Here is a 98,705-nt window from a genome sequence, read left to right as displayed (position 1 = left end):
ATTTCAAAGTAAAAATTCCATACAACATTCAAAAAATATAAAAAGAGGCAAAAACCCAGTAAAATCAATGGTTTGAGCCTCTTTGTTTTTTATCAAGTGTCGAAAATGGGATTATAACAGATGGCTGATAAGAAGTGTCCGGGAAAATAAAAGATATTTGGATGGTGACAAAGAATGCGTGAAAAGTGTGTGGAAGAAACATGTGAAAAAAAGATGATGAATGTTGACGTAATTGAAAAATATGGTGTATAATAATCGCATCAATTGATTGCCAAACCTGCTGAAAGGCAGGGACGGAAAGCTAAGCGTCTAAGCAAGAAATGATGTATGATAGGCTGGCTGCAACGAAATGGGTTGCAGCCGGCTTTTTGTTTTGAAAGAAGACAAGACTCCCACTACTACAGGTGGTGAGTTGCGTTTCAGGACAGGCTGAACAGGAGGATGCAATTGAATCGAGCATTTCGTGAAGAGAAGAAATTTCTTATTAATGTTGAAGAATTCATTAAAAAGAGCCACCAGTTGGAACAGGTGCTTATACAGGATGAACACAATGGAACAAATGGTTATATGATTCGTTCTCTATATTTTGACACAGTCTATGACGACGATTATTTTGAAAAGCAGGCGGGGTGGAATGTAGAAGGAAGATTCGGCTGCGGTGTTACGATCCGGACAGCAATTATGCAATGCTGGAAATGAAGCAGAAGCAGGGAAGCAGTCAGCTGAAACGGTCACTCAGAATGACAAGAGAAGATGCCATGAGAATGATACAGGGTTATTATTATTCCAGAGTATTTCCGAAAGAATTTACAATGGAATATTATCAGAAATACATGGCTGATCTGGAGTAATTTCCAGATCGCCCATTTTATTGGTGGTCATGCGGAAGAAAATGTATTATACTAGATAGAGATGGGGCGGAAATCAGAAAAATGTTTTTCGGAATCATTTTAGAATTGTGATAATGAAAGAGAGAAGTTCATGGAAAAGAAACAATTTACCGGACATATCATGGCAGCAATTTCAGTCGTTATCTGGGGAACGACTTTTATCTCAAGCAAGATACTGCTTGAAGATTTCTCACCGATCGAATTGCTGCTTTTAAGATTTGTGATCGGATATATCATTTTGTGGATCATGAGTCCACGGAAAATGGAAGTGACGGATAGAAAGCATGAGCTGTATTTTGCAGGTGCCGGACTTACGGGAATCTGTCTGTATTATCTGTTTGAAAATGTAGCGCTTCTCTATACGCAGGCGTCAAATGTGGGAGTCATCACTTCAATCTCACCATTTTTTATCGGCATCAGTGCGCACCTGTTTTTGAAAGATGAGAAATTGAAGAAAAGCTTTTTTGTCGGATTTATTTTCGCAATCGTAGGAATTGCGATGATTAGTTTCAGTGGACAGGATGCTGTCCGGCTTAATTTTGCAGGGGACATGCTGAGTGTGGTGGCTGCGATGATGTGGGGACTTTATGCGATTCTGGCCAGAAAGGCGGGAGACTTCGGGTATCCGGTGATCCCTGCCACCAGAAGGATGTTCTTTTACGGCATCCTGATGATGCTTCCGCTGGCATTTGTTTTCGGATTTGATGTCAAGGCGGTGCAATTTGGAACTCCCGGAAATCTGCTGAATTTATTATATCTGAGTGTAGGCGCATGTGCAGTCTGCTTTGTGACATGGAACCGGGCAGTGGAAATTCTGGGAGCGATTAAGACCAGTGTTTATATTTATCTGATTCCGGTCATCTCGATCATTACATCGATTGTTGTCCTGCATGAGAAGATCACATGGATGTCAGCAGCAGGAACGGTGCTCACAATGACTGGGGTGATCATATCGGAACGTATGGGAAATGCAGGTTAGCGAAGGAGGAGAAAATATGTTGAGTGAAGAGATGAGGGAGTTTATTCAGGATCATGAAGAAGAAGCACTTGAACTTCTGAAAGAACTGGCGCAGATTCCGGCACCTTCGAATCAGGAGGAGAAGCGTGCAAAGTTCTGCCGTGACTGGCTGGAAAGGCAGGGGGCACAAGGGGTGTATATGGATGAAGCGTTCAATGTGATATACCCGGTCGATATCCATCAAGCGGAAGAAATCGATGTGTATATGGCACACCTGGATGTGGTGTTTCCTGATACGGAAGCGCTTCCGTTAACAGAATGTGACGGGAAAATCTATTGTTCGGGAATCGGAGATGATACAGCCTGTGTGGTTTGTCTTTTGATGGCGGCAAAATATATTGCAGGTAAGATCAGAAACGGTGAATGGGAAAAGGAACAGAAAGGATTCGGAGAGCAACAGAAGAAGAACGGAGCGGCGGGCATGCTGCTGGTATGCAATTCTGGAGAAGAGGGACTTGGAAATCTGAAAGGAGTTAAAGCAATCTGCCGGGGTTACGGAGAACGAATCCGGAATTTCTGTACATTTGACAGTGAACTTGACAAAATTGTAAACCGCGCGGTCGGCTCAAAACGGTACCGAATCCGGATAGCCACAGAAGGCGGACATTCTTTCGGAGATTTCGGAAAAGATAACGCAATCGAGAAAATGGCCGGAATCATCGAGAAGCTCTATCGCGTTCAAGTGCCGGAAGGCGGGAAGACAACCTATAATGTGGGATTGATCTCCGGGGGAACCGGGGTGAATGTGATTGCCCAGAATGCGGAGATACTGTATGAATTCCGTTCCGACACCAGTGAACATTTGCAGATGATGGAACAGTATTTTGAGAAGACGATACGGGAAGAGAAAGATAAAGGGCTGGATATAGAATATGAGGTGATCGGACTTCGCCCGTGTGGCAAAGGTGTGGATGCGGCCAGGCAGGAAAGGCTGACGGAAAAAGCAATGAAGGCAGTAAAAAACGTGATCGGAAAGAATCCGGAGCAGAACTGCGGTTCTACCGACTGTAATATTCCGCTTTCAATGGGAATCCCTTCGGTCTGTGTGGGATGTTACTATGGACATGGTGCACATACAAGAGAGGAATATATAGAGAAGGATTCGCTTATTTTGGGAATACAGGTGGCATTCGAAATGATCTTTGGAGAATAAAATAATCAATTATAAAAGCGGGGCATACCGGTCAGATATGCTCCGCTTTGTGTTCCCTTATTAAAGAGTATCTTCACGTTTGATATATCCCGGATGATCAGCCGGAGCAATGATTTCTTTTGCATGAATCACTTGTGCTCTCCGGTCAACAACCAAATTCTCAAGATGTACGTTTTCTGCGATTACAACACCTGGGAATACCACACAATTCTTTACAACAGCACCAGGTTTCACGACGCATCCACGTCCGAGAATTGAATTCTCGATCGTACCTTCGATCAGGCAGCCGTTGGAAACAACAGAGGATTTCACGCTTGCTGTTTCAAGATACTTCGTCGGGCAGGAGTCATTGGTACGTGTGTAGATCGGCCAGTCCTCATCAAAAAGGCTCATTGCTGATTTGTAGTCGATCAACGACATGTTAGCATCATAGTAGCTCTTGAAATCTGTGATGGAAGCAAAATAACCGCGATGAGAAATTCCGCGCACATCCAGTTCTTCACATTCTGCACTGACGATGTCAGCCAGTGTGTACATAGAAGAAAGTTTGTGAGCTTTCTGTACGAGCTCGATAAACAAATCTTTCTTCATAATATATGTATCCATGAAAATATTTCTGTTCTTAGCATTACCGTGATTCTTCTCGATAGAAAGAACACCTTTCTGACGGTTCAGGTTCAAAGTATTGCAGTTCAGGAATGCTTCTTTTGCATTATCAACTGAATGGTACAGAACTGTGATATCCGCACCGGAATCTATATGATTCTGAAGCAGAGTATCATAGTTTGCAGTGTATACCATGTAGTTCGGTGCGATGACTACATATGGATGATGCATTCTCTGAATGCATTCCAGGTTCTCCATAAACATGGCGATGTCCGTGTTATAGATACTGTGCTCAGCACCATCCTCGGAAAACAGGATCTGCAGATTGCCGCGTTTTGAGTTGATATTGTATTGGCGTCCACTTCCGAGATGTTCGACAAGAGAACGAGGTTTTCTTCTGATATATACCTGGATGCGGTCAATGTCACTGTTACTCATATTAGAAATTGCAAAGTCTATTACTCGATATCTTCCGAGGAAAGAGAACGAACCGATTGGACGATAGTCCTGAAGTCCCTCTACCCAGATATCTCTGCCGGAAGAAGTGACGATTCCAAATGCGTTATACATATTATTCTACCCCCTTTACACGTTTTGCTACCAGTTCGATATGTTCGCTGTCAGCAGAACCGACAACAGCCTGTTTGCCGATCTTAATGCCGTCGGCAACCAGAGCGCGGGTAACAACGGCTCCGTCTTCCACTTCAACACCCGGCATCAGTACACTGTCGATAATCTTGGCGCCTTCCCCAACTTTAACTCCGGTGAAAAGAACGGAGTTCGTGATTTCGCCGTTGATGGTACAGCCCTGTGTGATGAAAGCCTTGTTGATCTTAGCTTCAGCGCCTATGTAATGAGGAAGAGTTGTAACGTCTTCGGTATAAATCTTCCAGGTCGGATCGCTTAAATCAAGCTCGTTTCCATTTAAAAGATCCATATTTGCTTCCCAAAGGGAATCGATGGTTCCTACATCTTTCCAGTATCCCTGGAATTTATAAGCAACCAGTTTTCTTCCGTCATTCAGCATGGTCGGAATGATATCCTTACCAAAGTCGTGATTAGACTCCGTATTCTTCATATCTGCCAACAGCATTTTGCGAAGCAGCTTCCAGTTGAAAATGTAGATACCCATGGAAGCAAGATTGCTCTTCGGCTGTGGCGGTTTCTCTTCGAATTCTACGATCGTGCCTTCTTCGTCTGTATTCATGATGCCGAAACGGCTTGCTTCTTTCATCGGTACTTCGATAACGGCAATCGTAGCATCAGCATTACATGCTCTGTGATGGGCAAGCATCTTGGCGTAATTCATTTTATAAATATGGTCTCCGGAAAGTACAAGAAGATATTCTGGAGAATAAGAATCGATGAAATCAATGTTCTGGGAAATGGCATCAGCAGTTCCACGGTAAACATCCAGATTGGAATCCGCTTTCTCACGTGGTGGAAGTACAAAAACACCGCTATCTTTTGCGTCAAGTCCCCATCTGCCGCCTGCAGCTACGTAGCTGTTCAGCAGAACGGATTCGTACTGTGTCAGAACACCGACAACATCGATTCCGCTGTTTGCACAGTTACTGAGGGGAAAATCAACGATACGGTACTTCCCACCATATGAGACGGCCGGTTTTGCCACTTTATTGGTCAGGTCATGAAGACGGGAACCACGTCCACCAGCCAAAATCATTGCTAACATATTATTTTGCTTCATAAGTGAACCCTCTCTTTCGCTTGATGCAATATATTATACAATTTTTTTACTCATATTTCCATATTTTTGTGCAAAAAAATCATATTTCTTTGGAAAAAGCTGGCAAATTATAAATAATTACCAGAAATCATCGCTAATCACGCTTTGTTTAGTTTTGCGGCTTTGCAGAAAAGAACATATCCGATGATAAACATCACGGAAATGATTGCAACACCGGCATTTGCTACATTGGTAATCTGGGCAACCAGTCCGACCAGTGTGGTTCCCATGAAAGAGGCTCCTTTTCCGCAGATATCGTATATACCAAAGTATTCTCCGGATTTCTCCGCAGGGATGATCTTGGCGAAGTAAGAGCGGGAGAGTGCCTGAATCGCGCCTTGGAACATGCCGACAAGAACAGCGAGCAGCCAGAACTCCCATTGCTTATCAAGCTGGATGGCGAAGAGTGCAATTCCGGTGTAAGCTGCGATGCAGATTTTGATCAGAAAATCGGTATCAAACTTCTTGGAGAGCACGGAAAAAATCAGGGCACATGGAAAAGCAACAAGCTGAGTGACCAAAAGGGCAAGTAACAATCCCTGTGAATCTAGGCCCAGTGCACTTCCGTAAGCGGTAGCCATTTCGATGATCGTATACACACCATCTATGAAAAAGAAAAATGAAAGCAGATACAAAAAAATGTTTTTTTGTTTCTTTATATCCCTCAGAGTGACTGCAAGGCGTTTAAAACTGTTTTTGATCGGATGATCGGGCAGTTCCACATAATTTGTCTGATGATAATTTTTCAGCAATGGAATCGTGACAACAAGCCACCAGAGTGCATTAAGAAAAAAGGCAAGCATCATGGCAGTGGTCATGGAAATCCCGATTTTATCGTACATCAGAACAAAAACCAGAGATATAACAAATGGAATGCAGCTTCCGATGTATCCCCATGCATAGCCGTGTGATGAAACGGAGTCCATTTTCTCTTCTGTTGTGATATCGACCAGCATGGAATCATAGAAAATCAGGCTGGCATTGTATCCCACTTTTGCAATTACGAAGACAGCCAGAAACAGGACCCATGATTTAGGAAAAGAGAGTGCTGCGCAGCCAAGTACCCCGACCATCATGGAGATTGTAAACAAGGGCTTTTTGAAATTGCGGGTGTCTGCCAATGTGCCGAGAATTGGACCAATGATGGCTACCATGACTGTTGCGACAGAAGCAGCATATCCCCAATAGGCAAGATAATCCACTTCGGATATTCCTGCATTACCGGCCAGGAAGTTGAAATAGATCGGAATGATCGTGGATACCAGCATAATAAATGCAGAATTTCCTACATCGTACAGAATCCAGCATTTTTCCAGTTTTGTAAGTTTTGTATTATTCATTCAGATGCCTCCTGCTATTCAAATGTGCGTTCAAAACGCGAATTGAGTTCTGTGCCGGTACAAAGACTTTCGTCAAAGCTGTAAAGCATGGTTACAGCGATGTCAACAGCACCTTTGAACCGCAGGTAAAGACCCTCGTTGCTGACTGTGCATTTGGGGTTGTCTTTCCGCTGATGCATCAGCCCCTTCCAATAATCATATTTTCCGGTTAAATGCATTGCTCCGTTCAGAATGGCCTGTTTGACGATACATGGAGCCGTAAAGATTCTTTTTACCAGTTTTAGGTCTTTCAATGCCTCCCGGATAATGACCGGATTCATATTACGGTAGAAAGGATAAATTGTTTTTGCGGTTACGCTGTCTGTCGGGACAAGATCAGCAAGTGGATAGGAAAGAGCATTCTTTCCGTCTTTGCGAAGAAGCATTTTTTCAAATTCTTCTTCAATTTCCAAATGTTCGACATCAAGAGCTTCCATCATTTCAGATACATAAGGATGACATTCACTGTCAAGAATGTAGTGGCAGATGAAACCCAGGAGATAGGCGTATTCCCGGCTGTCACGTCCTTTTTCTTTTACGACAGTCAGCGCATGTGTGAAGAAGGATGCTGCTGATACTTCGTGAAGGTGGTAACCATATTTGGATACACGATTACTTTTCCATGGCCGGTAAAAAAAGAAAATATCCGGTCCCTGGAGACCAATCTGAAATTGTACATAGTATTTAGAAATGATTTCGTTTAATTCTCCGTCTGTTTTTTGGGCTACTTTTTCCCCAAAACGGTTGTGTGCATAAAATGCAGGCATGTGTGTTTCCTCCCATCTGACTAAATCCTATTTTAACTATATAAGGTTAGCATAAAAATGTAAACGAAAAATTTGTTTGAAGTTAAAAGAAAATGAAGCTTCGCCGCTAATACTTGACATCTGTATGGAAAACCCGCAAAATGAATATTAGAAAACTGGAAGGAGATAATATGGATATCAATAAAGCAGCAAAGAAAATATTAAAAGCATTGTCTTTTGAAGAAATAGATGTGGAGAAGTCCAGACAGCTGGCAGATTTGAAACGGCTGGATCCTATGAAGATCTTCTATCGGACGGTAGATACACGTATTTACAATGGGGATCATCTGGTGCCGGTCCGGTTGTTTTTCCCGGATGAGAAGACATTTCAGGAAGAGCAGGTGGCAAATGGAATGCGGGTGATGCTGTTCCTGCATGGCGGCGGGTGGTCCACCGAACATGTAGATAATTATGAGAGGATATGTGCCCGCCTTGCGAATGCCACAGGGCATATCGTGGCGGCGATTGAATACCGGCTTGCTCCGGAGCACAAGTTCCCGACCGGGCTTGAGGACTGCTATGCGGTGGCGAAGGCAATGTATGAAAAAGAGTTTCTTTTGAATGTGAATTCAGAGGATATCACACTGATAGGAGACAGCGCAGGAGGAAATCTGGCTGCAGCACTTTCACTAATGGCAAGAGACAGAGGAGAATTTCTCCCCAGAAGGCAGATTCTAATCTACCCAGCAACGAATAATGATTATTCGGAAAATTCATCATTTGATTCTGTTAGGGAAAATGGGACAGATTATCTTCTGACAGCAGGAAAACTAAGAGATTACCTTGATTTTTACGCGGGGAAAGAAGAGGATCGGATGAATCCCTATTTTGCACCGATTCTGGAAGAGAATCTGCAAAATCAGCCGGATACGCTGGTCATAACCGCGGAATATGATCCATTAAGAGATGAGGGAGAGGCATATGGAAGAAAACTGGAAGCGGCAGGAAACAGGGTAGAAATCTACCGGATCAAGAACGCACTTCACGGTTTTTTTGCCCTGGGAATCAAAAGCAATCACGTACAGGAAAGTTTTGATATTATAAATAATTTTTTGAGGAGGGAATAGCCGTCATGCAGTCGAGGGGTGCGTATTGGCGGAAACTGGACAACGCGGCAAAACTTTTTTCGGCAGCAAGTACGAAAAGGGATACCCGTGTATTCCGCTTTTATTGTGAATTAAGAGAGGAAATTGAGGAAGCAAAGCTTCAGCAGGCGCTGGACAGGACGCTGGTTAAATATCCGATGTTCTTGTCGGTTATGAGAAAAGGCTTGTTCTGGCATTATCTTGAACAGAGTAATCTGCGCCCGGTCGTTCGGAAAGAAACCCGGGAACCTTGCAGAAATCTGTACATCCGGGACAAGAAAGAGCTTTTGTTTGAAGTGACATATTATAAGAAGAGGATTAATTTTGAGGTCTTTCATGCACTGACAGATGGGACGGGAGCCAGTGAATTTATTCGGGAGCTGGTGAAGAATTATTTGTTCCTAGTACATGAAGGGGACGGGCTGGCGGATCTTGAATTAAACGAGAAGACGGTTACTGTTTCGGACCAGGAAGACGACGGATTTGCGAAGTACTATTCTCGTGATAATAAGGGCAGAAAAAAGAACCGGAGAAAAGCATATCAGATTAGAAGAAACAGTGATCTCGGAAGCCTTCAGGTGACGGAAGCAGAAGTGAAAGTGGCGGATCTTGCGAAAAAGGCGAAGGAATATGGTGTGTCGATGACGGTGTACTTAACAGCGGTTCTGATGTGCGCGATTCACGGGAAAATGTCCAGGCGTCAGGAGGAAAAACCGGTGGCGCTTATGGTGCCTGTCAATCTGCGGAAATTTTTCCCGACAGATTCCATGCTGAATTTTTTTAGCTGGCTGGAGGTGGAACACCGTTTCGGTCAGAGAAAAGATAGTCTGAACGAAGTGATCCGTGAGGTGAAGCAATATTTTGACGAGGGCCTCACAAAAGAGAAAATGGGGGAACGGATGAGTGAATATTTTGCACTTGAAGTGCATCCGATCCTGCGGCTCGCACCGCTTGGATTAAAGAATTTCTGCATCGGTTTTGGATCACGCAGTTCGGCAAAGGAGATAACGGCGATTTTTTCCAATATGGGAATCATTCGTATGCCGGAAGACTATGCGAAGTATATTGAGCGTTTCGGTGTATTTACCAGCACACCGAAAGTGGAACTATGTATGTGTTCATTTGAAGAGAATGTTTATTTGGGATTTACGTCAAGATTTGACAGTTCGGTGATCAAGAAGAACTTTTTTTGCATTCTTGAACAAGAGGGAATCAAGGTGACACTGCTTGAGACTGAATATCCGGAAGAGGCGACTGCTGATTCAATTGGAATGAAAGTATTTCGGATATTTACCTTCTTATGTATTGCGGCAGCGGTCATCGCACTGGGGAGTGATTATTGTGTGGATGGACATTTCGGATTATCACTGAAAATATGCGGGGGTGCATTCAGTATGTGGCTTGCACTTGCGGTTGCATTCTTTAAACGATACAATCTTTTGAAAAATGCTATGTGGCAGCTGGCTGTGGTGACGACCGTCTGTACAGTGTGGGATCTGCTGACAGGATGGCACGGATGGTCGGTGGATTTTGTTTTTCCGGTTGTCAGTATTGTGATTATCATTTCCATGATGATCATTTCCAAAATATACTACCGCCATCCAAAACAGTATATGATCTACTTTGTGATGGCGGCAGGGTATGGACTGTTTTTCCCGCTGGTTTTTATCCTGACAGGGCTGGTTAACGTGACGGCACCGTCGGTCATCAGTATTGCATTTTCATTCCTGACACTCACCGCGCTGATCCTTTTTAAAGGGCGCGAGTTCCGCGAGGAAATGGAAAAGACATTTCATGTATAGAATGATTGAAAACGAAATAGCTATGGTCTGGCGAGCAGGTAATCGATTGCACGAAGAAGGTCTTTTTTCTGGTCGGGAAGCATTCCGTAAATGGTATACTGGTCCAGAACGGTCGTGTCTTCGAACAGACAGTCCTTCACGTGCAGATTTTCAAGCATCAGGCGCTCTTCCAAAAGGATTTCTTCCGGAGTCATCATCTGGAAAAATCCTTTTTGTGCTTCTTTGAAGAGCTTTGTGTCTTCCCAGAGCTTCAGCTTCAGACACCATATGTTTTTTGGATGGAGCTGATTCAGAAGTCGGGCTGTTTCTAGTGCATGGAGATGGGAATACTCACGTCCGCCAAGTCCGGGGATAATGGTGACAAAGTAATCGATGCCTGTTTGCTCCAGACGATGCAGAGCATCCAGAATCTGTGCGGATGTCACGCCCTTGCACCGTTCTGCCAGAATCGGGTCGCTTCCGCTCTCCACTCCGATATGAAGAGCGGCAACGCCTCTGGATTTCAGCAGTCGCAATTCTTCATCTGTTTTCCGGAGTATGTCATCAGCACGGGAATACATGGCGATTCTATGTACATTGGGCATATATTTTGCGACAAGATCAATGATCTGACATAAGAATTCAGTGGAGAGGCAGAATGCGTTTTCACCGAGCAGAAACAGCCTTGTATTTTCTGGTTGAAGCATTCCGAGGATCTGCAGATTGTGTTCAATGCGGGAAAGCGGATGAATGCAGAATTCATCCCGGGCAAAATCACAGAAAGTACATTTGTGCCAGCTGCATCCAAGGGCAACTTCCAGAGCGGCACTTCCTTCCTCTTGGGGTGGAATATAAATGGTTTCATGTGTATAAATGGATTGATAAAGTTCTTCTCGCGTCATGTCTGTTTTCCTTTCATAAAAAATGTTTCTATTGCGGATACAATATGGTTTCGTATATTCTGTCTATAGTGTACCACAAAACAGAAAGAAGAAGAATCTTCATTTTTAGGCAGATATTCTTGTGTGAAAGTGAAGAGGTGTGCTATACTTGTGCAGAGTAAGAAAAACAGGGGAAACCTGCTGGGAGTGTATGGAATGGCAAAAAATAAAAAGAAAAAAAGCAATAAGCCGACAACGATACGATATTTTGATTATAGCCTTCTTGCTGTGATGGTATTCCTGATCTGCTTCGGACTTGTGATGCTCTATAGTACCAGTGCGTATGAGGCACAGAGCAAGTTTAATGATGGAATGTATTATTTAAAAAGACAGGGAATCATCAGTATGGGAGGCCTTGTAATTATGCTGTTTGTTACCCGGATCGATTACCATCGATATGCGAAATACTCGGCAGCACTTTATGGATTTGCGATGCTTCTGATGGCGCTGGTAAAGTATTCGCCACTGGGATATGAGGTGTATGGAGCAAGAAGATGGCTGCAGATCCCGGGAACGGGACAGACCATGCAGCCTGCCGAGGTGACGAAGATTGCAGTCATTTTGTTTATACCTTATTTAATATGTAAGATGGGAAGCAAGGTTCATAAGCTGAAAGGAAGCCTTATGGTACTGGCGTGGGGAGCAGTAGCCGCTTTTGGTGTGTTCTATCTGACGGATAACCTGAGTTCGGCAATCATTGTAATGGGAATTGCCTGCTTCATATTATTTGTTGTACATAAGAAAATGAGACCGTTCGTTATCATTGGCGGATGTGGAGTCGGAGCATTTGTGGCAATCGCGGCTGTCCTTGGTAAAGTGCTGGAGAACAGTGATAATTTTCGGCTGCGCCGCATTATCGCATGGCTGAATCCGGAAAAATATGCATCGTCACTTTCGTTCCAGACTCTGCAGGGAATGTACGCGATTGGTTCCGGAGGCTTTTTTGGAAAAGGATTAGGCAATAGTGCACAGAAAATGATTATACCTGAAGTGCAAAATGACTTCATCCTTACGGTTATTTGTGAGGAACTAGGGGTATTCGGTGCTATTATGGTATTTGTATTGTTTGGACTGCTTTTGTATAGACTTCTGTTTATTGCACAAAATGCCCCGGATCTTTATGGAGCTCTGATCGTAACCGGAATTTTTTCTCATATTGCAATTCAGGTTATTCTGAATGTGGCAGTTGTGGTGAATCTGATTCCTAATACGGGAATTACACTGCCGTTTATCAGTTATGGTGGTACGTCTGTACTATTTCTTATGATTGAAATGGGAATTGCATTGGGAGTATCACGTAAGATAAAAATTGAGGAGTAAAAAAGTCTTTTTTTTCATTAGAGAGTGTGTTATCATATACAAAGTGGTAATGAAAACTACATATTGCGGAAGCTGAAGACGGATTCGGGAGGAATGATATATGAGTTATAAAATAATCGTAGACAGCTGTGGAGAGTTAACAGAAGAGATGAGAGCGTCAGGAATATTTGAGACGGCATCACTTGCGATGGATGTGGACGATTATCATATTATAGATGATGAGACATTTGATCAGGCGGATTTCTTGAAAAAAGTAGCGGAGAGTCCGAACTGTCCAAAGTCATGCTGCCCTTCACCGGAACGGTATATGGAGGGATACCGGTGTGATGCGGATCGGGTATATGTTGTGACTTTGTCTGCGGAGTTAAGTGGCTCTTATAACAGTGCTGTGCTAGGGGCAAATCTCTATCATGAGGAATATGGGGATAAGGATATTTATGTATTTAACTCCCGTTCTGCATCAATCGGTGAGACATTGATCGCATGTAAGATCATAGAATGTGAAGAAAATGAACTGATGTTTCCGGAAGTGATCGAAAAAGTGGAAGAGTATATTGAAGGACAGAATACATTTTTCGTTCTTGAGTCACTGGAAACGCTTCGGAAAAATGGGAGACTTACGGGACTTAAGGCGATCGCGGCAAACGTGCTGAATATCAAGCCAGTGATGGGATCTACTCCGAAAGGAGAGATATGCCAGCTGGGACAGGCCCGTGGAATGAAGAAAGCACTTCAGAAACTGGTGGATTGTGTGGAGGAAGGCTCTGTAAATGTTGAAAATAAAGTTCTGGCAATCTCGCACTGTAATTGCCCGGAACGTGCAGAAGTTTTGAGACAAATGCTGGATGAAAGACTTCATCCGCAGCAGATTCTTGTTCTGGATACGAGAGGAATCAGCAGTATGTATGCGAATGACGGAGGAGTGATCGTCGCGGTATAGTTGTATAGAATAGAGGGAATGACTTTGACATTAGCTGAGAAATTAAAAAGTGCAAGAGAAAATGCGGGATATTCTCAGAGCCAAGTCGCTGAAAGACTCAATATATCACGGCAAGCGGTCTCCAGATGGGAAAATGGAAGAGCGTATCCGGATATTGATAATTTGGTAGTGCTCAGTGAGATATATAAGGTTTCTATCGATGAATTGTTAAAGGATAAGAGTGCTGATGAGCAAGATGAAGTAAACACTGAGATAGAAGTTGAGCCGGAAGAAAGGAATAACAGACTTGCAGTATTGATGGTTGCAATTTCCGGCACTTTGTTTCCGGGTGGAGGATTAGTGATCATGTTGGCAGTTTTACTTTATTGTGGAATCAAAAGGATAGAACTGCCAAAGGTTTATAAAGTTATTATAGCAGTATGTTTCGTAATAAATCTTATAAATGTTGGAGTGTTGATAAAGTCTTTTGGATCTGTTTTTGCAGAGTGGCTATAACAAATAGGTACTAAATTGTTGGAAAAGGTGAACTCTAGTGGTGCATTTAGTAGTGTAAACGAATAATTTCTCCCTGGAAATTACTCATTACTTTGCTGTGATTTTATTTGTGCTATTATAAGTGTATAATATTTGCGCAAATAAACAGCCAGAATAGTGAGAAATTTGGAGACAGTGGGCCATAAATTTATACCTTAGGAGGATTTATGAAAGCGAATAGCATTAGTAATAATAAAAAGTTAACATTGCTAGAATTTTTGTGCTTGATCATATTAACTTTATACGTCCTGGAACAATATGTCTTACCGGATCTATTACAGATTAATCCGGATTTTTATGTGATTTTTAATTGGTGGTTGTGGTTAGTGGATAAGACTGTAGGGAATGTTTGCAGATACTTAGCTGTTATTTTTTCTTTCCAGCTATTAAGAACAATCATTCCGGAAAAGCATATGACAAAAGATGAAAATCCAAAAGTCTAATGCTTGAATCTGTTAAAGAAATATGCTAATATTGTAGCATCTAATTTTAAAAGGAGCTACAGTAAGATGAGTCAGGAAAAAGTAGATTGTTATAAAAAAGAAAAAGCAAATAGAAAACAGATTATGAGGAAACAGAAGATTATGCACATCGTGCGCAGTGCCATCGTGGGAGTGATCGCAGTGGCGCTGGTTGGATGGCTTGGTTATTCTGCGTACGGCTTGTATGAGCAGAATCAGCCGAGAGATATGGCAGAAGTGGATTACACTGCTGTAGATGGGTATCTTCAGTCCCTCAATTTATCCGAATAATGAAAATAAAAAGTGTATAGTAAAGAGTCTGCCGGAGAGCAGGCTCTTTTTTAGTTCCGGGGATATGCCGGAAGTGTCAGCGCTCATTTTATTTGCTCCATTTCAATGAGTGAATTAATATAAAAACAGAAAAAAGTGGGAAAATTTCCCACAATGATATGAAAACGAAAAAATCCCCCACGATTCCCCACCACTTGATGCTAAATGGAGGGTGAAGAGGAATCGGAAGGGGATTTTTCTGCTTTTTGTGCAATTTGGGGAGAAAAAAGGAAAAATTACAGAAAAGTCTGGGAGAGCATAAAAAAATGAAAAAGGGGGTTGAAAAGGGAGATAAAGTGGTTTACAATGGTTTCAAGTGGTAGAAAGTGGTGAATAGTGGAGCGAAGTGGTGTAAAAGTGGCAGACCACTTTGAAAGAAGGTGATCCTTGATGTTGACTGGAGAGTTTAATCACAGTATTGACGCGAAAGGCAGGCTCATCATTCCGTCAAAATTGCGAGAAAGTCTGGGAGAACATTTCGTAATTACCAAGGGGATGGATGGCTGCTTATTTCTCTATCCGGAAAACGAATGGGAAGCCTTTGAAGACAAGCTAAGAACCTTACCACTCACGAACAAAAAGGCCAGAGACTTTAAACGTTTCTTTCTCGGAAGCGCCGTGGAAGGAGAACTTGATAAACAAGGGAGAGTTTTGATTTCTTCTTCGCTTCGTGCATATGCCAGTCTGGACAAAGAAGTTGTGCTTGCCGGTGTGCTGGACAAGGTGGAGATCTGGAGCAAGGATGCGTGGGAAGCTCGTACTGCTGATGTTGAGGAAAATATCGAAGATATTGCAAGTGACATGGAAGATTTGGGACTGAGCATTTAACCGGATCACAAAAGCGAAACGGATTGCAATGATTCGTTTCAATAGGAGGACACTATGGCATTTGAACACAAATCAGTATTACTGGAGGAGACAATCGAGGGCCTTGCCATCAAGCCGGACGGTATTTACGTCGATGGGACGCTTGGTGGAGGCGGACATGCTTATGAAGTATGTCGGCGTTTAAGTAACAAGGGGAGTTTTATAGGAATAGACCAGGACGCTGCTGCAATCGAGGCGGCAAGCGAACGATTACTCAGTTTCGGGGAGAGAGTTACAATAATCCGGAGCAATTATTGTGATATGAAACTGAGGCTCCATGAAATCGGCATTGACAAAGTAGATGGGATCGTACTTGATCTGGGCGTGTCATCTTATCAGCTGGATACGGCAGACCGAGGATTCTCCTATCGGGCAGATGCACCTTTGGATATGAGAATGGACACCAGACAGAGTGTAACGGCAAAGGACATCGTCAATGGCTACAGTGAGATGGACCTTTTTCGCATTATACGTGACTACGGAGAAGATAAGTTCGCGAAAAATATCGCGAAACATATCGTGGCCGAACGTGAGAAAGGTCCAATCGAAACGACTGGACAGCTTGCCGAGATCATCAAACAGTCTATACCGATGAAGGTTCAGAAGACATCAGGACATCCGGCAAAGAGAACATTCCAGGCAATTCGGATTGAATGCAACAGGGAACTGGAGGTGCTTCGGGATTCGCTGGATGATATGATTGATATATTGAATCCGGGCGGAAGGATCTGTATCATTACGTTCCATTCGCTGGAAGACAGAATTGTAAAAGGTATTTTTAAGAAAAATGAAAATCCCTGTACTTGTCCAAGTACATTTCCGGTGTGCGTGTGTGGTAAAGTATCCAAGGGACGTGTTGTTACGAAGAAGCCGGTTCTTCCGAGTGAAGAAGAGATGGAAGAAAACAGCCGCTCAAAAAGCGCAAAGCTTCGTATTTTTGAAAGAAGATAGAATACAAGGGATATATTTAATTTGAAAGGGTGGTGCCTTATGGCAGCAAGGCGGAATAATTATGTAGAGACAGCAAGACGCCCACAGGCACATAGTGGAATGTACATATATGGAAATACGGTTCGGCAAAATGAGGTGATGCCGCGAAGACGGGAACGAGTGGTTGAAGAGCCACGCCGTAAGAAGAGAGTCAGCCGTCAGGTGAGACAGAACCGGAAGAAAGCACTGCATATGAGTCCGGCATACGTAGCATTTCTTGCTTTTGCAGCAGTAATCGCACTGGTGGCATGCGTATGGTATCTTCAGATGCGTACAGAGCTTACGAATCGATCTGAACATATTTCAGAACTGCAGCAGGAGCTTGCCGATATACGGGAGGAAAATACGACAAGATACAATTCCATCACAGATTCTGTGAATTTGGAAGAAGTTAGAGAGAAAGCAATCAATGAACTGGGAATGGTCTATGCAAATTCTGATCAGGTTGTTACCTATCAGAATCCGGTAAGTGATTATATGAAGCAGTATCAGGATATCCCGAAAAGCGGAGTGCTGGCTCAGTCTGAACAGATGAAAAAATAGAACAGAAATGCAAGGTGAATCAAATGTCAAAAAGAAAGAAAAGAAAAGTTCCTGCTTTGAGGCAAAAATTCACGAAAGGGATGCAGAAAAAGCTGGTAATACTCTTTATGTTGATATTACTGGCTTTTGTTATTCTCATCGGAAGAATTACTTACATCAATGCCTCGGAAGGAGAAAATTATACGAAGATCGTACTGGATCAACAGCAGTACACAAGCAGAACGATCCCGTTTAAACGTGGTGATATCGTGGACAGCAACGGCACAAAGCTTGCGACCAGTGAACGTGTGTATAATGTGATTCTGGATGCCAAAGTACTTTTGAGTAATGAAAAAAAAGCAGAGACATATAAGCAGGCGACGACGGAAGCTCTTCAGACGTATTTCGGAATTGAAGCGGAAACGGTTCTCAATATTCTGGAGGAAGACCCGACCAGTCGCTATACTATTCTGAAAAAGGGAATAGACTATGATACTGCAAAAGCTTATGAAAAAGCTGTGGAAGGGAATACGGATATTCAGGGTATCTGGCTGGAGGAAGACTACGTCAGAAAATATCCTTATGATACGCTTGCATGCGATGTAATCGGATTCAGTGTAGATGGAAATGTGGGAGCTGCCGGCCTTGAGGCATATTATAACAGTACGCTGAATGGAACGGATGGACGAAAATACGGGTATCAAAACACGGAGGCGTCCACAACGCAGACGGTGAAAGAACCGGTCAATGGCAGTACGATCGTAACAACGCTGGATGCAAATCTTCAGTCAATCGTAGAGAAACATCTGTCTGCATTTTATGAAGAGCATAGAAATGAAGCAACACAGGGAGGCGGATTTAAAAACGGGGCGGTAATTATGATGAACCCGAATACAGGTGAGATTCTTGCCATGTCTTCGCTGCCGATTTTTGATCTGAACAATCCAAGAGATTTGTCAAATTATTATTCAGAAGAGCAGATTGCGGCAATGTCCAGTGAAGAGAAGCTGGATATTCTGAATGGACTCTGGAGAAATTTCTGTGTGTCCGATACTTATGAACCGGGGTCTACGATCAAACCATTTACCGTGGCAACAGGTCTGGAAATCGGAAAGCTGACCGGGGATGAGACCTATTACTGCGGAGGCTACCTTCATGTGGGTGATCATGATATCAAATGTATTTCTTATGATGAAGGAGGACATGGGTATCAGAATCTGACACAGGTTATGGAGAATTCCTGCAATGTGGCTTTGATGGAAATCGGCCTTGATATCGGAACAGAAGAGTTCAGCAAATATCAACACATATTTGGATTTGGTGAGTATAGTGGGATTGATCTCCCGGGAGATGCGGCGACTTCGGCACTTTTGTATCAGCCCGACAATATGGGAAGCACAGATCTTGCAACGAACTCCTTCGGGCAGAACTTCAATGTGACTATGGTGCAGTTGATCTCAGGTTTCTGTTCCCTGATAAATGGGGGGAATTATTATGAACCGCATGTGGTTAAGGCGATTCGTGATGAAAATGGGAATGTCACAGAAACGATTGAACCGGTTCTGGAGAAAAGAACGATATCGAAGAAGACGTCTGAGATGTTGAAAAGCTATATGCACAGTGTTGTTGAAAACGGCAGTGGAAAATATGCGAAAGTGGAAGGCTATGATGTGGGAGGGAAAACAGGTACCGCAGAGAAACTCCCTCGTGGTGAGAATAAGAACGTAGTTTCCTTTATCGGTTATGCACCACAGGATAACCCGGAAATCGTCGTTTATGTTGTGATCGATGAACCGAATGTGCCGAATCAGGCAAGATGCAGTAATCAGATTTCACAGCTTGCCGCGGATATTATGAAGGAAGCGTTTCCGTATCTGAATATTACAAAGGCTTCAGCTGAATAAATGAAGGGTATAACCCCGGGCAAAGAATAATATGTTATAGAAATGGAAGATAACATATTTGAAGGTCCGGGGTTTTTATGCGCAACAAAACATATAATAAAAAGAAAATGCTTGTCGTATTTCTGGCAGCGGCGGTGATGATACTGGGGCTGCTGGGAAGGCTTGTCTATCTGATGATCTTCGATGCAGAGTATTATCAGGAAAAGGCAAAAGCGCTGCATGAGCGTGAACGGGAAATCAAGGCTGCAAGAGGAGAAATTGTGGATAGAAACGGAGTTGTACTCGCTACGAACAGAACGGTGTGCACGATTTCGGTTATTCACAGCCAGATCAAGGAACCAGAGAGAGTCATTGAAGTACTTTCAAAAGAACTGGGGATTTCGTCCGGTGAAATACGTAAAAAAGCAGAGAAGATTTCCTCAAGAGAAAAGATAAAGACGAATGTTGATAAAGAGACAGGGGACAGAATCCGGGAATATGATCTTGACGGAGTGAAAATAGATGAAGATTTTAAACGGTATTATCCATATGACAGTCTCGCATCGAAAGTGATTGGGTTCACCGGAGGGGATAATCAGGGAATCATAGGACTGGAAGTGAAATATGAAAAATGGCTGAAAGGGACGAACGGGACGATTCTTACAACGACGGATGCAAGGGGAATCGAACTGGAAGGAATTGCGGAGGACCGGATAGAACCGGTAGCCGGAGAGACACTTCAAATCAGTCTGGATTATAATATTCAGATGTATGCACAGCAGGCTGCGTTGAAAGTCATGGAGGAGAAAGAGGCCGATGCAGTAGTTATCCTTGTGATGAATCCCCAAAATGGTGAAATCTATGCCTGCGTTAATATTCCGGAATTTAATCTGAATGATCCATTTACTTTGAATATGGAAAAGGATACTTCGGAACTGGATGATGAAGTCAAACAGGAACGCTTGAATCAGATGTGGAGAAATCGATGCATCAATGATACATATGAACCGGGATCCGTATTTAAAGTGTTCACGGCTTCTGCGGCATTGGAGGAGGGAGTGGTAAGCCTTACGGATCAGTTCTATTGTCCGGGATATAAAATTGTGGAAGACAGAAAGATCCGCTGTGCAAGAACGACCGGCCATGGTGCGGAAACGTTTGTGCAGGGAGTGCAGAACTCCTGTAATCCGGTTTTTATTGAAGTTGGATTGCGGCTGGGAGTAGATAATTTTTACAAGTATTTTGAAAAATTCGGTCTGTTGGAAAAAACAGGAGTGGATCTTCCGGGGGAGGCTGATACGATTATGCACAAGAAAGAAAATGTCGGTCAGGTGGAACTGGCTACGATGTCCTTTGGACAGTCTTTTCAGGTAACACCGATCCAGATGGCTGCGACGATCAGTTCCCTTATCAATGGTGGGGAAAGGATCACCCCGCATTTTGGAATGGCAACTTATCGGGCGGATGGGGAGAAGACGGAGACATTTGATTATGGGGAAGGCAAAAGAATTCTGTCGCAGGAGGTTTCTGAGACAATGCAGGCTGTACTGGAAACGGTTGTGTCAGAAGGTGGAGGAAAGAATGCCTATATTGAAGGGTATCGAATCGGCGGGAAAACGGCAACCAGTCAGACGCTGCCAAGGAGCGCGAGAAAATATATTGCTTCTTTTGTTGGCTTCGCACCGGCAGATGATCCGGAAGTGCTGGCGATGGCAGTAATCTACAATCCACAGGGTGTCTATTATGGAGGGACGATCGCTGCCCCGGTTGTGAGGGACATTTTCGATAATGTACTTCCATATCTGGGAATAGAAAAACAGTCATAGGAAAATGAGAAGGACGAAAGGTAAAAGGTCGGAAGTGTCCACTTTACAAATGGAAACAGATACATTATACTAAATGCGTAGAAAAAAACGAAAGAAATAAGAGGTGCGTTATGGATTATAAGATGGTAATTCCAGTGCTGATAGCATTTGGACTGAGTGTATTGACCGGACCTATTGTGATACCGATTCTCAGAAGGCTGAAGATGGGGCAGACAGAGCGTGAGGAAGGAGTGAAGTCTCATCTTAAGAAAGCAGGAACTCCGACAATGGGAGGCGTGATCATCCTGTTCGCGATTACGATGACATCCCTGATCTATGTCAGGGAATATCCAAAAGTGATCCCGGTCCTTTTTGTGACGCTGGGGTTTGGAATGATTGGATTCCTGGATGATTATCTGAAGGTTGTACTAAAGCGTTCCGATGGCCTCATGCCGATGCAGAAAATGGCACTCCAGATTGTGGTGACTGCGATTTTTGCATTTTACATTGTTAAGGTTGCAAAGGTCCCGCTTACGATGCTGGTTCCTTTTACCGGCGGGAAATACTACTGGGATATCGGATGGCTTGCAATTCCGGTTCTGTTTTTTGCTGTTATCGGTACGGTGAACGGAGTGAATTTTACGGATGGTCTGGATGGCCTTGCATCTAGTGTGACGGTGCTTGTGGCTACATTTTTCACAGTCGTTGCGATGGGAAATAAGAGTGGAATCGAGCCGATTACCTGTGCGGTTGTCGGAGCGCTTCTTGGATTTCTACTGTTCAATGTATATCCGGCAAGTGTTTTCATGGGAGACACCGGTTCGCTGGCGCTGGGAGGTTTTGTGGCTTCGGCAGCCTATATGCTTCAGATGCCGCTGTTTATCATAATTGTCGGACTTATTTATCTGATCGAGGTGCTTTCTGTTATGATACAGGTTGCATATTTTAAGAAAACGGGTGGGAAGAGATTTTTTAAGATGGCTCCGATCCATCATCATTTTGAACTTTGCGGATGGAGTGAAACGAGAGTTGTCGCAGTATTTTCAATTGTTACGGCTATTTTATGCCTGATTGCCCTTCTGGCGCTTTAAGCGAAGAAGAAGAAAGGTAGGAGGAAGAAAGATGGATTTACAAGGGAAGAAAGTGCTTGTTTTTGGTGCAGGCATCAGTGGTACCGGCTCTTGCAGGCTGCTGGCAGATAAAGGGGCAGAAGTGATTCTTTATGATGGAAATGAGAAACTGGATGCGGCTGCTGTTGCAAATCAGACCGGTGCAAGGGTAATTCTCGGAACATTTCCCGAGGAGGAACTTGCGAGGCTTGATCTGGTGGTAATGAGTCCGGGAGTTCCGACGGATCTTCCAATCGTACTTCGGATGAAAGAAGAAGGAATTCCTGTCTGGGGAGAGATCGAACTCGCGTATGTGTGTGGAAAAGGTGAGATTCTCGGAATTACGGGAACCAATGGAAAGACGACGACGACCTCCCTCCTTGGCGAGATTATGAAGAATGCGTTTGAAAGTGTGTTTGTTGTCGGGAATATTGGCAATCCTTATACGACGGTTGCGAACGAAACGAGGGAGGATTCAGTGATCGTCGCGGAGCTGTCCAGTTTCCAGCTGGAGAGTATCCTTACATTCAGGCCGAAAGTCAGTGCGGTTCTGAACATCACGCCGGATCATCTGAACAGACACCACACGATGGAAGCTTATATTCAGGCGAAACAGGATATAGCGAAGAATCAGACCTCCGAGGATACCTGTATACTGAATTATGAAGATGAAGTTACACGTGGTATGGCGGATAAGATCGATGCTTCGGTTCTATTTTTCAGTAGTGCGCATAAATTGGAACAGGGGATTTATCTGGATGATGGTGCGATCATTTACAAACCGGATAAAGATAAGGAAGGTATTTTGATCTGCCGTACGGAGGAACTGCAGATTCTGGGCGTACACAATTATGAGAATGTAATGGCAGCTGTTGCAATGGCGGCTGTCTATGGAGTGGATCTGGATGTGATCCGCGATACAGTAAAGTCATTTAAAGGAGTAGAACACCGGATCGAGTTTGTGGCTGAGAAAGGCGGAGTTGTCTATTATAATGATTCAAAAGGAACCAATCCGGATGCGGCAATCAAGGGAATTCAGGCAATGAACCGGCCTACGGTCCTGATTGGAGGAGGTTACGATAAACAGTCTGACTTTCATGAATGGATCCGCAGCTTTGACGGAAAAGTACGTTATCTGGTTTTGATCGGCGCAACGAAGGAGCAGATACAGAGGGAAGCGGCAGAATGCGGATTTCATGACTGCATTCTGAGAGATACTTTTGAGGAGGCAATGGACACTTGTGTGGAACTTGCTAATCCCGGAGATGCAGTTCTGCTTTCTCCGGCATGTGCGAGCTGGGGAATGTTTCCGAATTATGAAGTACGCGGAGATGAATTTAAGAAATATGTGCTTGCATTATAAAAAGTGAGGAAGTGAGCCGGATTGGCGGAGAAAGAGAAAAAGAAGCGAATGGATTATACGCTTCTTGTCATAGTGTTTCTGCTGGTCGCAGTAGGCCTGGTGATTCTATACAGTACCAGCGCATACAATGGTGACGTGAAATTTCACGATTCTTTCTACTATCTGAAGAAGCAGGTGTTTGCAACGATCCTGGGGCTTGTTATGATGTTCTGGGTTGCCGGGATTGATTATCATGTATGGCAGCAGTTTGCAGCAGTCTGCTATCTGGCAGCGGTTGGGCTGTCAATTGCGGTTATGCTATTCGGAAAAGAGTATAACGGATCCAAAAGATGGTTATCTTTGGGTCCGTTTTCTTTTCAGCCTTCTGAATTTGCGAAAGTTGCGCTTATTATTTTCTTGTCATGGATCGTGACGAAACATGCAAAGACGATTGCGAAAACAGGGACTATGTTCAGAATTGTTCTCTGGATGCTCCCAATCGTGGGACTGGTCGGTACCAGTAATCTGAGTACGGCAATCATCATTCTGGGGATCGGCGTCGTACTGGTATTTGTTGCCAGCCCTCGATATGCACAGTTTGTCGGCATGGGGGTGTTGGGGTGCGCGTTTATGGGAATCTTTCTGGCTCTCGAAAGCTACCGGCTGGAACGTCTTGCAATCTGGAGAAATCCTGAAAATTATGAGAAGGGATATCAGACCCTGCAGGGGCTTTATGCCATTGGATCGGGCGGACTTTTCGGAACCGGTCTTGGAAATAGTGTCCAGAAGCTCGGGTTTGTGCCCGAAGCGCAAAATGACATGATTTTTTCTATTATATGTGAAGAACTCGGACTGGTGGGGGCGGCTTTTATCGTCTTTTTGTTCCTGATTCTGATCTGGAGATTTTTTTTGATCGCAACGCACAGCCGAGATCTTTTTGGCGCACTGATCGCATCGGGAGCGATGGCGCATATGATGATACAAGTGATTCTGAATATTGCGGTCGTTACAAATACAATACCGAATACAGGGATTACTCTTCCGTTCATCAGTTACGGAGGGACGTCCGTTGTTTTCCTTTTGATTGAAATGGGGCTTGTGCTTAGTGTGTCAAGTCTGGTAGAATGAACCTTAGGGAGGAAAATGCTGCCTGAAAAGGACAGTTGATAAATAATAAGGAGGCATTTGGATGAGTGAAGAACAGAATTACAAAAAACGACGAATCAAGAAGCGGACGATTTATGCAATCATTCTGCTGGTTATGCTGATCTGCTTTGTTATGATTGGATTTCTCCTTTTATTTCAGGTTCGAAAAATAGAAGTGGAGGGGAATCAAATTCTATCTAAGCAGGAAATTGCAGACTGGCTGCAGCAGGATGAATTTTCAACGAATTCCGTATATTTGCTCTGCAAATATCATTTTACAGATTATGAGATGCTGCCTGCGTTGGAAGAGGCCAAGGTGGGGCTTGCCAATCCATGGACGATTCGAGTTCAAGTGACGGAAAAGAAAATTGTAGGTTATATTATAGTCGGAGATGATTTCGTATATTTTGATAAGGATGGCGTGGTGCTGGCGCGAACAAAAGAATGGTGGGATGATGTGCCGTGTATCGAAGGTCTTACCGTGAGTGAAGCAGAGCTTTTCGAGGAACTTCCGGTCGGGAAGGACAACAAGAAGGTTTTTGAGCATTTGCTGGATATGAGTAACACGTTGAAGAAATATGACCTGAAGCCGGATCGGATTTTGTGCAGAGGCTCGGATTTGTATTTGTATTTTGGAAATAAATGTGCGATCATCGGTGATGAGAATCTGGCAGACAGGATTGCACAGATTCCGCCGATCCTGGAGAAACTCGGGGATCAGAAAGGGACGCTTCATCTGGAGAGATATGACGAGGATCACACGACAATCAGCTTTGAAAAAGATGTCCTACCGGAAGAAAGTGAGTAAAAAATTAGAAAAATATACAAAATTCTATTGATATTTTGGAAAAAAAACTATATTATAGTTGATATATAGCTAATCGTATATTGGACATATTGGGTGTATAATATAATAAGGAGACAAAGGAGGAGAAACTCTTGTTAGAAATTAAGACAAACGAATCAGAAGCAGCAGCAAAAATAATCGTAATTGGTGTTGGCGGCGGTGGAAATAATGCTGTGAACCGTATGATCGACGAACAGATTGCAGGTGTTGAATTTATTGCAATCAATACAGATAAGCAGGCACTTCAGCTCTGTAAGGCACCGACTCTGATGCAGATTGGAGACAAGCTTACCAAAGGACTTGGCGCGGGAGCAAAACCGGAGATCGGTGAGAAGGCAGCAGAAGAAAGTGCGGAAGAGATTTCAGCAGCACTGAAGGGTGCAGATATGGTATTTGTAACCTGTGGTATGGGAGGCGGAACCGGAACCGGTGCAACGCCTGTTGTAGCACGTATTGCGAAAGAGCAGGGAGCGCTTACTGTAGGTGTTGTTACGAAACCATTCCGTTTCGAATCAAAAACAAGAATGAACAATGCGCTTGCAGGAATTGAAAAATTAAAAGAGAATGTTGATACATTGATTGTTATCCCGAATGATAAACTTCTTGAGATCGTTGATAGACGAACAACAATGCCGGAAGCACTGAAGAAAGCAGATGAAGTCCTTCAGCAGGGTATTCAGGGTATTACCGACTTGATCAACGTACCGTCACTTATCAACCTTGACTTTGCGGATGTTCAGACTGTCATGACAGACAAAGGAATTGCACATATCGGTATCGGTCAGGGCAAAGGCGATGACAAGGCATTGGAAGCTGTTAAACAGGCTGTTGCCAGCCCGTTGCTTGAGACGACAATTGCAGGAGCTTCTCATGTAATTATCAATATTTCCGGAGACATCACTCTTATGGATGCAAGTGATGCGGCTGAATATGTACAGGATCTCGCAGGAGAAGAAGCGAATATTATCTTTGGTGCTATGTACGATGATTCTAAGTCAGATGAAGCAACGATTACCGTAATTGCGACCGGACTTCACAGTGTGGGAGGAACTGCATCCAAATTGCAGTCCAGACTGGAACATAAATCCAGTATGCTTTCAGGCGCAGGTTCTATGGGAGGAACAACGCAGGCGATGCCGAAGAACGACTATGGTATGGAGAGACCGCTTTACAATACAAGAAATTACCAGCAAGGTACCGGTAACGGAACGATGCCTCAGCTTCAGACACCGAGAAAGCCGGCAAGCAATGTAAAAGAGCAGTCTATTAAGATTCCGGATTTCTTTAAGAAATAATTTTATATTTTTGTCGAAAGACGCAACATATTTTATGTTGCGTCTTTTTTTATGCTCATTTATACGACAGCCTTTTTTGTGAAAATTTGACAAAAGTCATTCCGAGTTCCTGTGTTTAGTGGTGTCGAGTGAAAATAAGAACGCTCCTCACTGTTTGACAAAATCTGAGGGGACGATTGTCTATAATAAGGTTTGCTTGAGTACCAAATCGATTTGATTCAAAAGAAAGAGGGAAAAACGTGCAGTATGAAATATATTTAGATGTATTTTTTCTGGTCAATTTTTCGATGGATTATCTGATTCTCCTGGCGGTAAAAAGAGCATTGAAATGTACTGCCACACATGGATATGTGCTGTTGGGAGCATTTGCGGGAGCGTTTTCAGTCAGTGTTTTAATGTGTATTCCGATGTATCCGGCGGTCAAGATTCTGATTATGCATTTATTAGTGAATTCCTGTATGTTGATCGTTTCGCTGAGACCTGCATGCGTTTCGGAGTTTATCAGGGAATGGATCCTGCTTTACATTGTCAGTTTTCTGATGGGAGGAATTATGACATGGGTCAGGCCGTACATGGGTGAATTCTTTCGGGAGGGAGTACTTTGCTTTTCGATTACAGTGTGCAGCTATTATCTGCTGTGCAGAGTGATGGATTTTCTTGAGATGATGTGGAAATTCCAGGGAAGCAGATGCAAAGTGACATTATATTTCCGGGAAAGGGTTTGTACATTCCGGGCAGTAATCGATAGTGGAAATAGTCTTTGTGATACGCTGAGCTGTAAGCCAGTACATATAATTGATAAAAAAGCAATGAAAGAATTGACGGAACAGGAAAAAATACAATATATCAGATACATTCCTTATTGCACGATCCAGGAAAATGAAAGTGTATTGCCAGTATTTACCATCGATAAAATGTGCATTCATGGAAAGCGCGAGAAAATCATAGAATATCCGCTGTTCGGAATTTCGGCACAGGAACGGTTTAATGATGGAAATTATGATGTGATATTGCATCCCGAGGATTGTTAGGAGGAGTAAAATTGATGATAAAAGTTGCAGTTCCAAACCAGTTTAAATTAAAAATGGTACCCACGTTCCGGACATTTTTGTTTCCGGAGACAAAAGATGTACACTATATCGGCGGCTCGGATATTCTTCCGGCTCCGTTGGAAGCAGAGGAAGAAGCGAAGGCGATTGAAGCGCTGGGAACAGAGACGGAAGAAAAGGCAAGGAAGCTGCTGATCGAGCATAATCTGCGTCTGGTCGTCTACATTGCCAAGAAATTCGACAATACAGGAGTCGGTGTCGAGGATCTGATCTCGATCGGAACGATCGGACTTATTAAGGCAATCAACACGTTTAATCCGGATAAAAAGATCAAGCTGGCAACTTATGCCTCACGTTGCATAGAAAATGAGATTCTCATGTACCTGCGCAGAAATAATAAGACCAGGATGGAGGTTTCCATCGATGAGCCGCTGAATGTGGATTGGGATGGAAATGAGTTGCTGCTTTCCGATATTCTCGGAACAGAAGAAGATACGATCTACCGTGATATGGAAAATGAAGCGGAGAAAAAAGTGTTGTTTCGGGCCGTCAGCCGCCTTTCCAGCAGAGAGAGAACCATCGTGCAGATGAGGTTTGGCCTGGGAATGCCGGGAGGTGAGGAAAAAACGCAGAAGGAAGTGGCTGATATGCTTGGAATTTCTCAATCTTATATTTCGCGTCTGGAAAAGAAAATTATGCAGAGGCTGCGCAGAGAAATGGTGCGCTATGAATAAAAAAACAGAGATGATTAAACATCATCTCTGTCCCATTTATCTGCCAGATTTTGAATCTGGGTTTCAAATTTTGCAAGGTCTTTATTGGCGAGACCTTCGTTCTTAAGCACAACATCCATGAGACGTTTCGCTGCGGCAACCACTCGCCCGAATGCAGCAGATGCACGCTGCCTTGCAGGTTTTTCGACTGCCTTTTTGGGGATCTTGATTCCGGGGCTTAAGATGGTATCGGTTGCAAGATCTACAGCGCCTCCGGAATAAGGTGCAAATGCAGGTATGTGGAACCGGTCGGTAATAGTATGAGCAAAAGAATCCGTTACTGCATCTTCACCATGAACCACAAAAACGTGTGAGGGTTTTTTGGAGAATCCATCTAACCAGTTAAGTAGTCCGTTCATATCAGCATGACCGCTGATTCCCTGGAGAATTTCGATATGAGCATTTACTTCGATGTTCTCGCCGAACAGCTTCACGCAGTCGGCTCCTTCTACAAGCTTTCGCCCCAGAGTGCCTTCTGCCTGATATCCTACAAAAAGGACAGTGCATTCTCTTCGCCATAGATTATGCTTCAGATGGTGGCGAATACGACCTGCTTCACACATACCGGAAGCAGAGAGAATCACCTTTGGCTTATCATCAAAGTTGATTAATTTGGATTCCTCACTTGTAATGGTCGTTTTCAGCCCGGGGAAAAGGAGCGGGTTTATACCCTGATTGATGAGGGCCATAGCTTCCTCGTCGAAGCAGGAACGAGTATTCTTCTGGAATACAGTCGTGGCATCGATCGCAAGTGGGCTGTCTACATAGACCTCAAAGTTGCTGTATTCTGGAAGAAGACTTTTCTCCTTGATCTCCCGGAAGAAATACAGGAGCTCCTGAGTTCTTCCTACGGCAAATGAAGGAATCACGACATTGCCGCCACGTTCGAATGTTTCACGGAGAATCCGTGTGAGTTCGCCAATGTAATCCGGCTTCTCGGCAGCGTGGATCCGATCACCATATGTAGACTCAATGACCAGATAATCTGCATCGCTGACGTTCTGGGGATCACGGATGAGAGGCTGGTCGATATTGCCGACATCGCCCGAAAAAACGATTTTCTTTTCTACGCCATTTTCATGGATCCATATCTCTATGCAGGCGGAACCCAGTAGATGACCTATGTCTGTAAAGCGGACATCGATTCCCTCACACAGCTGAATTTTCTGATTGTAATCTACAGGAGCAAGTAGCATGATCGTATTCTGGGCATCCTGCATATCGTAGAGTGGTTCGTACATAGGGCCGCCTGAACGGCGTGCTTTTCTGTTTCTCCACTCAGCTTCGGCAACCTGGATGTGTGCACTGTCACGGAGCATAATGCTGCACAGATCTGCGGAAGCAAATGTAGAGACAATGTCGCCCTTAAATCCATTTTTTACAAGGAGAGGAAGCTTTCCTGAATGATCGATATGCGCATGAGTCAGCAACACATAATCAATCGTGGAAGGTGAAACAGGAATGTCCTGGTTCTCATAAAGGTCAGGTCCCTGTTCCAGACCACAGTCGATCAGAATATGCTTACCACAGGCTTCAAGATAATGACAGCTTCCAGTGACTTCGTGGGCGGCACCGATAAATGTTAGCTTCATAAGCTCAACCTCATTTCGTTAGAATTATTATCTTAATTATACTATAAATTCAGAAAAAATAATAGTTATTATGTCAAGGACTAATATTTTTAATATTTTATTTATAATTGTATAAATAAAATGTGTTTTGAGAAAAATTCTACTAGCTGGAAAGAGTTAGGAGGATACTTGAAATGGCATTGAATAAGGTTGAAATCTGTGGAGTAAATACAGCAAAGCTTCCGCTTCTGAATGATGAGGAAAAAGATGCCTTGTTTGCAAGAATTAAGGAAGGTGACGAGACAGCAAAAGAAGAGTATATCAAGGGAAATCTCCGCCTCGTTCTCAGTGTGATCAAACGTTTCGGAAGCACGAACGAGAATCCGGACGATCTGTTCCAGATCGGTTGTATCGGGCTAATAAAGGCAATCAATAATTTTAATCCGGAATTGGAGGTGAAATTCTCAACATATGCAGTCCCAATGATCATTGGCGAGATCCGACGCTATATGAGGGATAATAATTCAATACGGGTCAGCAGATCCTTGCGTGATACCGCTTATAAAGCGATCTATGCGAAAGAAAATTACATGAAAAGAAATATGAAAGAACCTACAGTTCAGGAAATAGCGGATGAAATTGGAATATCAAAGGAAGAAATCGTCTATGCACTGGACGCGATCCAGGCGCCGGTAAGTTTGAATGAGCCGGTCTATAATGACAGTGGAGACGCGCTCTATGTAATGGATCAGATCAGTGACAAAAAGAACAGGGAGGAAAAATGGGTGGAGGATCTTTCCCTGCAGGCGGCAATGGAACATTTGGACGAGAGAGAAAGGTATATCATTCAGCTTCGTTTTTTTGAGGGAAAAACCCAGATGGAAGTGGCACGGGAAATCCGAATCTCTCAAGCGCAGGTCAGCCGTCTGGAAAAGAATGCACTGCGTCTGATGCGTCAATATTTGAAAACAGAATAGAAAATCGAATTTTATATTGAAATTTGACAGGGTTCATACTATTATAGTCATAGAAAAGGAGAGCAGCAATGTATAAGGCATGTATTTTTGATTTAGATGGAACCCTGACAGATACTTTGGATTCCCTGTGGTATTCGGTAAATGAGACTTTGAAGCAATTGGGAGTGAAGATGATTTCACGTGAGCAGTGTCGCGGCTTTGTGGGAGACGGTGCCAGATGTCTGGTGGAACGTGCCCTTCGGGCAACCGGAGATGTGGAACTTGAAAGGATCGAAGATGCAATGCAGATATTCGGCAGAGTGTTCAGTGAAAAGTGTACGTATCATGTTGCCCCGTATGAAGGGATTCTTTCTCTTCTTGAGGAACTGAAGAGCCGTGGGCTTGCGATTGCAGTATTTACGAACAAACCGCATCAGCAGGCTGTGGACGTAGTTGAAAGTATATTCGGCAGAGGGATGTTTGACGAGATACGCGGACAGCGTGACGGATTTCCGAAGAAGCCGGATCCGGCGGGACTTTTTGAAATTACAAAAGACCTTGGAATCAAGAAAGATGAAGTAATCTATGTGGGGGATTCAGAAGTGGACGTTCAGACCGGGAAGAACGCGCAGGTTCTTACGGTCGGTGTGAACTGGGGATTCCGATCAAAAGAGATATTGGAGAGGTCAGGGGTTGATGTGACCATAGACCACGCTGATGAGCTGCTTAGATTCCTGTAATACAAAGCGCAGAATATAAGCGCGATCGAGATAAAGGGAGGGTTATCGAAATGTATGAGTATGATGAGGAGTGCCTGAGAACGTTTTTGAAGATGCAGTCACAATTATTCGATGAACCGGTGGCTGATACACTGGAAGAAGCAGAGGCATTTCTGGAGGACTGTATGGCAGTGATTGTTGACTCTGTCAGAGAAGTAAGAGAATATTTTGAGGAAAGCGGAGCCGATGTGGAAGGCATGAGCGATGAAGAGCTGGAAGATGCTTCTGAGGTATTTGAACTTCCGAACGGACAGTATCTGATTGTAGAAGGATAGTCAGAAAATAGATGTTCTTGTTATTTTCAGGTGAAAAGCCGATAAAGCCGTAGTCATGAAACTACGGCTTTTTTGAGCGCTTCGTCGATGGCATTCAGGAGGAGCTGTGAGGTGTAAGGAGTGTCGGACGGCAGTTCAATGTTTTCAAGTGATTGTGTGTCACAGATCTGTTGGGCAATCTCTTCGATTGCCGGTTGAAGAAGAGGATACATGGCAGCAACAGATTCATCCAGATTGCTGATTCGTATGGACTGGATCCGGGTCTCATCCACAGCAACTTCTACATTCAAATCGGTATTGTTCAGATGAACAGAAGAGGTATAGACACCGGGATTATATGTTTTACGGACATCGCTATGCTTGCCATTCCCAGAAGAAAACATAAAGAAAAGCAGGCATAGGATCAAAATGCCGAAAACAGCAAATACTGCTGTATAAATAATTTCTTTCATGTGCAAGACGATGATTTTGGTTTTGGAACTCATGAAAACCCCCCAAATACATTTCTTTTTGAATATCCAGTTGCATGCTGTTTAACACAATATATGAATGAATGCAGGAAAATATGCATTCTATGGCGTGACAAAAAAGAAAGTGTCTGGTATCATAAAGCAAGAAAAATGCAGAGGTGATTAAAATGTTGGTTATAGTTGGACTTGGAAACCCGGATGATAAATATCAGGGAACACGACACAATGTTGGATTTGATGTGATAGATCTGCTTGCGGAAAAATATAATATAGCTGTAGATACAAAAAAACACAGAGCGTACATTGGAAAGGGAATCATTGGCGGGCAGAAAGTGATCCTGGCAAAACCACAGACCTATATGAATCTGAGTGGGGAAAGCGTAAGAAGCCTGGTCGAGTATTACAAAGTGGATCCGGAAACGGAACTGCTGATTATTTTTGATGATATCAGCCTGGATGTGGGACAGCTCCGAATCCGTAAGAAAGGAAGTGCGGGTGGGCATAATGGAATAAAGAACATTATAGCAAATCTGGGGACTTCTGTTTTCCAGCGGATTAAAGTCGGAGTCGGAGAAAAACCGAAAGGATACGATCTGGCAGATTATGTGCTCGGCCGTTTTTCAAAAGAAGAGCGGGAATTGATAAAAGAAGGCTTTGAGTGTGCTGCGGAAGCGGTGGCTATGATCACAGCTGGAGAAATCGATCAGGCTATGAACAAGTATAACAGGAAACGTAAGGATAATGAATAAAATGATCCTTGCTTAGAAAGAATAAGGAGCAATTGGAAATGAAAGCATTTACAGCCCCTCTGAGAGAATTGGCAGAGTTTGAGGAAATATACAAAGAGAAACGGAAAAAACCGGGAATGCTGCTGCTATCAGGATGTGTGACTTCACAAAAAACTCATATGATTTATGCGCTTAGCGATGGCTGCCCTTGCACACTCATCGTTCTTTCTAATGAAGAAAAGGCAAAACAGATGTACGAGGAATACCGTTTCCTTGATGAGAATGTCTGTTATTATCCGGCAAAAGACCTGTTATTTTATCAGGCGGACATCCACGGGAAACTTCTGATCAAACAGCGTATGGAAGTCGTTCAGAGACTGATCGAATCGAATGAAGCGGGCAGTGAAGAAAAATCAGCCAGTATCATAACGACTTTTGATGCCTTGATGGATTTTCTGATGCCGATTGAAGAGATTGAAGCGTGTATTCTCACTGTAGAAAATGGAAGAGAATATAGGTTTGAAGAGCTTACCAGAAAAATTGCACAGCTGGGCTATGAGAGGGAAGTTCAGGTAGAAGGACCCGGACAGTTTGCAGTACGGGGAGGAATTCTGGATATCTATCCGTTGACGGAAGAACTGCCGATACGTATTGAATTCTGGGGAGATGAAGTGGATTCAATCCGGACTTTTGATGTGGACAGCCAGCGTTCAGTAGAGAATCTGGAACGGATTGTGATCTACCCATCTGAAGAATTGAAAAGTGACAATAATTCCGTTTCTTTCATAGATTATTTTAATGTTAAAAATACGAATTTGTTTCTTGATGAACCGGTTCGCCTAATCGAGGCGGGAACGAGAATTGAAGAAGAAGTTGTGAATGCACGAAAGATGCGCGCTCTGCCGGACAATGAGGACAGGGAAGGTACGCCGGAACCATTGTTTTATACGACAGAAGAAGTGGTTAAGAAATTAAATCATTTTTGCTCTGTCGGAATGTGTGCACTGGAGAATAAATGTAAGCCGTTTTTAGTAAAAGAACAATTCCATTTACAGACCCAGAGTGTGAATCCTTATAATAACAGTTTCGAGATGCTGACCCATGATTTAAAGCGGCTGAAGAGGAATGGATATCGAGTCATTCTGCTTTCCGGTTCGAGAACAAGGGCAAAACGTCTGGCGGAAGATCTGAGAGATTATGACCTCAGCAGTTATTATAATGAGGATCCCATGAGAGAAGTGCTTCCGGGAGAAATCATGGTATGCTATGGGCATGCCGCGGTCGGTTACGAATATTCGATGATTAAATTTGTGGTAATTTCTGAAACGGATATTTTTGGGAAAACAAAAAAGAAAAAGAAACGAAAAAGTTATGATGGACAGAAAATACAGAATTTTTCTGACCTAAAACCGGGGGATTATGTGGTTCATGAAAACCATGGACTTGGAATTTACCGGGGGATTGAGAAAATTGAAGTAGATAAAGTTACGAAAGATTATATGAAGATTTCTTATGCTGATGGAGGAAATCTTTATATTCTTGCTACACAGCTTGACCTGATTCAGAAATATGCAAGTGCAGACGCAAAGAAGCCGAAGCTGAATCGTCTTGGCGGACAGGAATGGAAGAAGACAAAGACAAGAGTAAAAGGGGCTGTACAGCAGATTGCAAAGGACCTTGTGGAACTGTATGCTGCACGTCAGGAGAAGGAAGGATTTGTCTACGAGAAGGACACGGTGTGGCAGAAAGAATTTGAGGAAATGTTCCCGTTTGAGGAGACAGAAGACCAGCTTATGGCTATTGAGGCCACGAAACGCGACATGGAAAGCCCGAAGATCATGGATCGCCTGATTTGCGGAGATGTCGGATTCGGGAAAACGGAGATCGCGATCCGGGCAGCTTTTAAGGCTGTGCAGGACGGAAAGCAGGTTGTTTACCTTGTCCCGACAACGATTCTGGCACAGCAGCATTATAATACTTTTGTGCAGAGAATGAAGGAATTCCCTGTTCGCGTAGATCTTCTCTGTCGTTTCCGTACACCGGCGGAACAGAAAAAAACTCTGACGGATCTGACGAAAGGCCAGGTCGATATCCTGATCGGAACACATCGTGTGCTGAGTAAGGATGTTCAGTTTAAGGATCTGGGGCTTCTGATTATTGATGAAGAACAGCGTTTTGGAGTACAGCACAAAGAAAAAATCAAAAAATTGAAAGAAAATGTGGATGTTCTGACACTGACTGCTACCCCGATTCCGCGAACACTTCATATGAGCCTGATCGGGATTCGTGATATGAGTGTTCTGGAAGAGGCCCCTATGGACCGGATGCCGATCCAGACCTATGTGATGGAATACAATGACGAGATGGTGCGGGAAGCCATCCAGAGAGAATTATCCAGACAGGGACAGGTGTATTATGTATATAATCGGGTCAAAGACATCGCCGATATGACAGCCAGAATCCAGGCATTGGTGCCGGAAGCAAATGTTGCGTTTGCACATGGACAGATGCGGGAACATCAGCTGGAACACATTATGTACGATTTCATTAATGGAGAGATTGACGTATTGATTTCTACAACCATCATTGAAACGGGACTGGATATTTCGAATGTAAATACCATCATTATCCACGATGCCGACCGGATGGGATTGTCCCAGCTTTATCAGCTTCGAGGGCGTGTTGGACGCTCGAATCGGATGGCATATGCTTTCCTTTTGTATAAACGGGATAAGCTTCTGAAAGAAGTGGCAGAAAAAAGGCTTGCAGCCATCCGGGAATTCACAGACCTGGGTTCCGGAGTGAAGATTGCCATGAGGGATCTGGAAATCCGAGGTGCCGGAAATCTCCTGGGTGAGGAGCAGCACGGGCACATGGAGGCAGTTGGATACGATCTCTACTGTAAAATGCTGAATGAGGCGGTTCGCCAGCAAAAAGGAGAAATTCCGGAAGATACGTATACAACGACGATCGATCTGAACATCGATGCATTTATTCCGCCGACTTATATCCCGAATGAATATCAGAAGCTGGATATTTATAAGCGAATCGCAGCCATCGAGACGGAGGAAGAACGAGAAGATATGCTGGAAGAACTGATTGACCGGTTCGGGGAACCGCCGAAAAAAGTACAGCAGCTTTTGACTATCGCACAGATCAAAGCTTTTGCGCACAGCTCTTATATTATTGCAATCGAGCAAAAAGGGGAAGATTATCAATTTACCATGTACGAGAAGGCAAAAGTATCGGCCCAGAAGATTCCGGTGCTTTTGGATAAGTATAAAGGTGCTCTCACTTTCAAAGTCGATGTAAATCCGTATTTCATATATAGGAAACTTCGGAAGACAAAGAAGGAGAAAGATGAACAGGTTCTCGAAAATGTAAAACAGATTATTGCAGATATTCATGAATTGATTGAAGAATAAAGCGTTTTCATATAGCCGGATGTCAAATAACGGATGTCAAATTTTTGTGAAAAGGATTGCCAGCTAAGGAAAAACACGGTATACTATATAAATATGCACGACGATTCTGCCCGGGAGAACGGCAGGATACGGTTAAGGAGGAAATAGTTCAGATGAAGAAGAGAGTATTGACGCTTGTACTTGCATCTGCCCTGGTGGCAGCTACAGTAGCAGGCTGCGGTAAATTAGATGGAAGTGAAGTAGTTGCAGAGGTTGGAGATGCGAAGATCACGGCAGATGTGGCGAATTTCTATGCGAGATATCAGCAGGCACAATATGAGACGTATTATGCAAGCTTTTTAGGAGAGGATATGTGGTCTGGTGAGGCAGAAGAGGGTAAGACCTATGAAGAAAGTGTGAAGGAAGGCGTTCTGGAGTCACTTGAAACTATGTATATACTGGATGCACATAAGGATGACTATGGTGTTTCCTTGACGGATGAGGAGAATGAGGCTATAGAGAAAGCGGCGAAGAGCTTTACTGAATCGAACAATCTTGAAGATAAGGATATGGTTTCCGGAGATGAAGAAACTGTGAAGAAATTCCTGGAGCTTGTTACCATTCAGGAAAAAATGCATGAAGCAATGACTGCCGATGTGGATACCGAAGTGTCCGATGAAGAGGCTGCACAGAAGAGTATGCAGTATGTATATTTCTCATTTACCAAGACAGATGACGATGGAAATTCGACCCAGCTTTCAGAAGATGAAAAGGCAGAACTGAAAGAAACGGTTGAGGCATTCCGGGAGGGAGCGGTGAACGCGGAGGATTTTGCAGCTTATGCAGAGGAGGCCGGATATACAGCATCGACTCTGACTTTTGATACATCAACTACATCACCGTCTCAACTGCTTGTGGTTGCGGCAGATTCACTGAAGGAAGGCGAGGTTACTCCTGTGGTCGAAGATACCAGCGGATATTTTGTTGCAAAGCTGACCAGTCTCCTCGACCGGGACGCAACGGATGCAAAAAAAGAATCCATCGTTTCCGAACGGAAAGAAGAGCAGTTTGATAAGCTCTGCGAAGAATGGAAAGAAGCAGACGGTGTGAAGGTTCACAAAAATGTATGGGACAAGATCAGTTTTGTAAAACGGGGCGTGACAATTAAAGATACAGATGAATAGAATGTGGAATTATAGCAGTTCAGCCGTAAGGCTGAACTGTTGTGTTTTGGTCTGGCATTTTTTGTTTTGAATGGTGGCAAGCTTTCTGAATTTACGGGGGATTGTGTAAATTCCTTTTTACAATTTTGCAATTACCTTTTCAAAATCCATAATAAGCTACTGTTCTTACGGATTATTCATCAATTCCACTCTAAGAGTTTGGAAAAATTTATGATATAATATATAATTTTGTAAAAATATAAATACATATTAAAAATGTATTGACAAATTGGGTGCAACGAGTTATTTTATAGACATAAAAGATAGATGAGGTAATAAAAACAGATAAAAAGGTTTCGGACGCTATCTTTTTAAATTAAAGAATGGAGGTACAGACCACCGAAAACATAATTTCAAAAACGGGAATCTAAGAAAGGAAGGTACAGACCACCAGAAAGGTAAATAATAATGACAGATGAAGTGAATTAAAGAGGAGTATCAAAAAACGAAGGTTGATACTCCTCTTTAATATGTTTAAATTGTAATGAGGGTTAATATTGAGTTTGTGTTAAAACAGTGAAATAGTTGCGATTATGTCTGCTTGTGTGATATAATAATCCGGTGGGAGAACGTAAATAATGATATAGGAGGACTTGTTTTATGTTTAATGAACCAATGATAAATGAGATCATTACCCAGATGAATGCAGTCGTACAGAATGGGATAGAGATACCCTTTCCAGCTCTGGTTATTTCGGCAGTTATCGGATTGATTGTATGTCTGTTCGGACTGAAGCTGGTCAGATTTGTGAACGCGATTTGCGGACTGGCTGTTGGAGCTGTACTTGGAATTCTGGTGGCATATCTGATCCAGACCGATCTGAAGATCGGTCTCGCCATTGTTGCGGCGGCAGCACTGATTCTGACGATCATGTCAGCAGTGTTCAAGAAGTTTGGAGCATTTCTGCTTTGCCTGAGCGTGGCTCTGGAGGTTGTAGGTATGTTCCAGATGCAGAATTTTACAATGCTGGCTGTCACAGGAGTTGCCGGAATTATTATTGCAGTCCTGACAATGATCTGGTTTGAACCACTTGTTATCATTGTGACATCACTGAGCGGGGGAATGGGGCTTGGAAATGCAGTTGCGCAGATGGTCGGAATTAAGAATCCTTACATTACACTGGGAATCTGTGCGGCCGGTATCGCCATCGGACTTATCGTACAATTTATGATGAAGTCCCGGGAAATCGGAAGAAGAGAAGCGCGGCATTCCAGACAGGTGAAAGAAGAGATTTCGATTGAATCGGAGATTGATCGTGCACGTTCCATTCTGGATCTCGATGATGAGGAGGAAGACGAAGACGAGTACGAGGAATAAAATTTTAAAGAAAGTCTGGTGATGTGCTCATGAAGATCGATATGCATTGTCATGTACGGGAAGGGTCGATTGACAGTAAAGTCAGTTTGGAGAAGTATATTTTAAAGCTGAAGGAAAAGGGAATTGATGGTATGCTGGTGACCGATCATGATACGTATAATGGTTACCGGTACTGGAAGAACACTTTCAAAGGGAAAAAGTATAATGATTTCGTTGTGTTAAAAGGAATTGAATATGATACGCTGGAAGCGGGGCATATTCTGATCATCATGCCTCAAGGCGTTAAGATGCGGCTTCTGGAAATGCGCGGACTTCCGCTTTCCCTACTCATTGATTTTGTGCATCATCACGGTGGAATCTGCGGTCCGGCACATCCTTGTGGAGAAAAGTATTTAAGCTTTACCAATACAAAGAAATGGCAGACGTCGCCGGAACTTCTGGAGAAATTTGACTTTGTTGAAACATTTAACGCGTGTGAACCGCCCGAATCCAATGCCGGCGCGAAACTGCTGGCGGAAAAATACAACAAACCCGGAACGGGGGGAAGCGATGCGCACAAGCTGGATTGTGTGGGAATGGCATATACGGAGTTTCCACATCCAATCAAGACGGAGCTGGATCTGATTATGCAGATCCGGAACCGGGAACCGATCAAGGCGGTTGGTGACTTTTACACAAAGACCACGAAGGACAAGATCGGTAAAGCGAATAAGCTTTTGGTGTATTCATTCTGGTTCTACAACCGTGGAGGAGCACTTCTAAAGATGCACAAACGCAAGAATAAGATTCAGGATGAGCAGCCGATCGATCCGATTGATCCGATTGAGATCCCATATCTGAAACGAATTAAAAGAGACCATTAATTGAATAATAAAAGTCCGTATCACCGGCATCGTTTCTGATAGAAAATCAATGCTGATGATACGGACTTTTATGTATAAATGAAAATCTGATTCGGAACTGCAGGTCATCTAGCGTTTGCGCAGAGAATTCAGTTTCTCGCGCAGATCGTCTAAGGATTCACTGTATTTTTTGTTTTCCATTTTCGGGAACGCTTTCAGAAGACGTTTCTGAATACCGGTAAAGTCCTCACCAAGTTCACTGTAATGCTTACGCAAGGATGCAATACGTTCTTTCAATTCGTCTGAAACCGTATCCAATGTTTCGGAAATCTCTTCGCGGCGCTCTGTGAGATTGCCCAGAATCTCTTCCTGCTTTAAAGCAAAAGAATCTTTGAATTCCATCTGTTTTGCTGCAAGGGAATCTTTGAATTCCTCCTGTTTTGCAGTAAAAGAATCTTTGAGTTCTTCCTGCTTCTCCGTAACAGAATCCTTGATCGCATCCTGGGTTTCCATCGCTGCGATCGTATTTTTGTAAATATTTTCTCCAATTTTGTCTGATATTTCATGAAGCTCATCAGCAATCTCCTGCATAGCCGCAAGACGTTTGTTCATCTTCAAGATGCCGGAAGCAGTCACATAAAGGTCTGCAAACATGCCGATCCCCAGTATGATCAGAATGATCACTCCGACGATAACAGGAATATAGAGCAACAGTTTGTGAATAACCGGATGGATGAAATCCACGATCAAAACACAGGCAACGCCCCATATAAGAGAAAACAAGAGGCATACATAGCCATTGAGATTAAGCGGCATATTCGAATAATCCCACCATTTGTTATGAAAGACCCTCTCCAGAATGAACCCGGTCAGCCATTCGAGTGCGGTTACGAGAATCGTACTGGTTATATAGAGAATGATGAGATTGGATCTGTAAGGACTAAGAAAATGGACGACCAGTGTGACTCCGATACCGTAGACCGGACAAATTGGGCCATTCAGAAATCCGCGGTTTACAAATCGATGCTCTTTCCAGGCGGCAAAAGCGACTTCCGTACACCAGCCAAGAAAGCCATAGACGAAAAAGTACAAAGCGATAAAATATAATTCCGTCATTTCAGTTTGCTCCTAACTATTTAATTTGTATGAATTACTATTATAACGCAATTATGGGGGAGATGTAAAGGAGGATTCTGTAAAGAAAAGGCTAAAATGTATTAATAGGATGATGTGAGGTGATAGGAAGATTCGGACTTTAAGAAAAAAATAAGAAGTCTAATAATTGACTTTTGGGTACCCGTATCTTATGATATGGGTACTCGTCTTATGTATCTCTTTTTCGTGCCGGATGGGCAGGAAGGAGAATACAAATATGTTTATCAAATCAAGAAGATGGCAGTATGCCATCACAGCGGTACTTACCGCTCTTTGTCTGACCGGAAGCAGTCAGAAGATCTGCGAAGTCAAAGCGACAGGAAATTCAACAGATACAATTGTAAAGCTGGATGAAAAGCTCGGAGTGGCTCCGGGAGCAGTTCTTACGGAGCTCCAGGCACACGAGAACGACGGTTATTACCTTGGCACACCCTATACCGGTTCCCCGTTAACACCGGGAAACTGTATGCGGCCGAACGGAGCAAATGGTGGAAATGGCGGTATGAACTGTACCGGTTTTGTGGCGTATGTTCTGGAAAAATGCGGAGCGGATCTTTCGGGGATCGCGAACCGTGGATACCGGGGCGGCAAGGTGAATGCAAGCAACTGGTATCACTGGATCACGGAAAATGCCGTGGAGTATTATCATTATGATACCGTTGAAGGGCTGCTGGCGGGCGGAAAGGCCCAGAAAGGGGATGTGATCTATTTTGAACCGCGCTCCTGGGAATCGGAGGATGCGGACTGTCATATCGGATTTTTCTGGGGAAATAACGGGAAAGATAATAAGTTCTGGCATTCTTCGACGCATCCCCAGCGAGGTAATCAGATTTCGGTGCTGGAGCCCAAATGCGAATCTACCGTATATTTATTTAAGATTTCACATATAGGCGGTCTGGAAGTGAAGAAATCCTCTTCGGATGCCGGATTGGTGGAAGGGAATTCCTGCTATTCACTTGCCGGGGCAGAATTTACGCTATTTTATCAAGGAACAGAAAATGTGGCGGCGGTGATCACGACTGATGAAAGGGGCTACGGGAAGGCCGATGCTCTGCAGGAAGGGAGCTATGATATCAGAGAAACGAAAGCTCCGCAGGGGTATACCTGTAACCCGGAGTCGCAAACGATCACCGTAAAAGCAGGTGAGACAGTCTATTATACCTGTGAAGATGCTCCTTTTTACAATCCGATCGAATGGCTGCTGGAAAAGAAGGACAAAGAGAGCGGAAGCGGAAAACCACAAGGAAGCGGAAGCCTGGAAGACGCAGAATTTACAGTGCAGTATTATGATATGATATCGCAGGAAGATCCTGCAAAAGAGGGACATTCGCCGCTTCGGACATGGGTATTCAGGACGGACGCACAGGGTAAAGTGAAGATGACCGGAGCATATCAGGTCGGAGGTGATGCGCTTTATCTGGTAAATGGAGCAGGCGTTCTGCCTGTCGGTACAGTTACGATCCGAGAGACGAAGGCTCCGGAGGGTTACCGGAAGACAGATGTGGTTTTTGCTCAGGCGATTCAGCCGGAAGAAGAAAGTGCATCGGAGGCTGCATTGCATGTCTATCAGGAAACCATTGTTCCGGAGGAGATCGTGCGGGGAGATCTGGAGTTGATCAAGGTGGCTGACAGCACAATGGAACGCCTCTCTGGAATTCCTTTCCGGATCACATCTAAGACCACGCAAGAAGCACATGTCATCATTACCGACAAAAACGGTTATGCGTCTACGGCGTCAAAATGGAACCGCCATACGGTAAATACGAACCGGGGAGAGTCTGCAGAGGATGGAATCTGGTTTGGCGAAGGAAAATCCGATGATAAGAAAGGCGCGCTCCCATATGACACGTATTGCATCGAAGAACTGGAGTGTGAGAATAACAGTGACAGGATTTTACTGCCGCCTTTTGAGGTGGAGATCACGAGAGATGCTCATACCGTGAATCTGGGAACGCTTACGAATGATAAAAGACCGGTTCCGGAGATCGCGACAACGGCACTTGACGAAGAAACCCGCACTCATGAGGCTAAACCGAGGGAGGAAATGGTGCTGATTGATACGGTGTCATGGAAGAACCTTACTCCCGGGAAGGAATATACACTGAAAGGTATTCTGATGGACGCCGAAAGTGGGGAAGAACTGAAAATCGGAGAAGAGCTGGTTACGGCTGAAGCGACATTTGCGCCGGAGAAAGAAGAAGGAAGCGAAGAAATGCGCTTTGTATTTAATGCGTCCGGATTGGGAGGGAAAACGACGGTCGTGTTTGAGTATTTATATTGCGAGGGAAAATTGGTTGCTGACCATACCAATCTGGGAGATGAAGGACAGTCTGTTCATTTTGAGGAAGAGCCGGAAATTCCGGAGGAACCGGAAAAACCCGAAATACCGCAAAAACCAGAAGATATGCAGCTGGGAAAGCCGCAGCTCCCAGTGAAAACAACATCGGTTGCGACCGGTGATTCGGCAAACTTGATAGTTCTTATCCTTTGTGCGCTTCTTTCTTGCGCTGTAGTGTTGAAATGTGTTAGAATATCACGGAGAAAGTAAGTAATTTCATCTTGAAATAAAGATGAGACTCCCACCTCCATAGGTGGCGAGTTGCGGTAAGCTAGTCTTGGTGGGAGTCAAATCTTCTTCCAAGATTAAGCCTCCGGCGGATTGCAGAGGTGCGCAGATGTATTGTGTCATGCAAAGCATGACGCGCACCTCGCAGCAAGTACGCCGAGGCGTACTTGAAGATTCAACTTAATAAATGATCCAAGGAGGAATTTAATCATGGGAATGACGATGACGCAGAAGATTCTTGCGGACCATGCAGGACTGGACTTGGTTGTGGCGGGACAGCTCATTGAAGCAAAGCTGGATGTCGTGATGGCGAATGATATCACAGGTCCTATGGCGCTGCCGATTTTCAGACAGATGGCAGATAAAGTATTTGACAAAGACAAGGTGGTTCTGGTACCGGATCACTTTACACCGAATAAGGATATCAAGTCAGCAGAGAACTCCAAAGCGATTCAGGATTTCGCAAAGGAGCAGGGATTGAAATGGTATCTGGTACAGGGCAAATGTGGTGTGGAGCATGCGATCCTTCCAGAATATGGTATCGTTGCTGCCGGTGAGTGTATTATCGGGGCAGATTCACACACCTGTACATACGGAGCACTCGGAGCATTTTCAACGGGTGTGGGAACCACAGATATTTCAACAGGTATGGCGACCGGAGAACTCTGGTTCAAAGTTCCGTCAGCAATCAAGTTTGAGCTGACCGGCAAACCGGGACCGTATGTGACCGGTAAAGATGTGATCCTTCATATCATCGGCAGAATCGGGGTGGACGGAGCACTGTATAAATCCATGGAATTCATGGGTGACGGCCTGAAGTACCTGACAATGGATGACCGTTTCACGATGGCGAATATGGCAATTGAGGCCGGAGCAAAGAACGGAATCTTTATGGTTGATGAACAGACGGAAGCGTATCTGAAAGAACATACAGATAAAGAATATAAGATTTACGCACCGGATGAGGATGCCGAGTATGATGAAGTTGTTGTTGTGGATCTTTCTGAAGTCCGCCCGACGGTTGCGTTCCCGCATCTTCCGGGCAATGCGAAGACCATCGATGAGATCGAAGCGATGGAACCGATCGTGATCAACCAGGTGGTGATCGGATCCTGCACCAACGGAAGAATTTCCGATATGAGAAAAGCTGCTGCGATCCTGAAAGGACATACTGTTCATCCGGATGTGCGCGTGATGGTAGTTCCGGCTACACAGGCGGTTTATAAGCAGTGTATCAAGGAAGGACTGATCGACATTTTTATTGATGCTGGTTGCGCTGTGAACACACCGAGCTGCGGTCCTTGTATGGGAGGCCATATGGGAGTTATGGCTGCAGGGGAAAAATGTGTTTCAACTACGAACAGAAACTTTGTCGGACGTATGGGACATGTGGATTCTCTGATTTATCTGGCGTCACCGGAAGTGGCAGCAGCAAGTGCAATTGCAGGGTATATTGCAAATCCGGAGAAAGTAGGTGACAAATAATGAACGCAAAAGGACATGTATTTAAATATGGTGATAATGTAGATACGGATGTAATCATTCCGGCGAGATATCTGAATTCCTATGACGCGAAAGAGCTTGCGACGCATGCGATGGTAGATATTGATCCGACTTTTGTGGAGAGAGTACAGCCGGGCGATCTGATCGTGGCAAATAAGAATTTTGGATGTGGCTCTTCGAGAGAGCATGCACCGCTTTGCCTGAAGACGGCAGGGGTAAGCTGTGTGATCGCAGAGACCTTTGCGAGGATTTTCTACCGCAATGCGATCAATATCGGGCTTCCGATCATTGAGTGCCCGGAAGCGGCAAGAAACATTGAGGCAGGCGATGAAGTGGAAGTGGATTTTGACTCCGGCAAGATCTATAACCGTACGAAAGGAACCGAGTTCCAGGGACAGCCGTTCCCGGAATTTATGCAGAAGCTGATCGCGGCAGGCGGACTTGTGAATTATACAAATGCAAAAAAGAATCAGTAATTGAAAAAGGTCCCGATGGACCTTTTTCTTACTTTATATGACGTAATCATTGCCATAGAGGGTCGTCTGTTGATCCAGAATATCCTGCAGCGTTACGCTGTCCAGATATTCGTTGACCGTTTTGTAAAGTCCCTGCCACATCGGAAGGGTGAGACATTCGCCGCAGCGCGGGCACATATTCGGTTCCTGTTCGAGACAGGAGATCGGTGCCAGGCTGCCTTCGGTGACGCGAAGAATGTCTCCCACAGTGATGGAAGAAGGTTCTTTCGCCAGCTCATATCCCCCCTGATAACCGCGGCCGGTGAGCAGAAATCCGGCACGGTTCAGCATGGGAACGATCTGTTCCAGATATTTTTTGGAGATATCCTGACGTTTGGCAATATCTTTTAATGCAACAAATCCGCAGTTCCGGTGCTGTGCCAGATCAAGGAGAAGCCGGAGTGCATAGCGTCCTTTGGTTGAGATTTTCATAGTGTTCACCTCGTCTTTATTTCTGATGTCGTGCTCCAGATAACCCGTTCTATACGGGAAAAACCATGGGAATCATGGCATCCTATATATTAACATAATACCACGTATTTACTAGGTATTCAAATAAAAAAAGCATATTGCAACTGTATTTACAAGAATAAGGAGAACGTATATAATAGTTATATGTGTTTAATTGAGTTCGGCAGGACAGAGCGTCAGATGGCGAAGTCTGTCAGAATACGGTGGAAGGTGGATCAGAATGAAAAAAGGGAGAAACGGAAATGTAGTGGATTTCGGCGCAACACTTCAGGAGTGGCCGAAAAGAATATGGGAATGGGACGAGGTGCGGGAGTGCTATCTGCCGCACCTTTCCAAGTGGAAAGAACAAGGAATGCCACTGGAGGCGATGGTATGGGTACCGGCCAAGGGATATGAGCGGGGAGCCTTTGAATATCTGGCGGCAAGATTTGACGGACAGATTATGCTTCTTTTTCCGAAGAAAGACGGAGAGGTAAAGGAGATATGTATTCCATGCAGGGATATCCTGGCTGTGCGGGAACTGCGGTATGTGTTGGACTGCAGATATCTGATCTATTATGAAATGGACGGTAAGATTGAATGCGTGGCGATGCCGTACAATGAGGCGACCCAGTATTTATTTACCCCGTTCTTAAACTGTGCATTGCAGTTGGATGAGAATTTTAATGCGGCAAGCCGGATCCGTTTGAATCCGCGGCCGGAGCATTTGCTCCATGAGGCGCATGAGCTTTACAGTTTCAGTGAGGCTGCATACAGGCTGGGAGACAAGATCGTTCATTATGAATGGGGCAGGAATTTCCAGATTACAAAGAATTTCATATTTAAAACGAAGAAAGAGTGTTCATGGATCCTCTGTGAGATGGAGGAGGGCTGGTGCATGATCGAATGCGGTGCCAACTATCATGAGACCACCTATTTATATAAGAAATATGGCAAAGTCCTGCTGGAAGAAGAAAAAAAGCTCTGGAAGATGGAGGTTGAGGAAAATGGACAGCCTTATCTGGTGCGTGATCTGAAGTATGAGACACGGAATGTGGGCAAAGAAAAATAAGGTGCAATTGTAACCTGAAAGAGAGAGACAGACGACATGAGAATTGCATTCAGAAGAAAAGAAGACGGAGCGGAGCTGGTTCGTGTGTGGAGCGAATCGGAGGTTGTCAAAGTTCCGGAAAATGTTGGAAAATATAGAATAAATTCCATTGCATCCTATGCATTTTCCAATCACAAACAGGTGGAAGATGAAGATGTGGAGTTCTTTGAAGAGGACAGCAGAGCGGAAGAATTCCAGATGCAGGATCTGCCGCTCAGATGCGGAGCCAATCTTCTGGAGATCCATCTTCCACCTACGGTGAAGGTGATCGGTAATTATGCATTTTACGGCTGCATGAATATGAAAGTCTTTCACGGAACAGACGAGATCGTGAGGATGGGAAGCGGTGTGTTCACCGGATGCCGTCTGTCGAATGTTCAAATTGATTTTTATGAGGGAGAGCGGTCCTGTCTGAAGGAAATTCTGACAGAGATCCGCTATGAGATCGTGGCGACTCTGGTTTATGGAAAAGGAAAAGAAGAACGGTTCACGAAGATCATTTTTCCGGAACATTACATGGACGCTGTGGAGAATACGCCTGCAAGGATCGTGGAGACTCATTATTACGGCTCGGGTGGAGAATACAGGGAATGTTTCTACCGCCGGGAGCTGGATTACCTGAAATACGACAGAATGTTCGCACTTTCCGGTGTGCGGGATGATGAGGCGGTTACGGTCCAGGTCGCACTTGCAAGACTGATGTATCCGGTGAAACTTGAGGATGCCGCACGCAGGCGGTATGAAACTTATATCCGGGAACATCTGACGAATCTGATAAAGGATTGTCTGAAAAAACTTGACGATCATGAGAATTATGCGCTCGGTTCACCGGTGGAGATCGTGGAATTTATCTGTCGGATGGAGTATTTTGAAAGGGATGTGCTGGAGCGGGCGATTGATCTGGCATCCCGGACCGGACAGACGGAAGTCTTAAGTATCCTGATGGATGAGAGACACCGGAGATTTCCGGTAAGAAAGAAGAAATTCGTTCTATAGAATGCAGAAGGAAAGAAGCGGAAGAATATGGAACTCAATTTGGAAGAGAATACGAAGCAGGAAGACCAGCTGGAGCAGATCGGCCGCCGGATCCTGGCGCTTTCAAGAAATGAACTGTATCTGCAGATGCGATTCCTGGATGTGGCATTGTCTTCCCTGGCGTATGTACAGGATTTTTCGGTATCGCTTGTTGCCACAGACGGGTGGAATCTGTATTTTCATCCGGGAGAGCTCGGAGGACTCTACCGGAAAAACAGGCTGGATGTAAACCGGGCTTATCTGCATGCCGTGATGCACTGCATTTTCCGTCATATGATTACGCGGAAGGGCAGGGAGAAGCTGTGGTGGAATCTGGCTTGTGACATCGTGACGGAATCCATCATTGACGGGTGGAACACACGGAATATCCGGCGTGCCAAGTCATGGCTCAGGCAGGAAACCTACCGGAAGATGCAAGGTGAGATGAAGGTGCTGACGGCGGAGAAGGTTTACGGAAGTCTGATGCGATGGGAGCTTTCAGAGAGAGAGATACTTCGTCTTCAGGCGGAATTTACCGTTGATGATCATAAATACTGGGCTGAGGATGAGGAGAAGAACAGAAATAGTGAGCTGAATCAGAGATGGAAAGATATCAGTGAACAGATGCAGACGGAGATGGAAACATTTTCGCAGGAGACTGCCGGTGGAACGGGCCATTTTCTGGAACAGATCCGGGTGGAGAACAAGGAGCGGTATGATTACCGGAAATTTCTCAGAAAATTTGCCGTGCTGAAGGAAGAGATGACCATTGATGAGGATTCCTTTGATTATGGATTTTACAGCTATGGGCTGCGATTGTACGGAAATATGCCGCTGATTGAGCCGCAGGAGTGGAAAGAAGTCAGTAAGATCGAGGATTTTGTGATCGTGATCGATACGTCCATGTCCTGTTCCGGAGAACTGGTGAAAAAATTTCTGGAGGAGACGTATGGAATCTTAAGTGAGAACGACAGCTTCTTCCGGAAAGTCAATATCCATATTCTCCAGTGTGATGAGCAGGTGCAGACGGATCAGAAGATCACGAATAAAGAGGAACTGCGGGAGTACATGGAGCATCTGGACCTGGTCGGAGAAGGCGGTACGGATTTCAGGCCGGCATTTGAGTATATCAACCGTATGATAGAAAATCATCAGTTTGCTAGGCTGAAGGGTGTGATCTATTTTACAGACGGGCAGGGTATCTTTCCGAAACAGATGCCGCCCTATGAGACTGCATTTGTGTTTATGGAGAGGGAAGGCCTTGAGGTGGAGGTTCCGCCGTGGGCGATGAAGCTTACGATTGAGGAGGACGAATTGGAAAACTATGGACATTAAGCGAGCAAAACAGGAAATCAAGGACGCGATCGAAGCGTATTTAGTAAAGGATGAATGTGGAAAATACATGATCCCCGCTATTCATCAGCGGCCGATCCTTCTGATGGGGCCTCCGGGAATCGGAAAGACACAGATCATGGAGCAGGTGGCAAGAGAGTGCGGGATCGGCCTGGTGGCGTATACGATCACCCATCATACCCGCCAGAGCGCAGTGGGGCTGCCGTTTATTCAGAAAAAACAGTACGGAGGGAAAGAATATTCGGTGACGGAGTATACGATGAGCGAGATCATCGCGTCGGTGTATGACAAAATGGAAGTTACCGGACACAAAGAGGGAATTCTTTTCATTGATGAGATCAACTGTGTCTCTGAGACCCTAGCGCCAACGATGCTGCAGTTCCTGCAGTGCAAGACATTCGGAAATCAGAAAGTCCCGGAGGGATGGATCATCGTTGCGGCGGGCAACCCGCCTGAGTATAATAAATCGGTACGTGAATTTGATGTGGTGACCCTGGACCGTATCAAGAAAATCGATGTGGAAGAGAATTTTGACGTCTGGAAAGAATACGCCTATCAGGTGGGCGTTCATCCGGCGGTCATCGCCTATCTGGATGCAAGGCGGGAGAATTTCTACCGGATGGAGACGACGGTGGACGGAAGAATGTTCGCGACCGCCAGAGGGTGGGAGGATCTCTCCCGGCTGATCCAGGTGTATGAAAGACTGGGAAAAAGGGTGGACCGGGAAGTTGTGCATCAATATATCCAGCACTGGAAGATTGCAAAAGATTTCGCAAATTATCTGGAACTCTACGCGAAATACCGGAAGGATTACGGAATTGAAAAGATTCTGGAAGGCACCTATGGAGAGGATACGCTGGAGAAGCTGAAAGTTGCCGCGTTTGATGAGAAGCTGAGTGTGGTGAACCTTCTTTCCGGAAGATTGGCGGGCGCTTTTAAAGACACCTATGAAATGGATCGCTATGTATCTGCCCTGTATGAATGGCTGAAGAAATATCGTGCTTTGATCCGTGAAGTGGAGAAAGAAGGAATGTCAGAAGAACTCTATGCAAGCGGAGGAATCATCAAGACGATCTATTTTCGGGCGAAAAAGGAATTCGAAGATCAGAAAAAGGCTGAGAAGCTTGACCGGGACGGGGAGCGGTGCATGGCAAAAGTGGTAGATACACTGGAAGGCTACTGGAATTATGCCAAAGAAGAGCATCTGGCCGGCAATGAAGCGTTTGAACAGATCCGGGAGCTTTTTGCAGATGAGACCGAAAAGCGGGAGGAAATGGTCGACCATACGATGGAAATGCTGGAGCATGCGTTTGAATTCCTGGAAAAAGCATTCGGAGAGAGTCAGGAGATGGTCGTATTCGTGACGGAGCTGAATACTAATTACTACAGCATCTGGTTCCTGAAAGAGAATGACTGCGGATTGTATTATAAATACAATAAGGGACTGCTGTTCGATGAACGGCACCAGGAGATTCTGAAGCAGATGGACGAGGCGGAAGAGAGTATGGAACGAGGGATCCGGTAAGCGGAAAATCCGAGAGGATGGAATTGCCGGATCCTGTAAATGAGAAGACTGGAAGAATGGAACGTGATGCGGATTCCGGCATATAATGAAAAGGAAGGCAGATACAAGGGGCAGTTCCAAATTGCTGTGCAGAAATGAAACGAAAATCCTGAAACAGGAGAGATGGCTGCCGGACATAAGAACCGGTCGTTGGACGTTGAAATATGAGGAACGCTTTCGAAAAGGACCGGGACTTAATTATCCGGGAGAAGTGACGGCAGAAGCCGGAACAGAAGCCATGATCCTTGAGGTGCGCTGCCTGAGCGTTTCGGTCTGGGGAAGGGCACAGGATGGCTGGCTGTGCCTGTATATGAGCGGCACCTGGTATGTGGAATAAAATTGTGGGAATAGAATCATGGACATAGAAAAAAGGCGGTTCAGAAGAGGATTTGCGAAAACTCTTTCTGAACCGCCTTTTGGGATATTCTTAATAACTGCTATTTCTGGTTGTTCTTAGCTTCAGCCAGTTTCATCGCACGAACTTTCAGCGGAAGGCCGAATAAGGTAATGAAGCCGTCTGCATCGTGGTGGTCATAAAGATCACCGGTTGTAAAGCTTGCCAGAGATTCGCTGTAAAGTGAATACGGAGAAGTTGTACCTGCTTTGATGATGTTGCCTTTGTAAAGCTTGAATTTCACTTCACCTGTCACATATTCCTGGGTAGAGGTTACGAATGCCTGAATCGCTTCACGAAGCGGAGTGAACCATTTCCCTTCATATACAACTTGAGCAAGCTTGTTACCCATATCTTTCTTCACTTCCATGGTCGCACGATCAAGCACCAGTTCTTCCAGCTGTGCGTGTGCTTCCATCAGAATGGTTCCACCCGGAGTCTCATATACGCCACGGGACTTCATACCTACAACACGGTTTTCAACGATATCAACGATACCGATACCATGTTTGCCGCCAAGTGCGTTGAGCTTGCGGATGATGTCGGCTACCTTCATTTCTTCGCCGTTGATGCTTACCGGAACACCTTTTTCGAATTTCATAGTGACATACTCACCTTCGTCCGGGGCCTTTTCCGGTGTAACGCCGAGAACCAGAAGATGATCGTAGTTCGGTTCATTGGCTGGATTCTCCAGTTCCAGACCTTCGTGGCTTAAGTGCCATAAGTTACGGTCACGGCTGTAGCTGTGGCTTGCGTCAAACGGAAGATCAATGCCGTGTGCTCTGCAGTACGCGATCTCATCTTCACGGGACTGCATGGTCCATACATCGGTCATACGCCATGGAGCGATGATCTTCAGATCCGGAGCGAGTGCCTTGATTCCAAGCTCGAAACGGATCTGGTCGTTTCCTTTACCGGTAGCACCGTGGCAGATTGCGGAAGCGTTCTCTTTTCTCGCAATCTCAACCAGTTTTGCGGCAATTCCCGGACGAGCCATAGCGGTTCCGAGTAAATATTTATTTTCATAAACGGCACCTGCCTGTACACATGGCATGATGTAGTTTTCGCAGAAATCATCGGTGATATCTTCAATATATAATTTGGAAGCTCCGGCAAGTTTTGCCCTTTCATCCAGTCCGTCCAGTTCTTCGCCCTGTCCGCAGTTGATGCAGCAGCAGATTACTTCGTAATCAAAGGTCTCTTTTAACCATGGGATAAGTGTGGTTGTATCAAGACCACCTGAATATGCTAAAACAACTTTCTCTTTCATTCTATATTCCTCCTGATAATAAGTTCGTCGATCAAGTACAAAACACACTATACACTATGTTTTATATTTATGCAAGAAAAAAATGCAAAATCTTGAAAAAATGCAAATTAACGACGTTGTTTATAAAAACGCTTGCATAATATGCAATAAATATGTATACTTATGCATATGTCCCATTGAGACATCCGGGTAGTATTATTTTTATAAGTACAATGTATTTTTTACAGGAGAATACTTTACTTTGAAAAACAAATGGTTTATAGTGATTATGACTTATGCCCGGAAAGGCCGGGGATTTCAAGGTGCCGCAAGGGCATGATGAAAGGAAGGATAACATGATTAGAGCAGGAATTATCGGTTCGACCGGCTATGCCGGAGGAGAACTGGTCAGAATTTTGACGGGACATAAAGATGTGGAGATCAAGTGGTTTGGCTCCAGAAGCTATATTGATAAAAAGTATGCATCCATTTACCAGAACATGTTCCAGATCGTCGATGCGGTCTGCATGGATGATAATATGGAAGAACTGGCAGAGCAGGTGGATGTAATCTTTACCGCAACACCGCAGGGACTTTGCGCATCTCTGGTAAATGAAGATATCTTATCCAAGGTAAAGATTATTGACCTGAGCGCGGACTTCCGTATTAAAGATGTGAAGGTATACGAAAAATGGTACGGAATCGAGCATAAGAGTCCTCAGTTTATTGAAGAAGCGGTATATGGATTGTGTGAGATCAATCGTGAGGATATTAAGAAAGCGAGACTGGTGGCAAATCCGGGATGTTATACGACCTGTTCGATCCTGACGGCGTATCCGCTTGCCAAAGAAGGGCTGATCGATATGGATACACTGATCATCGACGCGAAATCCGGAACTTCCGGAGCGGGAAGAGGGGCAAAGGTTCCGAATCTCTTCTGTGAAGTCAATGAGAACATGAAGGCCTATGGCGTTGCGTCCCATCGGCATACGCCTGAGATCGAAGAGCAGCTTGGATATGCATGTAATAAGGAAGTTGTTCTGAATTTTACGCCGCATCTCGTACCGATGAACCGCGGAATTCTGGCGACGGAATACGCAAAGCTTACAAGAGAAGTTTCCTATGAAGAAGTGAAGGCCATCTATGATAAATATTACGGCAGTGAGAAATTTATCCGTGTCCTTGATAAGGATGTGTGCCCGGAGACCAAATGGGTGGAGGGAAGCAACTACGTGGACATCGGATTTAAGATCGATCCGAGAACGAACCGGATCATCATGATGGGAGCCATTGATAATCTGGTGAAAGGAGCAGCGGGACAGGCAGTACAGAATATGAATCTTGTGTTCGGACTTCCGGAAGATGAGGGATTGAATCTGGTACCGATGTTCCCGTAAAGGAGTTACATATGACAATTCGAGAGATGACGATAGAAGATTATGACCAGGTCTACGCATTATGGATGAAGATCAAAGGATTCGGGATCCGGAGCATTGACGATTCCAGAGAAGGAATCGAGCGTTTCCTGCGAAGAAATCCTACGACCAGTGTGGTTGCCGAGAAGGACGGGAAAATCGTAGGCGGGATCCTGTGTGGTCACGATGGACGGCGCGGATGTTTCTATCATGTCTGCGTGGATCCGGAGTACCGAAGACATGGCATCGGCAAAAGCATGGTCGTATTTGCCATGGAAGCGCTGAAAAAAGAACAGATCAATAAAGTCTCCTTGATCGCATTTACGAAGAACGATATCGGAAATGCATTCTGGAATACGATCGGGTGGACGAAGAGAGAAGATCTGAATTATTATGATTTTACTTTGAATGAAAAGAATATTACGGCATTTATCGAAGATAAGTAGTATGGAGGGATGAATGATGAAGATTATTACCGGCGGAGTTACCGCAGCAAAAGGATTTGAGGCAGCAGCAACCGCAGCAAAGATTAAATATCAGGATCGTACCGATATGGCGATGATCTACAGTCAGGTTCCATGTGTATGCGCAGGAACATTTACCACGAATGTGGTGAAAGCAGCTTGCGTGAAATGGGATCAGCAGATTGTGGCAGGTGGGCAGAAGGCACAGGCCGTGATCGTAAATTCTGGAATCGCCAATGCATGTACCGGCGCAGAAGGGTTCGGATATTGCAAGGAAACCGCAGATGCGGCTGCAGAAGCACTGGGAATCAGCGCAGATGGCGTCTTGATCGGTTCGACCGGTGTGATCGGAAAACAGCTTCCGATCGACCGCATCAAAGCAGGCGTGAAAGCGCTGGCACAAAAGAAAAATACGTCTCTGGAAAATGGCACAGAGGCTGCCAAAGCGATCATGACCACCGACACCTGCGAGAAACAGATTGCAGTGGAAATTGAAGTGGGCGGCAAGACGGTCACGATCGGCGGTATGGCAAAGGGCTCCGGCATGATCCATCCGAATATGTGCACCATGCTCAGCTTTATCACGACCGATGCCGTGATCACGAAGGAAGCACTGCAGAAAGCGCTCAGTGACGATGTAAATGATACTTATAATATGATTTCCGTTGACGGGGATACTTCCACCAATGATACGGTGGTTCTTCTGGCAAACGGATTGGCTGAAAATGAAGAAATCACGGTGGATTCTCCGGACTATCCGGTATTTTACGAGGCGCTTCACACGATCAATGAATACCTTGCAAAGAAAATGGCCGGAGACGGAGAAGGCGCAACCGCATTGTTTGAAGTTCAGGTAGTAGGCGCTGACACGAAGGAAACTGCAAAAATACTTGCAAAATCCATTGTCTGCTCCAATCTGACGAAGACCGCAATCGCCGGACACGACGCGAACTGGGGACGTATTCTGTGTGCAATGGGATATTCGGGAGCACAGTTCGATCCGGAAAAAGTGGATCTGTTCTTTGAAAGCCAGGCGGGAAGAATTCAGATCATTGAAGACGGAACCGCAGTGGATTACAGTGAGGAGAAAGCAACCGAGATCCTCTCCCAGCCGGAAGTGAAGGCAATTGCCGATATTAAGATGGGAAATGAAAGTGCGACTGCCTGGGGATGCGATCTGACTTATGATTACATCAAAATCAACGCAGATTACAGAAGCTAAAGACGGAACAGTTCAAACGGAGGAATGAGTCATGAACCAGAATATGCAGAAATATCTGGACAAGGCAGAGGTGCTGATCGAGGCGCTGCCATATATCCAGCGTTTTAACCGTAAAATTATTGTTGTAAAATATGGTGGCAGTGCCATGATTGATGAAGAATTGCAGCAGAACGTGATCAAAGACGTTACTCTGCTGAAACTGACCGGATTCAAACCGATCATTGTTCACGGCGGAGGAAAAGAGATCAGCCGCTGGGTCGGAAAGGTCGGCATGGAACCGAAATTTATCAACGGACTCCGCGTGACGGATGAAGATACCATGGAAGTTGCGGAGATGGTCCTGAATAAAGTGAATAAAAATCTGGTGCGAATGGTAGAGGAACTGGGCGTTCGTGCAATCGGAATCAGCGGAAAAGACGGGGCGCTTCTGAAGGTGGAGAAGAAATATTCCAACGGTGAAGATATCGGGTTTGTAGGTGATATCAAATCCGTCAATGCAGACATTCTCTTTGATCTTCTGGAGAAGGATTTTCTTCCGATCGTCTGCCCGATCGGACTGGATGATGACTATAATACATACAACATCAATGCAGATGATGCGGCCTATGCGATCGCGAAGGCGGTTCATGCGGAAAAGCTGGCATTCCTCTCTGATATCGACGGAGTTTACCGGGATTTCGAGGATAAGACATCGCTCGTTTCGCATCTGACTGTAGACGAGGCGCGGGAACTGATCGAGAGCGGCGGCATCACGGGCGGTATGATCCCAAAGCTTCAGAACTGCATCGGTGCTATTGAAAATGGAGTTTCCAGGGTGCATATTCTGGACGGAAGGATTCCGCACTGTCTGCTTCTTGAGATTTTTACCAAGAAAGGTATCGGAACGGCAATCTTAAAAGACAACGATCCGGATTAATTCAACGATCCGGTGGGAAGGAAAGAAGGAGAATATATGGAGAATCAATATATACAGGATACAGAACAGGGACTTTTGAAGACCTATAATCGTTTCCCGGTCGTTCTGGATCATGGAGAAGGTATGTACCTCTATGACACAGACGGAAAGAAATATCTGGATTTTGCTGCAGGAATCGCAGTCTGTGGTCTGGGATACGGAAATCAGGAATTCGGGAACGCAATCAAATCACAGGTTGATAAACTGCTCCACACTTCCAATCTTTACTATAATACCACCTGCGGAGAGGCAGCAAAAGAACTGAAGAGAATTTCCCAGATGGATCGTGTTTTCTTCACCAACAGCGGAACGGAAGCGGTGGAAGGGGCACTGAAAGCAGCCCGGAAATATGCTTATGAGAAGAAGAGCGGACGTTACGAATTTATCGCCATGGAAGATGCGTTCCACGGAAGAAGCATCGGAGCGGTTTCAGTGACCGGACATAAAGAGTACCGGGAGCCCTTTGAACCGATGCTTCCCGGTGTATCGTTTGCGACGTTCAATGATCTGGACAGTGTGAAAGCGCTGGTAAATGAAAAGACCTGTGCGATCATCATGGAGACGATCCAGGGAGAGGGCGGTATCAATCCGGCCACACCGGAATTCCTGAACGGGGTTCGTAAAATCTGTGATGAAAATGATATTCTGCTGATCCTGGATGAAATCCAGTGCGGAATGGGACGGAGTGGTTCGTATTTCGCATGGCAGCAGATGGGTGTGAAGCCGGATATCATGACGATGGCGAAAGCAATCGGAAATGGAATTCCGGTGGGAGCATTTGCCATGACGGAAAAAGTGGCACAGCATTCGCTGAAGCCTGGGGATCACGGGACGACATACGGCGGCAATCCGCTGGCATGTATGGCGGTCAAGACGGTCATTGATATCTTTGAAAAGGAAGATCTGATCGGGCACGTCAATGAGATCGCGCCGTATCTGACTGAGAAGCTGGAAGAAGTTGTATCGGAATTCGACTGTGCGGTCAAAGTAAAAGGAAAAGGTCTGATTCAGGGACTTCAGATTACGAAACCAACCGGGGAAGTGACGAAAAAAGCGCTGGAGGAAGGGCTCCTCATCATCTCAGCCGGACAGAATGTACTTCGTGTGATTCCGCCTCTGATCGTGGAGAAGGAACACATTGATGAGATGATCGAAAAACTGAAAAAAGCATTGGCTTAAGACGCATAATAACCCGGTCATCGGGCATACTCTTAGAAGAAAAAACTGGGAGGAAGAACGATGACCGGGTTTCTGATTGCCCTGATTTCCGGGGCGCTTATGAGTGTACAGGGAGTATTTAACACACAGGTGACAAAGACTACGGGGATGTGGGTCAGCAATGCATGGGTGCAGCTGAGCGCCTTTGCACTGTGTTTTGTGATGTGGCTGATCATGGGAAGGGACAGCGTTGCTTCGATTGCGAAGGTGGAGCCGAAATATGTACTGCTGGGAGGTGTGATCGGTGCCGGGATCACCTGGACGGTCATTAAGAGTATGGAACAGCTCGGGCCTGCAAAGGCGGCACTTTTGATCGTAGTTTCACAGCTTATTGTGGCGTATCTGATCGAGCTTCTGGGGCTGTTCGGAGTGGAAAAATCACCTTTGGACTGGAAAAAGGTGGGCGGAATGGCGCTGGCACTGATCGGGGTTGCGATTTTTCAACTGGCAGGAAAATGATAAAATGGAAATAGCGGTTGAGTTTTTCATGGAAATTCGTTACAATAATCTTGTCTTAGCTGCAGATACATTCTTCCCTCAGACCTGGAGGAAAGAAATGTATGGCGAGGGGTCGCGGCTCTGCATGGAAATGGAGAGAGAATGAGGCAGAAAAGACAAAGAGTGTATCGAAGATTTGCAATTATGATTCTATGCTTCTGCTGTATATTTGCGGGATGCAGCAGGGAAGAAGCGTTTGCCGAAGTCGAGATTACAAAACAGGAAGCAGACGAGAAAGTCCCGGAAGAAAGCGAAGAGACGAAAGAGACGGAACAAGAACCGATCTGGGTCTATGTCTGTGGACAGGTAGTGTGTCCCGGAGTCTATGAACTGAAGAATGGTGACCGCGTGTATCAGGCCATAGATGCGGCGGGCGGTTTTACAGAAGCGGCGAGCCGGGAGTTCTGGAATCAGGCCGAGATTCTGTCGGACGGGCAGAAGATCTATGTACCGACGAAGGAAGAAACGGAACAATCCGGTTCTGCCACAGAAAAAGGGACAATGGATGTCGGGAAAAGCGAAGATGGAAGAGTGAATCTCAACACGGCATCGAAGCAGGAACTCACATCTCTGAGCGGGATTGGTGAATCGCGGGCAGAGGCCATCATCCGTTATCGCGAAGAAAACGGTGGATTTCAAAGCATAGAAGAGATCAAAAAAATAGAGGGAATAAAAGAAGGCATTTTTGAGAAGATCAAAAATGATATTACAGTAAATTAAGGGAGCAGCAGTATGGGCAGAAAAGTGTTGGTAGTGGATGACGAAAAATTAATCGTGAAAGGAATTCGTTACAGTCTGGAGCAGGATGATATGGAAGTGGATGCCGCCTACGACGGTGAAGAGGCGCTGGAGATGGCAAGAAGGAAAGCGTATGATATCATTTTGCTGGATGTCATGCTTCCCAAGTGTGACGGATTTGAAGTGTGCAGGCAGATCCGGGAGTTCTCGGATGTTCCGATCGTGATGCTCACTGCAAAAGGAGAGGATATGGACAAGATCCTCGGGCTGGAATACGGAGCTGACGATTACATAACGAAACCATTCAATATACTTGAGGTCAAGGCAAGGATCAAGGCAATCATGCGCCGTACGGGGAAAAGAGAAGGAAGCACGGTGGCATCGAAGATGATCGTGAAAGGGGATCTCAGGATCGATTGCGAGAGCCGGAGAGTATTTTCCGGAGAGAAGGAACTGAACCTGACTGCAAAAGAATTCGATCTTCTGGAACTTCTTGCGATGAATCCGAATAAGGTGTACAGCAGAGAGAATCTTTTGAATATTGTCTGGGGATATGAATACCCGGGAGATGCACGTACGGTGGATGTCCATATCCGGAGACTGCGCGAGAAGATTGAAGTGAATCCGAGTGACCCGAAATATGTCTATACGAAGTGGGGAGTTGGTTATTATTTCAGGGGTTAAATTAAAATTTGTACCAAAGTTTTTAAAAAGTCTGCGAGTGCGCATTGTACTGCTTTTGGGGATTTGCACAATTCTGACGTGCCTGTTCTTAAAAGGGGCGATTTTGGAAAGCTATGAACAGAGACTGGTATCTGTGCGCACTTCAGAGATTCAGAATCAGTGTACGATTCTGGGCAATCAGTTAATCAATTCTAATTATCTGGAACATACAGATTCCGAGGTTATCAATGCTGAGCTTGCGCAGCTGTCCAATATTGTCAGCGGACGGGTCATGGTCATCAATGATGAATTCCGTATCGTAAAAGATACATATAATCTGGATGAAGGGAAGACGATCATATCTACGGATGTGGTGCGCTGTCTTCGCGGAGAGCAGAGCAACAATTATGATGAAAAGAACCGCTATATCGAGGTGGCGACGCCGATCGTGAGTTCCGGGGACAGGCGTGTTCCCGGCATGATGCTGGTCAGTGTGTCCACCGATTCGATCCGGGATGAACTGGCGGCTTTGGAGAGCAAGGCGTATCTTGCATCTCTGACGATCTTCCTGATCGTCCTTCTTGCCGCAGGATTATCGGCTTCTTTTCTGGTGCGTCCGCTTACAAGGATGTCAAAGACGATCGAGGAAATGGCATCCGGATACGGAGATAATTACCTTCATGAAGATGCATACAATGAGACGGAGAAGATCTCACTGGCATTTAACAGGCTGTGGGACCGCTATAAGCTGCTGGATGCTTCCAGGGAAGAATTTGTGGCCAATGTCTCTCACGAACTGAAGACACCGCTGACATCCATGAAGGTTCTGTCAGATTCACTTCTTGCACAGCCGGATGTGCCGGTGGAGCTGTATCAGGAGTTTATGGGAGACCTCTCAGAAGAGATTGAGCGGGAAAATAAAATCATCAATGATCTTTTGGAACTGGTTAAGATGGACAAAAAAGGCGCCGGCCTGAACGTGCAGAGCCAGAATATCAACGAGCTGGTGGAGCGGATTCTGAAAAGGCTGCGTCCTCTGGCGGCACGCCAGAATGTGGAACTGGTGTATGAGAGCTTTCGCTCTGTTACGGCAGAGGTGGATGAAGTGAAATTTTCGCTTGCGCTTTCCAATCTGGTTGAAAATGCAATCAAGTATAACAGGGAGAACGGCTGGGTTCATGTTGAGCTGAATGCGGATCACAAGTATTTCTATCTGAAAGTTGCGGATTCCGGAATCGGAATTCCGAAAGAGGATACCGAGCATATATTCGAACGGTTTTACCGGGTGGACAAGTCGCATTCCAGAGAAATCGGAGGGACCGGACTGGGCCTTTCTATAGCCCGCAACGCGGTGATCATGCACAGAGGAGCGATTAAGGTGCACAGCGAGCCGGGAGAGGGGACGACATTTACGGTCAGGATCCCGCTCACCTACATTGCCCAGTAGAGAGGCAGTGGGAAACAGAAAGAAGTGGATGGAAATGAGAAGAAGGAAGAAAATCATTTTGTATGTCGCCCTTGTCCTGGGTATTCTGGCATCGGCCGGGTGCAAAAGGAAGGATGAGGCGGATTCTCCGTATAAGCTGTACCGGATCAACCAGGATGGCACCGGTCTTGTGGAGACGGCGTACCAGGGAGAGACGGAAGATAGTGATAAAGCGGTGAACGAGATGATCGAAGATCTGAAGGCGGCAGATGACTCGATTGAAGAGCAGCCGGCGATCCCGAATGATGTTGATCTGGAGCGCTATGTCCTTGAAGACGAGAAGCTGCTGCTTTATTTTAACGAAGCGTATGCGGACATGGATCCGGTTCAGGAAGTGCTCTGTCGGGCGGCACTGGTACGTTCCCTTACGCAGATTGACGAGGTGGATCAGGTTGCGTTCTATGTGGATGAGAAACCGCTTGCGAACCGCTCGGGAGAAGAATACGGATTCCTCCAGGCCGAAGATTTTGTCCAGAATACAGGATCGGCGATCAATTCTTTTCAGGACACGGTATTGACCCTGTATTTTGCAAACAGTGACGGCTCTGCGCTGGTGAAAGAAGAGATGGATGTCCGTTACAATTCGAATCAGGCGAAGGAAAGAGTCATTGTGGAGAAGCTGATCAAAGGTCCCACAGGCAATGATCTGCAGGCCACGATCCCGAAAGGGACAAAGCTCCTTGGCACTTCGATCAAAGACGGGATCTGTTATCTGAATTTTAATGAAGGTCTGAAGAATACGACGCCGGGCGTGCAGCCGGAGACGGTGATCTACTCGATTGTAAATTCCGTGACGGAGTGTAGTTCGGTAAGTCGTGTTCAGATTGCGATTAACGGTGACAGCAATGTCATGTTCCAGGAAAGTATCAAACTGAGTGAGCCTCTTAGCAGAAATCTGGATATTGTGGAGGAAAAATAACAGTTTGAGACATAGAAAAATATGCTGTGCGGCATGTGTGGCAGCAGGAGTGATCGCTCTTATGTTTTATCTGGGCGGGAGCCGGATTTTTCCGGTTCTGGGAGAATCGGAGTTTGAAAGGCTGTATTCAGACGGAGATAAGGTAAGGCTTTGCGGTCAGATTTATCGGAAAACAAAAAAAGAAGACATCTGGATTCTGTACCTTAAAGGGATCAGAATGCAGGAACAAGGCGAATCAGAAATTGAGGCAGAAGATAATCTGCTGGTCTATTTATCAAATGGGCAGGAGGAACGGGTTCCGGAATACGGGCAGTATATCCGGGTGTCTGGAACCATTTCTTTCTTTCAGAATGCCCCGAATCCGGGGAATTTTAACCAAAGATTTTATTATCGAAAACAGGGAATAACAGGAGCGCTGAAACAGGCAAGGCTTGAAGAAATCCGGGCATTTACGGGAAAAGTGGGATGGAAATACCGTCTTCTTGAATGGATGAGTGATATTCGGGAGAAAACGGCAGAGCAGATTCTTGCGTATCTCGGCGAAGAAAAGGGCGGAGTCTTGTGCTCCATGATGCTCGGAGACCGTGCGTATATGGATGAGGAGGTAAGGGAAAACTATCAGAAAAGCGGAATCGGGCATCTGCTGGCGATCTCGGGTCTTCATGTGTCTTTTGTCGGGATGGGAATATACGAAATCCTGAGACATGCCTCTTTTACAAGGACTTTTGCGGCGGGAGGAAGCTGTGCGGTTCTGATCCTGTACGCGGTGCTGACAGGAGGGAGTATATCGGCAGTCCGAGCTGCCGTGATGTTTCTGATCCGTATGGGGGCAGAGGTGACGGGAAGGGAATACGACGGACTGACGGCGGCGGGAACGGCCATGCTGCTGATGTTGTCGTTCAATCCTCTGCAGCTCTTTGACGCGGGATTCTTGTTGTCCTTCGGTGCCGTGCTCGGTGTCTACCTGATTCTGCCTTTCTGGCAGACAGAAGGGGAGGCGAAATGGAAACGCACCATAAAAATGTCGCTGTCGGTTCAGCTGGCAGTGCTTCCAATCATGCTGTATTATTATTATGAAATCAGTCCTTATTCCATATTCTGGAATTTGCTTGCGGTTCCGCTTGCGGGAATCGTGCTCGCATGCGGCTTCGCAGGGATCCTGACTGGAACGGTAGTTTCTGGGGGACTGTGGCCGGCACGCATCTCCTATGGAATAAGCGGTCTGATTCTTGGAATTTATGAAGAAGGAAGCAGGATCATGCTGGAGATCCCGGGTGCGAGATGGGTCGCAGGAAGACCGGGGACAGTGCAGATTCTGGCATACTATATGGTACTGGCCGTCATGTTGGCATGTTTTAGATTCGGGAAGAAGAAAGCCGCTTATACAGGAATTTTGGCAGCGGTTTTGCTCATGGGGTTCCCTCACGGCAGGGCGGGAGAGCTGGAAATCTATATGATGAATGTTGGACAGGGGGATGCATTTTTCCTCAGAGGACCGAAAGGTGGTACATACCTCATCGACGGAGGGAGCAGCACAGTGAGTGATGTGGGGAAATACCGGATCGAACCGTTTCTGAAATCCGAAGGTGTCGGGAAGCTGGATTATGTGTGGGTCTCCCACGGGGATATCGATCATCTTGGAGGAATTGAGGAAATGCTGAAACGACAGAAATACGGGATCCGAATCGAACGGATCGTACTTCCCGGGGAACGCTTCTGGGATGAAAAACTGTATGAATTTGCACAGACTGCCACAGAATACGGGGCAAAGGTCTACACGGTCGAAGCGGGGCAGATTCTTCGGGAAGGAGAAATGGAGCTTTTCTGTATCTGGCCGGGAGACGAGAAGGAGAAAGAAGAGATGCCGGAGCCGGGCAATGAAGCCTCCATGGTCCTTGCCCTTCGCTATCGCAGATTTGATATGCTATTTACCGGTGATCTGGAAAATGACGCAGAAGATACGGTGTCGGCAAGGATTGGGGAACTTCAGGAGCAAAAAAAGCTTTCGGACAGATTCGAAGTGCTGAAAGTCGGGCATCACGGATCGAGAAATGCGACATCGGAAAGACTTCTTGAAATAACAAGGCCGGATGCTGCCTGGGTGTCGGCCGGAGAGAAGAACCGCTATGGGCATCCTCACGAAGAAGTGCTGGAAAGACTTGCAAATTGGGGCGTCAGCTTATATAATACGAAAGACGGACATGCAGTGAAATTATGTACAGACGGGGAGAAATATAGTATACTGAGACCATGAAGAGTTTGAATGAAGATTTAAAAACCGGACAATTTAAACAGATCTATCTCCTATACGGGGAGGAGGCTTATCTGAAAAAACAGTACAGGGATCGTTTTGTAAAAGCGATGGTCTCCGAAGGAGATACCATGAATTATGCGTATTATGAAGGGAAAAACACGAATCCCCGGGAGGTGATCGACCTTGCCGAAACGATGCCGTTTTTTGCCGAGCGAAGGCTGATCGTGATGGAAAATACCGGGTTCTTCAAGAGCTCGGTGCCGGAACTGGCAGAGTATCTGAAAGAGATTCCTCAGACTTCGTTTCTGATCTTTGTCGAGGAGGAGATCGATAAGAGAAGCAAGCTGTACAAGGCAGTAAAGGACAGAGGAAGGATCGTAGAATTGAAACGCCAGGATGAGAAGACTCTGGTGCGCTGGATTCTCGGTATGGTAAAAAAAGAGAATCAGAATATGACGGAATCTGCCGCCAGATATTTTCTGGGCAAGGTGGGCAATGACATGGAGAACATCCAGAAAGAGTTGGAAAAGCTGTTCTGCTATTGTTTGAATCATACGGAGATCACGGTGGCGGACATAGATGCGATCTGTACGACCCAGATCACGAACCATATCTTCGACATGGTGGATGCGGTGGCGAACAAGGAACAGAAGAAAGCGCTGGATTATTACTATGATCTGCTGACGCTGAAAGAACCGCCGATGCGGATCCTGTATCTGCTGACCAGACAGTTCCGCATTCTGATGGAAATCAAGGAAATGGAAAATCAGGGAGTTCCATCCAAAGAGATGGCATCCAAAGCCGGGATCATGCCGTTCCTGGTGGGAAAATACCGGGCACAGGCACAGGCGTTTTCCGCAAAAGAGCTTCGGCAGATCGTCGAGGCGGGCGTGCAGACCGAGGAGAATGTCAAGACAGGAAGAATGGGAGATGTCCTGTCGGTCGAGCTCTTTCTGGTACAGTACAGCCGGAAAAAACCAAAGGTATCATAATATACAGACAGGATATGAGAAAGATAGGATAAGGAGACGAAAAAAGGGCTATGCATATGGATCAAAAGAAAATTCGGAATTTTTGTATAATTGCGCATATCGACCACGGGAAATCTACATTGGCAGACCGGATCATCGAGATGACCGGCCTTCTTACCAGCCGGGAAATGCAGGCACAGGTACTGGACAACATGGACCTGGAGCGGGAGAGAGGGATTACGATCAAGTCCCAGGCAGTCCGCACCGTCTACAAGGCAAAAGACGGGGAGGAATACATTTTCAATCTGATCGATACTCCGGGACATGTGGATTTTAATTATGAAGTTTCCCGTAGTCTCGCCGCGTGTGACGGTGCGATATTGGTTGTGGATGCCGCTCAGGGGGTTGAGGCACAGACGCTTGCAAATGTATATCTCGCACTGGATCATGATCTGGATGTCATGCCTGTTATCAATAAGGTGGACCTTCCGAGTGCAGAACCGGAACGTGTGATTGAAGAGATTGAGGACGTGATCGGGATTGAAGCACAGGATGCACCGAGAATCTCTGCAAAGACCGGTCTGAATGTGGAAGAAGTGCTGGAACAGATCGTGGAGAAGATCCCGGCACCGGAGGGAGATCCGGACGCCCCGCTTCAGGCACTTATCTTTGATTCCCTTTATGACCCGTATAAAGGAGTCATCGTATTTTGCAGGATTAAAGAAGGATGCATCACGAAGGGGACACCGATCAGAATGATGGCAACCGGAGCAACTGCAGATGTAGTGGAAGTTGGTTATTTCGGAGCAGGCCAGTTTATTCCTTGTGAAGAATTATCCGCCGGAATGGTAGGATACTTTACTGCCAGTCTGAAGAATGTGAAAGACACGCGTGTCGGTGATACGGTAACGAATGCGCAAAGACCTTGTGACAAGCCGCTTCCGGGTTACAAGAAAGTCAATCCGATGGTGTATTGCGGTGTGTACCCGGCGGATAGCTCCAAATATCCGGATCTGAGGGATGCACTGGAGAAACTGCAGCTCAATGATGCGGCGCTTCAGTTTGAGCCTGAGACTTCACTGGCACTAGGGTTTGGGTTCCGATGTGGTTTCCTCGGGCTTCTGCATCTGGAAATCATCCAGGAACGTCTGGAACGGGAATATAACCTGGATCTGGTGACGACAGCACCCGGAGTTATCTACAAAGTGTATAAGACAAACGGAGAGGTGATTGAACTTACCAATCCGTCCAATCTGCCGGATCCTGCGGAGATTGAATATATGGAGGAACCTGTCGTAAAAGCGGAGATCATGGTAACTTCGGAATTCATCGGAGCGATCATGGATCTGTGTCAGGAAAGACGAGGCGTGTACCAGGGAATGGAATATATCGAAGAGACAAGAGCAGTGCTTCACTACCATCTGCCTCTGAATGAAATTATCTATGATTTCTTTGATGCACTGAAATCACGTTCGCGCGGATACGCTTCTTTTGATTATGAGCTTCTTGGATATGAGCGGTCTGAACTGGTCAAGCTGGATATTCTCATTAATAAAGAAGAAGTCGATGCACTTTCCTTCATTGTATTTGCAGGAAGCGCTTATGACCGGGGAAGAAAGATGTGTGAAAAGCTGAAGGAAGAGATCCCGAGACAGCTCTTCGAGATCCCGATCCAGGCAGCGATCGGAAGCAAGATCATTGCGCGTGAGACGGTCAAAGCTCTGCGTAAAGATGTTCTTGCGAAGTGTTACGGCGGTGATATCACACGTAAGAAGAAACTTCTGGAGAAGCAGAAAGAAGGAAAGAAACGTATGCGTCAGGTGGGAAATGTAGAAATTCCGCAGAAAGCATTTATGAGTGTTCTGAAATTGGATGATAAGAAATAATATGGAAAGAAAACAAATATCAGGTGGGGCGGGCAAGCCTTTGGAACTGTACATTCATATTCCGTTCTGCCTGAAGAAATGTGCCTACTGTGATTTCCTATCAGCGCCCGCAGGCGAGAAAGAGCGGGAAGAATATGTACAGATTCTGTGTGAGGAAATCAGGACAAATGCAGGAAAAGTGGAAGAGTATCAGGTCTCTTCCATTTTCTTTGGAGGAGGGACTCCCTCTCTTCTTACCGGAGACCAGTTCCGGATGATTCTTGATACGGTTCGGGATCAATATCACATTTCTGCGGATGCGGAGATTTCTATGGAGATGAATCCCGGTACGGTTACGGATGAAAAACTGAAAGCGTATAAAGATGCCGGTGTGAACCGGCTGAGCATCGGACTACAGTCTGTCCATGATGAAGAACTGCGGATGCTTGGAAGGATACACACTTATGAAGAATTCCTTGAGGCCTATAGGAGTGCGAGGATGTGCGGATTTGACAATATCAATATTGATCTGATTTCGGCGATCCCGGGTCAGACGGCGGAGAGCTGGACCGAAACACTGAGAACAGTCGCGGCTCTGGAGCCGGAGCACATTTCTGCATACAGTCTGATCATCGAACCCGGAACTTTATTCTATGACAGGTACGGGGAAGATGCAGGACGGGAAGAAAGGGCGGAGTCGGGATGTGAGAAAAGAAAGGGTGCAAATCTGCCGTGGCCTGCGCTTCCTACGGAGGAGGAAGAACGGGAGATGTATCATCAGACAGAGCAGATCCTCGTCGGTGCGGGATATCAGCGGTATGAGATTTCCAATTATGCAAAGCCCGGATACCGATGCAGGCACAACTGCGGGTATTGGAGAAGAGTGCCGTATCTGGGGTTCGGCGTGGGTGCCGCCACATTTTTTGAAGGGGCAAGATACAGTAATCCGGAAAAGATGACGGAATACAGGGATAATTTTGAAGAAAAATTTTCCGGAGAAAAACTCAGCCTGGAAGATGAGATGGAGGAATTCATGTTTCTCGGACTGCGCATGACGGAAGGCATATCGAAAACAGAATTTGAGGAAGCCTTTGGAACCGGGATCGAAGCGGTCTACGGAAAACCGATCCGGAAACTGAAAGGTATGCATCTTATAGAAGAACATGAGGACCGTATCGCGCTTACAGAACAGGGAATCGATGTGAGCAATACGGTATTTGTGGAGTTTATGTTTTGAGAAAAGGACTGTCATATGGCAGTCCTTTTGCGATAAAAAAGTGTAACTATGAAATATTTATAAAGTGGGTTGACAAAGCGTGTTGGGAGTGATACATTAATAAGCGAAGATGATGTTAGCACTCGAATATGCCGAGTGCTAATAAAACAAAGGAGGGTGCAGATGGAGTCTATACAGGAACTTAGTGAGCGGAAAACGAAAATCCTTCATGCCATCATTAAGAATTATTTAGACACCGGAGAGCCGGTGGGATCGAGAACGATTTCCAAGTATACGGATCTGAACTTAAGCTCTGCAACGATCCGGAATGAAATGGCGGATCTGGAAGAACTGGGTTATATCATGCAGCCTCACACATCGGCGGGAAGGATTCCATCTGATAAAGGATATCGATGGTATGTAGATATGCTGATGAGCCAGAAAGAGCAGGAGGTCACAGAACTGAGGGAACAGATGCTGGAGAAGTCAGATAAGATGGATCAGCTCCTAAGGCAGGTCGCGAAAGTACTGGCAACGAACACCAATTACGCGACGATGATTTCCTCTCCGGTATATAACAGGAATAAGCTGAAGTTCATCCAGCTTTCACAGGTAGATGAGAACCAGTTGGTCGTCGTCATTGTGATGGATGGAAATATCGTAAAGAACCAGATTATTACACTGGAAGAGCCATTGGATAACGAAGCATTGCTGAAACTGAATATGCTGTTAAATACGGCACTGATCGGACTGTCGGTGGAAGAGATCAATCTCGGAATGATCGCCAGACTGAAGGAACAGGCAGGGATTCACAGTGAAGTGGTCAGTAATGTGCTGGATGCAGTGGCGAATGTGATACAGCTTGATGATGACATGGAGATTTACACCAGCGGCGCAACGAATATTTTTAAATATCCGGAGCTTAGCGATAAGCAGAGCGCTCAGGAGATTATCAGTGCTTTCGAAGAAAAGCAGCAGCTGGCAGCGCTGGTATCAAAGACGATGGCCAGCAGCGAGAATAAAGACATTCAGGTCTATATCGGAAATGAATCCAATGTGGAGAAGATGAAGGACTGCAGTGTTGTCACAGCGACCTATGAGCTTGGTGAGGGTATGCAGGGGACCATTGGAATCATTGGACCGAAGCGGATGGATTACGAACATGTAATGAAGACGTTAAAGACTCTGATGGCGGAACTGGATGAGATTTTCCACAGGGATGGTTAGAACATCCGGACTATGAAAGGAGAAAGGTGGCAGAACCGTTGGATAATCAGATGAGTAATGAAGAAATGGTAAAAGAAGCAGTGGAAGAGGCAAAGAAAGCCGCCATGGAAGCGGAAGCAGAAGAAGCTGCTGAAAAAGAAAATGATAAGGAAGAGGATTCCGAAGAAAGTCGGGAAGGTGAGAACAAAGAGGCCGGCGAAGCAGATGCGAAGGAAGAAGAAAAAACAGAAGAAACTGCGGAGCCGAAAAAATCAAAGCTTTTTGAAAAAAAGAATAAAAAAGACAAGAAGGATGAGCAGATTGCAGATCTGACAGATAAGCTTACCAGACAGATGGCAGAATTCGATAATTACAGAAAGCGGACTGAGAAAGAAAAATCAGCCATGTATGAGATCGGTGCAAAAGATATCGTGGAAAAGATTCTTCCGGTCGTTGATAATTTTGAACGCGGCCTGCAGTCTGTAGCTGAGGAAAACAAAGAAGATCCGTTTGTGCAGGGAATGGATAAGATCTACAAGCAGCTTATGACAACACTGGAAGGCATCGGTGTGAAACCGATTGAGGCGGTCGGACAGGAATTTAACCCGGATTTTCATAATGCAGTGATGCATATTGAAGATGAAGAGGCCGGAGAGAATGTCGTGGTCGAGGAATTCCAGAAAGGATATATGTATCGTGAAAGTGTTGTGAGACACAGCATGGTAAAGGTTGCTAATTAAAATAGCAGAATGAATGAAATAGTTTGTATATTTACACATGAAGATGCAGATATACTCTATATAAACAAAGTAAGTAAACAAATTTTTTAAAATATTAGGAGGTCTTCATAATGGGCAAAATCATTGGTATTGATTTAGGTACAACAAACAGTTGTGTAGCGGTTATGGAAGGTGGTCAGCCGGTTGTAATCGCAAATACAGAAGGTGCAAGAACAACACCGTCTATCGTAGCATTTACAAAAACAGGAGAACGTCTGGTAGGTGAACCTGCAAAACGTCAGGCAGTTACAAACGCAGAAAAGACAATTTCTTCTATCAAGAGAGAAATGGGAACAGACCATAAAGTTGACATTGATGGAAAGAAATATTCTCCGCAGGAAATTTCAGCTATGATTCTTCAGAAACTGAAAGCAGATGCAGAAGCATACCTTGGAGAAAAGGTTACAGAAGCAGTTATCACTGTTCCGGCATATTTCAACGATGCACAGCGTCAGGCTACCAAGGATGCCGGTAAGATCGCCGGTCTTGATGTAAAACGTATCATCAACGAGCCTACAGCGGCAGCACTTGCTTATGGTCTGGACAATGAAAAAGAACAGAAGATCATGGTTTATGACCTTGGCGGTGGTACATTCGATGTATCCGTTATTGAGATCGGTGACGGCGTTATCGAAGTATTATCTACAGCAGGTAACAACAGACTTGGCGGAGATGACTTCGATCAGAAGATCACAGACTATATGCTTGCAGATTTCAAGGCAAAAGAAGGTGTAGATCTTTCTACAGATAAGATGGCTCTTCAGAGATTGAAAGAAGCAGCTGAAAAAGCAAAGAAAGAGCTCTCGTCTGCAACAACAACTAATATTAACCTTCCGTTCATCACTGCAACAGCAGAAGGACCGAAGCATTTCGATATGAACCTGACAAGAGCTAAATTCGATGAATTAACTCATGAACTGGTTGAAAAGACAGCAGAACCGGTAAGACGTGCACTGTCTGATGCAGGTATCACAGCGTCTGACCTTGGCCAGGTACTTCTGGTAGGTGGATCTACCCGTATCCCGGCTGTACAGGAAGAAGTAAAACGTCTCACAGGCAAAGAACCGAGCAAATCTCTGAATCCGGATGAGTGTGTAGCCCTTGGTGCATCCGTTCAGGGCGGTAAACTGGCTGGAGATGCCGGCGCAGGCGACATCCTTCTTCTGGATGTAACTCCGCTGTCACTGTCCATCGAGACAATGGGTGGTGTTGCTACAAGATTGATCGAGAGAAATACAACAATCCCGACCAAGAAGAGCCAGATTTTCTCTACTGCTGCAGATAACCAGACAGCAGTTGATATCAACGTTGTTCAGGGTGAAAGACAGTTCGCAAGAGACAACAAGTCCCTCGGACAGTTCAGACTGGACGGAATTCCGCCGGCACCGCGTGGAATCCCGCAGATCGAAGTTACATTTGATATCGATGCAAACGGTATTGTAAATGTATCAGCAAAAGATCTGGGAACAGGAAAAGAACAGCATATTACGATCACAGCAGGTTCTAATATGTCCGATGCAGATATCGATCGTGCAGTAAAAGAAGCTGCTGAGTTCGAAGCACAGGATAAGAAGCGTAAAGAAGCAATTGACACCAAGAATGACGCAGACGCAATGGTATTCCAGACCGAGAAAGCAATGAAAGAAGTTGGTGACAAGATCGATGCTGCTGACAGAAGCGCAGTAGAAGCTGATGTTCAGACTCTGAAAGATTTGCTTGCAAAAGCAGGCGATGAAATGACAGATGCTCAGGTCGCTGAGATCAAGGCTGCAAAAGAAAAACTGATGGAAAGTGCACAGAAGCTGTTCACAAAGGTTTATGAGCAGGCTGGTGCTGCAGCCGGCGCAGCAGGAGCACAGGGTGGACCGGCTCCGGAAGCAGGACCGGCACCGGAAGGATACAACGGAGATGACGTTGTAGACGGAGATTATAGAGAAGTTTAAGTTCTTGTTTAACAAAATTATTTTCTGCAAGGCGGGTAAATCCGTCTTGCAGATTTGTTGCTATGCATACGAAAAAGTAGAAGTGATGAGGTAGGGTTATGGCAGAATCAAAAAGAGATTACTATGAAGTCCTTGGTGTCTCCAAAGATGCGGATGAGGCGACATTGAAGAAAGCATATCGGGCTTTGGCCAAGAAATACCATCCGGATATGAATCCGGGGGATGCCGAGGCCGAAAAAAAGTTTAAAGAAGCCTCTGAAGCATATGCAGTACTGAGTGATCCCGAAAAACGTCGTCAATATGACCAGTTTGGACATGCCGCCTTTGAAGGAGGTGCCGGCGGAGCCGGGGGATTCGGAGGATTCGATTTTAACAGCGCAGATTTCGGCGATATTTTCGGCGATATATTTGGTGATTTATTTGGCGGAGGCAGAAGAGGAGGCCGTGCCAATACCGGTCCTATGAAAGGGGCAAATATTCGAAAAGGTGTTAGAATTACATTTGAAGAGGCTGTGTTTGGCTGTGAGAAGGAACTGGAGGTTGTGTTGAAAGATCCGTGCAGTAAATGTAACGGTACCGGGGCAAAACCGGGAACAAGTCCGGAAACCTGCAGCCGATGCGGTGGAAAAGGACAGGTAGTCTATACATCCCAGTCGTTCTTCGGAACAGTACAGAATGTACAGACTTGTCCGGAGTGTCAGGGAACAGGTAAGGTTATTCGCGAAAAATGTCCGGATTGTGGCGGAACAGGATATACGTCCAGTCGAAAGAAGATTAAGGTTTCTATTCCGGCAGGTATTGATAATGGACAGAGCGTACGGATTCGCGAAAAGGGAGAACCTGGGGTGAATGGAGGTCCGAGAGGAGATCTTTTGGTCGAGGTTACTGTTTCACGGCATCCGATTTTCCAGAGACAGGATGTACATCTGTTTTCAACAGCACCGATTACATTTGCACAGGCAGCGCTCGGTGGTGACGTAAGAATTAAGACGATTGATGGGGATGTGCTTTATAATATAAAACCGGGAACAAAGACCGATACGAAAGTGCGTCTGAAAGGAAAAGGTGTTCCTTCGCTCAGAAATCCGCAGGTACGTGGAGATCATTATGTCACGCTTGTGATTCAGACACCGGAAAAATTAAGTGCAGAGGCCAAAGAGGCACTTCGCAAATTTGATGAATTGACAGGGAATTCTTTGAATCAGGAAGAAGAACCCGAAGGAAAAACAAAGAATAAGAAAAAAGGCTTCATGGATAAGGTGAAGGAAAAGTTAGAAGAATTGGAAGAATAAAAAATATGCGTTTCGTGTGAACATCCCACATGAAACGCATATTTTTATTCTTCTTCTTCCAATTCGCTGCCGGCGATGCCACCAATTACTGAAGTAACACAGGCGGTAACGATAGCTGCGATGATTGCAACTGCGATAATGCCAACCAATAATACCATAATGTTACCTTCCTTTCTTTGCAATATAAACATTATAGCACAATTTGCATAATTAATACAGTAAAATTGAGAAAAATTTCTACATTAAAAAAGGCTGAAAGTCAAATATATCTTGGGAATCAATGTGACTTTTTGAAATTTCTGTGGTATAATATCGCGGTAAGCAAATTCCGAGGAAAATTTTTCCGGTTTTTGTACTTTGTTATGTGGCAACATGCAGTAACTTAGAATCGAGGAGGATATTTAAATATGGCAAGAGTAAGCAAACGTTCTAAAGCAGTAATTGATAAGAATGTAAAAGCAGCAGAAGCAAAAGCCCCGGTTAATGCAGCAGAAGTAAAAGAAGCTGTAGAAGTTAAGACAGAAGAAGTAAAAGAAGCTGCAGCAGCTATGGCAGAAGAAGCGGTAAAAATGGCAGAAGAGAAGGTAGAAGACGTGAAAGAAGCTGTAGAGAAGACTGTGAAAGATGTAAAGAAAGCAGCAGCTAAGACAAGAAAAGAGGCAACTAAGAAAGAAATCAAGACAGAAATTGTTTTGCAGTATGGTGAAAAAGAAGTAAATACGAAAGATATGGTTGCGGCAGTTAAGAAAGAATGGACAAAGGCAAAACACAAAGTATCAGACATCAAGTCCATGGAACTCTATATCAAACCGGAAGATTACGCTGTATATTATGTAATCAACGGTGAAACAACCGGTAAGATCTGGCTGTAGAATTATATAGTAGTTAGTGAATGTATATTGCCATTGTTCGTTTTCCGGAAAGAAGAGAAGCAATTCTTTTCTCCGGAAAAATCGAACAGAATCATTTCTTTTTTCTAATAGAAGTATGAACTGGAATCGGTCCTGATTTTCCCATGATTGTATAAAACAACAGAATATAGGTAAGATCTGCGACGATCTTAGAACGGAGGAGAATAATGCAGAATTTTACACAATATACACCTACTGAAATTGTGTTTGGAAGCAAGACGCATCTTCAGGCGGGAATAGAAGTGAAAAAATGGAACGGACACAGAGTGCTGATCGTTTATGGAGGAGGAAGTGTCGTGAAAAGCGGTCTTCTGGAAACGATTGAAAATGCTCTGCGAGAAGAGAAAATTACATATGAAGAATTTGGCGGAGTGAAACCGAATCCGAGACTCGCATATGCGGAACGGGGAGTTCAGAAGGCGTTGGAGTTCGGGGCGGATTTTATCCTGGCCGTTGGTGGAGGCAGTTCGATCGACACGGCGAAAGCAATTGCACATGGGGCAGCGAATCCGGGAACAAAGCTATGGGATATCTGGACGCAGAAAGTGCCACTTACCCGGTCTCTTCCGATGGGATGTGTACTTACGATTGCGGCAGCCGGCAGTGAGATGAGCTCATCTTCTGTTCTGACAAATGAAGAGACCGGGGAAAAAAGTGGAATTACCACGGTATTTAACCGCCCCAAATTTGCGATTATGAATCCGGAACTGACATTTACTCTGCCACCATATCAGATTGCATGTGGAGTTGTGGATATTATGATGCATACGTTGGAACGATACTTCATTCCTAATCAGAAAAACCAGATGACAGATGAAATCGCAGAAGGGCTTCTCAGGGTCATGATCGAAAATGGAATAAAAGGATTTAAGAATCCAGAGGATTATGATGCGATGAGTGAGATTATGTGGTGCGGAAGTCTGTCGCATAATGATCTGACGGGGCTTGGCAGAGAAAAAGATTTCTGTGTGCATAAATTCGGACATGCTCTCGGAGCGAAATATGATCTGGCACATGGGGCGACTTTGTCTGCAATGTGGGGATCCTGGGCAGAGTATGTATATCGATATGATGTGGATCGTTTCTGCCATTACGGTCAGAAAGTGTGGGGAATTCAGGGAAAAGATGCTGTGGAGACAGCGCGGGAGGCAATCCGGAAAACGGTGGATTACTTCCGCAGCCTGGAAATGCCGGTGAATTTGAAAGAGCTTGAAATCGGGACACTCAGTGATGATACTTTGATGGAACTGGCAATGAACGCAACCAAAGGCGGAACGGTAAAATTATCGAAAATAAAGGAGTTAGATGTAAACGATGTTTATCAAATCTTTCAGTCGGCAAACGGAAGATAAGATGGATATTAACTGGAAAAATTTCTATAAACAGGTATGTCTGCTTATCATTCCGATGGCGCTGCAGAACCTGATCAATGTCGGGGTTCAGGCAGCCGATGTATTTATGCTGGGACGGGTTGGGGAGAAGGTCCTTTCCGGAGCATCGCTTGCCGGACAGATTCAGTTCATCATGACGCTGATCCTGTTCGGAACTACGTCAGGAGCTACGGTGCTGACTGCGCAGTATTGGGGGAAAAAGGATACCCGGACGATTGAAAAAATCCTGGGGATGGGCATGCTGATCGGTATTGGCGGAGCATTGGCTTTCGCTTTGGCAGCCGAACTGATCCCTGAGACACTACTCCGGATCTATACAAATGACCCGGAAGTCATTGCGGAAGGCGCGAAATATCTGAGGATTGTTGCGCTTTCTTATGTAATCATGGCGGCAACTCAGGTCTATCTGTATATTATGCGCAGCATTGAGAGGGTCGTAATCGCGACGGTCGTATACGGTGCTTCACTTATAGTGAATATTATAGTCAACGCAGTGTTGATCTTCGGGCTTATGGGATTCCCAAAGATGGGAATTGAAGGAGCGGCGATCGGAACTTTGATTTCAAGAATCCTTGGACTTATGATTGTAATATGGTATGCAAAATTCAGAAATAAAGTGGTCCGTTTTCATTTGAGCGACATGTGGAACATTGATAAAGTGCTGTTGAAAGACTTTTTGTTCTACGCGACTCCGGTTATTTTGAACGAGCTGGTATGGGGAATGGGGAGCTCTGCCAATACGGCGGTGATCGGACATCTCGGCAGTGCAGCAGTCGCGGCAAATTCTGTTGTACAGGTGGTAAGAGAACTTTCCACAGTGGTTGTTTTCGGTGTCTCGAATGCGACGGCAATCTATCTGGGGAAAACGATCGGAGAGCGACAGTATGAGCTCGCGAAAGCATATGGCAGAAGATTTGCGGTTCTGAGTGTCATCACTGGATTCATTGCCGCGGGGATCATATTGGTTTCAGCTCCGGCAGTGAGCAGATTTATGACACTTTCTCCGGAAGCAAAGAGTTACCTGATGTTTATGTTTTTTGTTATGTCTTATTTCGCGCTGTGTCAGGCAATTAATACAACACTTGTGGTGGGGGTGTTCCGCTCGGGGGGAGACACCAGATTCGGACTTCGTCTGGATGCAACTACGATGTGGTGCTGTTCCATCCTGCTCGGAGCGATCGCAGCGTTCGTTTTTCGGGCCAGTGTTCCGGTGGTTTATGTATTACTGATGAGTGACGAAGTGATCAAGGTGCCGATCACTGTCAAGCGTTTCCTGGGGTATAAATGGATCAAAAATGTAACGAGGGAGCAGGAAGAACTGGCAATGGATTAGTTACAGATTATTTGGAAAAAGGATTGGATTTTCCCGAAAGCTATGGTATTCTAGTACTATGGTTCCGGGGGCTTGATGAGAGCTCAAAAACTAGAGTATAAAACGGCATTTTCATAGAAAATACCAGGAAAAGGAGAGACGAGATTATGAAACCAGTAGCAACTGAGAAAGCACCAAAAGCATTAGGACCTTATTCACAGGGATATGTACACAATGGTATCCTTTATTCTGCAGGTCAGATCGCTATCAATCCGGAGACAAATACGGTCGAGGCTGTTACCATTGAAGAGCAGACAGAACAGGTTTGTAAGAATCTTGGAGAAGTATTAAGAGCAGCAGGAAGTTCATTTGACAAAGTTTTAAAGACGACTTGTTTCTTAAGTGATATGGGAGACTTCGCTGCCTTTAATGAAGTATATGGCAAATACTTTACATCAAAACCGGCAAGAAGCTGTGTTGCAGTAAAGACGCTTCCGAAGAACCTTCTCTGCGAAGTTGAAGTCATTGCTGTGGTAGAAGAATAATATATATTTTGGAGGTTGAGAATTATGGCAGAAGAGCAGAACAGCGGATGTTCACCGGAGGCGTGTTCTTCCTGTGCGCACGCAGGCTCGTGTAAAAGCAAGAAAGAAGATATGAAAGCACCGGCTAATCCGTATTCACAGGTGAAAAAAGTAATCGGCGTGGTGAGCGGAAAAGGCGGAGTCGGTAAATCTATGGTGACTGCATCTCTTGCACGGCTTGCCATCAGCCAGGGATACACGGTCGGAATCCTGGATGCCGATATCACAGGACCGTCTATACCGAAAATGTATGGAGTGCACGAAAGTGCAGTCGGAAATGAAGAAGGTATGTTCCCATGTATTGCTAAAGACGGAACTAAGATTATGTCCGTCAACCTGCTCCTTGAGAGAGAGTCTGATCCTGTGATCTGGCGAGGACCGATCATTGCGGGGGTTGTAACTCAGTTCTGGACAGATGTAATGTGGGGAGATCTGGATTTCCTTTTTGTCGATATGCCGCCGGGAACCGGTGATGTACCGCTGACCGTTTTCCAGTCTTTGCCTGTCGATGGAGTTGTGATCGTCACATCACCGCAGGATCTGGTACAGATGATTGTGGAGAAAGCATACAATATGGCAAAACAGATGAATATTCCGGTTCTTGGAATTGTAGAAAACTACAGTTATCTGGAATGCCCGGAATGCGGAAAGCGGATTTCCGTCTTCGGAGAGAGCCACATTGATGAGATCGCGGAAAATCTTGGAACAGAAGTGCTTGGAAAAATGCCGATTGATCCTCAGCTGGCTGAAATCGTAGAACAGGAGAAGTTCTATGAGGCTGAAAATAAATATCTGACAAATATTATTGAAAGATTCCAGTAGGAGTCCGGCAATGATAAAAATGGGGCGTTTCACAGTAATGTGGAGCGTCTTTTTTTTAGTTGCTTCGCATATGAGAAAAATATGGTTCAGATATTGATAAATCGACTTGAATATGTTACTATATAAAAGAACAAATGTTCGGAACGTAAGTTTGCAAATGCTCAAAGATCGAAGAACGGAGAATAAGGAGGAATGAAAAGTGCGGATCCAGACGGAGATGAACCTGTATGAGAAGCTGAATATACTGTCGGATGCAGCAAAGTATGATGTGGCGTGTACTTCCAGCGGTGTGGACAGGAAAGGAGACGGAACCGGTATGGGGAATTGTGAGAAAGCAGGAATCTGCCACAGTTTTTCGGCAGACGGACGGTGTATTTCACTGCTTAAGATCCTTTTCACCAACGAGTGCATTTTTGATTGCAAATACTGTGTGAACCGTTCATCCAATGATGTGATCCGTACTTCCTTTACTCCCGATGAAGTTTGTAAGCTGACGATGGAGTTTTATCGACGTAATTATATAGAGGGATTGTTTTTGAGCTCCGGTATTTTAAAGAGTCCGGATTATACAATGGAATTGATCTATGCGACGCTGTATAAGCTGAGAAAAGAGTGTAATTTTCAGGGCTATATCCATGTGAAAGCCATTCCGGGGGCGAGTCAGGAACTGATTCAGAAGGTGGGATATCTTACAGACAGAATGAGTGTGAACCTGGAACTCCCAACGCAAGAAAGTCTTCGCCTTCTTGCACCGCACAAGAGTCGGAAGAATATCCTGACTCCCATGAGGCTGGTGCAGGAAAAGCGAAAAGAAAATAGGCAGGAATTGACAGTATACCGGCATGCTCCGCAGTTTGTGCCGGCAGGGCAGAGTACGCAGATGATTATCGGAGCAACTCCAGAAACTGACTTTCAGATTATGCAGGTGACGGAGGCACTTTATCAGAAGTTTGAACTGAAGAGAGTGTTTTATTCGGCGTTTGTTCCCGTGAACGAAGATAAAGCGCTTCCGGTCAAAACAGATAGTGGCCCGCCGCTTCTGAGAGAACACAGGTTATATCAGGCGGACTGGCTGCTGCGTTACTATCAGTTTCATGTGGATGAATTGTTGGATGAAGAGAATCCGAATTTTAATGTATTGATGGACCCTAAATGTGACTGGGCAGTCCGCCATCTGGAGGAGTTCCCGATTGAGGTGAACAGGGCGGACTACCACATGCTGCTTCGAGTTCCGGGGATTGGATACCGGTCGGCGTCCCGGATCGTAAAGGCAAGAAGGCTTGGGACGGTTGATTTTGCGGATCTTAAGAAAATGGGAGTCGTGCTGAAAAGAGCACTGTATTTTATTACGTGCAGTGGCAAGATGATGTATCCGGTGCGTATGGATCAGGATTATATAACAAGGAATATTCTGGACGGTAAAGAACGGTTGCCGGATTCTGTGATTGGGATGAATTACAGGCAGCTGTCGTTATTTGATGATGTGAGATTCTCAGGAGATTCGTTTGCTGTGGAAGGAAGTGGGAAATGTGCAGAAAATCTATGTCTGTCATGATGATATCACCGGGATTTTTTCGGCGGTGTATGATGCCTGGAAGGAGAGAAGAGAAACTGGGGATGCAGGAATTGCTTTTAAAGGCAGTGTTGAACAAAAGCTGTTTTGTGAATACACGGAGTGTGAGGAAAGGGAAGAAAAGGTGATCGCGGTTGAGAAGATGATCAAGAACCACCTTGGGATGGATGCATATTGGAAACTGTATCATGCGGCTCTTTCGTCTGATCCAGCCAAAGGAGATGCGATACTGGGGACGATGTTTGCGGCCAGAAGGCTGAAGGATAGTACCAGGATCATGGAAAATCTGACCAGTCCTTCCGTAGAGAAAGTATTTGCGCTTAGCAGAAAGGTTTCCAATGAAGCACATTATTTCAAAGAATTTCTGCGTTTTAAGGAATTGGAAAGCGGAATACTATTTGCCAGAATCGATCCGAAAAGTCAGATACTTGCGTGTATCGCACCGCATTTTGCAGATCGGCTGCCACTTGAAAACTGGTTAATCTTTGACGGTACACATGAGGTTTTTGCGGTACATGAGGCAAGAAAGAGCTGGTTCCTGATCTCTGGAATCGAGGCGGATATGGAGATACTGGAACGTTTGTCCGAATCGGAGATGGAAATCCAGAAGTTATGGAAAGGGTTTTTTGAGAGTATCTCGATCAATGAGCGCGAGAGTTATGTGCGCCAGAGACAGCATCTGCCGATCTGGTACAGAAAAAATATCGTGGAGTTCCAGAATTAATGGAGTGAAAATATCACGTAATGCTTTTTCTCGATTCTGTTTCGTGTTAAGATATAGAAAGAATGTAAGAATCGGGAGATAATGAGATGGAACAGGAAATGCCGGTGATCAGAATATCGGTCCGGAATCTGGTAGAATTCATTTTACGGGAAGGCGATATTGACAATCGAACAGGAGGAATTCTGGATGCCGAAGCCATGCAGATGGGTGGAAAGATCCATAGAAAGATTCAGCGAAGCATGGGTGCGGGATATCACGCGGAGGTGTCGATGAAAAAGGAGATCCCATGTGACGGTTTCTGCCTGAAAGTGGAGGGACGCGCAGACGGGATTCTGGAAGAGGCGGACGTAGTGACAATTGATGAGATTAAAGGAGTACTCTGTGAGCTGGATGAAATCAAAGAGCCGGTGGGAGTACATCTTGCTCAGGCGAAATGCTATGCCTGGATGTATGCAGAGCAGAGAGACCTTTCTTTTATCGGTGTGCAGATGACGTACTGCCAGATGGATACGGAGGAGATCAAGAGATTCTGTTATACCTATGACTGCAAAGAATTGAAACTGTGGTTTGATGAACTGATCATGAAATATGAAAAATGGGCGAAATTCCAAGTGGAATGGCGCAGAAAGCGGAACGCATCTGCAAAAGGAGTCCAGTTTCCTTTTTCGTACCGGAAAGGACAGAAAGAGCTGGCGGCATCCGTTTATCGTACGATCCTGAGAAAGAAAAAACTGTTTATTCAGGCACCGACCGGTGTCGGAAAGACGTTATCGGCAGTGTTTCCGGCTGTGAAAGCAGTCGGGGAGGAGCTGGGGGAAAAGATCTTTTATCTGACGGCGAAGACGATCACAAGAACGGTTGCCGAGCAGGCGTTTCAAATCCTGAAAGAGCAGGGACTGAAAATGAAGGTGATCACGCTGACGGCGAAGGAGAAGATCTGTTTTTGCGATGAGACGGAATGCAATCCGGAATACTGTCCGTACGCAAAAGGACATTTTGACCGTGTAAATGACGCGGTGTACGAACTGCTTACTTCCACGGACGAGATGAGCAGAGCAGCGCTGGAAGAACAGGCGAAAAAGCACTGTGTGTGTCCGTTTGAGATGGGACTCGATGTATCCACATGGGCAGATGCTGTGATCTGTGATTATAATTATGTATTTGATCCAAATGCACATTTGAAGCGGTTTTTCTCCGAAGGAGTATCGGGGGAGTATATTTTTCTGATTGATGAAGCGCATAATCTTGTCGAGCGCGGAAGACAGATGTACAGTGCAGAGATCTACAAAGAAGATTTTCTGAATGTGAAAAAACTGGTGAAGACGCTTGATTATAAACTTGCGAAAAGGTTGGATGAGTGTAATAAGCTTCTACTGGCAATGAAGAAGGAATGTGAAGATTATCGGGTGGTGAGCAGTGCTTCCCATATTTACCTGAAATTAATGAATCTCATGCCGAGGATTGAAACGTTCCTGGAGAACTGTCAGGACAGGAACGTGGCGGATGTTGTCCGGGATTTTTATTTTTCGATTCGTTCCTTCATCAGTATTTATGAGGCATTGGATGAAAATTATGTGATCTATTCGCAAATGCAGAAGGATCAGAGATTTATGTTGAAGCTTTTCTGTGTCAATCCGGCGGCAAATCTCCAGAAATATCTGGATATGGGGAATAGTACGATCTTTTTTTCGGCAACGCTTTTGCCAATACAGTATTATAAAAAGCTGCTGAGCACGGACAAGGATAATTATGCGGTCTATGCGGAATCTACATTTGACCAGAGCAGACGTTTGATACTAAACGGAACGGATGTCAGTACACGATATAAGAAGCGAACGGAAGATATGTATAAGCGATATGCGGAATATATCTGGCGGACTGTTCGCGCGAAGCAGGGAAACTATATGGCGTTTTGTCCATCCTATCAATTTATGGAAGCTGTATATGATGCTTTTGAGAAAATGCGGTGCGAGATGGGAGATGGTCAGACGGAGTGTATTCTGCAATCTCACTATATGAACGAAGAAGCGAGAGAGATTTTCCTGGAAACATTTGAGGAAGTGCGCGAAGGAAGTCTGGTCGGTTTTTGCGTGATGGGAGGAATCTTTTCGGAAGGCATTGATCTTGCGGAAGAAAAACTGATCGGTGCCTTTATTATTGGTACCGGCCTTCCCCAGGTGTGCAGTGAACGAGCGATTCTCAAGGATTATTTTGACAAAGACGGCGGACAGGGATTTGACTATGCATATCTGTACCCGGGAATGAATAAGGTGCTGCAGGCAGCAGGAAGAGTAATCCGGACGGAAGAGGACAGAGGTGTGATTCTCCTTTTGGATGAACGGTTTCGGGAGCGCCGGTGCCGGGAGATATTTCCAAGAGAATGGGAGGATTGTGGAGCCTGCGTTTTAGAAGATGTGGAGGAGAAAGTGAAGGCATTCTGGGATAGCCAGAATGCCTAAAAGTCAGATCGTATCAGGATTTTGGGAGATGACAGGTTCGTCAAAATAATTAAGAAAAGCCTGAGCCGCTCTTGAGATGGGAACATGTTCGTTATAGGCGGCAATAAGCTGTCTTTTTGGAAGTTTTTCGGTAGTCTCAACGATGAAGAGATCGTCGGACTTTAACGGAAAACAATAATCCGGGATAAAGGCGATCCCCAGACCGATGCTTGCAAGATCAATCAACAGGTCGTTGCTGCTGAGTTCAATCTCCGGGACGAGATCGAGCTGATGCTTCTGAAACAGAGAGTGAAGGAATTCGCTTGTCGTGCTTTTTTTGTCCAGCATGATGATTGGGTAATCCAGAAGCTGCTTTAAGGATAAGGGATGTCCTTTCAATTCGCGAAATGCGTGATTGGCGATAAATACATCCTGAAATTCTTTTATTTTTTTTATGGAGACCAGATTGCCGAGGTATGCGTTTGGATAGTTTGCTACGATCAAATCCACTTGACCTGTCTCCAAAAGTTCGGTACATTTAATAGATGTAGCATTGGTCACTTTTATGTGGGCATTTGGAAAAGCTCTGTGAAAGCGTTCCAGATAGGGAACCAGAAAGTATCGGCAGATGGTGTCACTTGCACCGATTCGGATCTGTCCGCCGGTGGTGGCGGATTCCAGAATCTGAGCCTCGCCGCGCTTGATCAGGTGGATCGCCGGTTCAATGTGGCGAAGAAGAATCTCGCCTTCCGGGGTGAGCTGTACTTTTTTCGTACTTCTTATAAAAAGAGTTTGATCCAGCTTCTTCTCCAGGGCTTTGATGGACTGGCTGACGGCAGATTGAGAGATATAGAGCTGCTTGGATGCTTCTGAGAAGCTCAGAGTATCGGCCACATAATAAAACACTTTATATAATTCGTAATTAATATCCATTATTAGTCCTCCTTATAAAACTCATTTGTATTATAAGAGATGTGGAAGAAAAAAACAAGAGAGATCGAAAGGAAAGATGGAATCATGAAGAAAGCGACAGGAAGAAAAGACAACGGGAAAATTATAGGTGAAACATGGCTTCATAAATTTCTGGGTGGTGTAATTGCTCTGAGCTTGATTTTTATGTTTTTGATCAGCAGTTTTGAAATCGGTATTTACAGTGATTTTGATTTTTATGAAAAAGAATACAGTAAATACGGAGTTGAGGAGCAGCTGGATATGGAAATGGAGGACATCATGGAAGTCACAGAATATATGATGTCTTATCTAAGAGGAAAGGAAGAAGTCTTAAGTATCGAGACAATGGTAGAAGGGGAACGACAGGATTTTTTTAATGAACAGGATAGACTGCATATGGAAGATGTGCAGGGACTGTTTCTGGGTGGACTATCCCTGAGGAGAGCAACGTTTATTATTCTTATTGCAGGAGTTATTGCATTGTTTGCGCTCAAAGGAAATTGGAAAAAAATCATACCGTATATGTATGAGCGGATACTCGCGGTTTTTGCAGTTGTTATTGTGGCTCTGGGTGTTCTGATCTCGCAAAACTTTGCGAAATGCTTCGTGATTTTTCATGAATTGTTTTTTGACAATGATCTGTGGATGTTCGATCCGGAATATGACTATATGATACGAATGCTCCCGGAAGGATTCTTCTTTGACATGGTTATCCGGATTGCTGTTATCTTTATTGTTATGCTTTTGGGATCTCTTATTGTTTGTGTGATAAGTAAACGATTGGACAGAAAAAAAGAGAATGTTAATTAGAAAAACTTATAAAACAGTTTAGATATATTGACTATACTTATAAAAATGAATGTGATAGAATAAGACTATGCAGTAACTTATGCTGCCTCACGCAGTTTAAAATATGATTAACTAATGGAGGAAATTATGAACAGTGTAAAACGAGTGTATGTGGAGAAAAAACCTGAATTTGCCGTTCAGGCGAAGGAACTTGGACATGAAGTGAAGAGTTACCTCGGAATCAAATCGGTTACAAATGTAAGGGTGTTGATTCGTTATGATGTGGAGAATCTCTCGGATGCCACATTTGACAGAGCATGTAATGGCGTTTTTGCAGAACCACCGGTAGATGTTCTTTATCATGAAGATTTTCCACATGGAGAGAATGACCGTATTTTTTCTGTGGAATTCCTTCCGGGACAGTTCGACCAGAGAGCGGATTCGGCAGTCCAGTGTGTGCAGTTTATTAAGGAAGATGAGCTTCCGGTTATCAAAACTGCTACAACTTATGTGATTGAAGGTGAGATCAGTGATGCTGAATTTGATGCAATCAAAGCTCATTGTATCAACCCTGTTGATTCAAGAGAAACGAGTCTTGATAAGCCGGAAACACTGGTGACCAAGTTCGATGAGCCGGCAGATGTTAAGATTTTCGAGGGATTCAAGGATATGCCGGAAGAGGAACTGAAGGCATTATATGATTCTCTGGGGCTTGCAATGACTTTTAAAGATTTTCTGCATATTCAGAATTATTTCCGGGGAGAAGAGAAGAGAGATCCTTCTATGACAGAAATCCGTGTCCTTGACACATACTGGTCTGATCACTGTCGCCATACGACGTTCTCTACGGAACTTACAGATGTAAGCTTTGGGGAGGGGGATTATCGTGCTCCGATCGAAGATACTTATAAAGAATACTTACAGACACACAGTGAGATCTTTAAAGGGCGTGAAGACAAATTTGTCTGCCTGATGGATCTTGCTCTGATGGCGATGAGAAAACTCAAAAGGGAAGGAAAACTGGAAGATCAGGAAGAGTCTGATGAGATCAATGCCTGCAGTATCGTTGTGCCGGTTGAAGTAGATGGTGTTGAAGAAGAATGGCTTGTGAACTTCAAGAATGAAACCCATAACCATCCGACAGAGATTGAACCGTTTGGTGGAGCGGCTACCTGCCTTGGAGGAGCGATCCGCGACCCGCTGTCAGGACGTACTTATGTATATCAGGCTATGCGTGTGACAGGAGCGGCAGATCCAACCGTTTCAGTAAAAGAGACGATCAAAGGAAAGCTTCCGCAGAAGAAACTTGTCCGCAGTGCCGCACATGGCTATAGTTCTTATGGTAATCAGATCGGCCTTGCAACCGGCCTTGTAAAAGAAATCTATCATCCGGATTACGTGGCAAAACGTATGGAAATCGGAGCAGTTATGGCTGCGGCTCCGAGACGTGCTGTTATTCGTGAGACTTCCGATCCGGGAGATATCATTATCCTGCTTGGCGGACGCACCGGCCGTGACGGCTGCGGCGGAGCAACCGGATCTTCCAAAGTTCATACAGAAGAATCGATTGAGACCTGTGGCGCTGAGGTTCAGAAGGGTAACCCGCCGACAGAGCGTAAGATTCAGAGACTGTTCCGCAGAGAAGAAGTCAGCAGACTGATCAAGAAATGTAACGACTTCGGAGCAGGCGGTGTTTCTGTAGCAATCGGAGAACTTGCAGACGGACTTCGTGTTGATCTGGATAAAGTACCGAAGAAATATGCCGGTCTGGACGGAACAGAAATTGCGATATCAGAATCGCAGGAACGTATGGCTGTGGTTGTTGATCCGAAGGATGCCGAGCAGTTCCTTGCATATGCAAAGGAAGAGAATCTGGAAGCGACAAAAGTTGCTGTTGTAACGGAAGAGCCGCGACTGGTATTGTCCTGGAGAGGAAAGGAAATTGTAAATATTTCCCGTGCATTCCTTGATACAAATGGTGCACATCAGGAGACAACTGTAAAAGTTGACATTCCTAACAGAGCAGACAGCCCGCTTGTACAGCAGGTAGAAGTAAATGATGTAAAAGAAAAATGGCTTGATACACTGAAGGACCTGAATGTATGCTCACAGAAAGGACTTGTTGAGATGTTCGACGGTTCGATTGGAGCAGGTTCTGTCTTCATGCCACATGGTGGAAAATATCAGATGACAGAGACGCAGAGCATGGTTGCGAAGCTTCCGGTTCTGAAAGGAAAATGCGATACCGTAACCATGATGAGTTATGGATTTGATCCGTACCTGTCAAGCTGGAGCCCATACCATGGAGCTGTATATGCAGTGACGGAATCCATTGCAAAGATTGTTGCATGCGGAGGAGATTACAGGAAGATTCGCTTTACATTCCAGGAGTATTTCCGCCGTATGACCGAAGATCCGTCCAGATGGAGTCAGCCGTTTGCAGCGCTTCTCGGAGCATATAAAGCGCAGCTTGGATTCGGTCTTCCGTCCATCGGAGGTAAAGACAGTATGTCCGGTACGTTCGAACACATTGATGTACCGCCAACACTGGTTTCCTTTGCGGTAGATGTTGCAAAAGAACAGGATATCATCTCTCCTGAATTGAAAAAAGCAGGTAACAAGCTTGTATGGCTTCGTATTGAAAAGGATGAATATGAGCTTCCGGCATATGATAAGGTGATGGAGCAATATGGTAAGTTCACGGAAGATATTCACAATGGAAGAATCGTTTCAGCATATGCACTTGACCGTCACGGTGTGATCGCCGCTGTCAGCAAGATGGCATTTGGTAACGGAATGGGCGTTAAGATCGAGCATAACATGGATGCCAGAGAATTATTTGCTCCTGCATTTGGAGATATTATTGCGGAAGTTCCGGCGGACAAGGTTGGAGAACTTGGCATTACTTACACCGTGATTGGTGAAGTGACCGATGATGCGGCATTCTCTTATGCAGATGTCAGAATTACACTTGCAGAGGCAGAAGGCGCATGGACTGAGACTCTGGAGAAAGTATTCCGTACTGTATCCGATGAGGCATCCGAGGAGAAGGTAGAATCACCGCTTTATGATACAAAGGATATCTATATCTGCAAAAACAAGATCGCTCAGCCGCATGTATTTATTCCGGTATTCCCGGGCACAAACTGTGAATACGACAGTGCGAAGGCGTTTGAACGTGCAGGTGCGACTGTAACGACAAGAGTATTTAAGAACATGGATGCGGCGGACATTCTTGATTCCGTTGCCGAATTTGAAAAAGAGATTGCGAAAGCCCAGATCATTATGTTCCCGGGCGGATTCTCAGCAGGTGATGAACCGGATGGCTCAGCGAAATTCTTTGCAACTGCATTCCAGAATGCAAAATTAAAAGAAGCTGTTGAGAAGCTGCTGAATGAGCGTGACGGACTTGTACTCGGAATCTGTAACGGTTTCCAGACACTTGTCAAACTGGGATTGGTTCCTTATGGTGAGATCGTAGGCCAGACAGCAGATTCACCGACGCTGACATACAATACCATCGGACGTCATATTTCCAAGATGGTATATACCAAAGTTGTGACGAACAAATCTCCATGGCTGCAGGGTGCTGAACTTGGCGGCGTATATACCAATCCGGCTTCTCATGGTGAAGGACGTTTCGTAGCAAGCAAGGAGTGGCTTGACAAGCTGTTCGCAAACGGACAGGTTGCGACCCAGTATTGCGATCTTGATGGCAATGTTTCTATGGATGAAGAGTGGAATGTCAATGGTTCATATTGTGCGATCGAAGGTATTACAAGCCCGGATGGACGAGTACTTGGCAAGATGGCACATTCAGAGCGTCGCGGCGACAGTGTAGCTGTCAATATTTACGGCGAGCAGGATATGAAGATTTTTGAATCCGGAGTGAAGTATTTTAAATAAGTCACAAGTCTGTTTGATGTAATATAAATAAAATGAGAACCGTTTTCATACAATACATATGATATGGCAAATTGCTAAGAATATGGATGTGTGAAAATGGTTCTTTTTTTGTAAAAATACAGAATGGTAGCAATGCACGTGCAGGAAATACAAAGAATACTTGCAGGAAAAATAATATAAATCAATAATATAATCAGAAATATTATATAAAGTGAAACAGAATGCGCTCTGATATTCAAATAAAGGCAAAAAATAGCAAAAAAAACTTGACATTGTATAGAGGATGTTTTAAAGTGGAAAAAGGTTATTCAGTGGTTTTCATAATGAAATTGATTTGGTAAATATGAAAAGCATTTGAAAAAATGAACAGGAGGTATTGAGTAGTATGTCATATGTTGATGAGGTAATTGAATCAGTAGTTAAAAAGAATCCGGCAGAACCGGAATTTCATCAGGCAGTCAAAGAGGTTTTGGAATCTCTTCGTGTTGTAGTAGAGGCGAATGAAGAAAAATTCAGAAAAGATGCGCTTCTGGAAAGATTAGTAGAACCGGAGAGACAGATTAAGTTCCGTGTACCGTGGGTAGACGATAAGGGACAGGTTCATGTTAACACAGGATACCGTGTACAGTTCAACAGCGCAATCGGACCATATAAAGGAGGGCTTCGTCTCCATCCGTCCGTAAACCTCGGTATTATCAAGTTCCTTGGATTCGAGCAGATCTTTAAGAATTCTCTTACCGGTCTTCCGATCGGTGGAGGTAAAGGTGGTTCTGACTTTGATCCGAAGGGAAAATCAGACAGAGAAGTAATGGCATTCTGTCAGAGCTTTATGACAGAGCTTTGCAAATATATCGGTGCAGACACGGATGTGCCGGCTGGAGATATTGGTACAGGAGCAAGAGAAATCGGCTACATGTTCGGACAGTATAAGAGAATCCGCGGACTCTACGAAGGTGTTCTTACAGGTAAAGGATTAAGCTACGGCGGATCTCTTGCACGTACAGAAGCAACCGGATACGGACTTCTGTATCTGACAGAAGAGATGCTGAAACTCAACGGAATTGAGCTTGCCGGCAAGACAGTGGCAGTATCCGGATCTGGAAATGTTGCTATTTATGCTACACAGAAAGCTCAGCAGCTCGGAGCAAAGGTTGTTACCGTAAGTGATTCTACAGGATGGGTATACGATCCGGAAGGAATCGATGTGGCAGCACTGAAAGAGATCAAAGAAATAAATCGTGCAAGATTGACAGAGTACAAGAAGTATCGTCCGAACTCAGAATACCATGAAGGACGCGGTGTATGGTCTGTAAAAGTAGATATTGCACTTCCGTGTGCAACACAGAATGAACTTCTTCTTGATGATGCGAAACAGCTTGTCGCAAACGGATGTATTGCAGTAGCAGAAGGAGCAAATATGCCGACAACCATCGAAGCAACACAATATCTTCAGGAGAACGGCGTATTATTTGCACCTGGTAAAGCAGCGAATGCAGGCGGTGTTGCAACATCTGCTCTGGAAATGTCTCAGAACAGCGAACGTCTGAGCTGGACATTCGAAGAAGTTGATGCGAAACTGAAAAACATCATGGTAAATATCTGCCATAACATGGCTGATGCAGCAGAACGTTACGGAGCAAAAGGCAATTATGTAGTGGGTGCAAACATTGCAGGATTTGAAAAAGTTGTAGATGCTATGACTGCTCAGGGAATTGTGTAATAGAAATATACTGTAATAGATAGAACAATAATCAATAGATAATCCGGGATGATCGCAGAAATGAGATGATCCCGGCTTTTTATTTCGTAACTGAAATAACACGTTGTTTTGAACAAGAAAAAAGTCTGGAAAACCAGACTTTTTAGTAGCGGGAACTGGATTTGAACCAGCGACACCACGGGTATGAACCGTGTGCTCTAGCCAACTGAGCTATCCCGCCATATTCACTTTTCAGTGAAGTGGGACCAATAGGGCTCGAACCTATGACCCTCTGCTTGTAAGGCAGATGCTCTCCCAGCTGAGCTATGATCCCATTTCTGTAAGTTGCTTTCCCGCAACCGACTTCTATAGTATATCTCGAAGATCTCAAAATGTCAACACTTTTTTGGAAAAAAATTATTTTTTTTGAGAATGCCATTTGACGTGTTTGGGATAGGAATAAAGAGGCATGGATTACAGAAGCCGTAATCGAAAAAACATGGAAATTTCAATTCAAGTATGGTAGAATGAATAACAGTTCAGTTACATGAGGATACTGTAATTGTTGTGATGATGTAGAATACGGAGGAAGAAAAAATGCAAGGAAAAACGAGAAGGACGTTGATGATTCTTGTAGGTGCATACCTGATATATAATGGTGTCAAACTGATTATGGATGTTATGCAGGGCAACCCGAACTACAAGACAGTTTTGATCATTTTCGGAGTCATCTTTATTGTATTCGGTGCTGCTACAGTGATTTTGAATATCCGTGAACTTCTGAAGGATATGAAAGCAGAAAAGGAAGCATCCGGTGACGCGGTAAACGGAGACGATGATGAGAGCGTTGACGAGATCACAGTTGAGGCAGAAGGAACCGGGAATCCGGCGCGTACTGACAATACGGAACGTGTGTGGAAAGCTCCGACCGTTGCTGATGAAAAGAATGAATCTGCAAATTCAGGCGATGGAAAGGACAGCGATGATGGTGAAGTGATGATGGACGAAGACGCAGAGCCTCTGGATGAGGATCCCGATTTTTCTGAAATGGATGAGGAAGGATGGGGAACTGCTTCCGGAGAAGAAACAGATGAAGAGGCAGAAGAAGAGCCGTAAAAAGAAGAATCAGGTACATATCGGGAAGGAGAAGACGGGATATGCGGGTTGGAATGGGATATGATGTACACAGACTAACGGAAGGAAGAGATTTGATTCTCGGAGGAGTGAAGATTCCTTATGAGAAGGGGCTTTTGGGACATTCCGATGCAGATGTTCTTCTGCATGCGATTATGGATGCTCTTCTGGGAGCTGCGGCTCTCGGCGATATAGGGAAGCACTTCCCGGATACGGATGAAAAATACAGTGGTATTTCCAGCATGAAGCTGCTTAAACATGTGGCAGGCCTTTTGGAGGAAAATCTGTATATTGTAGAAAATATTGATGCCACTATCATTGCGCAGAAACCGAAGATGCGTCCGCATATTGCGCAGATGGAGGAAAATATAGCGAGTGCTTTGGGGATTGAGAGAGACAGAGTGAACGTGAAAGCGACAACAGAAGAAGGGCTTGGATTTACCGGAAGCGGAGAAGGAATTTCCGCTCAGGCAATTTGCGCTCTTGAGAAGATTACGAATTTCAGCAGTACGGATGTGATGCAGACTGAGGGGAGAAGCTGCGCCGGCTGCCGGGGATGTATGAGGTCAGAAGAATGATACTAAGAAAACTAAAGGCAAACGAGCATGTGCTTACGAGACCACTCTGGGAACGGGTGTTTGACGAAGATACGACAGAATTTTTAGATTATTATTATACTTCCAAAACGGAAGACAATGAAATCTACGTAATCGAGAAGGATGGAGAGATTCATTCCATGCTGCATTTAAATCCTTATGTGCTTCAAATTGGTAAAAAGGAAGAAGGCAGCCGATATATTGTGGGAGTTGCTACCGACAGAATGTATCGCGGGCAGGGGCAGATGACAGAATTGCTCCGAAAAGCGGTGAGGGATATGTATACGAAGAAACTGCCGTTTACATTTTTGATGCCGGCAGATGAAAAGATTTATTATCCGCATGATTTTCGCTTTGTGTATGCGGCGGAGCAGTGGGAAGCTTTCATGGCAAATGGGGAAGTACCGTCGCTGGATGCAATTCTTCACAGCGGCAATGGAAAACGGATACTGCTCAGACCTGCGCTTGCGTCTGATTGTAAGAAAATAGCGGCTTTTGCGGAACATATTCTGGAAGAAAAATACCAGATTTATGTCAAAAGAGACTGGCTGTATTATGAAACTTTGCTCAGGGAGCAGAAAAGTCAGAAAGGCGGAATCCTCCTTGCGGAGACAGATGATGAAATCAAAGGGATTCTGGTATTTGATGAAGAAAAGGATTTTTCGGTACGGGAACCGCTGGTAGAACCGGGATATGAGGATATTTTTGAAAAAGGCGGTCTGATCCTTAAGAAACAGGAAAAGAAAAAACCAATGATTATGGCCAGGATCCTGCATGTAGAATCTCTGCTGTCGTGCATGGTCTGCGATGAGGATACGGAGTTCCAGTTCATTCTTGTGGATCCGGTTATCCGGGAGAATAATAAGATATTCAGCATTAAGGGAAACAAAGAGCATCTGGTGGTTCGAACGAAACCCATTGCAAAAGGAAAGAGTGACGGCATCCAGATGATTAGTGTGGATGCGCTGACAACGATTTTATTCGGCTATAAGAGTCTGGAAAAAGTGGAGGAAGAGGAGCAGGAGAAATTCTCTGCGGAATTCAAGGAGAGTATTTCCAAGCTACAGCCTTTGAATCGGATTCTTTTGAATGAAATCGTATAATGTGATAATTTTTGCTTTGCGGTTGACAAATTAATCAATTTCGCATAGTATATAGAAGAATAGGCAAATAGTTTGAAAGACGAAGAACGAAAAGAGTAACTTTCCGGAATCTGACAGAGAGGGTTTGTCAGCGGCTGTAAGCAGACCCGAGAAGAAGGATTGTGAAGTGCATTCGGGAGTCGATTCGGTGAAAGGATTAACGTGGCATTCAAAGTGTTTAATCATATAGCCGGATACGGAGTGCATCCGTTATATGCATTGAGGAGAAAGGTCGAAAAGCCTTTTAATAGAGTGGAACCGCGGAAAACTTCGTCTCTTATCGGGACGGAGTTTTTTTGTTGCCATGCATGCGCCAACAAGGTCCGGTGGACCATTTGCGAGTTTTATTGCGTTTTCACTGAAAGAAAGGAGTAATAATATGGGTATCGTTTCTTTTGTGAAGGAAGAAATAGAAGTGATCCGAGAACGTGATCCGGCAATTAAGTCTACGATGGAAGTATTTCTGTATCCCAGTTTTAAAGTAATGTTACATTATAGAGTGGCACATAAGTTATATTTAAAGAAGCACTATTTTCTTGCGAGGTGGATTTCGCAGAGAGCAGTCCGAAAAACGGGGATCGAGATCCATCCGGGAGCTACCATCGGGAAGGGCCTTTTTATTGACCACGGAAGTGGTGTGATCATTGGTGAGACGGCGATACTTGGAAATAATGTGACGTTGTATCAGGGAGTGACCCTTGGAGGAACCGGAAAAGAAAAGGGAAAACGGCATCCGACGCTGGAAGATAATGTTATGGTGAGCGCCGGAGCAAAAGTAATCGGATCATTTACCGTAGGAAAGAATTCCAAGATCGGCGCCGGTTCTGTCGTAATCGAGGAAGTGCCGCCGAACTGTACGGTTGTCGGTGTCCCGGGACGAATTGTGCGCATGGGAAATCAGAAGATTCCGAGAACAGATATGGATCAGATTCATCTTCCGGATCCGGTCAAAGCGGATATTCAGAGACTGCAGGAAGAAAATATGTGGATGATGAAGAAAATGGAAGAACTGGAAAAAAGAATTGAATTATATGAAATGATGGAATAAGATGACAGATCAGAAAGGGAAGACACATGAAAGTATTTAACACACTGACAAGAAGAAAAGAAGAATTTGTACCTCTGGAGCCGGGGAAAGTGAAAATGTATGTCTGCGGTCCGACCGTGTATAATTTTATTCATATCGGAAATGCAAGACCGATGATCGTATTTGACACCGTAAGAAGATATTTTGAATATAAGGGATACGATGTCAATTACGTTTCCAATTTTACGGATGTGGATGACAAGATCATTAAGAAAGCAATTGAAGAAGGCGTTTCTGCGCAGGAAATTTCTCAGAGATACATCGCAGAATGTAAGAAGGATATGGAAGGGATGAATGTGAAGCCGGCAACCAAACATCCGCTTGCAACCGAGGAAATCTGCGGTATGGTGGAAATGATCGCGGATCTGATCGAGAAAGGTTATGCCTATGAGAAAAACGGAACCGTTTATTTCCGCACCAGACGGTTCAAAGACTATGGAAAATTATCCCATAAGAATCTGGATGATCTCCGCTCGGGCGGACGTTCCCTGCTGGTGACCGGTGAGGATGAGAAAGAAGATCCGCTTGATTTCGTACTCTGGAAGCCGAAAAAAGAAGGCGAACCCGCGTGGGAGTCTCCGTGGTGTGAAGGACGTCCGGGATGGCATATTGAATGCTCTGTGATGTCTAAGAAATATCTCGGTGAGCAGATCGACATTCATGCGGGCGGTGAGGATCTGGTATTCCCACACCATGAGAATGAGATCGCTCAGAGTGAAGCGGCTAACGGAAAAGAATTTGCCAGATACTGGATGCACAATGCATTTTTAAATATTGATAACCGTAAAATGTCCAAATCTCTCGGAAATTTCCGTACCGTCCGTGAGATCAGCGAGCAGTATGATCTGCAGGTGCTCCGCTTCTTTATGTTGAGCGCTCATTACAGAAGCCCGTTGAATTTCAGTGCTGATTTAATGGAGGCGTCCGCAAATGGTCTGGAAAGAATTGTGAATGCGGTGGATAATCTGAAACATCTGATGGGAGCTGCCCAGACGGAAGCGATGAATGAAGCGGAAAATGCGACGTTTGCCCAGACGGAAGAGTTCGTAAAGGAATTCGAAGCTGCCATGGATGATGACTTTAATACGGCAGATGCAATCGCTGCGATCTTTGATCTGGTGAAATTTGCAAATACTACGGCTTCAGCGGAAAGTTCAAAAGAATATCTGAAGAAGCTGTTTGATCTGATCGTGAAGCTTGGAGATGTGCTCGGATTGATCCTTGACAAGGAAGAAGAGCTTCTGGATGCAGACATTGAGAAACTGATTGAAGAACGCCAGGCAGCAAGAAAGGCAAAGGATTTCGCAAGAGCTGACGCAATCCGTGACGAACTTCTGGCGAAAGGAATTATACTGAAGGATACCAGAGAAGGAGTACAATGGAAAAAAGCATAGGATTTGACTGGAAATCCTGTATGTGCGACGTTTTGAAACTGAATGAGGTGGATATCGCAGGATATTCACCTCTTACTTTAGCATATATAGGAGATAGTGTATACGATTTGATTATCAAGACTATGGTGGTCAGCGAAGGCAATAAACAGGTGAAAAAGCTGCACCAGGAAACCAGCAGTATGGTACAGGCTTCGGCGCAGTCGGAGATGATGCGTGTGATTCAGGAGCATTTGACTGAGGAGGAACATGCTGTATACAAGCGGGGGAGAAATGCGAAAACGGTATCCCCTGCAAAGAATCAGACCCTAACGGATTATCGGCGCGCGACCGGTTTTGAGGCGTTGATGGGATGGCTGTATCTGAAAAACGAATGGCCGAGAATGCTGGAACTGATTAAAATCGGACTGGAACATTTGAATAAAAAAGAAGAAAAAATGCAGGAGACAGGTTCTGCAGTCAGGGAGAATGAGTGATGATAGAAGAAAATGGAGTAAAAAGCCAGTTGATCGAGGGGAGAAATGCGGTTATGGAAGCATTTCGTTCCGGAAAACCGATTGACAAAGTGTATGTCCTGGACGGATGTCAGGACGGCCCGATCCGCAGTATTGTGCGTGAAGCGAAGAAGCATGACACGATTCTCAATTTTGTGACAAAAGAACGTCTTGCTCAGATTTCCGATACAGGGAAACATCAGGGTGTCATTGCGATGGCGGCTGCGTACGAATATGCTCAGGTGGAAGATATGTTGGAACTTGCAAAAGAAAAAGGCGAGGATCCATTTCTGATCCTGCTGGATAATATTGAGGATCCGCACAATCTTGGGGCGATTATCCGAACCGCAAATCTGGCGGGGGCACACGGTGTGATCATTCCGAAGCGGCGTGCGGCAGGACTCACTGCGACAGTGGCAAAGACTTCGGCCGGTGCGCTGAACTATACGCCGGTAGCTAAGGTCACCAATCTGGTGAAAACGATGGAAGAACTGAAGGAAAAAGGACTCTGGTTCGTCTGCGCCGACATGGGCGGGGATATCATGTATCATGTGAATCTGAAAGGGCCGATCGGGCTTGTGATCGGAAACGAAGGAGAAGGAGTGAGCAGGCTGGTTCGCGAGACCTGCGATATGACAGCTTCCATTCCGATGAAGGGGGATATTGATTCTCTGAATGCTTCGGTGGCGGCGGGTGTGCTTGCTTATGAGATTGTACGTCAAAGGCTGGGTTAATTAAATGGAATATGAAAAAATGACGGACGAGCAGCTGATCAGCCGCCTGCGAGGCGGCGAAAAGCCGATCATGGATTTTCTGATGGAGAAATATAAGGGATTGGTGCGTCAGAAGGCAAAAGCAATGTATCTCTGGGGAGGGGAAAATGACGATCTGATCCAGGAGGGGATGATCGGTCTTTTCAAAGCAGTAGAGGATTATGAGCCGGATGCGGGTGCATCTTTTTATAGCTTTGCTGAACTTTGCATTTCCAGGCAGATGTACACCGCCATCAAAGCGTCCCAGAGAAAAAAGCACTTACCCTTAAATTCCTACGTCTCACTCTATACATCGGGAAAACGGGAAGATGGAAAAGAAGCGCTTCCGCTGGCAGAGACGATCGAGGCGGGGGCAGAAAGCAATCCGGAAGAATTGCTTCTGAACACAGAGTATGCCAATGCATTTGAGGAAGAACTGATGGATCAGCTCAGCAAGCTGGAAAACCGGGTTTTGTATCTGCATCTGATGGGAATGGATTATTTGAAAATCGCAGAAGTAATGGATAAGAGTCCAAAAGCCATTGACAATGCCCTGCAGAGAATCAAAGGAAAGGCAAGGCATATTCTGGAAGAAAAGAGAAAATAAAAACCTCAGGAAATCTTCCTGAGGTTTTTTTAAAGCTGCCTAGCGGAATCGAACCGCCGACCTCCGCCTTACCAAGGCGACGCTCTACCGACTGAGCCAAGGCAGCAGACGCATATCAGCGACTTAATTAATATAACACACCTTCGTGAAATTTGTCAATATGACTTTTGATTTTTTTGAAAAAGTATTATGCTGCGAATTTCTTAGAATGAAGAATCCTGGATTGCGCATCCGGCATCA

At 44.9% G+C, this 98,705-nt stretch carries 85 protein-coding genes, 3 tRNA genes, 1 pseudogene, 1 riboswitch and 1 other annotated feature; of the genes and pseudogenes, 75 read left to right on the top strand and 14 right to left on the bottom strand.

Annotated elements, in window-relative coordinates; genetic code table 11:
* The first annotated feature begins 260 nt into the window (after positions 1-260).
* Positions 261-347: riboswitch (cyclic di-GMP riboswitch) on the top strand.
* Positions 348-441: 94 nt separating this feature from the next.
* The 3 genes and pseudogenes from ACTNA4_RS09415 to ACTNA4_RS09405 all read left to right on the top strand — a co-directional run bounded on the left by ACTNA4_RS09415 (position 442) and on the right by ACTNA4_RS09405 (position 3,061).
* Positions 442-851, top strand: a pseudogene (locus ACTNA4_RS09415) (VTC domain-containing protein).
* 130 nt (positions 852-981) lie between these two features.
* Entirely contained in the window at positions 982-1,869 is an 888-nt protein-coding gene (locus tag ACTNA4_RS09410; RefSeq protein ID WP_441029765.1) for a DMT family transporter, read from the top strand.
* Positions 1,870-1,885: 16 nt separating this feature from the next.
* Positions 1,886-3,061: a M20/M25/M40 family metallo-hydrolase gene (locus ACTNA4_RS09405; protein ID WP_441029763.1), complete on the top strand. Its 1,176-nt coding sequence runs from the start codon at positions 1,886-1,888 to the stop codon at positions 3,059-3,061.
* A gap of 60 nt (positions 3,062-3,121) precedes the next feature.
* On the opposite strand, the gene glgD is transcribed toward ACTNA4_RS09405, so the two are convergent.
* The 4 genes from glgD to ACTNA4_RS09385 all read right to left on the bottom strand — a co-directional run bounded on the left by glgD (position 3,122) and on the right by ACTNA4_RS09385 (position 7,560).
* On the bottom strand, positions 3,122-4,237 hold the full coding sequence (gene glgD, locus ACTNA4_RS09400) for a glucose-1-phosphate adenylyltransferase subunit GlgD (protein WP_427805455.1): 1,116 nt from the start codon (positions 4,235-4,237) through the stop codon (positions 3,122-3,124).
* Between the two features lies 1 nt (position 4,238).
* Positions 4,239-5,375, bottom strand: coding sequence for a glucose-1-phosphate adenylyltransferase (locus ACTNA4_RS09395; RefSeq protein ID WP_427805457.1), 1,137 nt, complete (start codon positions 5,373-5,375; stop codon positions 4,239-4,241).
* Positions 5,376-5,512: 137 nt separating this feature from the next.
* Complete coding sequence (locus ACTNA4_RS09390; RefSeq protein WP_441029761.1) at positions 5,513-6,754, bottom strand: MFS transporter; 1,242 nt, start codon at positions 6,752-6,754, stop codon at positions 5,513-5,515.
* A 14-nt stretch (positions 6,755-6,768) separates the two neighbouring features.
* Positions 6,769-7,560 carry a zinc dependent phospholipase C family protein gene (locus ACTNA4_RS09385; protein ID WP_441029759.1) on the bottom strand — a complete coding sequence of 264 codons (792 nt, stop codon included), beginning with the start codon at positions 7,558-7,560 and terminating at the stop codon, positions 6,769-6,771.
* A 170-nt stretch (positions 7,561-7,730) separates the two neighbouring features.
* Here ACTNA4_RS09385 and ACTNA4_RS09380 point away from each other — a divergent pair, with 170 nt between their 5' ends.
* Both ACTNA4_RS09380 and ACTNA4_RS09375 read left to right on the top strand, forming a co-directional pair.
* Positions 7,731-8,666 carry an alpha/beta hydrolase gene (locus ACTNA4_RS09380; RefSeq protein WP_427805674.1) on the top strand — a complete coding sequence of 312 codons (936 nt, stop codon included), beginning with the start codon at positions 7,731-7,733 and terminating at the stop codon, positions 8,664-8,666.
* 5 nt (positions 8,667-8,671) lie between these two features.
* The gene (locus tag ACTNA4_RS09375; protein ID WP_441029757.1) at positions 8,672-10,486 is read left to right on the top strand and encodes a DUF6320 domain-containing protein; all 1,815 of its coding nucleotides are present in this window, start codon (positions 8,672-8,674) and stop codon (positions 10,484-10,486) included.
* Positions 10,487-10,506: 20 nt separating this feature from the next.
* Here ACTNA4_RS09375 and ACTNA4_RS09370 read toward each other — a convergent pair whose 3' ends face one another.
* The gene (locus ACTNA4_RS09370) at positions 10,507-11,367 is read right to left on the bottom strand and encodes a radical SAM protein (RefSeq protein WP_441029755.1); all 861 of its coding nucleotides are present in this window, start codon (positions 11,365-11,367) and stop codon (positions 10,507-10,509) included.
* 195 nt (positions 11,368-11,562) lie between these two features.
* On the opposite strand from ACTNA4_RS09370, the gene ACTNA4_RS09365 reads away from it, so the two are divergent.
* The 17 genes from ACTNA4_RS09365 (at position 11,563) to sigE (ending at position 28,580) form a co-directional block, all read left to right on the top strand.
* Positions 11,563-12,726, top strand: coding sequence for an FtsW/RodA/SpoVE family cell cycle protein (locus ACTNA4_RS09365; RefSeq protein WP_427805464.1), 1,164 nt, complete (start codon positions 11,563-11,565; stop codon positions 12,724-12,726).
* A gap of 100 nt (positions 12,727-12,826) precedes the next feature.
* Positions 12,827-13,666, top strand: a complete 840-nt coding sequence (locus tag ACTNA4_RS09360; RefSeq protein WP_427819083.1) for a DegV family protein — start codon at positions 12,827-12,829, stop codon at positions 13,664-13,666.
* 24 nt (positions 13,667-13,690) lie between these two features.
* Entirely contained in the window at positions 13,691-14,161 is a 471-nt protein-coding gene (locus ACTNA4_RS09355) for a helix-turn-helix domain-containing protein (protein WP_427819082.1), read from the top strand.
* Between the two features lie 206 nt (positions 14,162-14,367).
* Positions 14,368-14,643 (top strand): hypothetical protein, encoded by a 276-nt coding sequence (locus ACTNA4_RS09350; protein WP_427805469.1) that lies wholly within the window; start codon positions 14,368-14,370, stop codon positions 14,641-14,643.
* A 66-nt stretch (positions 14,644-14,709) separates the two neighbouring features.
* On the top strand, positions 14,710-14,952 hold the full coding sequence (locus tag ACTNA4_RS09345; RefSeq protein WP_427805470.1) for a hypothetical protein: 243 nt from the start codon (positions 14,710-14,712) through the stop codon (positions 14,950-14,952).
* 429 nt (positions 14,953-15,381) lie between these two features.
* Positions 15,382-15,819, top strand: a complete 438-nt coding sequence (gene mraZ / locus ACTNA4_RS09340; protein WP_427805471.1) for a division/cell wall cluster transcriptional repressor MraZ — start codon at positions 15,382-15,384, stop codon at positions 15,817-15,819.
* 54 nt (positions 15,820-15,873) lie between these two features.
* On the top strand, positions 15,874-16,809 hold the full coding sequence (rsmH, locus tag ACTNA4_RS09335) for a 16S rRNA (cytosine(1402)-N(4))-methyltransferase RsmH (protein ID WP_427819080.1): 936 nt from the start codon (positions 15,874-15,876) through the stop codon (positions 16,807-16,809).
* 39 nt (positions 16,810-16,848) lie between these two features.
* Entirely contained in the window at positions 16,849-17,391 is a 543-nt protein-coding gene (locus tag ACTNA4_RS09330) for a hypothetical protein (RefSeq protein ID WP_427819079.1), read from the top strand.
* Positions 17,392-17,414: 23 nt separating this feature from the next.
* The gene (locus ACTNA4_RS09325; RefSeq protein ID WP_427805474.1) at positions 17,415-19,274 is read left to right on the top strand and encodes a peptidoglycan D,D-transpeptidase FtsI family protein; all 1,860 of its coding nucleotides are present in this window, start codon (positions 17,415-17,417) and stop codon (positions 19,272-19,274) included.
* A 77-nt stretch (positions 19,275-19,351) separates the two neighbouring features.
* Complete coding sequence (locus tag ACTNA4_RS09320; RefSeq protein WP_441029752.1) at positions 19,352-21,079, top strand: peptidoglycan D,D-transpeptidase FtsI family protein; 1,728 nt, start codon at positions 19,352-19,354, stop codon at positions 21,077-21,079.
* Between the two features lie 110 nt (positions 21,080-21,189).
* On the top strand, positions 21,190-22,149 hold the full coding sequence (gene mraY, locus ACTNA4_RS09315; RefSeq protein ID WP_427805476.1) for a phospho-N-acetylmuramoyl-pentapeptide-transferase: 960 nt from the start codon (positions 21,190-21,192) through the stop codon (positions 22,147-22,149).
* A gap of 31 nt (positions 22,150-22,180) precedes the next feature.
* Complete coding sequence (gene murD / locus ACTNA4_RS09310) at positions 22,181-23,530, top strand: UDP-N-acetylmuramoyl-L-alanine--D-glutamate ligase (RefSeq protein WP_427805477.1); 1,350 nt, start codon at positions 22,181-22,183, stop codon at positions 23,528-23,530.
* 48 nt (positions 23,531-23,578) lie between these two features.
* Positions 23,579-24,637 (top strand): FtsW/RodA/SpoVE family cell cycle protein, encoded by a 1,059-nt coding sequence (locus ACTNA4_RS09305; protein WP_427805675.1) that lies wholly within the window; start codon positions 23,579-23,581, stop codon positions 24,635-24,637.
* Between the two features lie 61 nt (positions 24,638-24,698).
* Positions 24,699-25,463 (top strand): cell division protein FtsQ/DivIB, encoded by a 765-nt coding sequence (locus ACTNA4_RS09300; RefSeq protein WP_441029750.1) that lies wholly within the window; start codon positions 24,699-24,701, stop codon positions 25,461-25,463.
* Between the two features lie 131 nt (positions 25,464-25,594).
* Entirely contained in the window at positions 25,595-26,797 is a 1,203-nt protein-coding gene (gene ftsZ / locus ACTNA4_RS09295) for a cell division protein FtsZ (protein ID WP_441016951.1), read from the top strand.
* A 239-nt stretch (positions 26,798-27,036) separates the two neighbouring features.
* Entirely contained in the window at positions 27,037-27,828 is a 792-nt protein-coding gene (locus ACTNA4_RS09290) for a sigma-E processing peptidase SpoIIGA (RefSeq protein ID WP_427805480.1), read from the top strand.
* A gap of 11 nt (positions 27,829-27,839) precedes the next feature.
* On the top strand, positions 27,840-28,580 hold the full coding sequence (gene sigE, locus ACTNA4_RS09285; RefSeq protein ID WP_427805481.1) for an RNA polymerase sporulation sigma factor SigE: 741 nt from the start codon (positions 27,840-27,842) through the stop codon (positions 28,578-28,580).
* A gap of 14 nt (positions 28,581-28,594) precedes the next feature.
* Here the strand turns inward: sigE and ACTNA4_RS09280 are convergent, their stop codons facing one another.
* The gene (locus tag ACTNA4_RS09280) at positions 28,595-30,211 is read right to left on the bottom strand and encodes an MBL fold metallo-hydrolase RNA specificity domain-containing protein (protein WP_441029748.1); all 1,617 of its coding nucleotides are present in this window, start codon (positions 30,209-30,211) and stop codon (positions 28,595-28,597) included.
* A 173-nt stretch (positions 30,212-30,384) separates the two neighbouring features.
* Between ACTNA4_RS09280 and sigG the strand changes: the two genes are divergently transcribed.
* The 3 genes from sigG to ACTNA4_RS09265 all read left to right on the top strand — a co-directional run bounded on the left by sigG (position 30,385) and on the right by ACTNA4_RS09265 (position 32,200).
* Positions 30,385-31,167 (top strand): RNA polymerase sporulation sigma factor SigG, encoded by a 783-nt coding sequence (gene sigG, locus ACTNA4_RS09275; RefSeq protein ID WP_427805483.1) that lies wholly within the window; start codon positions 30,385-30,387, stop codon positions 31,165-31,167.
* A 68-nt stretch (positions 31,168-31,235) separates the two neighbouring features.
* The gene (locus ACTNA4_RS09270) at positions 31,236-31,886 is read left to right on the top strand and encodes an HAD family hydrolase (protein WP_441016945.1); all 651 of its coding nucleotides are present in this window, start codon (positions 31,236-31,238) and stop codon (positions 31,884-31,886) included.
* Positions 31,887-31,936: 50 nt separating this feature from the next.
* The gene (locus ACTNA4_RS09265) at positions 31,937-32,200 is read left to right on the top strand and encodes a glyoxalase (RefSeq protein ID WP_427805485.1); all 264 of its coding nucleotides are present in this window, start codon (positions 31,937-31,939) and stop codon (positions 32,198-32,200) included.
* 53 nt (positions 32,201-32,253) lie between these two features.
* On the opposite strand, the gene ACTNA4_RS09260 is transcribed toward ACTNA4_RS09265, so the two are convergent.
* Positions 32,254-32,685 carry an FMN-binding protein gene (locus ACTNA4_RS09260; RefSeq protein ID WP_427805486.1) on the bottom strand — a complete coding sequence of 144 codons (432 nt, stop codon included), beginning with the start codon at positions 32,683-32,685 and terminating at the stop codon, positions 32,254-32,256.
* A 152-nt stretch (positions 32,686-32,837) separates the two neighbouring features.
* Here ACTNA4_RS09260 and pth point away from each other — a divergent pair, with 152 nt between their 5' ends.
* The 5 genes from pth (at position 32,838) to ACTNA4_RS09235 (ending at position 40,205) form a co-directional block, all read left to right on the top strand.
* Complete coding sequence (gene pth / locus ACTNA4_RS09255; protein ID WP_427805487.1) at positions 32,838-33,419, top strand: aminoacyl-tRNA hydrolase; 582 nt, start codon at positions 32,838-32,840, stop codon at positions 33,417-33,419.
* Positions 33,420-33,457: 38 nt separating this feature from the next.
* Entirely contained in the window at positions 33,458-36,823 is a 3,366-nt protein-coding gene (gene mfd, locus ACTNA4_RS09250; protein ID WP_441029746.1) for a transcription-repair coupling factor, read from the top strand.
* A gap of 152 nt (positions 36,824-36,975) precedes the next feature.
* Entirely contained in the window at positions 36,976-37,986 is a 1,011-nt protein-coding gene (locus tag ACTNA4_RS09245; RefSeq protein ID WP_427819072.1) for a SurA N-terminal domain-containing protein, read from the top strand.
* Between the two features lie 639 nt (positions 37,987-38,625).
* Positions 38,626-39,342, top strand: a complete 717-nt coding sequence (locus ACTNA4_RS09240; protein WP_441024595.1) for a hypothetical protein — start codon at positions 38,626-38,628, stop codon at positions 39,340-39,342.
* Positions 39,343-39,371: 29 nt separating this feature from the next.
* Entirely contained in the window at positions 39,372-40,205 is an 834-nt protein-coding gene (locus ACTNA4_RS09235; protein ID WP_427819070.1) for a PHP domain-containing protein, read from the top strand.
* 108 nt (positions 40,206-40,313) lie between these two features.
* On the opposite strand, the gene ACTNA4_RS09230 is transcribed toward ACTNA4_RS09235, so the two are convergent.
* Positions 40,314-41,300 (bottom strand): putative ABC transporter permease, encoded by a 987-nt coding sequence (locus ACTNA4_RS09230; protein WP_427805492.1) that lies wholly within the window; start codon positions 41,298-41,300, stop codon positions 40,314-40,316.
* A gap of 256 nt (positions 41,301-41,556) precedes the next feature.
* On the opposite strand from ACTNA4_RS09230, the gene ACTNA4_RS09225 reads away from it, so the two are divergent.
* From ACTNA4_RS09225 to ACTNA4_RS09215, 3 genes are all read left to right on the top strand, one after another.
* Positions 41,557-43,887 carry a VaFE repeat-containing surface-anchored protein gene (locus ACTNA4_RS09225; RefSeq protein WP_441029743.1) on the top strand — a complete coding sequence of 777 codons (2,331 nt, stop codon included), beginning with the start codon at positions 41,557-41,559 and terminating at the stop codon, positions 43,885-43,887.
* Between the two features lie 228 nt (positions 43,888-44,115).
* Positions 44,116-45,390 carry a 3-isopropylmalate dehydratase large subunit gene (gene leuC, locus ACTNA4_RS09220; RefSeq protein ID WP_427805494.1) on the top strand — a complete coding sequence of 425 codons (1,275 nt, stop codon included), beginning with the start codon at positions 44,116-44,118 and terminating at the stop codon, positions 45,388-45,390.
* A complete protein-coding gene (locus ACTNA4_RS09215; RefSeq protein ID WP_427805495.1) occupies positions 45,390-45,884 on the top strand; it encodes a 3-isopropylmalate dehydratase small subunit in 495 nt (164 codons plus the stop codon). Before leuC ends, ACTNA4_RS09215 begins: the two co-directional genes overlap by 1 nt.
* A gap of 33 nt (positions 45,885-45,917) precedes the next feature.
* Here the strand turns inward: ACTNA4_RS09215 and ACTNA4_RS09210 are convergent, their stop codons facing one another.
* On the bottom strand, positions 45,918-46,355 hold the full coding sequence (locus tag ACTNA4_RS09210; RefSeq protein WP_427805496.1) for an RrF2 family transcriptional regulator: 438 nt from the start codon (positions 46,353-46,355) through the stop codon (positions 45,918-45,920).
* Positions 46,356-46,614: 259 nt separating this feature from the next.
* Here ACTNA4_RS09210 and ACTNA4_RS09205 point away from each other — a divergent pair, with 259 nt between their 5' ends.
* The 5 genes from ACTNA4_RS09205 (at position 46,615) to ACTNA4_RS09185 (ending at position 51,752) form a co-directional block, all read left to right on the top strand.
* Positions 46,615-47,445 carry a hypothetical protein gene (locus tag ACTNA4_RS09205; protein WP_427805497.1) on the top strand — a complete coding sequence of 277 codons (831 nt, stop codon included), beginning with the start codon at positions 46,615-46,617 and terminating at the stop codon, positions 47,443-47,445.
* Between the two features lie 36 nt (positions 47,446-47,481).
* Positions 47,482-48,480: a leucine-rich repeat protein gene (locus ACTNA4_RS09200; protein ID WP_427805498.1), complete on the top strand. Its 999-nt coding sequence runs from the start codon at positions 47,482-47,484 to the stop codon at positions 48,478-48,480.
* 27 nt (positions 48,481-48,507) lie between these two features.
* Positions 48,508-49,833, top strand: coding sequence for a vWA domain-containing protein (locus ACTNA4_RS09195; RefSeq protein ID WP_441029741.1), 1,326 nt, complete (start codon positions 48,508-48,510; stop codon positions 49,831-49,833).
* On the top strand, positions 49,823-51,376 hold the full coding sequence (locus tag ACTNA4_RS09190; protein WP_441024588.1) for an ATP-binding protein: 1,554 nt from the start codon (positions 49,823-49,825) through the stop codon (positions 51,374-51,376). The genes ACTNA4_RS09195 and ACTNA4_RS09190 overlap by 11 nt, the downstream gene beginning before the upstream one ends.
* 121 nt (positions 51,377-51,497) lie before the next feature.
* Positions 51,498-51,752: a hypothetical protein gene (locus tag ACTNA4_RS09185; protein WP_427819066.1), complete on the top strand. Its 255-nt coding sequence runs from the start codon at positions 51,498-51,500 to the stop codon at positions 51,750-51,752.
* 100 nt (positions 51,753-51,852) lie between these two features.
* Here the strand turns inward: ACTNA4_RS09185 and ACTNA4_RS09180 are convergent, their stop codons facing one another.
* The gene (locus ACTNA4_RS09180) at positions 51,853-53,079 is read right to left on the bottom strand and encodes an argininosuccinate synthase (RefSeq protein WP_427805502.1); all 1,227 of its coding nucleotides are present in this window, start codon (positions 53,077-53,079) and stop codon (positions 51,853-51,855) included.
* 335 nt (positions 53,080-53,414) lie between these two features.
* Between ACTNA4_RS09180 and argC the strand changes: the two genes are divergently transcribed.
* From argC to ACTNA4_RS09050, 26 genes are all read left to right on the top strand, one after another.
* Positions 53,415-54,455, top strand: coding sequence for an N-acetyl-gamma-glutamyl-phosphate reductase (argC, locus tag ACTNA4_RS09175; protein ID WP_427805505.1), 1,041 nt, complete (start codon positions 53,415-53,417; stop codon positions 54,453-54,455).
* An 11-nt stretch (positions 54,456-54,466) separates the two neighbouring features.
* Positions 54,467-54,919, top strand: a complete 453-nt coding sequence (locus ACTNA4_RS09170) for a GNAT family N-acetyltransferase (RefSeq protein ID WP_427805506.1) — start codon at positions 54,467-54,469, stop codon at positions 54,917-54,919.
* 16 nt (positions 54,920-54,935) lie between these two features.
* Entirely contained in the window at positions 54,936-56,159 is a 1,224-nt protein-coding gene (gene argJ / locus ACTNA4_RS09165) for a bifunctional glutamate N-acetyltransferase/amino-acid acetyltransferase ArgJ (RefSeq protein WP_427819063.1), read from the top strand.
* A gap of 31 nt (positions 56,160-56,190) precedes the next feature.
* On the top strand, positions 56,191-57,075 hold the full coding sequence (gene argB / locus ACTNA4_RS09160; protein WP_427805507.1) for an acetylglutamate kinase: 885 nt from the start codon (positions 56,191-56,193) through the stop codon (positions 57,073-57,075).
* 36 nt (positions 57,076-57,111) lie between these two features.
* The gene (locus ACTNA4_RS09155; RefSeq protein ID WP_441029739.1) at positions 57,112-58,293 is read left to right on the top strand and encodes an aspartate aminotransferase family protein; all 1,182 of its coding nucleotides are present in this window, start codon (positions 57,112-57,114) and stop codon (positions 58,291-58,293) included.
* 60 nt (positions 58,294-58,353) lie between these two features.
* Positions 58,354-58,791, top strand: coding sequence for a DMT family transporter (locus tag ACTNA4_RS09150; RefSeq protein WP_427805509.1), 438 nt, complete (start codon positions 58,354-58,356; stop codon positions 58,789-58,791).
* Positions 58,792-58,932: 141 nt separating this feature from the next.
* Positions 58,933-59,550, top strand: coding sequence for a helix-hairpin-helix domain-containing protein (locus tag ACTNA4_RS09145; RefSeq protein WP_441029737.1), 618 nt, complete (start codon positions 58,933-58,935; stop codon positions 59,548-59,550).
* Positions 59,551-59,562: 12 nt separating this feature from the next.
* The gene (locus tag ACTNA4_RS09140; protein WP_427805511.1) at positions 59,563-60,252 is read left to right on the top strand and encodes a response regulator transcription factor; all 690 of its coding nucleotides are present in this window, start codon (positions 59,563-59,565) and stop codon (positions 60,250-60,252) included.
* Positions 60,209-61,678, top strand: a complete 1,470-nt coding sequence (locus tag ACTNA4_RS09135) for a sensor histidine kinase (protein WP_427805512.1) — start codon at positions 60,209-60,211, stop codon at positions 61,676-61,678. Before ACTNA4_RS09140 ends, ACTNA4_RS09135 begins: the two co-directional genes overlap by 44 nt.
* A 34-nt stretch (positions 61,679-61,712) precedes the next feature.
* A complete protein-coding gene (locus ACTNA4_RS09130; protein ID WP_427805513.1) occupies positions 61,713-62,636 on the top strand; it encodes a GerMN domain-containing protein in 924 nt (307 codons plus the stop codon).
* A gap of 4 nt (positions 62,637-62,640) precedes the next feature.
* Positions 62,641-64,890: a DNA internalization-related competence protein ComEC/Rec2 gene (locus ACTNA4_RS09125; RefSeq protein ID WP_441029735.1), complete on the top strand. Its 2,250-nt coding sequence runs from the start codon at positions 62,641-62,643 to the stop codon at positions 64,888-64,890.
* Positions 64,887-65,882 (top strand): DNA polymerase III subunit delta, encoded by a 996-nt coding sequence (gene holA, locus ACTNA4_RS09120; protein ID WP_441029733.1) that lies wholly within the window; start codon positions 64,887-64,889, stop codon positions 65,880-65,882. Before ACTNA4_RS09125 ends, holA begins: the two co-directional genes overlap by 4 nt.
* Positions 65,883-65,932: 50 nt before the next feature.
* The gene (lepA, locus tag ACTNA4_RS09115) at positions 65,933-67,747 is read left to right on the top strand and encodes a translation elongation factor 4 (RefSeq protein ID WP_441029731.1); all 1,815 of its coding nucleotides are present in this window, start codon (positions 65,933-65,935) and stop codon (positions 67,745-67,747) included.
* Position 67,748: 1 nt separating this feature from the next.
* Positions 67,749-68,963, top strand: coding sequence for a radical SAM family heme chaperone HemW (gene hemW, locus ACTNA4_RS09110; protein ID WP_427819019.1), 1,215 nt, complete (start codon positions 67,749-67,751; stop codon positions 68,961-68,963).
* Positions 68,964-69,125: 162 nt separating this feature from the next.
* Positions 69,126-70,169 carry a heat-inducible transcriptional repressor HrcA gene (hrcA, locus tag ACTNA4_RS09105; RefSeq protein WP_441029729.1) on the top strand — a complete coding sequence of 348 codons (1,044 nt, stop codon included), beginning with the start codon at positions 69,126-69,128 and terminating at the stop codon, positions 70,167-70,169.
* 26 nt (positions 70,170-70,195) lie between these two features.
* Positions 70,196-70,888 carry a nucleotide exchange factor GrpE gene (grpE, locus tag ACTNA4_RS09100; RefSeq protein WP_441024579.1) on the top strand — a complete coding sequence of 231 codons (693 nt, stop codon included), beginning with the start codon at positions 70,196-70,198 and terminating at the stop codon, positions 70,886-70,888.
* A 110-nt stretch (positions 70,889-70,998) separates the two neighbouring features.
* A complete protein-coding gene (dnaK, locus tag ACTNA4_RS09095; RefSeq protein ID WP_427805520.1) occupies positions 70,999-72,870 on the top strand; it encodes a molecular chaperone DnaK in 1,872 nt (623 codons plus the stop codon).
* Positions 72,871-72,968: 98 nt separating this feature from the next.
* Complete coding sequence (gene dnaJ / locus ACTNA4_RS09090; protein ID WP_427805521.1) at positions 72,969-74,162, top strand: molecular chaperone DnaJ; 1,194 nt, start codon at positions 72,969-72,971, stop codon at positions 74,160-74,162.
* Positions 74,163-74,569: 407 nt separating this feature from the next.
* Positions 74,570-75,034 carry a DUF6465 family protein gene (locus tag ACTNA4_RS09085; protein ID WP_427805522.1) on the top strand — a complete coding sequence of 155 codons (465 nt, stop codon included), beginning with the start codon at positions 74,570-74,572 and terminating at the stop codon, positions 75,032-75,034.
* Positions 75,035-75,240: 206 nt separating this feature from the next.
* A complete protein-coding gene (locus ACTNA4_RS09080; protein ID WP_427819018.1) occupies positions 75,241-76,425 on the top strand; it encodes an iron-containing alcohol dehydrogenase in 1,185 nt (394 codons plus the stop codon).
* Positions 76,388-77,797 (top strand): MATE family efflux transporter, encoded by a 1,410-nt coding sequence (locus ACTNA4_RS09075; protein ID WP_441029727.1) that lies wholly within the window; start codon positions 76,388-76,390, stop codon positions 77,795-77,797. The genes ACTNA4_RS09080 and ACTNA4_RS09075 overlap by 38 nt, the downstream gene beginning before the upstream one ends.
* 146 nt (positions 77,798-77,943) lie before the next feature.
* Positions 77,944-78,321 (top strand): Rid family detoxifying hydrolase, encoded by a 378-nt coding sequence (locus ACTNA4_RS09070; protein WP_427805525.1) that lies wholly within the window; start codon positions 77,944-77,946, stop codon positions 78,319-78,321.
* 24 nt (positions 78,322-78,345) lie between these two features.
* A complete protein-coding gene (locus ACTNA4_RS09065) occupies positions 78,346-79,182 on the top strand; it encodes a P-loop NTPase (RefSeq protein WP_441016912.1) in 837 nt (278 codons plus the stop codon).
* 217 nt (positions 79,183-79,399) lie between these two features.
* Positions 79,400-80,737: a putative DNA modification/repair radical SAM protein gene (locus tag ACTNA4_RS09060; protein WP_427805677.1), complete on the top strand. Its 1,338-nt coding sequence runs from the start codon at positions 79,400-79,402 to the stop codon at positions 80,735-80,737.
* The gene (locus ACTNA4_RS09055) at positions 80,712-81,479 is read left to right on the top strand and encodes a TIGR03915 family putative DNA repair protein (protein WP_427805527.1); all 768 of its coding nucleotides are present in this window, start codon (positions 80,712-80,714) and stop codon (positions 81,477-81,479) included. The genes ACTNA4_RS09060 and ACTNA4_RS09055 overlap by 26 nt, the downstream gene beginning before the upstream one ends.
* A gap of 86 nt (positions 81,480-81,565) precedes the next feature.
* Positions 81,566-83,938 (top strand): ATP-dependent DNA helicase, encoded by a 2,373-nt coding sequence (locus ACTNA4_RS09050; RefSeq protein WP_427805528.1) that lies wholly within the window; start codon positions 81,566-81,568, stop codon positions 83,936-83,938.
* A 3-nt stretch (positions 83,939-83,941) separates the two neighbouring features.
* Here the strand turns inward: ACTNA4_RS09050 and ACTNA4_RS09045 are convergent, their stop codons facing one another.
* Positions 83,942-84,850 (bottom strand): LysR family transcriptional regulator, encoded by a 909-nt coding sequence (locus tag ACTNA4_RS09045; RefSeq protein ID WP_427805529.1) that lies wholly within the window; start codon positions 84,848-84,850, stop codon positions 83,942-83,944.
* Between the two features lie 84 nt (positions 84,851-84,934).
* Here ACTNA4_RS09045 and ACTNA4_RS09040 point away from each other — a divergent pair, with 84 nt between their 5' ends.
* From ACTNA4_RS09040 to gdhA, 3 genes are all read left to right on the top strand, one after another.
* On the top strand, positions 84,935-85,678 hold the full coding sequence (locus ACTNA4_RS09040) for a TIGR01906 family membrane protein (protein ID WP_441029725.1): 744 nt from the start codon (positions 84,935-84,937) through the stop codon (positions 85,676-85,678).
* A gap of 126 nt (positions 85,679-85,804) precedes the next feature.
* Positions 85,805-89,563 (top strand): phosphoribosylformylglycinamidine synthase, encoded by a 3,759-nt coding sequence (locus ACTNA4_RS09035; protein ID WP_441024578.1) that lies wholly within the window; start codon positions 85,805-85,807, stop codon positions 89,561-89,563.
* A 385-nt stretch (positions 89,564-89,948) separates the two neighbouring features.
* Positions 89,949-91,283: an NADP-specific glutamate dehydrogenase gene (gdhA, locus tag ACTNA4_RS09030; RefSeq protein WP_441029723.1), complete on the top strand. Its 1,335-nt coding sequence runs from the start codon at positions 89,949-89,951 to the stop codon at positions 91,281-91,283.
* Between the two features lie 146 nt (positions 91,284-91,429).
* On the opposite strand, the gene ACTNA4_RS09025 is transcribed toward gdhA, so the two are convergent.
* Together ACTNA4_RS09025 and ACTNA4_RS09020 are read right to left on the bottom strand one after the other, a co-directional pair.
* Positions 91,430-91,503: transfer RNA gene (locus tag ACTNA4_RS09025), tRNA-Met, on the bottom strand.
* A gap of 20 nt (positions 91,504-91,523) precedes the next feature.
* Positions 91,524-91,596 (bottom strand) — tRNA-Val (locus tag ACTNA4_RS09020).
* A 263-nt stretch (positions 91,597-91,859) separates the two neighbouring features.
* Here ACTNA4_RS09020 and ACTNA4_RS09015 point away from each other — a divergent pair.
* From ACTNA4_RS09015 to ACTNA4_RS08980, 8 genes are all read left to right on the top strand, one after another.
* A complete protein-coding gene (locus ACTNA4_RS09015) occupies positions 91,860-92,378 on the top strand; it encodes a hypothetical protein (protein WP_441029721.1) in 519 nt (172 codons plus the stop codon).
* A gap of 41 nt (positions 92,379-92,419) precedes the next feature.
* Positions 92,420-92,974, top strand: a complete 555-nt coding sequence (gene ispF / locus ACTNA4_RS09010; RefSeq protein ID WP_427805534.1) for a 2-C-methyl-D-erythritol 2,4-cyclodiphosphate synthase — start codon at positions 92,420-92,422, stop codon at positions 92,972-92,974.
* Positions 92,971-94,095, top strand: a complete 1,125-nt coding sequence (locus tag ACTNA4_RS09005; RefSeq protein ID WP_441029719.1) for a GNAT family N-acetyltransferase — start codon at positions 92,971-92,973, stop codon at positions 94,093-94,095. Before ispF ends, ACTNA4_RS09005 begins: the two co-directional genes overlap by 4 nt.
* A gap of 73 nt (positions 94,096-94,168) precedes the next feature.
* Positions 94,169-94,415, top strand: a binding site (T-box leader).
* Between the two features lie 98 nt (positions 94,416-94,513).
* Positions 94,514-95,182 carry a serine O-acetyltransferase EpsC gene (gene epsC, locus ACTNA4_RS09000; RefSeq protein ID WP_441029717.1) on the top strand — a complete coding sequence of 223 codons (669 nt, stop codon included), beginning with the start codon at positions 94,514-94,516 and terminating at the stop codon, positions 95,180-95,182.
* Positions 95,183-95,208: 26 nt separating this feature from the next.
* Positions 95,209-96,615 (top strand): cysteine--tRNA ligase, encoded by a 1,407-nt coding sequence (gene cysS, locus ACTNA4_RS08995; RefSeq protein WP_427805537.1) that lies wholly within the window; start codon positions 95,209-95,211, stop codon positions 96,613-96,615.
* Complete coding sequence (locus ACTNA4_RS08990) at positions 96,600-97,088, top strand: Mini-ribonuclease 3 (protein ID WP_427805538.1); 489 nt, start codon at positions 96,600-96,602, stop codon at positions 97,086-97,088. Before cysS ends, ACTNA4_RS08990 begins: the two co-directional genes overlap by 16 nt.
* Positions 97,088-97,840: a 23S rRNA (guanosine(2251)-2'-O)-methyltransferase RlmB gene (gene rlmB, locus ACTNA4_RS08985; protein ID WP_441029714.1), complete on the top strand. Its 753-nt coding sequence runs from the start codon at positions 97,088-97,090 to the stop codon at positions 97,838-97,840. Before ACTNA4_RS08990 ends, rlmB begins: the two co-directional genes overlap by 1 nt.
* Positions 97,841-97,844: 4 nt before the next feature.
* Positions 97,845-98,465, top strand: coding sequence for a sigma-70 family RNA polymerase sigma factor (locus ACTNA4_RS08980; protein WP_441029711.1), 621 nt, complete (start codon positions 97,845-97,847; stop codon positions 98,463-98,465).
* Between the two features lie 33 nt (positions 98,466-98,498).
* Here ACTNA4_RS08980 and ACTNA4_RS08975 read toward each other — a convergent pair.
* Positions 98,499-98,571, bottom strand: a tRNA-Thr gene (locus ACTNA4_RS08975).
* Positions 98,572-98,705: the final 134 nt, after the last annotated feature.

The sequence above is a fragment of the Bariatricus sp. HCP28S3_A7 genome (assembly GCF_052066375.1).
Lineage (GTDB): Bacteria > Bacillota > Clostridia > Lachnospirales > Lachnospiraceae > Allocoprococcus.
The sequence above is the reverse complement of the archived record's forward strand: the minus strand, read 5'-3'. Positions and strand labels throughout refer to the sequence as shown.

Coding starts and splice junctions, on each gene's coding strand:
- dnaJ (WP_427805521.1), top strand. CDS start 72,969: ATGGCAGAATCAAAAAGAGATTACTATGAAGTCCTTGGTGTCTCCAAA.
- ACTNA4_RS09005 (WP_441029719.1), top strand. CDS start 92,971: ATGATACTAAGAAAACTAAAGGCAAACGAGCATGTGCTTACGAGACCA.
- ACTNA4_RS09240 (WP_441024595.1), top strand. CDS start 38,626: ATGTTTAATGAACCAATGATAAATGAGATCATTACCCAGATGAATGCA.
- ACTNA4_RS09300 (WP_441029750.1), top strand. CDS start 24,699: ATGAGTGAAGAACAGAATTACAAAAAACGACGAATCAAGAAGCGGACG.
- ACTNA4_RS09305 (WP_427805675.1), top strand. CDS start 23,579: ATGGATTATACGCTTCTTGTCATAGTGTTTCTGCTGGTCGCAGTAGGC.
- ACTNA4_RS09320 (WP_441029752.1), top strand. CDS start 19,352: ATGCGCAACAAAACATATAATAAAAAGAAAATGCTTGTCGTATTTCTG.
- rsmH (WP_427819080.1), top strand. CDS start 15,874: ATGGCATTTGAACACAAATCAGTATTACTGGAGGAGACAATCGAGGGC.
- ACTNA4_RS09270 (WP_441016945.1), top strand. CDS start 31,236: ATGTATAAGGCATGTATTTTTGATTTAGATGGAACCCTGACAGATACT.
- mraY (WP_427805476.1), top strand. CDS start 21,190: ATGGATTATAAGATGGTAATTCCAGTGCTGATAGCATTTGGACTGAGT.
- hemW (WP_427819019.1), top strand. CDS start 67,749: ATGGAAAGAAAACAAATATCAGGTGGGGCGGGCAAGCCTTTGGAACTG.
- ACTNA4_RS09195 (WP_441029741.1), top strand. CDS start 48,508: ATGGAACTCAATTTGGAAGAGAATACGAAGCAGGAAGACCAGCTGGAG.
- ACTNA4_RS09155 (WP_441029739.1), top strand. CDS start 57,112: ATGGAGAATCAATATATACAGGATACAGAACAGGGACTTTTGAAGACC.
- ACTNA4_RS09180 (WP_427805502.1), bottom strand. CDS start 53,079: ATGAAAGAGAAAGTTGTTTTAGCATATTCAGGTGGTCTTGATACAACC.
- ACTNA4_RS09170 (WP_427805506.1), top strand. CDS start 54,467: ATGACAATTCGAGAGATGACGATAGAAGATTATGACCAGGTCTACGCA.
- ACTNA4_RS09380 (WP_427805674.1), top strand. CDS start 7,731: ATGGATATCAATAAAGCAGCAAAGAAAATATTAAAAGCATTGTCTTTT.
- ACTNA4_RS09345 (WP_427805470.1), top strand. CDS start 14,710: ATGAGTCAGGAAAAAGTAGATTGTTATAAAAAAGAAAAAGCAAATAGA.
- ACTNA4_RS09390 (WP_441029761.1), bottom strand. CDS start 6,754: ATGAATAATACAAAACTTACAAAACTGGAAAAATGCTGGATTCTGTAC.
- hrcA (WP_441029729.1), top strand. CDS start 69,126: ATGGAGTCTATACAGGAACTTAGTGAGCGGAAAACGAAAATCCTTCAT.
- epsC (WP_441029717.1), top strand. CDS start 94,514: ATGGGTATCGTTTCTTTTGTGAAGGAAGAAATAGAAGTGATCCGAGAA.
- ACTNA4_RS09045 (WP_427805529.1), bottom strand. CDS start 84,850: ATGGATATTAATTACGAATTATATAAAGTGTTTTATTATGTGGCCGAT.
- ACTNA4_RS08990 (WP_427805538.1), top strand. CDS start 96,600: ATGGAAAAAAGCATAGGATTTGACTGGAAATCCTGTATGTGCGACGTT.
- ACTNA4_RS09325 (WP_427805474.1), top strand. CDS start 17,415: ATGTCAAAAAGAAAGAAAAGAAAAGTTCCTGCTTTGAGGCAAAAATTC.
- ACTNA4_RS09370 (WP_441029755.1), bottom strand. CDS start 11,367: ATGACGCGAGAAGAACTTTATCAATCCATTTATACACATGAAACCATT.
- lepA (WP_441029731.1), top strand. CDS start 65,933: ATGCATATGGATCAAAAGAAAATTCGGAATTTTTGTATAATTGCGCAT.
- ACTNA4_RS09050 (WP_427805528.1), top strand. CDS start 81,566: ATGGAACAGGAAATGCCGGTGATCAGAATATCGGTCCGGAATCTGGTA.
- ACTNA4_RS09065 (WP_441016912.1), top strand. CDS start 78,346: ATGGCAGAAGAGCAGAACAGCGGATGTTCACCGGAGGCGTGTTCTTCC.
- ACTNA4_RS09080 (WP_427819018.1), top strand. CDS start 75,241: ATGCAGAATTTTACACAATATACACCTACTGAAATTGTGTTTGGAAGC.
- ACTNA4_RS09150 (WP_427805509.1), top strand. CDS start 58,354: ATGACCGGGTTTCTGATTGCCCTGATTTCCGGGGCGCTTATGAGTGTA.
- ACTNA4_RS09405 (WP_441029763.1), top strand. CDS start 1,886: ATGTTGAGTGAAGAGATGAGGGAGTTTATTCAGGATCATGAAGAAGAA.
- ACTNA4_RS09230 (WP_427805492.1), bottom strand. CDS start 41,300: ATGACGGAATTATATTTTATCGCTTTGTACTTTTTCGTCTATGGCTTT.
- sigG (WP_427805483.1), top strand. CDS start 30,385: ATGGCATTGAATAAGGTTGAAATCTGTGGAGTAAATACAGCAAAGCTT.
- argB (WP_427805507.1), top strand. CDS start 56,191: ATGAACCAGAATATGCAGAAATATCTGGACAAGGCAGAGGTGCTGATC.
- holA (WP_441029733.1), top strand. CDS start 64,887: ATGAAGAGTTTGAATGAAGATTTAAAAACCGGACAATTTAAACAGATC.
- ACTNA4_RS09085 (WP_427805522.1), top strand. CDS start 74,570: ATGGCAAGAGTAAGCAAACGTTCTAAAGCAGTAATTGATAAGAATGTA.
- ACTNA4_RS09210 (WP_427805496.1), bottom strand. CDS start 46,355: ATGAAAATCTCAACCAAAGGACGCTATGCACTCCGGCTTCTCCTTGAT.
- cysS (WP_427805537.1), top strand. CDS start 95,209: ATGAAAGTATTTAACACACTGACAAGAAGAAAAGAAGAATTTGTACCT.
- ACTNA4_RS09140 (WP_427805511.1), top strand. CDS start 59,563: ATGGGCAGAAAAGTGTTGGTAGTGGATGACGAAAAATTAATCGTGAAA.
- ACTNA4_RS09200 (WP_427805498.1), top strand. CDS start 47,482: ATGAGAATTGCATTCAGAAGAAAAGAAGACGGAGCGGAGCTGGTTCGT.
- ACTNA4_RS09235 (WP_427819070.1), top strand. CDS start 39,372: ATGAAGATCGATATGCATTGTCATGTACGGGAAGGGTCGATTGACAGT.
- ACTNA4_RS09190 (WP_441024588.1), top strand. CDS start 49,823: ATGGACATTAAGCGAGCAAAACAGGAAATCAAGGACGCGATCGAAGCG.
- mfd (WP_441029746.1), top strand. CDS start 33,458: ATGAAAGCATTTACAGCCCCTCTGAGAGAATTGGCAGAGTTTGAGGAA.
- dnaK (WP_427805520.1), top strand. CDS start 70,999: ATGGGCAAAATCATTGGTATTGATTTAGGTACAACAAACAGTTGTGTA.
- ACTNA4_RS09225 (WP_441029743.1), top strand. CDS start 41,557: ATGTTTATCAAATCAAGAAGATGGCAGTATGCCATCACAGCGGTACTT.
- ACTNA4_RS09075 (WP_441029727.1), top strand. CDS start 76,388: ATGTTTATCAAATCTTTCAGTCGGCAAACGGAAGATAAGATGGATATT.
- ACTNA4_RS09060 (WP_427805677.1), top strand. CDS start 79,400: ATGAACCTGTATGAGAAGCTGAATATACTGTCGGATGCAGCAAAGTAT.
- ACTNA4_RS09215 (WP_427805495.1), top strand. CDS start 45,390: ATGAACGCAAAAGGACATGTATTTAAATATGGTGATAATGTAGATACG.
- ACTNA4_RS09395 (WP_427805457.1), bottom strand. CDS start 5,375: ATGAAGCAAAATAATATGTTAGCAATGATTTTGGCTGGTGGACGTGGT.
- ACTNA4_RS09330 (WP_427819079.1), top strand. CDS start 16,849: ATGGCAGCAAGGCGGAATAATTATGTAGAGACAGCAAGACGCCCACAG.
- ACTNA4_RS09365 (WP_427805464.1), top strand. CDS start 11,563: ATGGCAAAAAATAAAAAGAAAAAAAGCAATAAGCCGACAACGATACGA.
- gdhA (WP_441029723.1), top strand. CDS start 89,949: ATGTCATATGTTGATGAGGTAATTGAATCAGTAGTTAAAAAGAATCCG.
- ACTNA4_RS09280 (WP_441029748.1), bottom strand. CDS start 30,211: ATGAAGCTAACATTTATCGGTGCCGCCCACGAAGTCACTGGAAGCTGT.
- ACTNA4_RS09015 (WP_441029721.1), top strand. CDS start 91,860: ATGCAAGGAAAAACGAGAAGGACGTTGATGATTCTTGTAGGTGCATAC.
- argC (WP_427805505.1), top strand. CDS start 53,415: ATGATTAGAGCAGGAATTATCGGTTCGACCGGCTATGCCGGAGGAGAA.
- ACTNA4_RS08980 (WP_441029711.1), top strand. CDS start 97,845: ATGGAATATGAAAAAATGACGGACGAGCAGCTGATCAGCCGCCTGCGA.
- pth (WP_427805487.1), top strand. CDS start 32,838: ATGTTGGTTATAGTTGGACTTGGAAACCCGGATGATAAATATCAGGGA.
- ACTNA4_RS09260 (WP_427805486.1), bottom strand. CDS start 32,685: ATGAGTTCCAAAACCAAAATCATCGTCTTGCACATGAAAGAAATTATT.
- ACTNA4_RS09410 (WP_441029765.1), top strand. CDS start 982: ATGGAAAAGAAACAATTTACCGGACATATCATGGCAGCAATTTCAGTC.
- ACTNA4_RS09360 (WP_427819083.1), top strand. CDS start 12,827: ATGAGTTATAAAATAATCGTAGACAGCTGTGGAGAGTTAACAGAAGAG.
- ACTNA4_RS09375 (WP_441029757.1), top strand. CDS start 8,672: ATGCAGTCGAGGGGTGCGTATTGGCGGAAACTGGACAACGCGGCAAAA.
- rlmB (WP_441029714.1), top strand. CDS start 97,088: ATGATAGAAGAAAATGGAGTAAAAAGCCAGTTGATCGAGGGGAGAAAT.
- ispF (WP_427805534.1), top strand. CDS start 92,420: ATGCGGGTTGGAATGGGATATGATGTACACAGACTAACGGAAGGAAGA.
- ACTNA4_RS09265 (WP_427805485.1), top strand. CDS start 31,937: ATGTATGAGTATGATGAGGAGTGCCTGAGAACGTTTTTGAAGATGCAG.
- ACTNA4_RS09135 (WP_427805512.1), top strand. CDS start 60,209: ATGTCTATACGAAGTGGGGAGTTGGTTATTATTTCAGGGGTTAAATTA.
- ACTNA4_RS09035 (WP_441024578.1), top strand. CDS start 85,805: ATGAACAGTGTAAAACGAGTGTATGTGGAGAAAAAACCTGAATTTGCC.
- murD (WP_427805477.1), top strand. CDS start 22,181: ATGGATTTACAAGGGAAGAAAGTGCTTGTTTTTGGTGCAGGCATCAGT.
- mraZ (WP_427805471.1), top strand. CDS start 15,382: ATGTTGACTGGAGAGTTTAATCACAGTATTGACGCGAAAGGCAGGCTC.
- ACTNA4_RS09145 (WP_441029737.1), top strand. CDS start 58,933: ATGAGGCAGAAAAGACAAAGAGTGTATCGAAGATTTGCAATTATGATT.
- glgD (WP_427805455.1), bottom strand. CDS start 4,237: ATGTATAACGCATTTGGAATCGTCACTTCTTCCGGCAGAGATATCTGG.
- argJ (WP_427819063.1), top strand. CDS start 54,936: ATGAAGATTATTACCGGCGGAGTTACCGCAGCAAAAGGATTTGAGGCA.
- ACTNA4_RS09040 (WP_441029725.1), top strand. CDS start 84,935: ATGAAGAAAGCGACAGGAAGAAAAGACAACGGGAAAATTATAGGTGAA.
- leuC (WP_427805494.1), top strand. CDS start 44,116: ATGGGAATGACGATGACGCAGAAGATTCTTGCGGACCATGCAGGACTG.
- ACTNA4_RS09245 (WP_427819072.1), top strand. CDS start 36,976: ATGAAGAAGAGAGTATTGACGCTTGTACTTGCATCTGCCCTGGTGGCA.
- ACTNA4_RS09070 (WP_427805525.1), top strand. CDS start 77,944: ATGAAACCAGTAGCAACTGAGAAAGCACCAAAAGCATTAGGACCTTAT.
- ACTNA4_RS09130 (WP_427805513.1), top strand. CDS start 61,713: ATGAGAAGAAGGAAGAAAATCATTTTGTATGTCGCCCTTGTCCTGGGT.
- ACTNA4_RS09205 (WP_427805497.1), top strand. CDS start 46,615: ATGAAAAAAGGGAGAAACGGAAATGTAGTGGATTTCGGCGCAACACTT.
- ACTNA4_RS09385 (WP_441029759.1), bottom strand. CDS start 7,560: ATGCCTGCATTTTATGCACACAACCGTTTTGGGGAAAAAGTAGCCCAA.
- ACTNA4_RS09350 (WP_427805469.1), top strand. CDS start 14,368: ATGAAAGCGAATAGCATTAGTAATAATAAAAAGTTAACATTGCTAGAA.